The sequence below is a fragment of the Amycolatopsis sp. NPDC049691 genome, from assembly GCF_040675005.1.
Lineage (GTDB): Bacteria > Actinomycetota > Actinomycetes > Mycobacteriales > Pseudonocardiaceae > Amycolatopsis.
The window spans coordinates 287878-375054 of record NZ_JBFANX010000009.1 but is presented as its reverse complement, the minus strand read 5'-3'; the positions used below and the strand labels follow the sequence as shown (position 1 = coordinate 375054).

Genomic DNA, 87177 nt, shown 5'->3' with positions numbered 1-87177 from the left:
TGCCCCCCTGTCGTGTCTTCTCGCCCCTCCTCCCCCCCGCGGGGGTGGCCCCCCGGCTGTTTTCACAAAAACACCCTCATCCCCCCCCACCCCCCCCCCACGACCGGGTTGGTGGCTAGAACAGCGCCAGTGCCGAAGAAGAGGCCTTCAGGCTGCCGAGGTGCCCGTGCCACAGGTGCGTGGGGTCGGCCTCGACGGCGGCGACGTACTCCTTCATCGCGGTCAGCGCCGCCGGCTCCTCGGCGTCGTAGACGTCGCCCTGGAGCATCTGGATGACGTCCTTGCGGTAGCGGTCGTCGTCGATGAACGCGGTGAACAGCACGTTCAGCCGGTAGTACATCGAGATGAAGTCGTACCAGATGTTCACGCCCTTGCGGAGCGTGTTCACGTAGTTGTCGAACCGCTCGCGGCGGAAGTCGCCCGCCTGGTGCGCGGCGATGACGTCCTTGGCCGCCAGGCGCGCGCTGTTCATCGCGACGCTCACGCCGCTGGAGAAGATCGGGTCGACGAAGCGGGCGGCGTCGCCGATGAGCACCAGCGAGTCGCCGGCGATCTGCTTCATGCCGTAGCTGTAGTCGCCCTCGGTCTTGAACTTCCGCACGCGCTTGGCGTTCTTCAGCGCGTCCAGCATCTCCGGGCGGGTGCCGACGGAGTTCCAGAAGAAGCCCTCGAGGTCGTCCTTGTGCTCCTTGAACTTCTCCTTCTGGGTGACGACGCCGATCGAGGTGATGGTCTCGGTGATCGGGATCTGCCAGACCCAGGTGTTCTCCTGCGGGAGGAAGTGCACGTGGATGTAGTCGGCGTCCTCGGGACGGCGTGCCAGCGACGCGCGGTCCAGGCCCTCGAACCAGGTGTGCACCGCGTACTGGTTGAACACCTTGTCCGGCACCTTGACCTTCAGCTGCTGACCCAGCAGGGTCTGCCGGCCGGACGCGTCGAGCACGCAGCGGACGGCGACCTCCAGGGGCTGCTCGCCGATCTTCGCCTGCAGCACCGGCCGGTCGCGGTCGGTGAAGTCGACCCGGTTGACCCGGATCCCGTGGTAGACCTTGGCGCCGAGCTCCTCGGCGTGCTTGAGCAGCAGCGAGTCGAACCGGCCGCGGTCGACGTGCCAGGCGTAGACGCGGTCGACGCCGTCCTGGTCGCGCTCCTCGTAGGCGATCTCCGCCACGCCGAGGCCGTGCGAACCGGCGTCGAAGTCCAGCGTGCTGGTCGGGCGGGTGTCGGAGGAGGTCCACGCGGCCCCGTACTTGCGGGGGAAGCCGGCCGCCTCGACCTTGCCGATGACGCCGATGTCGTGCATCACCGGGATGACGGCCGGCACGAGGGACTCGCCGACGTGCTCGCGGGGGAAGGTCTCACCCTCGAAGACGGCCACCGACAGGCCGGCCTTGGCCAGGTAGGAAGCCGCCGTGGAACCGGCCGGGCCGCCGCCGATGATGCCGACGTCGTAGTCGTAGGACACGGGTTCTCCGTTTCTGGTTCGGGAAAGGGGTCAGGCGACCGGGGTGCGCAGCGACGTCACCAGGTCGGTGATGCTTTCGATGTCCTTGAAGTGGCGGGCCACCATCTCCGTCGGCGGGACGCGCACGGAGAACTCCTCCCGGATGTAGGCGACCAGCCGGGTGGTCTCGATCGAGTTGAGCAGACCCCAGTCCAGCAACGGCGTGGTCGTGGTCAGCTCGCCCACGTCCTTCCCGTCCAGCAGGTGCTTCTCGACGAACTCGGCGAGCTTCCGCGTGATCTCCACGCGCTCGTCGTCTGCCATGGTTCTTCCCTCCGGTGACGGCACAGGTCCAGGTTCGCGGGCGGCTCAGTCGGTGCCCGCGTCGTGCGTGGCCTTGTTGCGCGAGCCGCGGCGCGGGCGCTCGAGCAGCTCGGTTTCGGCGTTGATGTGCTTGCGCGGGGCGAAGGCGACGTAACGCCCGCCGGACATCTTGGCCTTGAAGTTCTTCATCCAGCCGTGGTGCCCGAAGTTGCCGAACTTGTCGAAGCCGACCAGCGAAATCCCGCTGCGGTCGTAGTGCCCGCCGACGAGCAGGCACCACTGCCGGTAGTCCGGGTACTCGTTGGTCAGGTGGCGGTAGGTGAGCACGAAGGCGAGGTACCGGCGGAAGTCCATGCCGTCGAGACCCTCTTCGTCGTAGACCCGGGAAATGGCCTGGGTGCTCTGGCCGAGCATTTCCGGGATCGGCGAGGCCGAGCAGACGAGCCAGTGCGACTCGTCGGTCATCGGGCTCTTGATCATGTTCTGCTCGACTTCCCAGCGGAAGTTGGTGTTGAGCTTCCCGGTCTCGATCATCTGCGCCTCGGAGATCTCCTGGGGCACGTAGATGAGCATTTCGTTGGTGGTCTCGAGCTCGTCGATCTCGGCCTGCGTGAACGGGCAGGGCTTCACGGCGATTTCAGTGGTCCCATAGACTCCGTAAACCATGTCTTCGAGGTTCTCGGGCATGCGCATGAGCGACCGTCCTGAATTCCATTTATCGCGTGGCTGGATGTGGCGTCGATTGGTTTTAGCACGGAGCCGACTGGGGAAATGCTCAGTAGAACTGGGACTTTTCGGTGGAGTCCATCAGCGCGACCGTGTTGCTCGACGGGTTGACGACCGTGCTCACCAGGTCGAAGTAGCCGGTGCCCACTTCACGCTGGTGCCTCGTCGCCGTGTAGCCGGCCGCCTCCGCCGCGAACTCGCGCTCCTGCAGCTCGACGTAGGCCGTCATGCCTTCTTCGGCGTAGTCGCGCGCCAACGCGAACATCGAATGGTTCAGCGCGTGGAAACCGGCCAGGGTGATGAACTGGAACTTGTAGCCCATGTGCCCCAGCTCGCGCTGGAACTTCGCGATCGTCGCGTCGTCGAGGTGCTGCTTCCAGTTGAACGACGGCGAGCAGTTGTACGCCAGGAGCTGGTCGGGGTACTCCGCCTTGATCGCCTCGGCGAACCGCCGCGCGACCTCCAGGTCCGGTTTGGACGTTTCCATCCACAGTAGATCCGCGTACGGCGCGTAGGCCAGGCCCCGCGCGACGCACGGCTCGATGCCGCCGCGGACGCGGTGGTAGCCCTCGGGCGTGCGCTCGCCGGTCAGGAACGGCTTGTCGCGGTCGTCGACGTCGCTGGTGATCAGGTTGGCGGCCTGGGCGTCGGTGCGGGCGATGACGAGGCTCGGGACGTCGCAGACGTCGGCGGCCAGGCGCGCGGCCTGCAGTGTGCGGACGTGCTGGGACGTCGGGATGAGCACCTTGCCGCCGAGGTGGCCGCACTTCTTCTCCGCGGCCAGCTGGTCTTCCCAGTGCACGCCGGCGGCGCCGCCCGCGATCATGCCCTTCATCAGCTCGAACGCGTTGAGCACGCCGCCGAAGCCCGCCTCGGCGTCGGCGACGATCGGCGCCAGCCAGTGCGGGGCGTCCTTTTCGTCCTCGGCCCAGCTGATCTGGTCGGCGCGCAGCAGCGCGTTGTTGATCCGGCGCACGACCTGCGGGACCGAGTTCGCCGGGTACAGGCTCTGGTCCGGGTAGGTGTGGCCGGACAGGTTCGCGTCGGCCGCGACCTGCCAGCCGGAGAGGTAGATGGCCTTGAGGCCGGCCCGCACCTGCTGCACGGCCTGGTTGCCGGTCAGCGCACCCAGCGCGTGGACGTAGTCCTCGGTGTGCAGGAGCTTCCAGAGCCGTTCCGCGCCGAGCCGGGCGAGCGTGTGCTCTTCGGTCACGCTGCCGCGCAGCCGCAGGACGTCCTCGGCGGAGTAGTCCCGGCGGACTCCGCGCCACCGTGGGTCCTCGGCCCAGGACCGGGCCAGGTCGGCCGCCGCGGCTTCGCGGGGCGGCGCTGCGGTTACGGTCATGTCGTTCTCCTGACGTACGACGACGCGCGGCTTCGTGGACGAGACCATTTAGCACCGCGCCACCCCCGCCCGGCGTCACCCCGGAGCCAGGACGAAGCATTCCCCTAGTTCTTGCCGGGCACGCCCCGCCGGGCTCCCGACCGGGGCGGATACTCGGTTCACGAGCCACTCGCGAACGGAAGGCGTTTGATGGCAAAGGATCTGCGGACGTTCCTGGCCGAGCTGGACCCGGACCAGGTCAAGGTCGTGCGCAAGCACGTCGACCCCGAGTTCGAGGTCACCGCCGTCGTCGACCGCATGGAGGACGACCCCGCCTACCCCGGGTTCCCGGCCGTGCTGTTCGAGAACGTGGGCGGCTCCGAAATCCCGTTGCTCATCAACCTGCACGGCACCTACGAGCGGCTCGCGCGCAGCATCGGCGCGGACGTCCACTCGATGGTGCCCGAGTACGCCCGGCGGGAAGGCTCGGGGATCAAGCCGGTCACCGTGGACACCGCGCCGGTGCAGGAGGTCGTGCTCACCGGCGACGACATCGACGTCGGCCTGCTGCCGCTGCTCAAGCACCAGGAGCTGGACGCGGGCAAGTACATCACCTCGGCGGTGACCATCTGCCGCGACCCGGACAGCGGCAAGATCAACGCCGGCATCTTCCGCCACCAGGCACAGGGCCGCGACCAGGTCGGCATCCAGGTGAACCCGGCCCACCACACCGCCTACGTGTTGCGCAAGCTGCGTGAGCAGAAGAAGCCGATGGAGGTGGCGCTCGTCATCGGCCACCACCCGGCGCTGCTGATGGGCGCGGTGTCCAAACTGGAGGGCATCGGCGGCGAGCTCGACGTCGTCGGCGGCCTGCTCGGCGAGTCCCTGGAAATGGTCCCCTGCAAGACGGTCGACCTCGAAGTGCCGGCCCGCGCGGAGATCGTCATCGAGGGTGTGATCGACACCGATCCCGACGCCACGGCCGTCGAAGGCCCGTTCGGCGAGTACCCGCGGTTCTACACCCGCACCGGCCCGCAGCCGTACGTGAAGGTCACCGCGATCACCATGCGCCGCAAGCCGATCTTCGTCGACGTCTTCAACGCCCACACCGAGCACAGCATGCTCGGCGGGCTGCCCCGGATGGGCAGCATCCACCGCCGGGTCAAGGAAGCGGTGCCGACGGTGACCGGCGTGCACCTGCCGCTGTCCGGGATGGCGCGGTCGCACCTGTACCTGTCGATGAGCAAGCGCGTCGAGGGCGAGCCGAAGCTGGCGGCCTGCGCGGCGCTGGCGGTCGATCCGTTGCTGAAGCACGTGTTCGTGGTGGACGACGACGTCGACGTCTTCAACGAGGTCGAGACGCTGTGGTGCCTGGCGACGCGCTTCCAGGCCGACCGCGACCTGACGATCATGCCGGGCTTCCTCGGCGGCCAGCTCAACCCGGTGACCTACGGGCACAACCGGGAGGAGAAGGGCCCGATGGAGACGAAACTGATCTTCGACTGCACCAAGCCCGTGCCGCCGGCGGTGTTCCCACCGTCGTGCCGGGTGCCGCCGGAGGTCGTCGCGCGGGTGGACCACCGGGCCTTGCTGGAGGACGCGCCGGCGTCCTATCTGGACTGAAGGTCGCCCGCACCGCCACCGACGCCGGTGCGGGCGATCTTCCACCAAGACGAAAGGCCCCTTCCGCGGAAGGGGCCTTTTCACTGCGCCGCGGGGCCGTGCCAGCGTTCGACCAGCTCGTCCGGCGGCTTGATCCCCAGCAGGTCGCACAGCCGGCCGACCTGGTGGTCCACCAGGTCGGTGAGCGTCGCGGGACGGCCGTAGAACGCCGGCATCAGCGGCGCCAGGATCCCGCCCATCTCGGTCACCTGCGTCATCGCCCGCAGGTGCCCCAGGTGCAACGGCGTCTCGCGCAACGCGACGACGAGCTTCCGCCGCTCCTTCAACGTCACGTCGGCCGCCCGCACCAGCAGGCTGTCGTTCTGCGACCAGGCGATGGCGCCGAGCGAACGCACCGAGCACGGCAGCACGATCATCGCGTCGATCGGGAACGACCCGCTCGAGATCGGTGCCGCGATGTCCCCGGGCCGGTAGGTGAAATCGGCGAGAGAGGCAACGGACGAAGGCGTCCAGTCGGTCTCGAACGCGATCGTCTGGCGGGCGGCCGGCGTCACCACCAGGTGCGTCTCGACCTCCGGCATGCCCTTGAGGATCTCCAGCAGGCGGATGCCGTAGATCGCGCCGCTGGAGCCGGACATCCCGACCACCAGCCGGAACGACTCAGTCATGCTTGGCCCGCCTCCGCTCCGCCTGCTGCTCCTTCACGACCTCGACGGGACTGCGCCGGGCCTCCTCCTCGACCATCCGCCGCCATTCGGTCAGCGAGACGTCGGGGCGGTACAGCCGCTCCGGCGGGGCGTCGGTGACCTCCACCATCAGCCGGTCCTCGTCGTTGAACATGCCGTGGAACACCCAGCGCGCCCACGTCCAGTAGTAGAGCCAGAACCGGCGGTTGCGCCACTTCCCCTTGTTCATCACGGCGAGCTGGACGTACGTGTGGTCCTCCGCGGTCGCCGCGACCCACCACTCGAAGTGCGACCACTCCTCGTACTTCACCCGCAGCGTGCCCGGCAGCCGCAGCGACACCTTCGTCTTGTTGCCCTCGCGACGGCGGTACCACTTCTTCTTCGGGAAGTCGCCCAGGCCGGGGAACGAGGCGCTGTAGTGCATCTTGTCCTTGCGGCGGGTGATCCACGGCCCGTCGCGGATGACCTTCATCTCGCTCCACACCGGCATCTTCACGCGCTTGGTCCACAACGCGTTGCGGTGCAGCCATTTCGCGTGGCCGTCGTCGAAGCCGTTCTCCGCGCCGAAACGCCAGTTGCCGTCCCGCACGGTGATCCGGCCGACCACCAGAGCGGCCGGGTCCAGCAGTTCCTCCGGGACGTCGTCGGCGAGCGGACGCGCCGGGCCATTGCCCAGCCACAGCCACACCAGGCCGCGCGCCTCCTCGACCGGGTACGTCCGCACGGTGACCTTGCCGCAGATCGGCGACTCCGGACCGTCGGTGATCGCCGCGACCAGCACGCCGGTCTCCAGGTCGAACGTCCAGCCGTGGTAGCAGCAGCTCCACGTGCCGGGGAACTCCTGAGACGACATCTCGTGGCTCAGCGGGACCCCGCGGTGCGGGCAGCGGTCGTGCAGCGCACGGACCGCCCCGCCGTCGCGGATCAGCATGATCTTCTCGCCCAGGACGCGGACCGCGCGCGGCTTGCGGCCGATCTTGCGCGACCACGCCACCGGGTACCAGTACTCGCGGAAGCCGAGCGCCGCCTTCTCGTAGCGCGGCCAGGTCGACCAGTCCCGGCGGCCGGGGCCGCCGACGGTCGCCTGCCGCCGCGCCGGCGGGGCCTGCTCGTCGCCAACAGTGTCGGTCATCGGTCTTCTCCTCGGCTGCTCGCAGGGAGTTCACGCAGTTCGGCCCGCTGCCGGGTGGTCACGTCCACCACGACGCCGATCAGCAGGTCGACCAGCCGGCGCATGGCGGGCAGGTCCGCGACGCCCATGGAAAACCCCGGGAACGGGCTCGGCACGGTGGCGGGCGGCAGGCCGATCCGCGCGGTCGGGATGCCGTGGCGGCGCAGCACCCCGCCGTCGGACAGGCCGCTGCCCGGCTTGCCCGGCACGTGCGGCCGGCCTTCGACGTCTTCCCAGGCCCGGATCAGCCGCGTGACGACCGGGCTGTCCGCGGGGGTCGCCGAGCCGGCCTGGCCCGCCACCAGCTCGACCTCGACGCGCACGTCCGGTTCGGCCGCGCGCAGCTCGGCGACGACCGCCTCGAACTGGCCGGCGACGTCGTTCACCGTGGTGCGCGGGTTGACCCGCAGGTCGACCCAGAACTCGCAGGTCGCCGGGTTGAACGCCGGCTTCGTGCCGTCGCCGGCCCGGATCGCGGTGATCGCGCCCTGCGGCGCCACCTGGCCCGAGGAGTTGCGCGCGGTGTACTCGGCGAACCAGCTCTCCAGCCGCCCGATCATCCGGGCCGCGGCGAGGATCGCGTTGGTGTAGTGCCCTTTGTGCCGGCTGCCGGTGTAGCCGACCGAACCGCGCACGACGACCCGGAAGATCGCGAACCCGACCTCCTCGTGCACCACCGAGTAACCCGGCTTGAGCACGATCGCGAGGTCGGCGGAGCACTGGCCGTGGTCGACCAGGAACTGGGTGCCGACGTTCATGCCGGAGTTGCGCCGGGACGACTGCTCGCCGCCGAGCACCGGCATGCTGCCGCCGACCAGCGCGACCACGAGCTGCCCGTCCAGCGGCACGCCGCAGCGGTGCACGGCGAGCGCGGCGGCCAGCGCGCAGCTGGCGAACGCCTTCGGGTTCTCCGCGCCGAGCCCGACGACCTTGTCGCCGTAGCGCTGCGCGGGCAGCGTGAAGTCGTCGCGGGGCCTTTCGCCGAGCCACGGCGCGTCCTCCCGCCCCGGGGCGAACGCGGTGTCCAGCGGCGCTAGCAGGAGCAGCTGCGCGCCCGCGCGGCCGGTGCCGACCCGGGTGACGAGGTTGGCCTGGCGCTCGTCGATGGCCTGCAGGCGGCTGTCGAGACCGGCCGAGGACATCACGTCGCGGAAGTACTCGGCCAGCTCGCGCTCGCACCCGGTCGGGCTGGGGATGTCGGTGGCCGCCTGGCACAGCAGCGCCAGCTCGTCCTCGTCGACCTCGGCGCGGGCGGCCTTGACCCACTCCCGCTGCCACCCGGACAGTTTCGTGATGTCCGGGTCGATGGCGTCCGGGGTCATGACGTCTTGATCTCGGTGCCGGTCACGTGGTGGTGGCCCCACAGGCTGGTCGGCCCGGCCAGCTGCCGCGTCGACCACGCCTCGGTGTCCACGTCGAGACCGTCCCAGCCGTACTCGATCTCCCAGCCGGACGGCGTTTCGAGGTAGAAGGACACGGCACGGTCGTTGCTGTGCCTGCCCAGCGTGCGCGTGACGATCCGGCGTTCGAAGGCGACGTCGATGGTCGAGCCGACGTCGTCGAGCGTCGTGGTCTCCAGCATGATGTGGCGCAGGCCCGGCTGGTCGGTCTCGACCAGCGCGATCGAGTGGTGGCGCGGGTTGCAGTGCAGGAACGCGATGAAGCCCTTGAACGTGTCGCTGACCCCGAAACCGAGCGTGTCCACCAGGAACGCGAGCGTTTCGGCGTAGTTGCTGACGCCGACGACGGCGTGGCCCATCCCGTGCTCGCCGGTCCGGTAGCCGTCGAGCGCGCGCGTCAGGCGCAGCGGCCGGAAGTCGGCTTCCTGGCCGTAGAACAGCTCGTGCCGGAGGCCGGACGGGTCCGTCAGCCACAGCATGCCGGCGACGCGCCGGTCGGCGCACAGCTCCGCCGTCGCCCGGGTCACCGCGACACCCGCCGCGGTCAGCTCGCCTTCGAGGGCGGCCAGGTCGGCGGCGCTCGCCACCTCCCAGCCCAGCCAGGCCAGCCCCTCGGTGGCGCCGTGGCGGAGGTCGAAGCGGTAGGCGCGTTCGTCCATGCGCAGCAGCAGGCGCTCGTCGTCGGCCCACTGGCCGGGCAGGCCGAGGACGTCCGCGGCGAACGTCTCCCAGGCGGGTAAGTCCGTTGTGGACAGTCCGGCGTAGGCGAGACTGCGGATGCGCATGGGGTCGGTCCTCCTGCTGGTCACTCCGCGCTGCCCAGGAACTCGAGCACCACGCGGTCGTGTTCGTCCGGCTGTTCCCACTGCGGCCAGTGCGCGGCGTCGGCGACGCAGTGGAAAGCGGCGCCCGGGATGAGTTTCGCGATCCGGCGGCCCACGTCGGGCCCGCTGCCGGGGTTGTGGTCCGACCACAGCACGAGCGTCGGCACGCTCACCGCGGCGAGCCGGTCCTCGGAGATCCGCCGGTTCGGCCCGGAGCCGAACCCGAAGGAGTTCTCGAACACCGTGCGCAGCGCGGCGTTCGTGGCCGGCTCGGCGTAGATCCGGCGGCGGACCTCGACCAGTTCGTCGGTGACGCGGTCGGGCGTGGCCATCAGCCACTCCAGCCGGGTGCGGATGGTCTCGGGGGTCGGGTCCTCGATCGCGGCCAGCGACCGGGCACGCAGGGCTTCACGCCCTTCGGCGGGCCGCTCGTTGACCGAGCCCGGATCCCACTTGATGCCGGCGGTGGTGTTGAGCACCAGCTTCCCGACGCGGTCGGGGTGCTCCAGGGCGAGGGTCAGCGCGACCCAGCCGCCGAGCGACTCGCCTTCGAGGTGCGCGCGTTCGATGCCCTGCGAGTCGAGCAGGTCGAGCACCTGGTCGACGTACGTGCCGACGGCGTCGTGGGTGAACTCCGGCTTGGCGGAGAAACCGTGCCAGAGCAGGTCGATCGCCATCGCGCGGTACCGCTCGCCGAGCCGGGTCACGTTGCGCGCGTAGGCCTCGGCGTGCCCGCCCACCCCGTGCAGCAGGACGAGCGGCTCGCCGTCGCCGGCTTCGACCACGCGGGTCCGGTACTTCTCGCCGAGCAGGTGGGTCTGGCTGCCCAGCAGCTCGGTCCAGATGGTCACCTCGGTACTCCCAACGGTCGGCGGGCCCGGCCGGGACCGGTGGCGCAGGTGTTCGTGGCAGGGGCGGCAGGACTCGAACCTGCAACCGTCGGTGTTGGAAACCGCTGCTCTGGCCAGTTGAGAGCTACACCCCTTCGCGACCGGTTTCCCGGTGCGAGATCAGTATGCGAGAGATTTTTTGGGGAACTTTCTAGCTTGCCCCGAACCGGTCGGGAGTGAAGACGTCGACCAGCGGGTCGGGCTCGCCGTCGACGATCCGGGCCGCGAGGGCCTTGCCGAACAGCGGCGCGAGCGTCACCCCGGCGCTGGCGACGGCCTCGTAGTACCCCGGCACGGCGGACAGCGGGCCGACACTGGGCAGTTCGTCCCGCGCACACCGCGCGTCGACCACCTCGGCCGTGCGGACGGTCGCGGTCCCCAGCAGCGGCACCACCTTCGCCGCCCGGTCCAGGAGGTCCTTCACGAACTCCGGGTCGGGCGTCCCCGAGCGCGGGGGCAGGCCGCGGTCGACGCGGTCCGAGCGCAGGACCACGCGCCCGGGCCCGTCCGGCCGGATGCTGACCTCGGGGGCGCGCAGGATGTACGGCAGCGGGTCGCCGTCGACCAGCAGGTGCGCGATCAGGCTGCGCCGCGGCGGCCCGAGGAACGGGCGGGCGCCGGCCAGCGCGCCGATTTCGTCCGCGGCCGAGCCGGTGGCGTTGACCACGACGTCGGCCTCGATCCGGCGGCCGTCCGCGAGCCCGACCCCGCCCGACACCGACGTCACCTCGGCGTTCAGGTCCAGCGTGGCCCCGAGGGAAACGGCCTGGTCCAGGAGGTGGCGGGTGAAGGCGACCGCGTCGATCCAGCCCTCGGACGGCAGGAACGCGACCGGTCCGGACGCGGGGAAGACCACCGAGGTGTCGTCCGCCGCGTACCGCTCGACCGGGCAGCCCCACTCTTCGAGCTGGGCGAGGTAGCCGGCGAACGACTCGTCGTCGGTCCACGCGACCGTCCCGGTGCGGTGCCACCAGGGCGCGGAGTCCCCGGCCAGCGCCGTGTGCTCGGCGATACCGGCCTGGTTCAGCTCGAAATAGGACTTCGGGAAGCGCCGGTACGCCGTCGCCGTCGCGAACCCGACTTCCGTGGTGCCCGCGGCGGGCCGGTCCGCGCGGTCGACGCAGTGCACGCGCGCCCCGCGGTTCGCCAGGTGGTAGGCCACCGCGGCGCCGATGACCCCGGCGCCGACGACGACCACCTTCGGCGCCATCAGTAGAGCCCTTCCGGCGCGGCCTGGCTGACCTGCAGCGGCCGCACGTTGTAGACGCCGTCGACCGGCCACTCGCCCTTCGTGTCGTAGCGCGTCGCCTCGTCGCGCTCCAGCAGGTTGGGCAGGAAGAGGTCCTCGTGCAGCACGGTCAGCTTCAACTGTCCGTTGTCGACGTTCTGCCGGAAGTCCGAAGGGTCCACAACGGACATCGTCACCTGCGGGTAGGTGGGGGCGTACGGCAGGATCGCGCCGCCGTCCTCGGGGTGCAGGCTCACCGCGTTGCCGAAGGTGTTGCCGTAGCCCGAGCGCACGAGCCCGCCGTCGAGGGCCTTGACGAAGTCCTGGTACATCCGCGGGCTCATGTGCGTGCCGCCCAGGCGCACGCCGTCGAGGGCGGCGACCAGTTCCGGCTGCCGCGCGATGAGCTTCTGCAGCAGCGCGGGCGTGGTGTTGAGGTAGTGGACGTGCTGCGAACGCAGGATGTCGACGATCTGCGCGAGCACGTGCTCGGTGTACTCCCCCAGCTCCTTCATCTTGCCGGCGCGGATGAGCTGCTTGATCCACCGCGGGTCCATGTCGATGCCGTACACCAGCCCGGCCAGCTGCTCGGACAGCTCGATCGCGCCGTTGCCGATCTGGTGCGGCCCGCTCGGCGTCGCCTGCAGCCAGGTGCGGCCCGGCTGGTAGCCGTCGAAGAGGTACGACCAGCGCCGCCACTCGACGCGGTGGGTCATCATGTCCTCGGTGTAGAACACGCGCACCGGGTCGCCGGTGGTGCCGCCGGACTCCCAGACGCGGCCGATCAGCGGGCGGGGCACGATCCGCGGCACCAGGTCGCCGGGGTCCATGCCGCGCAGGTCGCCGGGCGGGAACGGACCGAACTCGGCGAGCTGGTCGTAGCGCGTGATGTCCCTCGGGTCGAAGGACAGCTCGGTGGCGCGCTTGAGCCAGTACGGGCTGCCGAGCTCGGGGTTGAAGTGCCGCCGCACCACGTGCCGCGTCCACGCGTCGAGGTCGAGGGACAACCAGTGGTCGGTCAGGCTGGCACGTTCGTGCGTGCGGGTGCTCACGGTCTCTCCTTGGTACGGGTTCAGGCGGGCGCGACGAGGTCGACGGCGTAGTCGTAGATGGCGGTCATGGCTTCGGTGACGTGGTGCGGCTCGGTGATCCGCACGACGGGGAACGGGAAGTCGAGCACCCCGGCGGGCAGCGTCGGGCCGAGGACGAACGCCAGCCGGACGCCCTGGCCCTTCATCCCGGCGCACACGTGCGGCAGGCTCATCGTCGTGGTCTTGTTGCGCTGGAACAGGTCCCGGACCTCGGCGGCCGTCGTCAGCGCACGTTCTTCGAGGAACGAGCACACCGGGATGCGCGGGTCGGCCACGGGCATCGCGGCCACCGTCGGGGCCATGAAGTCGGTCGCGTACCGGCGCAGCGGCGAGTGGACGGCGAACGGCTGGCCGTCGATGACGCTCACCATGCCGGGCGGGCTCTGCGCGACGAGCTTCTCGAGGGCCTCGGCGGTACCGCTGAGCATGAGCAGCCGCGCGGTGCCGTCGGCGAGGACGCCGAAGTCGCCGCCGAGGTACACGCCCGGACGGCGGTCGCCGTAGTAGTACGTCGGATCTTCGGTCACCGGGAGGAACGCGATGGCCGCGCCCTGGGCCGGCGGCGCCGGGTCCGGCAGCGGCGTCTTCGCCTCGCGCACCAGCAGGTCGAACAGGGTGCGGCGGTCGACCGCGCCCGCCACCGAGCTCGCGATCAGGCCGCCGAGGCTGATGCCGCCGGCGACGGCCGGGTGGATGTCGGACTCGGCGAGGACGTCGTGGATGCCGAGCGCCAGCGCGGCCAGCCGCATCCCGGCCTGGCTGAAGCGGTCGTGGTCGCCACGGGGCTCGAACTCGCCGCGCAGCAGCACGCGCGGTTCGATGCCGGTCCAGTCGCGGACCTCTTCGTACGTCCGGCGCATCGCCGGGTAGGTCTCGTAGAGGTGTGCGCCGTGCTCCGGGTCGGGATCGGAGATGTTCGCACCGAAGAGATACCCCAGAGTCACCGAATTCCCCTTACGCACGATCCGACGCGGCTGCCGCGACGCTACTGACCGGGTGCCGCGCGACGCCGGGCTAGCACCCGGGCTCTAGGCAAAACCCCAGCCCCGGGCACGGGAGTTCTTAAGGGTTACCCCAGGGTTGAGTTGTTAGGGCGGGTATCGCGGGTGTGGCGGGTGGCTCGACGCTGGCAGCTCGTCAGCCCATCCGTCGGAGGGATCAGAAGTGGAGTATGGCGTTTCGCTGTTGCCGGACTGCGATCCGCGGACCACGTCCGCCTCGCAGTACTTCCAGGACGTGCTGGAGGTCAGCGTTCTCGCCGACCGGCTCGGCCTGGACTACGTCAAGATGACCGAGCACTACCTGCGCTCCTACGGTGGGTATTCCCCCAGCCCGCTGGCGTTCCTGTCGGCCGTGGCCGCGCGGACGCAGTCGATCCGCCTGATGACGGGCGGCATCCAGGCGTCGTTCCACCACCCGATCCAGATCGCCGCGCACGCGGCGCAGGTCGACGTGATGAGCGGCGGCCGCCTGGACGTCGGGTTCGCGCGGGCGTTCCTGCCGTACGAGTTCGAGGCGTTCGGCGTCGACATGGACACCAGCCGCGAGCGGTTCCTGGCCACGATCGAGGCCGTCGTCCGGCTGTGGCACGAGCAGGACGTCACCGAGGACACGCCGTTCTTCTCCTACGAGAACGCCAATTCGCTCCCCGCCCCGGTGCAGCAGCCCGGCCCGCCGGTGTGGGTGGCCGCGCTGGCGACCCCGGCGAGCTTCGACTGGACCGGCCGCAAGGGGTTCAACCTGCTGATCAGCTCGACGCAGCTCAACGAGATGGCCCGCAAGCGCGAGTACGTCGAGCTGTACCGCAGTGCTTTCCTGGAACAGCACGGCGAATCGGGCCGCAAGCCGAAGTTCGCGGTGAGCATCCCGCTGCTGATCGCCGACAGCGACGAAGAGGCCCGCGACCTGGCCGTGCCGTACATGGTGAAGTCGTTCAACGCCTTCAAGGAAGCGATCCTGTCCTGGCACAACGTGGAATCGCCCGCCTATGAGGGGTACACGGCGATGGCGCGGCAGATGGCCAGCTTCGACCTGGAGACCGACGGGCTCGAGGCCAAGGCGGTCGTCGGCTCGCCGGACACCGTGCGCGGGCGCATCGAAGAGGTGCGGGACGTGCTCGGCCCGGACGTCATCCTGTGGAACCTGGACTTCGGCGGCCAGTCGGCCGAGACGATGACCCGCACGCTGAACCTGTTCGCGGACAAGGTGATGCCCGCGTTCGCGTGACTCCACCCGCTCCCAGGGTGAGAAGGCGAAAGGCCCGGTGACCGAGTCACCGGGCCTTTCGTCGTGCGCCGGGGGTCAGCCGCTGAAGCCGAGGCCGCCCTGCGCGGCGATCATCGTCAACCGGATGCCGCGCAGCGCCTTCTCCAGGCCCGGCGCCACCTCGCCCACGCGGTCGGTCAGCTCCTCGATGCGGTCCTTGTACTCGCCCTTGCTCTCCTTGCGCGTGACGACGCTCGGGACCGTGCCCGCCGCCGCCAGCGCCACCAGCGCCGCGTCGTCCGCGCCGATCTCGGCCGCCGGCGTGGAGCCGTGCAGGACCTCGACCGCGTGCGCCTGCAGGGCCTTCGCGACCGCCGGGTCGGTCAGCGTCACGTGCGTCTTCGGGACCACGCCGAGGACCTTCTTCTCCTCGACGGCCAGCAGCTTCCGCTCCGCCAGCTGCTCCTCGATCTGCTCGAGGGTTTCCTTGTAGTCGTGCCGGATCCACGACTTCCAGCTGCGCTTCTCGTTGCCGATCTGGGCCAGCAGCCGGTCGAGCACCGGGTCGCCGGTCGGGTCGGACTTCACCAGCACGGCGTCGCCGTCTTCGTCGGCGATGTTGCCGCGCAGCGCCAGCTCCGTGAGCACGCCGGCACGGGTCAGGAACGCCGTGCGCGTGCGGTCGTAGAGGTCTTCCTTCTCGACGTCGTAGGCGAGCAGGTAGGCGCGGTAGTGAACGGAGGTCGGCGTGTCGGTCATGTCGGTCACCCGTTTCTGTGGCTTGCGTACCACTCGATCTTGACGGATCGGATCCGGCGCGGAAAACGGCCAAAGGTTGACAGCCGGTGACGGAAGGTTGTCGGTTCACAACCTTAGTTGTTCCGGCAGGCGGAGTAGCCGGGCTTAGCAGTCTCCCCAGACGTCGGCCGATCGGGTGGACTCGCGCCCGAGCGGGCGGTTAAGAGAAAGGGACCACTCACCACTATCCGCAATGGACGGCTCATGACCGCTCGAAGTGCCAGGCGTGGGGTGCTGTTCCTCTCCCTCCTCGGCCTGCTCGCCCCCGTGGTGCCCGCCGGCGCCGCACCGCAGGCGGTTCCGGCCGTCTCCACCCTCCAGCAGATCGTGCCGGCCCCGGTGTCGGTGACGCCGGACCCGGCGGTCCGCTACCGGCTGGGGCCGGACGCGGTGGTGTTCACCTCCGGCGGCGCCGACGCCCGCCAGGTCGGCGACTACCTCGCGGGCCTGCTGCGCCCGGCGACCCGGTTCCGCCTGCCCGTGCTCACCACCCCGGCGCTCCCGCCGGCGCTGCCCGGGATCTCGCTGGTGCTCGGCGGCGCGGACCCCCGCGTCGGCGCCGAGGGCTACCAGCTCGACAGCACCGCCTCCGGCGTGACGATCCGGGCCGCCAAGCCCGCCGGTCTCTTCAACGGCGTGCAGACGCTGCGGCAGCTCCTGCCCGCCTCGCTCGACGGGCCGCTCACCGTGCCCGGCGGCCACATCCTCGACTACCCGCGCTACGCCTACCGCGGCGCCATGCTCGACGTCGCCCGGCACTTCCTGCCGGTGGCCGACGTCAAGAAGTACATCGACGACATCGCGCTGTACAAGGTCAACAACCTGCACCTGCACCTGACCGACGACCAGGGCTGGCGGATCCAGATCGCCGGCTGGCCGAACCTGACGGCGAAGGGCGCGAGCACCGGGTCCGGCGGCGGGGCCGGTGGTTTCTACACCCAGGCCCAGTACCGCGACATCGTCGCCTACGCGCAGAGCCGGCACGTCACGATCGTGCCGGAGATCGAGATGCCCTCGCACTTCGGCGCGGCGCTGTCCTCCTACGCCGAACTGAACTGCGACGGCGTCGCCGGCCCGATCTACACCGGACTCACCCCCGCGCCGCGCTCGGACCTGTGCGTGGACAAGCCCATCACGTACAAGTTCGTCAACGACGTGCTCACCCAGGTCGCGGCGCTGACGCCGGGCGGCTACCTCGACGTCGGCGGCGACGAGATCCAGGACCTCGACGACGCCCAGTACACGGCGTTCATGGCGAAGGTCGCGCCGATGGTGGCCAAGCTCGGCAAGAAGCTGCTGGGCTGGGCGGAGATGCTCACCGCGACCCCGCCGCAGGGCGCGACCGGCGAGTTCTGGATCTACGACGGCACCCAGAACGAAGTCGGCGAAGCCAGCCAGAAGGGCGCGAAGCTGATCATGGCGCCGTGCGTCTACACCTACCTGGACATGAAGTACGCCCCCGGCGTCCCGGCCGGCGACCTCGGTCTCGAGTGGGCGGGCGACATCAGCGTCCAGGCCGCGTACGGCTGGGACCCGACGGCGGTCGTGCCGGGCGCGCTGGCCTCGAACATCGACGGCGTCGAAGCTCCTTTGTGGACGGACACCGTGCGCAGCCTCGACGACGCCCGCTACCTGGCCTTCCCGCGGCTGCCCGCGATCGCCGAGATCGGCTGGTCCCCGCAGGCGAGCCACGACTGGACGTCCTTCGCGTCCCGGCTGGCCGCCCAGGGCCCGCGCTGGACGGCGGCGGGCGTGAAGTTCTACCCCGCACCGGAGATCCCGTGGCAGAAGAACTGAGGCCCACCATGACGAACAAGGACGGGCGGGTCTGGGAGGCCTACTGGACGGACCTCCCGGACCGCACGGGAGCGGCGTTCTGGGACTGCGAGCCCGCCGACGGCGCGGCCGCGCACGCCGAGCTGTTCAAGGCCCACTTCGACCCCGCGCTGCCGCTGGTCGACCTCGGCTGCGGCAACGGGACCCAGACGAAGTACCTGGCCGGGCTGTACGACCGGGTCGTCGGCGTCGACATCGCCGAAGCCGCGCTGAACCGGGCGCGGGCGGAGAACGGCGCGGACAACGTCTCGTACGAGCTGCTGGACGTGCTCGACGACTCGGCCGTGGCCGAGTTCCGGTCGCGGCACGGCGACGTGAACATCTACCTGTCGGGCGTGATCCACCAGCTGCCGGTCGACCGCCGGGTGGCGTGCGCCCGCAACCTGGCGGTGCTCGCCGGGGCGCGCGGGTGCGTGTTCAACCAGGAGCTGACCCCGGCGAGCTACACGTACATGCAACAGCTCATCGCCGACCCCGCCAACGACCTGCCGAAGCTGGAGCGCGTGTCGATCTACTTCGGCATCGGCCTCCAGCCGGCGGCGGGCGAGGCGGAGCTGGAGACGGTGTACGAGGTGGCGGGCTTCACCGTCGTGGACGGCGGCGAGCTGTTGCTGCGCACGACGGAGACGCTGGCCGACGGTTCGGTGCTGAACCTGCCGACCCACTACGTCGTCGCCCGCGCCTGAACACACGGAGAAGGGGCGGTCCCGGCGTCGGGACCGCCCCTTCTCGTTTCCCGGTCGGGGCGGGAAGTCAGTGCGCGGCGGCCAGCTTGGCGCGGTCGGTCTTGCCGTTCGCCGTGCGGGGGAGCTCCGCCGCCGTCACCACCTCGTCCACGATCATGTACTTCGGCAGGTGCGCCGCGCAGTGGGCCTTCATGCCCAGCAGCGTCACGCGCTCGCCGGGGCGCGGGACGACCACCGCGCGCAGCCGCGCGTCGATGCCCGTGCCCGCGACCACCACCGCCACCTCGGCGACCGCCGGGTGGCGGGCCAGCGCCGTCTCGATCTCGCCCAGCTCGACCCGGTGGCCGCGCAGCTTGACCATCGCGTCGCGGCGGCCCGCGTACTCCAGCTCGCCCGCCTCGTCGTACCGGCCGAGGTCGCCCGTGCGGTAGCCGCCCAGCTGCGGGGCCGCGCCCCAGTAGCCCAGCATCACCGTCGGGCCCTCGACGACGATCTCGCCGTCCGACAGCGTCAGCGTCGCCCCCGAACACGCCCGCCCGATCGGCAGGCCGCCCGTCCGCGCGAGGTCCGCCGCAGTCACCTCGTAGCTCGTGACGACGTTCGTCTCGGTCGGGCCGTACCAGTTGAACAGCCGGACCTCCGGCCACGCGCGGCGCAGCGTCTGCACCCCGGCGATCGGGAACGGCTCCCCGGCGAACACGCAGACCCGCAGGGCCGCCGGGGCGGCCCGGTCCAGCAGGCCGCCGTGGCGCATCATCAGCAGCAGCGCCGACGGCACCGAGTACCAGACGCTGATCCCGCGGCCGTGCAGGAAGTCCGCCAGCTCGACGGGCGAGTACGACAGGTCCGAGCCCGCCAGGTCCACCGACGCCCCGGCGAAGAACGCGCCGTAGAGGTCGAACACCGACAGGTCGAAGTTGAACGGCGCGTGGTTGGCCAGCCGGTCGCCCGCGTGCAGCCCGGTCTCCGCCGCGGCCCACCCGACGAACGCGAGCGCGTTGCGGTGGCTGATCAGGACGCCCTTCGGCGCGCCGGTCGAGCCGGACGTGTAGAGGATGTAGGCGGGCTCGTCCGGGCCGACGTGCTCCGGCGGCACGTCACCGTCGCTTGTGGACAGTGCCGCGACCGAGCCGAGCGGCGGCGGGTTCGGGCCCCAGTCGGCCGCCGTGTCGGTGACGACCAGCGCGGGCGTGCAGCTCTCGGCGATGAGCCGCACCCGCGAGACCGGGTTCGACGGCGCGACCGGCACGTAGACCGCGCCGAGCCGCAGCGCCGCCTGCATGAGCGCCACCACCTCGACGCTCTTCTCGGCCCAGATCAGCACCCGGTCGCCGTGGCGGACGCCGGCGGCGTACAGGCCGGCCGCTTGGCGGGCGGCCAGCTCGTCGAGCTCCCGGTACGTCACGGTCGTGTCGCCGCAGTGCACGGCCGGGGCGTCCGGCGTGCGCCCGGCGGCGGCGAGGACCAGCTGGTGCAGCAGTTCCACGGTGCTCACAGCCCCAGTTCCATCGCCACGAGCTGCCGCTGGACGTCGGACGCGCCGGAGAAGATCGTCCCGCCGATCGCGTCCCGCAGCGCGGCTTCGATCCCCTGCTCGCGCAGGTAGCCGCGGCTGCCGAACAGCTGGACGGCGTCGGTCGCGCTCGCCACCGTCCCCTCGGACACCGCGAGCTTCGACAGCGCCGCGAACAGCGTCGCGTCCTCGCCCCGGTCGAGTGCCCAGCACGCCCGGTACAGCAGCAGGCGGGCGCTTTCGGCCCGCAGCTTCATCTCCACGACCCGGTTGGACACCGACTGGAACTCCGCGAGCCGCTTGCCGAACTGGCGGCGGCCGCGCACGTGCTCGAGGCAGCGGTCGATCAGCCGGTCCTGCACCCCGAGGTACAGCGCGAACAGGCAGGCGCGTTCCCAGCCCATCGAGTGCTGGAAGATCGCCGAGCCCTGGCCGGGTTCGCCGAGGACGGCGTCCGCGGGCACGAAACAGTCGGTGAAGGTGATTTCGCAGGCCAGGCAGCCTTCCATGCCCAGCTTGCCGAACGGCTCGCCCCGGGTGATGCCCGGCGACCGGGCGTCGAGCGCGAACGCCGTGATGCCCCAGTGGCCGGCGGCCGGGTCGGTGACCGCGTAGGTGACCAGGACGTCGGCGACCGGACCGTTGCTGACGAAGTTCTTGACGCCGTTGAGCAGATAACCGCCGTCGACCGGGGTCGCCGTGGTCCGCAGCGCGCCGACGTCGGAGCCCGCTTCGGGCTCGGTCATCGCGTTGCCCGCGACGAGGTCCCCGGCGGCGAGGCCGGGCAACAGCCGCTCGCGCAAGGCTTCCGGGGCGAAGTCGGCGATCGGCATGGTGCAGGCGAACAGGTGCGCGGCCGCGCCGAAAACGAGTCCGGTGTCGGGGCAGCCCCGGCCGGCGGCCTCGAACACGTGCGCCGTCTCCAGGGCCGTCAGGCCGCCACCGCCGTGTCCGGTCGGCACGCTCGCGCCCAGGACACCGAACTTGCCCAGCAGCGCCCAGTTTTCGCGGCTGAACGCGTACTCGGCCGCGGCCGGGAAGGCCGCCCGGGTGTCGGCCACCGTCCGGTCGTAGCGCTGCCGCTGGTCCGCGGTCCAGCCGAAGTCCATCCGCCCACCTCCACGAGTGTCCGCGCCCGAGGCTAACGGCGGGATGTCTGGCGAAATCCCCGAATTCCCGGTGCGAGCATGGCCGGTGTGACCCGACACGTCGTGCTCTGCACCCTGCCCGGCTACGGGCACGTGACCCCGGTTCTGGACGTCCTCGGCGAGCTGGTCCGGCGCGGCCACCGGGTCACGGTGGCCACCGGCGGCGCGTTCGCCGGCCGGATCGCGGCGACCGGCGCCCGGCCGCTCGGGTACGACGAGCCGGCCGACGACCCGGGTTCCCATCGCCTCGCGGCCGCGCTGACCGGCGCGTCCAGCTGTCTCGAACCGCTGGCGCCGGTGCGGAAGCTCCTGGCGGACGACCCGCCCGACGTGCTCGCGTTCGACTCGACCATGTGGATCGCGGGCCGCGTGCTCGCCCACGACGTCCCGTGCCCGACGGTCCAGCTTTCGGCGTGTTTCGCGTCCAACGAGCACTACTCGCTGCCCGCGCACGTGGCGCGGCACCCGGCTCCGGAGTCCACAGAGGACTCCTACGACTTCCTCGCCGATCTGAACGCGCTGCTGGCCGCCGAAGCTCCCGGCCGGACCGCGGAGGAGTTCCTCGACGACGGCCGCGACCACAAGCTGGTCCTCATCCCCCGCGGCTTCCAGTACGCGGGCGAGACGTTCGACGAGCGGCACACGTTCACCGGCCCGTGCTTCGGCCCGCAGCGGGCGCTGACGGGCTGGGAGCCGCCGTCCAACGGCGATCCGGTGCTGCTGGTGTCGCTGGGCACGTCGGCGTTCAACGACCAGCCGGGCTTCTTCCGCCAGTGCGCCCGCGCGTTCGCTTCCCTGCCCTGGAACGTCGTGATGACGCTGGGCGGCGGCGTCGATCCGGACTCGCTGGGCGAGCTGCCGCCGAACGTCGAGGCGCGGCAATGGGTTCCGCACCCGGCGGTGCTGCGGCACGCGTCGGCGTTCGTGACGTCGGCGGGCATGGGCAGCGTGATGGAGGCGTTCTACTGCGGGACGCCGCTGGTGCTGGTGCCGATGCACGGCGAGCAGGAGGTCAACACCGAGCGGGTGGTGGAACTGGGCCTCGGCCGGCGGCTGCCCCGCGCGGAGCTGACCCCGGAGTCGATCCGCGACGCGGTGCTGGAAGTGGCGGCGGACGAAGGCATCGGCGCCCGCATGCGCGCGATGCGCGACCACACGCGCGAGAGCGGCGGTACGGCTGCCGCGGCCGACCGCATCCTCGCCCTCTGACCGCAAAACGGTCGTGAGTGAGAAACAGTGTTCTAACCCTGTTTCTCACTCACGACCGAGCCGCGGGAGACTGCCTGCTCAGCCGGAGTCGCGCTTGCCCATCAGGGAGAACGCCACCACCAGCGCGACCGCCACCCACGTCAGCAGCGTCCCGCCGCCGGTCAGCGGGCCGAGGTAGGTCGCCGAGTCCGTCTTGAGCTGGGCCGTGCTCAGCTGCTCCGCCGCCGACGCCGGGAAGTACGCCAGGATGTCGCGCTGCACCCACGCCGGCAGCAGCGCGCCCAGGATCGCCGGGGCGAAGATGAAGCCGATCGCCGTCGCGATCGCACCCGCCGCGCTGCGCATCATCACGCCGAACGACAGGGCCAGCAGCGCGAACGCCGCGAACTCCGCACCCCAGCCGAGCAGGCTACGCACTACGCCCGGGCCGCCGAGGCCCAGCGTCGGGATGTGCGGGTTGATGCCGAGGACCAGCTGCCCGACGAAGAACGCGGCGGAGGCGAACAGCGTGCCGAGGACGAACGCCAGCAGCCCGACGACCACGGCCTTCGCGACCAGGACCCGGCCGCGGTGCGGTGTGATCGACAGGGTCAGCCGCATCATGCCGGTCGAGTACTCCCCGGACACGGCCAGCACCCCGAGCACCGAGATGAGGATCAGGCCGAGGTTCATCCCGACCATGGCGGTGCCCGCCGAGTCGAAGTCCGCCGTCTGGCCGGCGGGCAGGTTCTGGTAGTCCTGCTCGGTCAGGAAGCTGAACAGCACGGAGAACCCGACGCTGACGACGGCCGCGAAGACGACGACGACCCACGTCGACCGGACCGACTTGAGCTTGGTCCACTCGGCGGCGAGTGTGTTGGTGATGCCCGGCGAAGTCTTCGCGGCGGGCAACGCGGTTGCGGTCGTCATGTCAGTCCGTCCCTTCCGACGCGAGCGCCCGCACCGTCTCGAGCACCTTCTCCTCCGCCGGCGCCGCGCCGTTGTGCGACCGGTACTGCACGCTGTCCTTGGTGAGGTCCATGAACGCGGCTTCGAGGCTGGCGCGGACCGGGGTGAGCTCGTGCAGCCCGAGCCGCCGCTCCAGCGCGAGGTCGCCGATCTCCGGCGCGTCCAGGCCGACGACGTTGAGCGAGCCGTCGTCCAGCTTCGTCACCTTGGCGCCCGCGCGTTCGAGGGCTTCGGCGAGCTCGGTGGCGCTCGGCGAGACCACGTGGACGTGGCTGCGCGCGCTGCGCTGGGTGAACTCGGTGATCGGCATGTCGGCGATCAGCTCGCCGCGGCCGATCACGATGACGTGCGCGGCGGTCTCCTCCATCTCGTTCATCAGGTGGCTGGACACGAAGACCGTCCGCCCCTCGGCGGCGAGGTCCTGCATCAGCGTCCGGATCCAGTAGATGCCCTCGGGGTCGAGGCCGTTGACCGGCTCGTCGAACAGCAGGGTCGGCGGGTCGCCGAGCAGCGCCGTCGCGATGCCGAGCCGCTGGTACATGCCGAGGGAGAAGTTGCCGACCTTCTTGCCGGCGACGTCGCTGAGGCCGACGGTGTCGAGCACCTCGTCGACGCGCTTGCGCGGGATGCCGCCGGCCTGCGCCACCCACTGCAGGTGCCGGTAGGCGGTGCGCGCGCCGTGGACGGCCTTGGCGTCGAGCAGCGCGCCGACCTCGCGCATCGGCGCGGGCAGGTCGCGGTAGGCCTTGCCGTTGACGGTGACCGAGCCGCCGCTGGGCGCGTCCAGGCCGAGGATCATCCGCATGGTGGTCGACTTGCCCGCGCCGTTGGGGCCGAGGAAACCGGTCACGACGCCGGGCTTGATGTCGAACGACAGCTTGTGGACGGCCGTCGTGTCCCCGTATCGTTTCGTCAGATCTCGTGCTGTGATCAAGCGCCTGCTCCGTATCCCATCCGGTGTGCCTTGGTCAAGTGAACCGGCTGCGACGGCCGTCGTGCTACGGCACAAGGTGGCTTGTCCCCGCAACCAAAGTTGCAACCCCCGTACCCGCGTGATCTTCCCAGCACCCGGGGCGACCGGCAACTCGGGGGAACGTCAACTTTCGATGGTCGGATGACGACTTTCGAGGACTCACAACGCAGTTCCCGCTGTGCTTGAATCGATCACAGGAAATCAGTCGTCGAAAGCCACCAAGGAGTTTCCCATGGCCAAAGAACAAGGCGGCCGCCCGTTCGTTTCCCTCGTCATGGGGCTGATCCTGGTCGCGGGCGGGATCGCGATCATCCTCAACGCCGGCGAGCACACGATCGGCGTGATCGGCGGCTGCGTGACCATTGTCGCGGGCTTGGCGTTCCTCGTCCGCAGCGCGGCGTCGCGCAAGACGACGGCCGCGGGGCGGCGCCGGTTCTTCATTTCCTGAAAGCACTTACGGACGGGCCCGGCGGCCGTCCTGGTGTCCCGTCGGGGGGTCACCAGGGCGGCCGCTTCGGCGTTTCAGCCTTCGTCGGTGCCGAGAGCCAGCCGCACCAGGTCGTCGACGTCCAGGTCGCTCAGGTCGTCGGCCTCGCCGATCTCCCCGGCGGCGTCCACTTCGGACTCGGGGAACAGCTCCCCGCCGAGGCACCCGGCCAGCGCGGCGGGCGTCGGGTAGTCGAAGACCAGCGTCGCCGGCAGGCGGACGCCCGTCGCCGCGGTCAGCCGGTTGCGCAGCTCCACCGCGGTCAGCGAATCGAAGCCCAGCTCCTTGAACACCCGGGCCGGGTCGACGACGCCGCCGTGGCCCAGCACCGCGGCCACCTGCGCGCACACCAGGTCCAGCAGTGCCTGCCGCCGATCCTCGGCGGACATCGCCGCCAAGCGCTCCCGCCAGCCGGGGACGCCCTCGGCCGCGCGGCGCCGGACCGTGGTCCGGACCAGCCCGCGCAGCTGCTCGGGGACGTCGGAACCCAGCGCGCGCGGGTCCACCAGCATCGGCACCAGCACCGCGTCGGGCGCGTCCAGTGCCGCGTCGAACAGCGCCAGGCCCTGGTCCGCGGGCAGCGGCGGCAGCCCCGACCGCGCCATCCGGCGCACGTCGGCGCCGGACAATCCGGCCGTCATGCCGCCGGACGGCAGCCACGGGCCCCAGGCCAGCGCCAGCGCGGGCAGTCCCGCCGAGCGCCGTCGCCGGGCCAGCCCGTCCAGGAAAGCGTTTGCGGCGGCGTAGTTGCCCTGCCCGGGCGCGCCGAGCACCCCCGCCGCGGAAGAGAACAGGACGAACGCGGACAGGTCGAGGTCCCGCGTCAGCTCGTCCAGGTGGGCCGCGGCCAGCGCCTTCGGCCGCAGGACGGTGTCCAGCCGGTCCGGGGAAAGCGCTTCGACGAGCCCGTCGTCGAGCACCCCCGCCGCGTGCACCACGGCGGTCAGCCGCACCCCGGCCAGGAGTTTCGCCAGCGCTTCGCGGTCCGCCGCGTCGCACGCGACGACGGAAGTCTCCGCTCCCAGCTCGGCCAGCTCGGCCCGCAGCTCGTCGACGCCCTCGGCCGCCGGGCCGCGACGGCTCGTCAGCAGCAGGTGCCGGACGCCGGACTCGGCGAGGTGCCGGGCCAGCAGCCGCCCGAGGCCGCCGGTACCGCCGGTGATCAGCACGGTGCCGTCCGGGTCGAGCGGCGCGGGCACGGTCAGCACGACCTTGCCGACGTGCTTGGCCTGGCTCACGTGCCGGAACGCGGCGGGCGCGCGCCGGACGTCCCACGCGGTGACCGGCACCGGCGTCAGCACGCCCTCTTCGAACCACCCCAGCAGCCGGTCGAACAGCTCGCGGATCCGGTCGTACCCCGCCTCGACCAGGTCGAACGCCTGGTACCGGACCCCGGGGTGCTCGTGCGCGACCTTCGCCGGGTCACGCACGTCGGTCTTGCCCATCTCCAGGAACCGGCCGCCGCGCGGCAGCAGCCGCAGCGACGCGTCCACGAAGTCGCCGGCGAGCGAGTCGAGCACGACGTCGACGCCGCGCCCGCCCGTCGCCGCGCGGAACTCGGTCTCGAAGTCCAGGGTGCGCGAGGACGCGATGTGGTCGTCCGCCAGGCCGCACGCCCGCAGCGTGTCCTGCTTGCCGGCGCTCGCCGTGCCGTAGACGTCCACGCCGAGCAGCCGCGCGAGCTGCACGGCGGCCATCCCGACGCCGCCCGCCGCCGCGTGCACCAGGACGCTCTCGCCGGGCCGCAGGTCGCCGAGGTCGGTCAGGGCGTAGAGCGCGGTCAGGAACACCACCGGCACCGACGCGCCCTGCGCGAACGACAGCCCGGCGGGCAGCCGGCAGACCATGCGCTCGTCGACCTCGGCCACCGGCCCGAACGCACCCCCGAACAGGCCCATCACCCGGTCGCCGGGCGCGAAGCGGGTCACGTCGGCGCCGACCGCCGTGACGACCCCGGCGGCCTCCAGCCCCGGCGAGGTGGCCGGGCCCGGGTACATGCCGAGGGTGTTGAGGACGTCCCGGAAGTTCACGCCGGCCGCGCGCACGGCGATCCGCACCGCGCCCGGCGCCACCGGTCCGGCGAACTCGGGACAGGGCACGACGGTCAGCCCGTCGAGGGTGCCGCGCTCGGCGATGTCGAGCCGCCACGGTCCGGCGGGAACGGTGAGGGCGTCGGTTTCCTTGGCCAGCCGCGCCACCCGGGCCGTGCCGGCGCGGAGGGCGACCTGGTTCTCCCCGGTCGCCAGGGCAGCCGCGGGATCGGCCGAGCCGTCGGAGTCCACCAGCACGAACCGGCCGGGGTGCTCGGACTGCGCCGAGCGCACCAGGCCCCAGACGGCGGCGAGCGCGGGATCGGCCGGGCCGTCGCCGTCTTCGGCGACGACCGCGCCCGAGGTCAGCAAGGCCAGCTTAGCGGCGGCGAAGCGGTCCTCGGCGAGCCAGGCTTGGACGAGGGCCAGCGCGTCGTGAGTCGCCTCCCGCACCGGCCGCGTCGCGAAGGGCACGACGACGACGTCCGGCACATCGCTGAGTCCGGCGATCGATTCGGCGACTGTCCACGATGGATCGTCGAGGTCACCGTCATGCGGGGGCCAGGTGAGCCGGTACAGCGCGTCGGGCCGAGCCGCCGCCTGGTCAGGTTGGAATTCCCGCAGCGTCAAGGAGTCCACTGTGGCCACCGCCCGGCCGGCGGAGTCGGCGACGGCGATCGCGAGGGACTCGGCCCCGGTCTTGGTCAGCCGCACGCGCAGGCCGCGTGCCCCTTCGGCGTGCAGCGACACCCCGCGCCAGGAGAACGGCAGCCTGCCGTGCGGCGCGGGCGCGAACGGCAGGAACGCCGCCGCGTGCAGGACCGCGTCGAGCAGCGCCGGGTGCAGCCCGAACGCCGACGCGTCCGCGTCCCCGGGCAGTTCGACCTCGGCGTAGACGTCCTCACCTTGCCGCCAGGCCCGTCGCAGCCCCCGGAAGACCGGCCCGTAGGTGAACCCGCTGTCCGCGAGCCGGTCGTAGAGCCCGTCGGTCTCGAGGAGTTCCGCGCCCGGCGGCGGCCACGTCGTGAGGTCTTCGCCCGGTGCCGGGACCACTGGAGTCAGAACACCGCTCGCGTGCAGCGTCCACGGGCTGTCCGGCGCCGCGTCCTCGGGTCGTGAGTGGACGGTCAGCGAGCACACCCCGGACTCGTCCGGCGGGCCGGTCAGGACCTGGAGCCGGACGCCGCCGGACGCGGGCAGCACCAGCGGCGCCCCGAGGGTCAGCTCCTCGACCTGGGGGCAGCCGGCGCGGTCGCCCGCGTCGACGGCGAGGTCGACGAACGCCGTCCCGGGGAAGAGCACCGAACCGCCGATGCCGTGGTCGGCGAGCCAGGGGTGGGTGCGCAGCGAAAGCCGGCCGGTGTCGAGGACGCCCGCGGACCCGGCCAGGTCGGCGGTCGCGCCGAGGAACGGGTGCGGGCTGGCGGCCAGCCCGGCGGTCGCGACGTCACCGGCCCGGCCCCCGGCGGTGGGCCAGAACCGGCGGCGCCGGAAGGGGTAGGTGGGCAGGTCGGCGTGGGCGCCGGGGTGCAGTGCGGTCCAGTCCGGGGAGAAGCCGTGCACGTGGGCCTCGGCGACCGCGGTCAGCAGGGTCTCGACGTCCGGCCGGTTCCGCCGCTGGGTCGCGGTGACGAACACCTCGTCCTCGACGCAGTCGCCGACCATCGCCGAGAGCACGGCGTCCGGCCCCACCTCGACGAACCGGGTGACCCCCCGCGACGCGAGCCAGGCGACGCCGTCGGCGAACCGGACCGTGTCCCGCACGTGCCGGACCCAGTGCTCGGGATCGGTGGCGTCCGAGACCATTCCGATCTGCGGGTCCTGATAGGACAGTCCACGGGCGACCTCGCGGAACCGCACGAGCATCGGGTCCATCAGCGGGGAGTGGAACGCGTGGCTGGTGCGCAGCCGCTTGGTCTCCCGGCCCAGCCGGGTGAAGTGCGCGGCGATGCCGAGGACGTCCTCCTCCACCCCGGACACGACGACCGACGCGGGCCCGTTGACGGCGGCGATGTCCGCCGACGCCGTGAGCAGCGGCCGGACCTCGTCCTCGGTCGCCCGCACCGCCACCATCGCGCCGGTCGCGGGGAGTTCCTGCATCAGGCGGCCGCGCGCGGCGACCAGCGTGCAGGCGTCGTCCAGGTTCAGCACGCCCGCCACGTGGGCGGCCGCGAGTTCGCCGATCGAGTGGCCCATGACGAAGTCCGGGGTCAGCCCCCACGACTCCAGCAGGCGGAACAGCGCGACCTCGACCGCGAACAGCGCGGGCTGGGTGAACCGCGTCTGGTCGAGCCGCTCGCCGCCCTCGGCGATCACCTCGGGCAAGGGGAGGTCGAACCGCGCGCAGGCCGCGTCGAAGGCCTCGGCGAACACCGGGAACTCCGCGCGCAGCGCGAGTCCCATACCAGCGCGCTGGGCACCCTGGCCGGTGAACAGGAACGCCGAGCGGCCTTCGCCGGAGACACGGCCGCGGACGACACCCGCGCCGCCCTCGGCCAGCAGCCGGAGGTTCCGCACGGCGGTGTCCCGGTCCGGTGCCGCCACGACGGCCCGGTGGTCGAACGCCGTGCGGGCGGCGAGTGCGGCGCCGATGCCGCCGGTTCCCCGTTCCGCCAGCGGCAGCAGTGCGGCGGCCTGCGCGGACAACGCTTCTTCGGTGTGACCGGACAGCGGCCACAGGTCCACCGTCGATTTGGCTACACTGGACTCGCTCGTCGACGGCGCCTCTTCCAGCACGGCGTGCGCGTTGGTGCCGCTGAAGCCGAACGCGGACACCGCGGCCCGGCGCGGGCGCCCGGCCGCGGGCCAGGCGACCGGTTCGGTCAGCAGCCGCACCTGCCCGGCAGTCCAGTCGACGCGGTCCGAAGGGACGTCGGCGTGCAACGTGCGGGGCAGCACCTCGTGGTTCAGTGCCAGGACCGTCTTGATCACGCCGGCGACACCGGCGGCGGCCTGGGTGTGGCCGAGGTTCGACTTGATCGCGCCGAGCCACAGGGGACGGTCGCGGTCCTGCCCGTAGGTGGCCAGCAGCGCCTGGGCTTCGATCGGGTCACCGAGCCGGGTGCCGGTGCCGTGGGCTTCCACAGCGTCCACTTCGGACGGTTCGAGCCCGGCGTCGGCGAGCGCGGCGCGGATGACCCGCTGCTGCGAGGGGCCGTTCGGGGCGGTGAGGCCGTTGCTCGCCCCGTCCTGGTTCACGGCCGAGCCGCGCAGCACGGCCAGGACCCGGCGGCCGTGGCGCCGGGCGTCGGAAAGCCGTTCCAGCACCAGGATTCCGGCGCCTTCGGACCAGCCGGTGCCGTCGGCGGCGGCGGAGAAGGCCTTGCAGCGGCCGTCCTCGGCCAGCCCGCGCTGCCTGCTGAACTCGACGAACCCGGCGGGCGTGGCCATCACGGTGACCCCGCCCGCCAGTGCCAGCGAGCATTCGCCGGCCCGCAGCGACTGCGCGGCGAGGTGCAGGGCGACCAGCGACGACGAGCAGGCCGTGTCGACGGTGACCGCCGGGCCTTCGAGCCCGAAGGTGTAGGACACGCGGCCGGACAGGACGCTCGCCGCGTTGCCGGTGCCGAGGTGCCCGGCGACGTCGTCGGCCGAGTCGCGCAGCAGGGTCGAGTAGTCCTGGCCGTTCGTCCCGGCGAAGACGCCGGTCCGGCTGCCGCGCAGGGCCGCCGGGTCGATCCCGGCGCGTTCGAAGGCCTCCCAGGCGGTCTCGAGCAGCAGGCGTTGCTGCGGGTCCATGGCGACGGCCTCGCGCGGTGACACCTCGAAGAACTCCGGGTCGAACCCGGCGGCGTCGGCGAGGAAGCCGCCTTCGCGGGTGTAGCAGGTGCCGGGGTGGTCGGGGTCCGGGTGGTAAAGGCGGTCGAGGTCCCAGCCGCGGTCGCCGGGGAAGGGCGAGATGACGTCGCGGCCGGCTTCGAGGAGGTCCCAGAGCTGCTCGGGCGTGCTGACGCCGCCGGGGAAGCGGCAGCTCATCGCCACGATCGCGATCGGCTCGCCGGTGCTCGGGCCGGTGGTCTCGACGAGCTTCGGGCCGGACGCGCCGAGCAGGTGGCCGGCGAGCGCGCGCGGAGTCGGGTGGTCGAAGACGAGGGTCGAGGGCAGGGTGAGGCCGGTTTCGCGGCTGAGGGCGTTGCGCAGCTCGACGGCGGTCAGCGAGTCGAACCCGAGATCGGCGAAGGGCCGGTCGGCGCGGACAGTGGCGGTGGAGGCGTGGCCGAGCACCGCGGCGACCTGGGTGCGGACGAGGTCGAGGGCGGCGGCGGGACGGTCGGCTTCGGGGAGGCCGGCGAGCAGGCCGGGGAAGAGCGCTTGCGCGCCGGAGCCCCCGCCGAGCAGGCCCGGCGAGCCGGAGCGTGCGGCGGCACCGCCCGCGAGCAGCCCCGGCGAACCAGCGCCCGCGGCGAGCCCCGCCAGCAGCGGCCGGGTGGTGTCCAGAACCTCGAGGTCGAAGTCGATCGGCACCGCCAGCGCGTCGGGGGTCGCCAGCGCGCGGTCGAACAGCGCCAGCGCGTCGCGCGCAGCCAGCGGCCGGACGCCGCCCTGGCGCATGCGGGCCACCTCCGCGTCGGTGAGCTGCCCGGTCATGCCGCCTTCGGGCGCCCACGGCCCCCACGCCAGCGACACCGCGGGCAGCCCCAGCTCCCGCCGGTGGACGGCGAGGGCGTCGAGGAACGCGTTGGCCGCCGCGTAGTTGCCCTGCCCGGCGCCACCGAGGACACCCGCGGCCGAGGAGAACAGGACGAACGCGGACAGGTCTTCGGTGAGCTCGTGCAGGTTCCAGGCCGCGTCGACCTTGGCCCGCAGCACCGCGGCCAGCCGCTCCGGCGTGAGCGAGGAGACGACGCCGTCGTCCAGCACCCCGGCCGCGTGCACGACCGCGCCGAGCGGGCCGACCTCGCCCAGCAGCGCGGCCAGGGCGTCCCGGTCGGTGACATCGCAGGAGGCGAGCACGACTTCGGCGCCCTCTCCCTCCAGTTCGGCTTGGAGTTCCCGCGCGCCCGGCACATCCGGTCCACGCCGGCTGACGAGGACCAGCCGTCGCACGTCGTGTGCCCGGACCAGATGCCGGGCCAGTTCACTTCCCAGCGACCCGGCTCCGCCGGTGACGAGCACCGTCCCGGCCAGCCGCCCTGAACCGTCCGAAGTGGACTCGACGAGCCGCGGCGCGAAGACCTCGCCGCCCGCATAGGTGACTTCCGGCTCGTCCGTGACGAACGCACCGGGCAGCTCGCCGTCGACGTCCGCCAGCACGAACCGGCCGGGGTGCTCGGCCTGCGCGGACCGGACCAGGCCCCGCACCGCGGCGCCCGCCAGGCCGCGGGTGACGAAGACCAGCTTCGAGTGCGCGTACCGATCGTCGGCCAGCCAGGTCTGCACCAGCTCCAAGGCCTCCCGGGCCAGCCCGTGCGCGGCAGCCACGGGGTCTCCCTCGGCCTCGCACCGGAAGTAGACGACCGGCGGGACGTCGGCGCCCAGCTCGCGCCAGTCGACCGCTTCGACGGCCTCGGCCGGGACGGCGACCTGCGAGACGCGGTACAGCGCACCGGCCGGCTTGACCGCCCGCTGCCCGTCCAGCCAATAGCGCTCCCGCTGGAACGCGTACGTCGGCAGGTCCACCACCCGCGCCCCGCGGCCGGCGAAGACGGCCGGCCAGTCCGGGCCGAACCCGGCCACGTGCAGCCGGCCGACGGCTTCGGTGAAGGTGCGCACCTCGTCGCGGTCGCGGCGCAGCATCGGAACCACGAGGGCGTCCGGCACGCAGTCGCCGGCCATCGCGGCGGCCGCGCCGCCGGGGCCGGGCGTCACGAACCGCGTCACGCGGTTCGCCGCGAGCCAGCGCATCCCGTCGTGGAACCGGACGGTGGCGCGGATGTGCCCGGTCCAGTACTCCGCCGAGGCGACATCGGCGGGTTCGCCGGACACATTGGACACGACCGGAATCGTGGGCGCCGCATAGGAGATCGTCGCCGCGACCGCCCGGAACTCCGCCAGGATCGCGTCCATGTGCGGTGAGTGGAACGCGTGGCTGACGCGCAGCCGCTTCGAACCGGCGAACCGAGCGGCGATCTCCTCGACGGCGTCGACGTCTCCGGAGACGACCACCGCTTCCGGCCCGTTGACCGCCGCGATGGCCACGCCGTCGCGCAGCAGCGGCCGTACCTCGTCCTCGGTGGCCCGCACCGACGCCATCGCCCCGGCCGCGGCGACCGACTGCATGAGCCGCGCCCGCGCGGCGACCAGCCGGCACGCGTCCGGCAGGGCGAACACCCCGGCGACGTGCGCGGCGGCCAGCTCGCCGATCGAGTGACCCATGACGAAGTCAGGGGTCAGCCCCCACGACTCCAGGAGCCGGTACAGCGCGACCTCGACGGCGAACAGCGCGGGCTGCGTCACCTCGGTGCGGTCCAGGTCACCGCCGCCGAAGACCAGCTCGCGCAGTCCGGGGAAGCCCGCGCAGACCTCGTCGAAGGCTTGCGCGAAAACGGGAAACGCCGCATACAGCTCGCGTCCCATGCCCGGCTGCTGCGCGCCCTGGCCCGGGAACACGTAAGCCGTCTTGCCCGGGACGGTTTCGCCGATCGCCGGGTCGGCCAGTGCGTCCCGCAGTTCCTCCGCCGTCGAAGCGACGACGACCGCGCGGTGCTCGAACGCCGTCCGCGTGGTGGCCAGCGAGTACCCGACGTCGACCGGCCGCAGACCGTCCACTCGCGACAGCAGCCGCGCGGCCTGTGCGCGCACCGCTTCGGGGCTCTTGCCCGAGAGCACCACCGGGACCAGTCCCGCGTCGCCGGGCTCGCCGGGCTCGGAGTCGAGCGCGGGCGCCTGCTCGATGATCGTGTGCGCGTTGGTCCCGCTCACGCCGAACGACGAGACCCCGGCGCGGCGCGGGCGCTCCCCCGCCGGCCACGCGACGGCTTCCTGCAGCAACCGGACGTCCCCGGCGTCCCAGTCCACTTTGGACGTCGGTGTCTCCGCGTGCAGTGTCCGCGGCAAGACCTCGTTGCGCAGCGCCATGACCATCTTGATGACCCCACCGACACCGGCGGCGGCCTGTGTGTGGCCGATGTTCGACTTGGCCGAGCCGAGCCACAGCGGGGCCCCGCCCGCGCGTTCGCGGCCGTAGGTCGCCAGCAGCGCCTGCACCTCGATCGGGTCGCCCAGCGTGGTCCCGGTGCCGTGCCCCTCGACGACGTCGACGTCCGCGGCGGACAGCCCGGCGTCGGCGAGCGCGGCGCGGATGACCCGCTGCTGCGACGGCCCGTTCGGCGCGGTCAGCCCGCTGCTCGCACCGTCGGAGTTGACGGCCGAGCCGCGCACCACCGCGAGCACCGGGTGGCCGTGGCGCCGCGCGTCGGAAAGCCGTTCCAGCAACAGGAAGCCGGCCCCCTCGCCCCAGCCCGTGCCGTCGGCGGCATCGGCGTAGGAGCGGCACCGGCCGTCCGGCGAAAGGCCGCGCTGCCTGCTGAACCCGATGAACGTCACCGGCGTCGACATCACCGCGACGCCGCCGGCCAGCGCCAGCGAGCAGTCGCCGCGCCGCAGCGCCTGCGCGGCCCAGTGCAGGGCGACCAGCGACGACGAGCACGCCGTGTCGACGGTGACCGCCGGGCCTTCCAGACCGAAGGTGTAGGCCACCCGGCCGGACGCGATGCTGGCCGCGCTTCCATTGCCCACATAGCCTTCGAGGCTCGCCGGCAGGTCGGTCAGCCGCGTCGCGTAGTCGTTGTACATCACCCCGGCGAAGACACCGGTGCTGCTGCCGCGCAGCGACGCCGGGTCGATCCCGCCGCGCTCGAACGCCTCCCACGCCGTTTCGAGCAGGAGCCGCTGCTGCGGGTCGATCGTCTGCGCCTCCCGCGGCGAGATGCCGAAGAACTCCGGATCGAACTGATCCGCGTCGTGCAGGAACCCGCCCTGGCGGGTGTAGCACGTCCCGGCGCGGTCGGGGTCCGGGTCGTAGAGCGCGTCGAGGTCCCAGCCGCGGTTTACGGGGAACCCCGAGATGGCGTCGCGGCCCGAAGCCACCAGCTCCCAGAGATCCTCCGGCGACCGGACACCCCCGGGGTAGCGGCAGCTCATCGCCACGATCGCGATCGGCTCGTGTTCGCGGTCCTCCGCGTCGCGCAGCCGCTCGCGCGTCCGGTACAGGTCCGCGGTGACCTTCTTCAGGTACCCGCGCAGCTTGTCGTCGTCGCTCATGCCTTTTCCCCATCGCCTGCCCGCACCGCGCGCTCGAGCACGTCCGCCGCCCGTTTCGCGCCGCCGGCCGCCCGGATCGCGGCCCGCATCCGCGCGACCTCCTTGGCCACAGCCGCGTCGGCGGCGACCGCCAGCACGGCGTCGCGGACGTCGTCGCCGGTCACGTCGTCGAGCAGCGCGCGGCCCAGGCCCAGCCGCTCGACCTGCGCCGCCGTCACCCGCGCCTCCGGGCGCTGCGGCACGGCGACCACCGGGACGCCGTGGCCGAACGCGTCCATCAGCGAGCCCGTTCCGGCCTGGCACACGACGACGTCGGTGTGTGGGAGGACCGCGCGGTGGTCGAGCCACGGGTGCAGCTCGACGTTGTCCGGCATGGCCGCGGCGACGTCGTCGCCGACGTGGCCCGCAGTCGTCATCACGACCCGCCAGCCGGTGCCCGCGAAGGCCTGCCCGCAGGCGGTGAAGAACCCGGGGTTGCTGTTGGACGACGTGCCCAGGGACACGAGCACGACCGGCACGTCCCCGCCCGGCGGGGCCCAGCCGTCGGCGGCCGCGCCGTCGCCGCCGGTCGGGCCGACGAACACGAACTCGTCGCCGAAGCACTCGGCACGCGGCTGGAAGGCGCGCGGCACGAACACGAGGTTCGCCACGACTTCCCCGCCGCCGGGCGGGAAGTCCGGCGGGGTGCCGAGGCCGAACTCCGCCAGCAGCGCGGTGATGCGTTCGCCGCACGCCGCCAGCACCGGGTGCCCGGGGTCGAGCGGCGGCCCGGCCAGCTCGACCTCGCTGCCGTTGAGCGGGACCTCGTCGTTGCCGCCGAACCCGGCGAACAGCCGGACGACCCCGCAGCCGGCGCGCCGCGCGACGAGCCCGCCGACGTCGGTGCTCAGCACGTCCTGGACCACGAGGTCCACCGGACGGTCCGCGAACGCCGGCCACGCGGTGGCGAGCGGGGCGTAGGCCTCGTCGAGGTAGTGCGCGAGCACCGCGGCGAGGTCGTCGGCGGTGTGCACGTCGGGCATCGACTCCGGGAACGCCGACGGGTAGGTCAGCACGCGCGCGCCGGTTTCGGCGACCACGCCGGCGAACCGTTCGGCGACCACGTAGGACACCTCGTGCCCGCGCGCGAGCAGCTCGCGCACGACCGGCAGCGTCGGCCGGAGGTGACCGAAGCCCGGAAAGGAGAAGAAGGCGACATGCCCGCGGGAGACGTCCACGGCGGTCACCCTAGGTCGGCGCGCGGCCCGCCCCCGGCGTCTGCACACGCAATCCAATGAATCGCCTAGTGTCCCGGCGCCAGGCGCCCGAAGACCAGCATTCCTCCTAGATTTCCCCGGCTACAACTAGGACATCCCGTCCGCCGGCCACGCGAGGTGAAATCCATGGAGCGCCACACCGGAACCGGCCTGCTCCGCAAACCGGACGTGACGTTGCCCCACCGGCTGGCCAGGTCGGCGGCCGCCACCGACGGCGTCGCGACCCCGAACGCGCTCGTGGCCGGCTGGATCGCCGACCGCAACCGGGCCCACCGCCACGAAGTCCGGCGCATCGAGTTCGGCGAGCTGCGCCAGTGGGGTTTCGAAGCGGGCAGCGGGAACCTGCGGCACGAGAGCGGCCGCTTCTTCGGCGTCGAAGGCCTGGAGGTCGACACCGACCACGGGCCCGTCACGCACTGGTCGCAGCCGATCATCAACCAGCCGGAGATCGGCATCCTCGGCATTCTCGTCAAGGAGATCGACGGCGTCCTGCACTGCCTGATGCAGGCGAAGTCCGAACCGGGCAACGTCAACGGCGTCCAGATCTCGCCGACGGTCCAGGCGACCAAGAGCAACTACACCCGCGTGCACGGCGGGCGGCCGGTCCCCTACCTGGATCACTTCCGCGATCCCGACCCGGAGACCGTGCTCGCCGACGTCCTGCAGTCGGAGCAGGGTTCGTGGTTCTACCGCAAGCGCAACCGGAACATGATCGTCGAAGCCGCCGAGTTCGAAGCCGGCGACGAGCTGCCCGACGACTTCCGCTGGCTCACCCTCGGCCAGCTGCACGAGCTGCTCAAGCAGGACAACCTCGTCAACATGGACGCCCGCACGGTGCTGTCGTGCATGCCGGCCGGGCTCGAAGGCCGCGAATCCGACGCCGTGAGCGAACTCGCCGCGGCGGTGGCGCGCTCGTCGGCCCAGCACACCGGCAGCCTGCACACGCGCACCGAGGTGCTCAGCTGGATCACCTCACGCCAGGCCCAGCACGTCGTGCGCACCAGCTCGCTGCCCCTGGGCGAGGTCGCGAACTGGGTCCGGACCCCGGCCGAGATCTCCCACGAGCTCGGCCTGTACTTCAGCATCATCGCCGTCGACATCACCACCAACGGCCGCGAGGTCGCGCGGTGGACGCAGCCGCTGGTCCGCCCGCACGGCGCGGGCGTGGTGGCGCTGCTGGTCAAGCGCGTCGACGGAGTGCTGCACGCGCTGCTCAACGCCCGCGTCGAGCCCGGCTACCTCGACGTCGTCGAGCTGGCGCCGACCGTGCAGTGCACCCCGGACAACTACGTGCTGACCCCGCCCGCGCACCGCCCGCCGTTCCTCGACACCGTGCTGGGCAGACGCGACGACCAAGTGCTCTTCGCCGCCCAGCTGTCGGAGGAGGGCGGCCGGTTCCACCACGCCTACAGCGACTACCAGATCATCGAGGTGCCGGCGGACTTCCCGGACGCCGGGCTGGCCGACTTCCGGTGGCTCACCCTCAACCAGCTCAACGAGCTGCTGCGGCACAGCCACTACGTCAACGTGCAGGCCCGCAGCCTGATCGCGTGCCTGCGGGGCCTGCGGTGAACCGGCCGCTGCGCCTGGGGGCGCTGGGCTGCTCGTCGATCGCCGCGCGGCGCACGCTGCCCGCGCTGGCCGCCGTCACCGAGCTGGAGCTGACCGAGGTCGCGGCCCGTTCGCCGGAGAAGGCCGCGGAGTTCGCCCGCCGCTTCGGCGTCACCGCGTCGACCTACGACGAGCTGCTGGACAGCCCGGACGTCGACGCCGTCTACATCTCGCTGCCGACCGCGCTGCACCACGAGTGGACGCGCAGGGCGTTGCTGGCCGGGAAGCACGTGCTGTGCGAGAAGCCGCTCACGCTGACCCTCGACCAGGCCGAGGACCTCGCCGAGCTGGCGGAGAAGCAGGAACTGGTGCTGCGCGAGAACTTCACGTTCCTGCACCACCCGCAGCACGCGAAGGTGCGGGAGCTGCTCGACGGCGGCCGGCTGGGCGAGCTCCGGACGTTCACCGCGTCGTTCGGCATCCCGCCGCTGCCCGCCGACGACATCCGGTACCAGCCCTCGCTCGGCGGCGGTGCCCTGCTCGACGTCGGCGTGTACCCCCTGCGCGCCGCGCTTTTCCTGCTGGGCCCCGAACTCCGGGTCACCGGGGCCACGCTGAAGTTCGACGAAACCGGCGTGGACGTCGCCGGGCACGCGCTGCTCACCTCGGCGAGCGGGGTCACCGCGTCCCTCGACTTCGGGTTCCAGCACAGCTACCGCTCGCGCTACGAGCTGTGGGGCAGCGCCGCCGCGCTGTCGCTCGACCGCGCCTTCACCCCGCCCCCGGGGCGGCAACCCGTGCTGCGCATCGAAGAACAGGATCACGTCGAAGAGCTCTGGCTGCCCCCGGCGCACCAGTTCGAGCTGTCGCTGCGCTCGTTCGCCGTCGCCGCGCTGGCCGGGCGCGACGACTCCGAAGCCTCCTGGCTCGTCTCGTCGGTGGCCACCGCGCGGCTCGCCCGCGAAGTGTTCACCCACGCCGCGGCGGTGATCGGCTGATGGAGATCATCGGGAACGGCTTCATCGCCCACCACACCCGGCAGTACTTCGGCGACCGGCACCCGGACGTCACGCTCATCGCGGCGGGCGTCTCGACCGTGCTCGTCAACGACGTGTCGGCGTTCCAGCGCGAGTCCACTTTGGTCTACGACGTGATCCACCGCTGCCGGGCGGCCGGCCGCACGGTGATCTTCCTGTCCACGGCGTCGACCGGGATGTACGGCGCCGACCAGTCGGTCGGCAGCGAGGGCGGCGCGGTCTTCCCGCTCACCCCGTACGGGCGGCACAAGCTGTGCCTCGAACACGTCTGCGCGCTCTCGGGCGCGCGGTGGCTCGTGCTGCGGCTGTCGCACATCGTCGGGCCCGGGCAGTCACCGCACCAGCTGCTGCCGTCGCTGACCCGGCAGCTGCTGTCGGGCTCGGTCACCCTGCACTCCGGGGTCTCGCGCGACCTGCTCGACGTCGGCGACATGATGCGGATGATCGACTCGCTGCTCACCCAGGGCGTCCGCGACGAGGTCGTCAACGTGGCGTCCGGGCGGCCGGAGGCCATCGAGGACATCGTCGACGGGCTCGAGGAGCGCCTCGGCACCCGCGCCGAGCGCAAGCTGGTCGACATGCCGGCCAAGCGCGGCGAGGTGCGGATCGACAAGCTGCGGGGCCTGGTCACCGGCTTCGACGACTTCGGCATCGGCCCCGGCTACCTGAAGTCGCTGCTGGACCGCAACATCGACGAGCTGGCCGACAACGCCCGCCGGCACCTGAAGGCCGCGGCGACCGTCGGCTGATCGTCCACTGTGGATCTTGGGCGTGCGTGAGCGGCACGACGTCCGGCACACCGTACTGGGGGCTGGGTGCGCCGGACGTCGTACCTCGCAGGCGGGAGGGGGGAGTGCTCCCGCCGGGCTTTCGGCCGCTCGCGGCGGCGCCGCGGGTGACGGTAATGAGCTTCCCGGTCCGGGACGTGGTGCGGCTAGCGGAAAAGGTCGCTGACGCGGACAACCTAAGTTGATCGACCGGGAGGCAGCCGGCCTCTAATGGAGTAGCCGCGGCCGGGTGTACTACCGGGCAGGCTCTCCGGCCGCCCGTACCCGACCGCGGCGAATGGTCTTGACCATTGCGGCGAAGCGTCCTTAGCGTTCGGCCGTCCCCACCGTCGCGGACGCGTGCCGCCGCCACGCACGTGCCGCACTCCCTCCAGGAGGCGCCATGCTGTCCAGGCGTACCTTCGTCACCGCCGGCCTGACCGCCGTGGCCGGCGCGTCGCTGTGGTCCACCGCCACCGCGCCGCAAGCGCGGGCGGCGGCGTCCCTGCCGGTGACGCTCAAGAACAATTCGGGCTCCGGGACCGTCTACGCCTACATCAGCGGCGCCGACACCTCGGGCTGGCCCGGGTTCGTCACGGCGAGCGGCCAGTTCCAGCGCCTGCCCAACCCCTCCTCGCCGGTCACCCCGATCCCCGACTACGCCATCCCGCTGAGCGGCTCGGGCGCCCAGGTCACGGTGACGCTGCGCGACTACATCATCGGCGGCCGCGTGTGGTTCTCGACCGACCAGAAGATCCAGTTCTTCGTCAACCCGGGTCCCGGCCTGGTGCAGCCCGGCTTCACCAGCTCGGACCCGAACTGGCGGACCAACTGGACGTTCGCCGAGTTCACCTACAACAGCGCGAACCTCTACGCGAACATCAGCTACGTGGACATGGTGGCGCTGCCGGTGTCGATGGCCACGACGGGCGCGGCGGGGTCGCAGTCGGTCAGCCCGCTGCCCGACGGCGCGCTCGGCGCCATCGCGGACGGGCTGCGCGCCCAGCACTCCGCCGACGGGGCGCCGTGGGACCAGCTGGTCGTCACCGACTCCGCCGGCAAGGTGGTGCGCGTGCTCGCGCCGGGCCACTCCCCGACCGACTTCGGCGGCTACTGGAGCGGGTACCTCAACGCCGTCTGGGACCACTACCGCTCGACGCCGCTGACGATCAACGGGCAGGGCAGCATCGGCTCGTACACGGGCACGGTCAGCGGCGACACGCTGGTGTTCGCCGGCCTGAACACCAACGGCGTTCCGTTCACCAAGCCGAGCGCGATCGACATCTTCGGCTGCGCGAGCGGGCCGCTGTACAACTCCGGCGGCGACGCGCGCGGCGCGATCGCGGCCCGGCTCGCGGCCGCGCTCAACCGCAGCAGCCTGCTGGTCGCGGGCGGCAACAACCAGCCCGACGGCGTCGCGCCTTCGCAGTACTACCAGGACGCCACGACCAACCACTACGCGCGCCTGGTCCACCGGCACGCGTCGATCGGCTACGCGTTCCCGTACGACGACGTCGGCCCGACGGGCAGCCGGCCGGTGGACGGCCATCTCCAGGACCCGGCCCCGACGTCCTGGACCGTGGCGCTGGGCGCGGGCGGCGGCACGACGACCCCGCCGACCGGCGGCGGCACGAGCGCGTACTCGACGATCCAGGCGGAGTCCTACAGCGCCCAGAGCGGCACGCAGAACGAGGCGTGCAGCGACTCCGGCGGCGGCACGGACGTCGGCTGGATCGCCAACGGCGACTGGCTCAAGTACTCGGGAGTCGACTTCGGGTCGAGCTCGCCCCGCCAGTTCGTCGCCCGGCTGGCGTCGGGCGCGGCGGCGGGCGTGAGCGGCGCGATCCGCGCGCGGGTCGACAGCGTGTCGGGCCCGGTGCTCGCGGAGATCGACTTCGCCAACAACGGGGGCTGGCAGTCGTGGCAGACGGTCCCGGCGAACATCGTCGCCTCGGCGACCGGCGTGCACGACCTGTACCTGACGTTCTCGGGCGGCTCGGCGGACTTCGTCAACATCAACTGGTTCACGTTCACGCGGTAGTGCCCGGAGCGGGGAAGCCCAGGCCGCCGGCCTGGGCTTTTTCGTGCCCGGCATCCCCCGGGCGGGTGTTCGCGGGCAGTTCGGGCGTCACGACGACGAGGTGAGGCGGTTTCACCGGCACAGGCGGTCGCGGGGACCGTCGTCCCCGGCTGGGGAGCCGGGGACGGTAGCGGGGGACGCAGCGCCGGGCTCGCGTAGGGGGCGAGCCCGGCGCTACTCCCGTTCGAGCGCTTCGGGCTTGCCCGCTTCGGCAGGGACTCGCGGCAGTCTCCAGGCGCGTTCGGGCGGGGAACACCCAGTCGCCGCCGGCTCGGTCGCCGCCGGCTCGGTCGTCGCCACGTCGGCCCAGCCGATCGCGGCCGCGCGGAGCATCGCGAACGGGGCCGCGTCCGTGCGCCCGTCCAGCACCGCGTGCAGCGCGGCGACGTCGTACAGCGTCTCGTCCAGCCCGGCGCCGGTCCGCGCGCGTGCGCCGCCCAGGACGGTCAGCGCCGTGGTCAGGTCGCCGCGGAACAACGCGGAGCTGCACACGGTGTCCACTTCGGGCACCGCCCAGTCGCTCGGGAACCGCCACCCGCTGGTGATGCTCGCCAGCCGCCACCGGCCGCGCAGCGTCCGCACGGCACGGCCGCAGTGTTCTCGATCGCCCACCGGCCCGCACCTCCCCGTCGGTCTCGGGAGTGCGAGGGCGCTCGTCGCCGGCCGTGACGCCACGACGGCACCGAACCCGCCACCTGAGTTAACCCGAAAGAGTGAGTCAGCCCCGGAGGGGTGACGAACGTGTTCACGGATCGACAGTCGTCACCGGCGGCTCGGAAGGGTCCGGTTCGTGGTCGTCGGGGCCCGGCCACTGCAGGCCGGCCTCCGCGACCACCTCGTCGAAGATGGGCGTGGCGACGGGGTTCATCGGCACTTCCCGGGGACCACCGGCTCGGGCGACTGCCGGGCCTGCAGGTAGGCGTGCCGCAGCGCCTCGCGGGCCCGCGCGGCCAGCACCGCGACCCCGGTCGGCGACACCCCCAGCACGGGCGCCAGCTCGGCCGCCGTACGCCCTTCGGCGACGGTGCTCCACAGCACCGTCCGCCACCGGGCCGGCAGGGTGTGGAAAGCCGCCCCGACCAGGTCGTCGGTGCCCGGGATGTCCGCCTCGGGCCCGCCCGGGCCCCCGGGCGCGTGCCGCCGGGCTGCCAGGTCGCGCACCGTCGTCACGAGGTACGGCCGGAGGTTCTCCCGCGGCCCGCCGCCGGCGCGGAGGACGGCGAGCACGCGGGTGAACGCCGCCGCCACCAGATCGTCCCAGTCGGCGGGCCGGCCGCCCCACTCCGCGGCGAGCCGGCGCAGGGCGCCCGCGTGCCGGCGGAAGAGCCGGTCACCCGCGCCGGCGTCGCCCCGGCGGAACTCGGCGATCAGCCGGGCGTCCGGCGGGCCGCCGTCGTCCACCGCTCCCCACATCGCGCACTCCGATCCGCGCCACAACCACGCTCCGTGATTTGTCGGGCCTCAAAGTAACAGATACAGAAGCGTAGCCCCTACCCTGCTCCCCGGTAGGGTCTGCGAAGTGACGTCCTCCTCCGGTCCCGGCGACGGACGCGCGGCCCGCTGGGCGGGGCAGCGCGAGCGCCGGCGTCGCGAGTTCGTCGACGCCGCACTGCGGGCGATCGCCGAACTCGGCCCCGACGTGTCGACCGAGCGCATCGCCGACGTAGCCGGCGTGGCGCGTCCCCAGCTGTACAAGCACTTCGACGACGCGACCGACCTCAAGCGCGCGATCGCCGACCGGGCGACCGGGCTCATCACCACCGCGCTGCTGCCGGTGTGGGAGCCGCAGGGCAGCCCGCTGCAGATGATCACCGTCGCGGTCGACGCGCACACCGGCTGGCTCGCCGGCAACGGCAACCTCTACCGCTACCTGACCCGGCACGCCCAGATCGGCGGCCGCAACGCGATCTCCGACGTCAAGACGGTCATCGCGCGCCAGCTCACGCAGGTGTTCGAGTTCTACCTGACGGCGTTCAAGCTGGACGCGCGCATCGCCGAGGTCATTTCCTTCGGCGTCGTCGGCCTCGTCGACTCCTGTACCGCGCAGTGGCTCGAAAGCCCCCGCGGCGTCACGCGCACCCAGCTGACCGAGCTGCTCACCCGCTGGATCTGGCGCATCATCGACGACTCCCTGCGCGCCGGCGGCATCGAACTCGACCCGCACCAGCCCCTGCCGCCCCCGCCGCGCCCACCGGCCTGAGCGACGGGGGCGGTGGCGCACCCGGCCGTCAGACGGTGAGGACCACCTTGCCCCGCAGGTGCCCCCGCTCGATCAGCCGGTGGGCGTCGGCGACGCGGTCGAACGGGAAGGTCTCCTGCACGTGGATCCGGAGCTCGCCCCGGTCGGCGAGGCCGGCGAGGCCGCGCAGTCCGACCGGGTCGGGGTCCACCACGATGCCGCTGAAGCGCATGCCCGCCGCCTCGAACTTGGCGATGAGCTCCGTGTCCTGTTCGGCGACGGCCGTCACGAGGTGGCCGCCGGGGCGGAGCACACCAAGCGAGCGCTCGGCGGTGTCGCCGCCGATCGTGTCGAGCACCACGTCGACGTCGCCGACGACCTCGGCGAAGTCGACCGCGGTGTAGTCGACGACCTCGTCGGCGCCGAGCCCCTCGACGAACTCCCGCTTGGCCGGGCCCGCGGTGGTGATCACGTGCGCGCCGAGGGACTTCGCGAGCTGGATCGCGATGTGGCCGACGCCGCCGCCCCCGCCGTGGACCAGCACGCGGTCGCCCGCGGTCACGCCGGCGAGGTCGACCAGCCCCTGCCACGCGGTCAGCCCGGCGGCCGGCAACGCCGCCGCCTCGACGTCGGAGAGCGACGCCGGCTTGCGCGTCAGGTGCAGGGCCGGAGCCGCCACGAACTCGGCGTACGCGCCGGCCGCCCGCGGGAACAGCGGCATCCCGAACACCTCGTCGCCGGGCTGGAACCGCCAGGTTTGCGGCGCCGCCTCGACGACGCCGCTGACGTCCCAGCCGAGGACGAACGGCGGCCGGCCGAGCAGCGGGAACTCGCCGGCCCGCAGGCGCGGTTCCAGGGGGTTCAGCCCGATCGCGCGCACTCGGACGAGGACTTCGGTCGGCAGCGGCCGGGGCGCGGGCGCGTCCTCGACGGTGAGGACCTCCGGGCCCCCGAAGGTGTGCTGGGTGATGATTCGCATACTCCGACGATGGCCGTCACCGCGCGGGCGGACCACCGGTACCGCGCCAGGTTTTTCCGGCTACCCGCCAGGCTAGGCTGGGTACCGATGATCGAACTCCTCCGGGCCGGCGATCCGGCGGTGTGCGAGCCACTGGCGCACGGAGACGTCGTCCCCGCGCACTTCCACGACTTCGGTCAGCTCAGGTACGCCGCTTCCGGGGCGCTGGTCACCTCGACCCGCGCCGGTACCTGGGTGGCGCCGGCGAACCGCATCACGTGGGTGCCGCCGTTCCACGTGCACAGCAGCCGGTCGCACGGCAGGACCGACGTCCGGCTGCTCGAAGTGCCGTCGGCATCGGCCGGCCAGCTGCCGGCGGAGCCGTCGGTGTTCGAGGCCAGCGCACTGCTGCGCGAGGCCTACCTGGCGAATCTCGGCGAGCCCACCGGCAGTCCCCGCGCCCGGCTGCTGCTCGACGTCGTCCTCTCGGAGCTCGTGCGCGCCCCGCGGGAACTACTGCGCCTCCCGGAGCCTCGCGATGCGCGGCTCAAGGCCGTCACGGACCTGCTGCACGCCGACCCGGCCAACCCGGCGACGCTGGCGGAACTGGGCCACCGCACCGGCTCGAGCGAACGGACGCTCAGCCGCCTGTTCGGGAGGGAGCTGGCGATGAGCTTCCACCAGTGGCGCACGCTGCTGCGGGTACAGCGGTCCTTGCTCGAACTCGCCGAAGGCACCTCGGTAACCGACACGGCGATCCGGCTGGGCTGGGCGAACCCGGGCAGCTTCATCGAGGCGTTCACCGCCCTCGTCGGCCGGACACCCGGCCGCTACCGCGCCGCCATGCGGTAGCCAAGCCGCGGACGGCGTGGATCAGCACCGGGTAGTCCAGCGTTGCCGTGCTCGATCGGTGAAGACCCGGGCCGTCGTTCGCGGGCTCAGTCCCGGAGCAAGTCGTCCAGGGTCAGGTTGGCCACCTCGTCCTGGCCGGGCAGCAGGTGAGCCGGGATCGGGTCGAAGCCGCCTTCCTCACCGGGTACCGCCCCGAACTCCTTCAGTGCGTCGAAGCGGCCAGCGACATACCGCGCGACAACGGTGCGGTCGCGGGCGATCAGATCCGGCGATCCCAGTGCCTCCGCAACGGCCTGAGCACGGATCTCGCGGTAGCGGTCCGCATTCCCCATCTGCCATTCGTACGCTGCACGCTGTTCCAGCTCGGCCAGGTTCGGGAATCGCAATTCATCGTGCTGGGTACGGCATTCCACACGCACCACGAGGTAGTCGAACCCGGTCAGCAGCCCGGCGTCGGTCCGCAGCCTGCCCTCCGCCACCCGCAGGCTCGCGGGTACCTCGCTTTCCGGGGCGTTGACGACGACGAGGTGCCCACCGCGCAGCACCTGCCCGCCCCCGCCCGCGGCGATGAGCGTGTGGTGCAGGCCGAGGACCGGCTTTTCGTCCTGCGTGGCCAGCACGGTGTCGAGTCCGGTGCCGACCTTGTCCGCGATGGCCGCGGCCACGCTCAGCGGCGGCCCGATCAGCGACGCGATGCTCCCGCCGATCGCGACCGCGGCGGCCAGCGGCCCCGCCACCGACGCCTGGTACAGCGCGGCCTCGACCTCGACGGTCCCACCGGCGAACGGCAGTAGCGGCGTCATCGGGTAGTCGATGTACGCCCCGGGCGCGGCCAGGGTCGCGGCCGGTTTCGTGAAGCGCGTGAACGGCGTCAGCTGGTTGGCGAACGTGAGGGTCACTCCGCCGTGCAACGCCGGGAAGTGCTTGTTGCCCCAGCTGACCGCCTTCGCGAGAAAGCCTTCGGCCAGCCATAGCCGGACGTACCCGTCGCCGGGCACGAGGGGTTCGGCATCGGGCTCGGGGTAGAACTTCAGGGTGACGTGGTCGGCATTGGCGCTGAACCAGGCCTTCACCCGCTCCCCGGCACGGCGCGCGAACTCGGTCATGGTCCTCCTTGGCTGCGCAGGAACAGCAGCACGTCGACGCACGCGTCGGTCACCGGCCGTTCCGCCTTGTACACCATCATCTTCAAGCCCGCGACGAGACCGATCAGCTTTTCGGCGTTCAGCACCTGTGCGCGGCCGACCGACCGCCAGATCATCTCGACGGCGTCCTTGGCCAGGTCATCGGGTAACGGCGGCAGGACGAGCACCGCGTCGGCTCCGTTGTCCATGGCCGCCGCGGCGGCCCGGACGAACCCGTCACGGTCACTGTCCAACGGCCGGGGCGAACCGTCGGCGGGGTCGGCCTGCAGCACGAGCAGCCCGGCCTTCTCCCGTGTCAGCGTCTGCAGGTCGAACAGCTCTTCGCGGTGTTCGGCGCCCCGGCTCTTCTGCCGGGCGGCCTGACCACTCGCGTCCCGCACCCGGATCTGCCAGCCCGCCGACGTCCGCACCGGCGTCCCGACCAGCTGGATGAGCCGTCGTGGCCCCGGAACATCGTTCCAGGCCCGGCCGGGCCGCAGCCGCACCGGGCCGTGGAACGCCTCGGAGCGCGCCCGCCACTCCTGGAGCAGTGTGGCCCGGCGGACGCCGGGAACCCACCGGACCAGGATGACGCGCGACCTCTGCCGGGCGGACAGAGCGGCCGTCAAGGCCCGTTCCCAAGGGCCGGCGAAGTGCAGTTCGCGGGGGATTTCGAGGAGCGCGAGGGGAAAATCGATCGGGGACAACGGCCCGTCGAAGAGGGGCACTTCCTCCAGGCTCTCGGGCGGTTCGCTCCGGTTCCAGTCGAGCTCGCCGGTCCAGATCGAGGTGGCAAGGCGGCTCCGCTCACGGTGGTTCTTGGGCTCCCGGCCGAACTTCGCCGGCGCATGGTGCGGCCAGACGGTCACCCTCAGGCGATCGCCGTCAGGCATCAGGACCACTCGCCGTGTCGTGAACGTCCGGCTCGACTCGCTCAAACCACCAGCCAGGTAGAAGAACACCGGTGCCAGGCCGGCCACGTATGTCCAGAAGAGGGAGCCGCCGAGAAGCGCCACCACGACGGCCATGAGGCAGCCGACCATTGCCCCCGTGGCGAGAAAGACAACGACCTCGAGCCAGGTGTGGGTGGCTCGCCAGCGCCGGAGACGGTACCCGAAGTTGTGCGCGGACTGCCCGGCCACGGCGAACCGGGAGCGCACCCAGTCGGCGAACAACCGCCACCGGCTCGGGGCGACGAGTTCCTTCGGTACCGGTCGCCGGGACAGCAACCGGTTCGCGTAGTCCACGCCGCGCTGGTAGCCCGCGGCAGCCAACGCGTCCCGGGCGTGGATGAGCAAGGGCTCCGCCCGCGCACGGGAACCGAGCAGAGCCTCGATTTCGCCTGCCATCAGGTAGCCGCGTCCCTTGGCGAGGAGACCACCGGCGGGAATCGACGTGTCCGGCTCCGTTTCCCAGACGTCGAGGTGGTCCACCGCCCATCCGGTGGGGTCGGGTCGCTCCCCGCGGGACGGATCGCAGCGCCATCGGCCGTAGGGCGAGCAGTACTCGGCCCACCGGGGATCGTCGGCCTCGCCGAGCAGCCTCAACACGAGCCAAGCTTCGTCGCGCAGACGTGGCGAGCCGTCGTAGGCCAGTCCTTGGACCGGAGCGTACTGCGTCGAGCGCGCCGCACGGCACAGCCGCAGCAACGCGAGGTCGCAGGCCGCGATGAGCTCCGCCTGATCACCCGCGGCGACGGCCATCGCCCGGTGGTCGTTCAGGACGTCCGCGGCGGCGGCGTACTCGCCTTGCAGCGTCAGCACTTCCGCGAGCACGAGCACCAGAGCGCGCGCGAACCCGTGGTGCAGCCAGGGAACCGGCTCTCCGGCCGGGATCGCGGACGAACCCGCCGGTACGAAATCGAGGGTGTGCGCCAGCCGGTAGTCGACCAGAGCGGCGTACAGGCGGTCGGAATCGATGTCGCCGTAACCGCCGTTCGCCTCGTACCGCCATCGGCGCTGGGTCTCCTCGTCGAGTGGTTTGCCGCCGTAGAGCGCGATCAGCACCCGCCCCAGGCGCAGGCGGTCACCCAGCCCGCGGGGAGCCACCCAGTCCGGCCAGACCTCGGGCTCGCGGTCCGTGCCGAAGGTGGCGAGCCGTTCGTCGAGCAGGTCGGCGACTCGCTCGACGTTCCGGCCCTGCAGCCAGCACGCGGCGAGCAGGACGAACGCCCCGTCCGCGATCGACCGATCCTCCGGCCCGAGCGACTCGATGAGCCGCAGGACGTCGTCGGCGACGTCGAGCGACGCGGCCACCATGGCCTCCAGCGCCGCGATCGCGGCGTCCGGGGGCCAGAGCTCGGCGAGCCCGTCCTGGACGTTCCCGGCGGCGATCTCGCCGAGTTCGGCTCGCGCGCTGAGCAGGTCGACGGCTTCGAGAGCCGGATGCCGGACGGCATGGGTGCTCACGGCGTCCCAGAGCGCGGCCAGCCCTTCGCGGTGTCCACTGTGGATGCGTGCGGACGCCTCGGTGGCCAGGATCGCCCCCAGGATCGTCGGTTCGCCGTCACCGGCCCGGGCTCGCTCCATCGCGGCCACCCGCGGCGCCACCTGCAGTGCCCACGCCCATTCGCGGTGACGCAGGATCTCGTCGTCGATCTCGTCCCACAGCGTCCCGGCTTCGGCCGGGGGCAGCAGCCGCACCGCCGCCAGGACCGTCGCGGTCGCCACCTCCGGCAACGGTCCCCGGCGGATCACCGCCGCCGCGTCCCGGCCCAGCGCCGCCAGGTCCGCCGCCGGGCGGTCCGAACGCTCCAGTACCGCGCGCAGCCGCTCCCTGAGGTGTTCGTCGACCTCGACCACCAGCGGCATGCCGTCGTCGCCGACGTCGCGGACGTTCACCCACTCCTGCGCGGAGAGACCGTCGAACGCCGCGGCGAAGTCCACACCCAGCCGCGTCAGCGCCGGGGTGAGCAACGCCCGGTCGAACTCCCCCAGCGCCACCGCCACCGGCAAGGCCGCGAGGACGTCACGATCCTGGATCCGGCTGAGGATCCGGCGCTCCACGTAGGGATCCACGACCGTCGCGGCCAGCTCGGCGAGATCGAGGTTCGCCTCGTCCCGCACCCAGTCGCACAACCCGGCCAGCTCGAAGGGGTTGTACCGGTCCCCGTCGGCCGAACGTTCCAGCAGGACCCGGTGCAGCCGCTCGGGGATCTCCCGTTCGGCGAAGTACCCTAGGGCGTCGTCGCGAGTGAAACCGCTCATCGGCACGACCCGGACGTAGTCGTGGCGGTGCAGGAGCGGGCCGCTGTAGGACACGTCGTCCGGCTTGACCAGGTACCGGCGCCCGGCGAGCACCACTCGCATGCCGGGATTCCGCTCGTGCAGGCGCTCCAGCAGGTCGAAGGTCTGATCGATGGCCGGGGCGCTGGCGCCCGCGGGATACAGCTTCGCGAGTTCCTCGCACGTATCGAGCACCAACACGACCGGCGACGGCAGCTCACCGAGGAACTCGGCGAACCGGTCGATCGCCCTCGATCGCAAGTCTTCGACGCCGGCCGGGTCGGGATCGGAGCGGGAAAGCTCTTCGTGCACCGCGTCGGCGGCGTCGCGGACCGCGCGGTAGCGGTGCTCGGCGCTCCGGGTGGTGGCGAACCCGAGCAGCTCGTCGGTCATCGCGACGAGCAGCTCGGCCGGGCGCCGCTCCGGGTAGCGCGGATCGAGGTGGTCGAAGTCCACCCGCGCCACCGGGAAGCGCGGGATCCCGTGGTCCTCGGCCAGTTTCCCGGACGCCAGGTAGCGCACGGTCATCGTTTTGCCGACGCCGGCGTTGCCGAACAGGTGCACCGCCCACCGCCTGTCGCGGCCGGTGACCAGCTCGGTCAGGGCGTTTTCGATCTCGGCCCGCCGGTGGTAGCCGCCCAGGTGCCCGAGGTCGTCGCGCGTGCGGTACTCGCGGTCGAGCCGCCACTTCGCCCGCTTCACCGCGTCCTCGAGCGGCCCGCCGATGATCTCGCCGACCACTCGCGACGTCGTCACGACCGTCGCCGCGCCCGGAAGATCGTCCTCCCGCAGGAGGGCCTCGATCCGGCCGAGCAGCACGCCGCCGGACGGGTCGGCCTGGAAATCCCGGACCTGCAGCCAGATTCCCAGCTCCGCCAGCCGCTCTTCGACGACTTTGGCGCAGAGCGTTTCGTAGAACCGGACGACGGCCTCCGGGTCGTGCCGGTCGCGCAGGTAGTCGCCCAGTTCGCGGCGGCGGTGCGGACGGACCCAGAACGACTGCAGCACGCCCCCCGCCGCCTGCCGGTGCTCGACGAGGTCGGCCCGCGCGAGCCGCTCGACGAATCCGGCAGGCTCACCGCTGTGCAGGTCGAGTCGGGAGGCCAGTTCGGGGGTCCACTCCGGGAGCAGGCCGAGCAGGCACAGCGTCCAGTCGTCGAACTCGGCGAATGCCCGCGCCTGCGCGCGCTCCTGCCATTCCTTCAGCTCACGCAGCAGCTCTTCGGCTGTGAACTCGGTCATCGCGCCAGCCCCAGGTAGCGGGTCCAGGTGGCGAAGTCGTCGTCGGCGACGAAGGCGCCGCTCACCTCCAGCGCGTGAGCCACCTTGTAGAACAACGGATTGCGCACCTGTGCGGGCTTGCCGTCGAGCATGTCGAACAGCGCCCGCACGACCTTCCGGTTGGCGTCGGCCTTGGCCGCGTAGACCTTGCGCTCGGCTTCGGTGTCACGCCTCCACGGGTTGAGCAGGACCCATTGGAAGCCGAGCAGCGCCTCGTCGGCGTCCAGCACGTCCAGCGGCGGGAAAGCGTAGCCGGGCTGGCCGTATTTGACTTCGCTGAACGACCTCAGCAGCGGCCCGCACTCGTTTTCCGTCAACGAGGCGGTGAACACGAAGGGCGCGGGGTGATCAGGCCGGCCGAGGCCCTTCTCGCCCGCGTCGCTCAGGAGCGCGATCAGCTCCTCGACGAACGGCCAGCGGTGGATCTCGTCCGCGAGCAGCACCACCCTGGTCTGCGCGCCGAACGGCGCCCCCAGCCCCTCGGCCACGGCGGCGAACGCCTGGAGGTCGTGCCCCAGCGACAGCCGGACCAGGCCGGCCACGAGCCGGGCGGGATCCCGGGTGAACGCGTCGAGCGCAAGCGTCGCCGCTTCCAACGAGCTTTCCGGCACGTCTCCGGGGTAAAACGCGTCGAGGAGCTTGAAGCGCGGCAGCGCGAGCTCGAACTCTTCGGCCAGCCTCAGCACGGAACCGAAGACCTCGGCCACGAAGCCACGCAGGTCCGCCGGTGACTTCGTCGGCGCGTACGGGCCCAGCACCAATGGGACGTGCCCGCGCATCAGCAGCTGGTAACCCATCTCCCGGAGCAGCCGGGTGCCACCGAGACCGTCCAGCGAGCCGTGCCGCACCACGCCGATCACCCCGAGCGGACGGCGTGGGTCGAACATGTCGTCCACGTGCTCGAGGATCGCGGCACGGCCGATGAACACCGGTGACTGCCGCAGCTGCAGGTCCCGGGCGGCCTTGATCAGCCAGGCCGCGGCTTCGCGGTTCACCGGGCGGAAATCCGGCGCCACCGACTCGGCGACGAACAGCGCGGGCATCGCCCAGTCCAGCTGCCGCCCCGGCTCGATCCGGCTGAGCGCGGCCCGCCGTCCCTCGGCGACGGCTTTGGCCAGCGGAGTCCCGTCGCTGATCGCTTCGACCAGGCGGCGGCTGTAGAGGCGGCACGCCTGCTCGCTGACCTCGCCCGCGACCGCGGACACGATCGGGATGCCGCGCGCCACCAGCTCGGCGGCCAGCGGGCCGGACGGCATCGGCTCCGCGGCCTCGCCGGATCCGGTGCGGCACGCGCTGAGCACGACGGCGATCGGGCTCGCGCGGCCGTTGGTCAGCGCGGGCACGAGGACGTCCGCGTTCGCCCAGCCGTCGGCCAGCCTGATCGCGCCACGGCCGTCGACGACGTCGCCGTGCGCCACGAGGTGCACCACGTCCGGCCGGAATTCCGCGCAGTGGCGCGCCAGATCCTCGACCTTGACGCCTTGCACGGCCTTCGCGGCGCACACGCCCTCGGCGTCGAAAGCCCGCAGCAGCCCCATGAACATCGCACCGGGCCGGATCGTGTCGTCCAGCAGCGCGCCGCCGACCGCGAACAGCACCCGCGGCGTCCGCTGGATCGTCGCCAGCTCACGGGCCTGCCGCGGGACCAGCCGGGTGATGCCGACCACCAGCCCGGCGTCGTTGGCCAGCGGAATCCCGTTGTGGCACATGGCTTCCCAGGTCAGCTGGTGCAGAACGACCTCGTCGAGCGGCCAGCGCAACGCGAGCTCGACGCCCTTCGCCTCCTTGACGCACGGCAGCTCGACGATTTCGGGCCACACCGGTTCGAGCAGGCAGCCGAACAGCCATTCGCCATAGGCGTAGACATCCCCGTCGCCCGTTCGCCGCTGCTCGATCCGGGTCAGCCGCTTGCCCAGCTCGGCCGGGTCGATCTCGCCTCGGTACGGCACAGTCAGCTCGCGGTCGTCGCAGACGACGGTCATCGCGTCCACGGCGAACTCCGCCGCGAGGCCATCGCCGGAGACCCGCACGAGCCAGCCGGGCGCGTGCGGCACGACGTCGACGAGGATTCTAGGCAGGTTCACCTTCGGCGGCCCTTTCGACCAGCAGCTCGCCCAGCGCGTCGGCCAGTTCCTCGAGCTCCGCTTCCCCAGGCGGCGCGAGCACTCCCGGTGGGCCGCTGCGCGCCAGCACCGACAGGGTACCGGTGTGCAACGCGCCCAGCGTGTCGTCCTCGCCGGCGGCGGTGAGCGCGCGGTAGCGGTGCACGGCCGCGGCGGCGAGCACGCGCGGCGCTTCAGGCGAGCCGAGCGCGCCGATCGCCGGCTCGGGCCGGGTCAGCTGCGCCGACCATGACCGCAGCCGCGGCCCGGAGGTGACGACCTCGTCGAGGGCGAGCGAGCGCAAAGTGCCCGTGCCGAAGGGAATGTCGAGCAGCGCGTGCACGACTTCGGGCAATACGGCCAGATGCGTCGCCGCGGCGGCGTCCTCAGCCGCGGCGGCGTCGGCCGCGGTGGGAACGTCGCCCGGCGTGCCGAGCGCCTTGAGCGTCTCGCCGATCAGCGCGAGCCGGACCAGCGGCGCCGGGTAGCCGCCGCGGGGACGGAGCAGGTGTTCCGGCGGGCCGTACTGCAGCTCGTCGATCGCCCAGGCCGCGGCCGGGCCGACCATGAGCACCGAGTACAGATCGGCGAAAACCTCGTTGTGCCACCGGGTCCAGTCCTGAGCCAGGTCCAACCCGACGGCGTCGCGCAGTGCCACGCGGACGGGGGCGGCGAGGTCGAGGTCGAGCAGCACGTGGTGGCCGGTTTCGTGGGCCGCGAGCACCAGCCACCAGCCCTCGCGAACCGCGGTCTCGGGCAGCGCGATCACCGGGATCGGCAACCGGCCGACGAACTCGGCGACCGGATCGTCGACCCCGGGCCGCAGCTCCGAAGGGACTTCGCAGCGGCGCCCGGCCAGCGCGTCCACGCGGTTGTCGACGAAACACAACGGGCCCGTCGGGGGCTTCCGCTTCACCGCGGCGAAAGCCTCGGTCCAGCAGCTGCGGGCGAGCTCGTCGGCGGCGCCGAGCACGGCGGGATGGCCGTCCGGCAGGCGCTGGTCGTACTTCCCGGCATACCAGAGGAACAACCGCCGCACCGTGGCCACCCCGCGATCGGCGCGCCGGCACCGTTCGTACCCGGCGGCCGTGTCCGACGACACGGCGGCGGTGAGCTCGGCGAGCAGCCGGTCGAGCATCCGGGTCAGGACGGTGTCCAGTGTGTGCAGGTGCGAGGCGAACCGGTGGAACACCGGATCCGCACGACGCACGTCGAGCCAGTCGCGGATCTGCGCGGCGAGCGCGTCCACCGCGGTCCTGCTACGGACCACTCGCCGAATCAGGCGCCCAGCATCGCCACCGATCGTCGCGGCCGCCGAAGCCACGTTCCCTCCCGCGTGCTCGTCGTCACCGGTGAGTCGCCTGACGGACGCGGTTGGTTACACCGCGGTTCGCCTGGATCCGGACCGCAACCTGAATCCGGTGAGTTTCGGGAGAATCCGAGTGTCCGGAGTGCAGACACGGAGAAGGCTGGAATGATGGCCGTCGCTCATGCTCTCATGTCGACGTCAGACAATCTCGTCCGACGTCTGGCCGGCGGGGCGCTGTGGAGGTTCTCCTACCGCAGGTACAGCGAAGGACGAGCCGCGCACTGGCTCCTGCTGCTGGCCGCGGACCGGGTGGACGCGTGGGAGCACCACCTGCGCTCGTTCGCCACGCTGCGCCGGACAACCCGATCACCGAGACCGGCGTGCCGAGCGAGTCCGCCGGCACGGGATCTCCTTCCGGCTCGGAGCCGCCTGTTCCGGTCCCGCCCCCGGGGCCGACCCGGCCTCCACGGCCACGTCGTCGGGCTCGGTGTCAACCGGCGGCCGGTCGCGTTCGACCATTCGCAGCTGGGTCGGTCGCAGTGACGGTAGCCGGTCGGCCCGCGTGAGCTCACGGCTTAGCCGCGAACGCCCGTGTTCCCGCCTCGCGCCGGAACGGCTCCAGGGTCTGCCGCTGGCGGGCGGCTCGGGCGAGCAGTTCGTCGAAGTCCGTGCCGGGCAACCGCTTCCGCAAGCCGGCCAGCTCACCGAGGGTGTGCCAGAGGATCTTCTTGCCCTCGATGCCCATCGCGAGACCTTCCAGCTCCACGAACCGGCTCAGCGGCGAATAGGAAACCCACCGGCCGTTGCGCTTGAGCCGACCGAGCCGCTCCCCAGCCGCCGCCAAGACGACTTTGGCCGGGTTGGGCCGGACGCCGAGCGTGCGCATGATCGCCTCGAACGTGCGCACGTCCTCCGCGATTCCGTCGGCGACCTGCGCCAGCGCCGCGCCGAGCTCGGTGCCCTTGTTGTGGTCGCGGGCGCGGCGCGCCAGCGCCCGCCAGGTGACGCCGAGCGCCAGCTGGTCGCGCAGGTAGACGGCCAGGTAGTCGGTCATCGCACACCTCCGGCTGTGAGCAGGCCGAGGGGGTTCGGCGCCTTCGCACCCCGAGCGGCGCAGGACTTCGCGAACACCACCGCGGCGTTGCCCCGGTGGTCCGTCATGGCTTCCGGCTACCCGGGTCTGCCCCGGTCAATCCCGATCCGGCGGTTTCCGCGCCAAGGAACGGGTATTCGCCGTCGGCGGCACTTCGAAGGTGAGCGTCGAGCCACCGTGGGCGGAGGGAGGCAGGGAACCGATGGTCGCGCCCGGATCCACCGCGCGCCGCTCCCGGCCGTGGTTGCGCATGTTCTTCGGGGGACTGGCGCTGTGGGTGGCCGCCGTGGTCATCACCTACGCCACCCAGAACGCCAACCTCATCCCCACCGTCGTGCTGCTGGGCAGTTTCCTGGTCCCGGCCACCTTCGTCACGTGGGCGTTCCAGCACCGCCACTCCGGCGAGGTCACCGGCGAGCTGGTCTTCCGCGTCTTCGCCGTCGGCGGGGCGCTCGGCGTGCTCGGCGCCTCGCTCCTGGAGAGCTACCTGCTGCACCCGTCCCCGTGGCTGTTCCTCGGCGTCGGCCTGATCGAAGAAGCGGTCAAGCTCGCCGCCCTCGCGCTGCTGACCCGGCACCTCGTGCGCAAATCCGGTCGCGACGGCCTGGTCCTCGGCGCGGCGATCGGGTTCGGGTTCGCCGCGTTCGAATCCGCCGGCTACGCCCTCACCGCCATGATCACCACGCAGGGCCTGTCCCTGGCCGATCTGGTCTCCACCGAGCTGCTGCGCGGCCTGCTCGCTCCGTTCGGGCACGGCCTGTGGACGGCGATCCTCGGCGGCGTCCTGTTCTCCCGCAGCACCCGCGAGCACTTTCTGCTGACCGGCCGCCTGCTCGCCGCCTACCTCGGCGTAGCGGTGCTGCACGCGCTGTGGGATTCGATGAACAGCATCGCCGTCGTGCTCACCCTCGTGCTCACCGAGCAGCCCGGCCCGTCGGCCGGCTACCTGTCTCGGCCTACCCCCGAGCAGGTCACCCTGTTCACCGTGTTCACCTGGTCCGGTCTCGCCCTGGTTTCCCTGATCGGACTGCTCTGGCTGGCCGTGCTCGCACGCGCCGCCCGCCGCACTCCGGCGCCCGCGCCGATCCGCGGCTACCCCATGCGCACCGACGCGCGCTGGTGGCCCGCCGGGCAGCCGCCCCGCTGACTCCGGCACGTGCAAAGCGCCCGGGCACGGGCAACCCGCAAGCGGTTCCGGTTCGAAGGAGATCGTGTGTCGAGTATGTCGTTGCCGTTGCTGCTGCTGATCTTCGCCGGGGCCGGGGCGGCGATCTGGATCGCCGGGATCTCGTTGTCGAACCAGACCGACGTGCTGTCCACCCGGCTGCACCTCGGCTCGGCGCTGGGCGGGCTGATCCTGCTGGCGGTGGCCACGAACCTGCCGGAGATCGCGATCGTGGCCTCGGCGTCGCTGTCGGGCAACGTCGGCGTCGCAGTCGGCAACATCCTGGGCGGCATCGCCATCCAAACCGTCGTCCTGGTCGTGCTGGACATCGCCGGCATGCGCGGCGACCGCCCGCTGACCTACCGCGCCGCATCGCTGGTCCTGGTCCTCGAGGCACTGCTGGTCGTCGCCGTGCTGGCCGTGATCGTCGCCGGCACGCAGCTGCCCGCCACCCTCATCGCCTTCCGCCTGACCCCCGGTCCGGCGCTGATCACCGTGCTCTGGGTCGCCGGCCTGTTCCTGCTGCGCCGCGCCGGGCGGTCACTGCCGTGGCACGAGTCCGGCCAGGCGCCCGACGGGCAGGACCGCCCGCGCGGGCACAAACGTCACCACACCGAACAGCAGGCCAGCGCGAACGGCACCAGCACCGCCAAGTCGGCGCTGATCTTCGCCGCCGCCGCCCTGGCCACCCTGGTCGCCGGGGTCTTCCTCGAACGCAGCGGGGACGCCATCGCCGACCACATCGGACTGTCCGGCGTGTTGTTCGGCGCCACGGTGCTGGCCGCCGCGACGTCCCTGCCCGAGATCTCCACCGGCCTGGCCTCGGTCAAGCACGGCGACTACCAGCTCGCGATCAGCGACATCTTCGGCGGCAACGCCTTCCTGCCCGTGCTGTTCCTGGCCGCGACGCTGCTGTCCGGCAAAGCCGTGCTGCCCCAGGCCCAGAACACCGACATCTACCTCACCGCCCTCGCCATGCTCCTCACCTTCGTCTACGCCGCCGGACTGCTCTTCCGCCCCCGCCGGCGGCTCGGCCGCATGGGCCTGGACTCCCTGGTCGTGCTCACTTTGTACGTGCTCGGACTGGCCGGGCTGTTCGCCATCGCCACCTGATCGACCGTTTTCCGGAGGCCCGAGGAGCGGTGAGCAACCGGAGGGCGATCATGCGAACACACATCGGGGGACCCGTCGTTTGTCCGCCGCCGCACCGGGTACGGGACGGGGATGTCCCTCAGCACGGCGTGCACGGTCTGGCAGGTGCGGCTCGTCGACGGCTCCCGGTACCGGGTGCGGTACTGCTGCCGCGGCGGCCCGTCCGGCACGTTCGACCTCGTGCTGCCCCGCCGGTCGCCCGCGTTCGCCGACCTGTCCCCGGACGACACCGCCCTGGTGCTGGCGGCGGCCGGGCTGGTCCTCGACGGCGGGCTGCGAACCGGTCTCCCGCTGCCGCGGGAAACCGACCTGGACGCGCTCGCCCGGACGGATCCGGAATTCGTCCCGGAACTCCGGCGGCGGCTCGGCGCCATCCCCCAGCCCGTGTCGATGTGAAAGGACGGCCGATGTCCGAGGTTCCCGGCGGCGACTCCCTGATGTTCGTCGGGACCGCCACCACCGTGCTCCGCCTGGGTCCGTTCACGTTCCTGACCGACCCCAACTTCCTCCACCGCGGCCAGTGGTCCTACTTCGGCCAGGGCCTGTTCTCCCGCCGCCGCACCGAACCCGCGCTGCAACCGGCCGAGCTGCCGCCGTTGACCGCGGTGGTGCTCTCGCACCTGCACGGCGACCACTTCGACCGGATCGCCTCCCGCGAACTGCCCCGCGACGTCCCGATCCTCACCACCCAGCACGCCGCGACCCGGCTGCTCCGGCGCGGCTTCCACGCCCCGCTCCCGCTCGCGACCTGGATGAGCGAGACCTTCACCGACGGCGACGCCCGGGTCGCGATCACGTCCGTGCCCGCCCGCCACGCCCCCGGGCCGATGCAGCGCATCCTGCCGCCGGTGATGGGCAGCGTCCTCGACTACCACGCCGGCCCGGACGCCACCCCGCTGCGGATCTACCTCAGCGGCGACACCGTGCTGCACGAAGAGCTGCGCACCATCCGCGAGCGCTTCCCCGACCTCGACCTCGCCGTGGTCCACCTGGGCGGCACCCGGGCGTTCGGCGTCCTGGTCACCCTCGACCACCGCGGCGGCGTCGACCTGCTGAACCTCCTCGAACCACAGCGCGCGGTCCCGGTCCACTTCGACGACTACGGCCTGTTCCACTCGCCGGTGTCGAACTTCCTCGAAGAGGTCCGGATCCGGAAACCGGCCACCCGGGTCCACCTCCTGCAGCGCGGCGAGTTCCTCCCTCTTTGACAGCGGATCCCGACAAGGGCTCCGCGCCGGCCGACCCGGTGCTGGTGCTGACCGGCGGTCGCATGGAGGTACAGGCGGCCGGCAGCGAAACCGCCGGCGACGTCATCACGCGCGCGAGCTCGAACTGATCGCGGCGACGCTCACCACGGCCGTCGTCCAGCGCGGCGGCGAGCGACCGCGCCCAGCCGGGCGACCCAAGCGCACCGAGGCCGGGCAGCAGCACGACCGGACGGCGCTCCGGCCGGTCGATGCCGGCGGCGAGCGCCCGCCCCACCCCATGGCGCACGCGGTGGGTCACCAGCACGGCGTTCAGTTCTGCCCGGGATCGGCCGGCCCCTGGTGGTTCTGCAGCGCCAGGCCGCGCTCGCGGTCGAACGTCACCGCGACCTTGCCGCCCACCAGCGGGCACAGCCGCAACGCCTCGCGGGTCACCGCGTCGTAGAGCGAGTCGGTGGTCGCGCCGGGCAGGTACACCTCGACCGTCGCCCGCAGTTCGTAACCGCCGTCGCCGCGGGCGGCCAACGTCACCTTCGCCGTCACGACGCTTTCGCCCGGCTCCACCCCCAGCGACGTCGCGGCGATCGTCAGCGACTGGTGCAGGCAGGTGGCCAACGCCGCCGCGTAGAGGCGTTCGGGGTTCAGCGGGTCCGCGGTGCCGTCGCCCGGTTCACCGACGACGTAGGCCAGGTCCCCGCGGCCGTCGATCCGGACGCTCCCCCGGCTGGAGGTCGCCTCCGTGGAATACAGCTGCTGGGCGGACTGGGACACGGCTGACTCCTCGGCCGGGGACTTGATCCGTCGCCGGGTACCCGCGCGATTCCCCTTCACACGATCCGCGGCGGCCTTCACCCCGCGCGGTTAACCGTCCGCTAACCGGGAACGCACCCCGCGACCACCGGCACCACCCCGCGACCACGGAGGAAATCTTGTTCCGTCACACCAAGCTGCTGCAGTTCGAAGCCAAGCCCGAGAAGCCCGACGCCGTCTACGCCCACAAGCTGCAGGAACTCATCGGCGGCGCGTTCGGCGAAATGACCGTCACGATGCAGTACCTGTTCCAGGGCTGGAACTGCCGCATCGAAGGCAAGTACAAAGACCTCATCATGGACACCGCGACCGAGGAGATCGGGCACGTCGAAATGCTCGCCACCATGGTCGCCCGCCTGCTCGAAGGCGCCCCCGCCACCGCCACGGCGGAAGCCGTGAAGGACCCGGTGATGGCCGCGGTGATCGGCGGGATGGACCCCCAGCAGGCCATCGTCGCCGGCGGCGGCGCCCTGCCCGCCGACAGCAACGGCTACCCGTGGAACGGCAAGTACATCGTCGCCTCCGGCAACCTGCTCGCCGACTTCCGCGCCAACGCCGCCGCCGAAGCCCAGGGCCGCCTCCAAACCGCCCGGCTCTACAACATGACCGACGACCCCGGTGTCAAGGCGATGCTGAAGTTCAACCTCGCCCGCGACACCGTGCACCAGAAGCAGTGGCTGGCCGCCATCGAAGAGCTGAAGGCCGACGGGCTTGAAGAAGACATCGCCCCGGGCGCATTGCTCGACGAAGAGGACCAGACCCACAACCACACGATCTGGCACCTCTCCGACGGCCCGGACGGCGCCAAGGGCAGCAGCTGGACCACCGACGCGGGCATCGAGTATCTGATGGACCCCGAGCCCCTCGGCGGTCCCGGCACCGCGCCCAAACCCGACCCGGCGCTGTATGGCACGTACGCCCCGCTGCAGGACGCCAAGGGCACCGCCAAAGCCAAAGCCAAGAAGAAGTGAGCGGGAAGGAACGACAATGGCTACCGGAGAAACCGGATTCGACGACGTCACCTACGACCTCGTATCGGTCCAGTACCACGCACTGAAGGCCGGACACGACTACGGCCAGTACGTCCGCGACGCCGACAACGCCGGCCGCACGGACATCGCCGACTTCTTCCGTCGCGTGATGGACGAGGACTCGGCCCGCGCGCGGCAGTGCCACGAATTCCTCAAGGACCTCTCGGGCAGTTCCGAATCAGGCCCGGCCGTCTCCTGACGCCGGCCGGCTCCCGTTCCGGACCGGAACGGGAGCCGGCCGCGCCCTCCTCGACAGTTCGCCCGTACTCGGAATGATTTTCCGGTGTTCGGATCGATAGTTTCTAGTTCAAGCGAAACCCGCCCACGCAGGGATAGCCCGGGAGGCCCGCTTTCACCGGTTTTCCGTGCCGCGGGTAGCCCTGCAGCCACAGCTGCCCGGTCGTCGCGACGTTCGTGGCCAGCGAAACGTCCGCCGCGAGCCGGAAGCGTGTCTGCCGGCCATCGGGGTGCAGCGCCCAGCCGGTCAGCCGGGTCGCGCCCCGGGTGCGCGGCACGAACTGCGTGTCGAGCGCGACCCGCAGCTCGACCCAGGTGTCTTCGGTGATCGGGCGGCGGATCCGCAGCACGCCGACGAGCATCAGCAACCCCAGCAACACGAACACCGCGCTGCCACCGGCAACACCGCCCACCGCGGGCGCGCCGGCGAAGCTGCCGGGGTCGAACGAGACGGTCGACACGAAGACGAAACCGGCCGCACCCAGCGCCAGGAACGTCACCGCCGACCAGAGCGTCCGCCGGATCTGGAACGCCCGGTGCGCGGCGAGCACCGGGTCACGACGCGGCGGCGTCGGGTGGCGCGAGACCGGCTCCGCGGGCGTCGCGCCGGCCACCGGCGTGTCCTCGATCCGCGCGGCCCGCAACCACATCGCGCCCGGCAGCCGGACGAACACCCGCCGACCGGTGCCGAGCACCCACAACCGGCGCTCGCCGGCCAGCTGCACCCGTTGCCCGTCGTAGAGCCGGGTCCGCAGCCACCGCCCGTCCGGCAGCCGCACGGACACCCGTGCCCCCTTCACCAGCAAGCCGTCCGGGGCGACGTCCAGCCGGTGGTACGGCTCCGCGAAGAGCCGCCGGACTCGCAGGTACAGGCTCAGGACGTAGCACCACATCGCCAGGATGGCGCCGAAGACCGTCAAGTAGAAGTACGGCAGCCCGCTCCCCCGCTTTTCGGTCAGCGCGAGCAGCAAACCGAAGCCGACGAGCGCGCAGCTGAGTCCCGTGCGAAGGACGGTCGTCTTGGTCAGCTGCCGGATGTACCCGGCGAACAGCGGCTCGGCCCCCGACGGCACGTGCGGCGCCGGTTCGTAAACGCGGACTCTGTCCGTGCCGGAAGCGGTGTCCATGATTCTTCGTCCCCCCGGTCGGTGCTTCTGCTCAGCCGCGGAATCGTACCGGGCCCCGGCGGCGGAACGTACTGAGGATGACCGGCCGAAGATCGGACGACACGAATGACCCGAATCGGTCCGGCGTTTTGGGGAAAATAACGTCAGAAGTCACGAATCCGGCCGACGAACTACGCAGTGCGCAGGCAGGTGATCCAGTAGTCGCCGCCGGGGTCCCTGGTGACGCCGTGGGTTTCACTGGGAAAGCCGGGGAAGTGCCGATCGAAGTCCTCGAGGGCGCGCAGGTAGCGCAGGGTGGGTCCCTCGTGGCCGCCCGCGTTCTCGCCGGGCATGAGGACCGGGATCCCGGGCGGGGTGGTGACGACCTGCGTGGCGACCGTGCGGTGGGCGAGTTCGGCGAGGCGGACGGGTTCGGTGCCGCCGCGCAGCAGCCGCTGGTAGGTCCGGGCGGGAGTCAGTTCGGGCCGCGGTGGATGGGTGAACGCCGCGTCGAGCAGCGGAATCAGGTCGCTCTTGCGGAGCTGGGCGTGCATCTGGTCGCACAGCTCCCGCAAGGTCAGGTCGCGGTAGCGGGCGGGGTGGGCCTCGACCAAGGGGGGAAGGACGTCGGCGAGGCGCGCGCCGGTGTCGTAGAGCGACTTGAAGTCGAGGAGCCCGTCGATGAGCGTGCCCCACTTCCCTTTGGTGATGCCCATCGAGAACAGGATCAAGCAGGTGTAGGCGTCGGTCTTCTCGACGACGATGCGCCGGGTTTCGAGATAGGCGGTGAGGATCCGCGCCGGGATGCCCTGCTCCGCCGCGGCGCCGCGAGCATCGGTGCCCGGGCAGGTGACACTGACCTTCACCGGGTCGAGCAGGCAGTAACCCTTCTCCAGGCCCGAAAAACCGTGCCACGCCGCACCGGGCTCGAGGCTCCAGCACGCGGGTTCGCCGCGCAGCAGTTCGAGCGGTGCGTCCGCGAAGGGGTAGCGCTGCCCGGTTTTCGGGTCGTCGACCTCGTCCGGCTGCCAGGTGCCGAAGAACCAGGCCGGGCGGTCACCGGCGGCGGCGATGCGGCGGCCGATGCGGGCCACCGCCTGCCGGAACCGGATGGCCTCGGTCACCGCCTCGTCGACCAGCCACCGGCCGCCCGGCCCGTCCATCATGGCGGCGGCGACGTCGAGCCCGGCGATCATCGGGTACAGCGGCGACGTCGTGGCGTGCATCATGAACGTCTCGTTGAACTGCCGGTGCTCGACCGGCGACCGCGGTGAGTTCTTCACGTGCAGCATCGCGCTCTGGGACATCGCGGCGAGCAGCTTGTGGGTCGACTGGGTGCTGAACACCGTGGGCCGGACGGCATCGGGCACCGCGCCCGGCTCCACGGCCATCCCGTACCGGCGGGCGTAGAGCGGGTGGAACCGGGCGTAGGCGAACCACGCCTCGTCCAAGTGCAGCCGCGGCACGCTTTCGCCCAGCAGCTCGGCCACGCGAACCGCGTCGTAGCACAGGCCGTCGTAGGTCGAGTTGGTGATCACCGCGTACACCGGATCCGGTGCGGCAGCGTGGGCGGAGAGCGGGCTGGCCGGGACGAGTTCGGCGACCGCGTCGCGGCTCAGCGCGGCCGGCGGGATGGGGCCCATCAGCCCGTAGCCGTTGCGGGTGGGCACGAGGTAGACCGGGCGGCCGCCGGTCAGCGTCAGGCCGTGGTAGATCGCCTTGTGGCAGTTGCGGTCCACGAGCACCAGCTCGTCGGTGGCGATGCTCGCGTGCAGGGCGATGCGGTCACCGGTGGAATCGCCGTGCAACACGAAGTACGTCAGGTCGGCGCCGAAAACGCGGGCGGCGTTGCGCTCGGCGTCGCCGATCGGGCCGGTGTGCTCGAACAGCGATCCCAGTTCCGCCACGGAAATGGACAGGTCGGTGCGGAAGAGCCGTTCGCCGTAGTAGTCGAACAACGCTCGCCCGACCGGGGACTTCAGGAAGGCCACTCCGCCGGCGTGGGCGGGGGTGTGCCAGGAGTATTCGTGGGTGTCGTCGAAGCGGCGCAGTTCCCGGAAGAACGGCGGCAGCATTTCGTCACGGTAACGCCGCGCGGCCACGCCGATCCGGCCGGCGATGAACCCCGGTGTGTCCTCCAACAACCACACGTACCCGCAGATCACCTCCGAAACCCACAGGGGCAGGTCGTCCACCGACGTCGACGTGGTCATCAGGAAGACCGGGAGCCGGGTGAACCGGTCCCGCAGCGCGTTCAGCACGGCTTCGGCGGACGCCTCCCGGTCGTCGTCGCGGAGGTCCCAGCTCACCAGCGCGGCGGTGAGGTCGGCCCGGCTCCGCACGAGGGCGAGCGCGTCGTCGTCGGTACCGGCACGCAGGACGTCGTGCCCGTCCGCGGCGAGGTGCTCGCAGATCCGCGTCAACTGGGTGTCGAGCACCGATTCCGGCGGGATGTCGTCGAGCGCCAGCAAAACCGTCGAACCAGCCACCGTGAATCCCTCCGCCGAATTGCGCTCACCAGATATAGCGGTTTCCGGCTGCCCCGTCGATCGGCCAAAGGCTTGCTGCCACGTACCTCTTTCGTGGAAATCACCGGAAACCCGAAAAGCCACGGCGACCGCGCAACGCGGGTCCGCTACCGCCCCAGGGGTGGGCTCATCGGCCGCGGGCCAGGGGCGTCACCAGCGGCAGCAGGACCTCGTCGACGATCGCCGTCACCTCTGCCGCGGTGACCGTCCCCGCCTCCATGTGTTCGACGAGGACCAGGCGCGGTCCGACCGCGGCGATCCGCGCGGTGACCGCGGAGGCACGTGCCTCTCCGCGCTCGGCGGCGTCGGCCAGCACACCGAGGATCAGCTCCTGGCGGGGACGCAGCACCAGGTCGCGGACCCGGGCGAACAACCCCGGGTGACGCTCCCGCTGCGTGACCAGCGGGCGCAGGGCCCGGCCGTGCGGTTCGTCGAGCACCCGAGCCAGTCCGCCGAGCAGGACCAGCAGGTCGCCGCGCAGGGCCCCGGTTTCCGGCGGCCGAGCCTCCCCGAAACCCGCGTCCGGATCGGTGAGCGCGGCCAGCACCAGATCCTCGGGCGTCGCCCACCGCCGGTAGAGCGCCGCCTTACCGGTCCGCGCGCGAGCCGCGACCTTCTCGAAACTCAGCTCCTCGAACGAGGTTTCGGCCAGTTCGGCCAGCGCCGCCTCGAGGATCGCGCGGACCAGCGCGTCGCCGCGGCGCCGGGTCTCCGCCATCGGCCACCCCTCTCGTGTACGGTCGTTAGTGAACAATACCGTTCCTTATGAGGGTGGGTCATGACGGCCATCACGAACGTCCGGGTCTTCGACGGCACCGGGCTCACGCAACCGCGGACCGTCTTCGTCGACGGCGCCCGCCTGTCCGGCGAAGCCACCGGCGGCCCGGTGCTCGACGGAACCGGGCAGGTCCTGCTCCCCGGACTCATCGACGCCCACGTACACCTGCACGGCCGGGAGAACCTCGAACAGTTCGCCCGGTACGGCGTCACCACGGCCCTGGACATGGCGACGACGTCGGCGGCACTGCTGGCCGGCCTGCGGGACCAGCCGGGGCTGCCCGACATCCGCAGCGCCGGCGTGCCCGCGATCGGGCCGGGCGGGATGCACGCCCGCATGCCCGGCATGCCCGCCGACGCGGTCGTCACCGACCCCGCGCAGGCCGCGGGCTTCGTCGGGGCCCGCACCGCGGCCGGGTCGGACTACCTCAAGATCGTGCTCGAAGCACCCGGGAGCGGCGGCCCCGAACTGCCGGCGGCCCGCGCCCTCACCGAAGCCGCGCACGCGGCCGGGCTGCTGGTCGTCGCCCACGCCGCGAGCACCGGGGCGTACACGATGGCGCTGGACGCGGGCGTGGACATCATCACGCACGCACCGCTCGGGCCACCGATCGCGGACGGGGACCTTGAGCGGGCGAAAGTCGTCGTACCAACGCTGACGATGATGAAAGGCATCGCGACGGCGACCGGCCGGCCGCAGCTCTACGCAGGCGCGGCGACATCGGTGACCAGACTCCACGGCGCGGGCGTGGCCGTGCTGGCCGGCACCGACGCGAACGCCGCGCCGGGAGTACCTTTCTCCGTCGCGCACGGCGCGAGCCTGCACGACGAGCTCGAACTGCTCGTCGCCGCCGGACTATCCACAGTGGAAGCACTGCGCGCCGCGACCGTGTTGCCGGCCAAGCACTTCGGACTGACCGACCGCGGCGAGATCCGGCCGGGACTGCGCGCGGACCTGGTCCTGCTCGACGGCGATCCGATCGCCGACATCCGCGCCACGCGTGCGATCAGCCGCGTCTGGTGCGCAGGGGTCGAGCACTGATCCAGGCCACGACGGGTACGGCTCCCGCGCCGCAACCTCCGCGACACCAGGAAAGGGAGTGGGACCGGCGCACGTCTCCAGCCGCGTGGCCGGTCCCACTCGTGCCGGCGTCACCCGTGGCCGCGGCGTGCCCGGGACGGGGAACCGGAGTGTGCTGCTCGCTCCCTGTTCCGGGCACGCTACGACGCTCGTTCGCGACACCGGGTCCGCGCCGCGAGCCGGCTTCCGCACACACAACGGGCGGCCGCGGCGCGGGAACTCAGTTGTCCTGGCTCGTTCCGCCGTCGGCGATGGAACCCGAGGCGCAGTTCTCCGGGTTGGCCCCGTCGGCCTCGTTTTCGCCCGGCGACAGGATCGGCACGCCGATGCCGTTGAGCGAGTCCTGGATCGGGACCTGCACGCCGAGGACGTTGATGTTGTTGTCGCAGATACCGGGGGTGACGTTGGTGTTGTGCAGCAGGTCGGTGTTGCTGAGGTTCAGCAGGCCGGCCTGGCCGTTGTAGTCGTAGTCGTAGCCGCCGTGGTGGTGGCCGTGGTGGTGCCCGTGACCGTCGGGCGTGTCGGCGGCGGCGACTCCGCCGGCCAGGAACGCGCCCGCGGCCATCGTGGCCACGACGAAACCAACCTTCTTCACGATGTTTCTCCTCGAATAGAACAGTCTCAATGCGCGCAACGGCGGCAAGCGTGTCTCCGTCCCGCGTGACGGAAACATACTGAGGAAACGGGAGTCGCCCACAGTTCAATCCCCGATCGTGTGGGCGTCGAAAGCCTGTGACCGTGACGGATGTGCCCCATTCGAGTCGGTTCCGTGGTGCCCATTAAGAAACTCGACATCGTCGCCATATTCCGCCACCGCGGTGTCATATGGGCGGCTCGCATTTCGTCGCACACCAGTTCAGATCCGAATCACCCACTGAACAGCACCAAGTGAGCGAGCGAAACCGTAGCCTCAGCGGGGACTGCTCCGGTTCTCGCAAGGGAGACGGGGCGGTCCGCCGGGTGAGCCGGCGAGGTTTCAAACTCCCACGCCGAGCCCGCAGCCGGGCGACGCCCACCTCGCCGGCTCACTGAGCGACCGAAGCCAACGTCAAGCGGTCACATCCGAAATCGGCGCTCAGTTGCCGGGGTGAACACGGCGCGCAGGTGCTGCGGCGGCAGGCGCTGTCGCGCGACACCGCTCGGCTGTGCCCGGCCCGGCCCGGCCGGCGCTGCTCCGGCATCGAGGCTCTGGTCCTCGACCGTGGCCCACAGACGGCGCCTGGAGGTCCACATGGCCCAGTACGGCCTGGCAGATCGTCGACCGGCAGCCGGTCGGCCGGGCCAGCGGCCGCCGACGATCATCCGAGCCGCGCGACCGGGCGTCGATCGATCACTGGACGACTGTCAAGACAGACACCAACGCCCTACTCCGGGGTAGCAAAAAAGCCCAGGTCAGTGACCTGGGCTTTGCTCCCCCGCTTGGACTCGAACCAAGAACCCTCCGGTTAACAGCCGAATGCTCTGCCAGTTGAGCTACAGGGGAATGTCGCTCACTTCCGGTGCCGGCCGTCTCCGTCCGACGAGAAGAACTTTAGCCCATGCCCTCCGGCCCTCCGCACCCACCCCCCACTTGGCGCAGCCGCCCCCTCGCGGGTGTTTTCCTGGACAATGGACAGTCGGACGACCTACGGACGGAAGGCGTGGACGCGGATGAAGAAGTTCCTGCTGGGGGCAGGCCTGGGGTACGTGCTGGGCGCCAAGGCAGGCCGGGGGCGGTACGAGCAGCTCGTGCGCACCTACCGCCGCATCGTCGACCACCCCATGGTCCAAGGGGCGGCCGGCGTCGCACGCGCCAAGATCGGGGAGAAGGTGCGCCGCTAGACCTGGGCCACGAAGAACACCCTGCGGAACTCGAACCACGTCGTGCCGTCGGCTCGGGTCGGGTACGCCGTGGCCAGGAGCGGGGTCAGCTCGGCCCGGAACTGCTCCCACTCGTCGTCGGCGAGGGCTGCGCGGACCGGCCGCAACGCCGTCCCGGTGATCCACTCCAGCACCGGGGACGGCCCGCGCAGCGGCTGCACGTACGTCGTCTCCCAGGCGTCGACGCCGCAGCCCGCGTCGGCCAGGAGGTTCGCGTACTCCATGGGGCTCGACACCGCGTCGTCCTCGCGCAGGACCACCTCGGCCAGCCGGGACGACCAGGCCGGGGACGCCGCCAGCTGCCGCGTCAGCGCGTGCGACGGCGCGGCGAAATTGCCCGGCACCTGCACCGCCAGCCAGGCGCCCGAGGGCAGCGAGGAGACCCAGCGGCGAAGCAGCGAACCGTGGTCCGGCACCCACTGCAGCACGGCGTTCGACACGACGACGTCGGTGTCCGGCGCCGGCGACCAGTCGCGGACGTCGAGCAGCGACGCGTCGAGTCCGCGGGCCCGTGCGGCCGTCACCATTTCGGGTGAACTGTCGCTGCACTCCAGCGCCGCCGACGGCCAGCGCTCCCGCAGCGACACCGTCAGGTTGCCGGGGCCGCACCCCAGGTCGACGACACGCCGGGGCGCGGCGGCGCCGATGCGGGAAACGAGGTCGTGGAACGGCCGGGCCCGCAGGTCGGCGTAGTCGAGGTACTTGTCCGGATCCCACACAGCGGCCTCCCAGCAAACAGTACGCCTGTACTGAGTACGAGCGTACTGCTACTCGGCGGGGTTGACCAGCTTCGCGGCGACCTGCTCGGCGATGGCGGTCACCAGCTCGACGTCGGTGCCCGGATCGGGCCGGACCTGCAGGACGCTGCCGTCGCGGCCCGGCACCTTGCGCTGCACGAACCACGCTCCCCCGGACCCGATCTCCTGCCGGTGCCGCGACCGGATCGAGCCCTCGACGCGCTGGTAGGCCTCCTTCGGCACCTTGCCCGGCGCCGGCAGCCGGAAGCGCACCGGCGGCAGGTCGGCCAGCACGACCGCCGAACCCGCCGTGCCCACCTCGGACGATTCCGTCAGCGTGAAGACGCCGTCCGCCCAGGTCGCCTTGCCGACGAGGTGCCAGCCGACGCGGCGCGCCCCGCCGTCGGACGGCACCCACAGGCCCAGCGCCGTCACGACCAGGTACCCGCCGCCCTCGACCGGCGCGCTGTCGACGACGTCCTCACCCGGGTCCAGCGAGCCCGCGAAGTCCGGCGGGGTGCGGTCGCCGAGCAACCGGCGCAACCAGCTCATCTCAGCTCCACGTGCTGGCGGCCGCCTGCTCGCCCAGCGACTTCTTGTACTGCTCCAGCGCCACGAGGTCGCCGAACAGCGCGCGGTAGTCGTCCGGCGCCTCGACCGGCGAGAGCCGTTGCAGCTTGCCCTTGATCTCCGCGATCTGCCGTCCGACGAGCCCCTCCTGGAGCCGCGCCAGGATCGAGGAGATGTACCGCGAGTCGACTTCGTCCTTGGCCTGCAACGGTTCCACGGCCAGCTCGGACAGCACGCGCCGGACCGTCCCTTCCGGACAGTGCGGGGCCGCCGCGTCCAGCAGCGCCGGGCCGGTCAGGCCCGAACCCGCGCCGCCCGCCTTCAACAGCGCCTCGTGGACCGCCACGTACACCGGGTGCGTGAACGCCTCCAGCGGCAGCGCGTCGTACTCCGGCCCGGCGATCGCGGGCTGCTGCAGCGCGGCCTTCAGCGCCTCGCGCTGGACGGCGAACCGCGGGTCCTTCGGAGCCGGGCGGGCCACGTCCTGAGCCGGTGCCGCCGGGGCGGCCTGCTGGCCGCGCGCGGGCTGGCGCAGCGGCGCCCCGCCGCGCTTGTCGGTCGCGCCCGCGCTGCCCCGCACCCGGTTGACGACCTGCGCGACGTCCTGCCAGCCCACCCACCAGGCGAGTTTCGACGCATAGCCGTCGCGGGCCGCGCGGTCCTTGATCGACGCCACCATCGGCACAGTCTTCTGCAGCGCCGCGACCTGACCGTCGACCGAGTCGAGGTCGTAGTTCTTGAGCGTGTTGCGGATGACGAACTCGAACAGCGGGGTCCGCCGCGCGACCAGGTCCTTCACCGCGCTGTCGCCCTTGGCCAGGCGCAGCTCGCACGGGTCCATGCCGTCCGGCGCGACGGCGATGTACGTCTGGCCGGCGAACGTCTGGTCGCCTTCGAAGGCCTTCAGCGCGGCCTTCTGGCCCGCTTCGTCGCCGTCGAAGGTGAAGATCACTTCGCCGCGGAAGGCGTCGTCGTCCATCATCAGCCGGCGAAGCACCTTCATGTGGTCTTCGCCGAACGCCGTGCCCGACGACGCGACCGCCGTCGGCACGCCCGCCGCGTGCATCGCCATCACGTCGGTGTAGCCCTCGACCACGACCACCTGGTGCCGCTTCGCGATTTCGCGCTTGGCCAGGTCGAGGCCGAACATGACCTGGGACTTCTTGTAGATCGGCGACTCGGCGGTGTTGAGGTACTTCGCCGAGATCCGGTCGTCGTCGAACAGCCGCCGCGCGCCGAAGCCGACGACGTCGTTGCCGACGTCGCGGATCGGCCAGACCAGGCGCCGGTGGAAGCGGTCCATCGGGCCGCGCTGGCCCTCCTTGGACAGCCCCGCCGTGAGCAGTTCCTTGACCTCGAAGCCGCGGTTGAGCAGGAACTTCGTCAGCTTGTCCCAGCCGCCGGGTGCGTACCCGCAGCCGAACGTCTTCGCCGCGGCGGCGTCGAACCCGCGCTCGGAGAGGAAGTCCCGCGCCGGGCGCGCCTCGTCCGTCAGCAGCTGCTCGGCGTAGAACTCCTGCGCGAGGCGGTGGGCCTCGACGAGCCGGGTGCGGCTGCCGCGGTCGCGCTGGATCGTCGCGCCGCCGCCTTCGTAGGTGAGCCGGATGCCGACCCGGTCGGCCAGCCGCTCGACGGCCTCCACGAACGAGATCAGGTCGATCTTCTGGATGAACTTGATGACGTCGCCGCCCTCGCCACAGCCGAAGCAGTGGAAGGTGCCGTGCGTCGGGCGGACGTTGAACGACGGGGTCTTCTCGTTGTGGAACGGGCAGAGGCCCTTCAGGCTGCCCCCACCGGCGCGGCGCAGCGCCACGTACTCCCCGACGACCTCGTCGATCCGGTTCCGCTCGCGCACCTCCGCGATGTCGCTCTCCCGAATCCGTCCTGCCACGTCACCCACTCTAGCCGCGCCGTTTGCGGCACACTCGGGGCATGGTCTCCACGCCCACCGCCCAGGACACGCTGGCCGCGGAGTTCGCCGAGCACCGCGGCCACCTCATCGGCGTGGCCTACCGGCTGACCGGCACGCGCGCCGACGCCGAAGACGCCGTCCAGGAGTCCTGGCTGCGGCTGGCCGGGCTGGACGACGCCGGCCGCGCGGCGATCCGGGACCTGCGGGGCTGGCTGACCACCGTCGTCGGGCGGATCTGCCTCGACCGGCTCAAGTCGGCCGCGGCCCAGCGCGAGAAGTACGTCGGCAACTGGCTGCCCGAGCCGGTCGTCACGCCGTTCGGGCGGCCGGTGAGCGAAGACCCCCTGGACGTCGCCGTGCGCGACGACGGGCTGCGGATGGCCGCGCTCGTCGTCCTCGACAAGCTGACCCCGGAGCAGCGCGTCGCGTTCGTGCTGCACGACGCCTTTTCGGTGCCGTTCGCGGAGATCGCCGACGCGCTGGGCGTCTCGGTCGACGCCGCGCGCCAGTACGCGTCCCGCGGCCGCAAGGCCCTCGCCGACGCCGATCCCGCGCCGCGCGTGCCCCTGGAGGACCAGGCGAAGATCCTCGAGAAGTTCGTCACCGCCCTGCAGCAAGGTGACATCCGGGCGATGACCGAGCTGCTGGCCCCGGACGTCGTGCTCGTCGGCGACTCGAACGGCAAGGGCCGCACCGCCCGCCAGCTCATCCTCGGGCCGGACAAGATCGCCCGGTTCTTCGTCGGCCTCACCCGCAAGTACGCGCCCGGCATGGTCGAGCGCGGCGCGCCGGTGCTGGTCAACGGCGACCTCGGGATGTACCTGGCGCCGATGCCGGGGCGCGACGGCTTCCTCGCCCTCGACGAGCACGTGCAGTCGGTCAGCATCCGCGACGGGAAGATCGTGGCGATCTACGACATCGTGAACCCCGACAAGCTGACCCGGATCACGCGTCCCGGCGACGCACCTTCGTGATCCCGGCCGCCAGCAGCAGCGCGGCGAAGGCCCCGAAGTAGGCCAGCGCCCAACCCGGGCTCAGCGGCGAATCGGACAGGACACCGGCGTTGCCGCCGTCCCGGCCCGCGTTCGCCTCGCCGGAGCCGCTGAGGAACTTCGTGACGGCGTTCAGCGGCAGCCACCGGTGGATCGCCTGCCCGGCTCGCGGGATCAGCTGGACGACGTTCTCCGCCATCAGCGGGTAGCCGACGAGCACCGCGACCGCACCGGCGGTGTGCCGCAGGAGCAGGCCCACCCCGACCCCGCAAACGGCGGCCAGCGCGAACACCGGTCCGGTCCCGGCGACGATCCGCCAGTCGGCGACGCTGTCCAGCGCCAGGTCGGCGTCGGGCGCGAGGACCCGGGCCACCAGCCAGGCCGTGAACGCGGCGGCTTCGCCGAGCAGGAAGGCGTACCCGGCGACGAGCGCGGCCTTGGCCAGCAGCACCGGCGTGCGGCTCGGCACGGCCTGGAACGTGCCGTGGATCGTGCCGGAGTGGTATTCGCCGGTCACCGCGAGCGCGCCCAGCACCAGCACGGCGACCAGGGCGAGCTGGTAACCGAACTGGGTGCTCGCGACCGTGGGCGGCAGGTGGGCCTCGCCGGCGCCGAGCGCGGTGATCGCGGCCGGGAAGGCCAGCGCGACGAGCGCGAAGACGCCGCACACCCAGGGCGTGGCGATGCTGAAGAGCTTGATCCGTTCACTGGCGACGAGGTGCATGCGCAGAACGGTCCCGCGGCGGACCCCGGCGGCGCGTCCACCCGGGGTCCGATCCCCGGTGTCCTACGGGAGCGGGACGCGGCAGGCGTCGCCCGAGGTGAAGCCCTGGTCGACGATGCCGAGTGCGCTGTTCATCCGGGCGCGCGAGTTCTCCAGCGCGATCTGGTAGGTCAGCTCGACGACGCCGGCGCGGCCGAACTCGCGCTCGAGCTCGGCGACCTGCTCGTCGGTCACGGTGACGTGCTCGCCGGACATCGCGTCGGCGTAGGCGATGGCGAGCCGTTCCTGGTGGCTGAACGCGGGCGAGGTCGCGTAGTCGTCGATCTGCTTCAGCCGCTCGATGTCCAGGCCGTCGTGCTTCTGCAGCATGGTGCCGAAGTCGACGCACCACGAGCAGCCGATCCGGGTGGCGACGCGGTAGACGGCGAGCTCGCGCACGTTCGCCGGCACCTTCTTCGACGCCCGCTCGGCCAGCGTTTCGTGCACCGCGTAGGTGCGCAGCAGGGCCGGGTGGTGGGCGGCGACGGCCATCGGCTCGGGCACGGCGCCGTACCGCCGGCCCGCGAACCGGTACATGAGCTTGAGCACGAAACCGGCTTCGGACGTCTTCTTCGGGGGGATGCGAGGCATCAGCGTTCTCCTTCTTTCGCGGTCACGAGGGGGACGAGACCGCGTCCGGAGACGTGACAGCGGGCGCGATGACGCAGGTCAGCAGCATGATCGCGGCCGCCGCGCCGAACACGGCGGTGAGGCCGGCGGCACCGAGCCCGCCGGTCGTGGCCAGCGCGAGCCAGCCGAACGCCGCGGCCCCGGCCAGCCCGCCGGCCTGCCGGGCGAACGTCAGCGACCCCAGCGTGACGCCCAGCAGGTCGCGCCGGGCCCGCGTCTGGCCGAGGACGGTGTACGCGGACGTGCAGACCGCGAAGGCCGCGCCGATCGCGAACAGGCCCGGCGCGAGGAGCCACGGGCTGCCGTCCAGCGCGGCGGCGACGGCGACCGCGGCGAGCCCGGCCGTTCCGACCAGGCAGCCGAACCGGCCCCACGCCGCCATTTCCGGGTGCCGGCGGGCCAGCGCGGCGAAGGAGGCCGACAACGCGAGCTGCCCGGCGGTCATCGCGACCAGCAGCAACCCGGTCGCGGCCGCGTCGGCGGCCAAGGCCGCGACGAGCGCGACGTAGGTGAAGGTGCCGTAGAGCGCGGCGCCCGCCAGGCCGTTGACCACCACCGCGCGCGCCAGAACCGGGTCCGCGAACACCTTCGGCGAGATCAGCGGGCTCTTCGCCCGACGCTGCCTGCGCACGAACAGGAAACCCGTCACCACGGCGGCCCCGGCCAGCACCGGCGTCCACAGTGGACTGTGCGCGAGCGCGTCTACGGTGCCGAGTGCGACGACCGCCGACCCCGCGGCCACGAGCAGGACGCTGCTCCCGACGTCGAACTTTTCGCCCGCGCGACGGGGTTTCGCGGGCAACCCGCGCAAGCCAAGCACCAGCGCCGGCACGCACAGCGGCAGGTTGACCAGGAAGATCCACCGCCAGCCCGGTCCTGCGGCGAGCAGCCCGCCCAGCGGCGGGCCGCCGAGGGTGGCGGCCGCGAACACCGCCGTCTGCCAGCCCTGGCGCCGCAGCAGCTCGTCGCGCTCGAACAGCTCGCCGAGCGCGCTCATCGCCGTGACGATCAGGCCGCTCCCGCCCAGGCCCTGCAGGGCGCGCGCGGCCACGAGCGAACCGAGGTCGGGCGCGGCGGCGCACCAGGCCGAGGCCGCGGCGAACACCAGGACCGAGCCGGCGAAGGAGACACGGCGGCCGTGGAGGTCACCGAGCCTGCCGTGCAGCGGGGTCGCGACGGTGAGGGTGAGCAGGCCGGCGGCGGTCACCGCGACGAGACCGGTGCGGGCGTGCAGGTCGGCGCCGATCGACGGCAGGGCCGCGGTGACGATCAGGCCGTCGAGCTGGGCCATGGCCATGCCGAGCAGCAGGCCGGCGAAGGCGAGGTTCCGATATGCGTGCATAAAGCACACGTTATAACGTGCCTTATGCACGCATCAAGCTCCGACGGCGGGCCCGCCCTGTTCCGCCTGGTCCGGCACTGGGCGCGCCAGTGGGCGCCGGACGTCGTCGAGCGCTTCGCCCCGGACGCGCCGCCGGCGTGGACGGTGCCGAACCTCTTCGTGATCCAGGCGATCGACGGCGCGGCCGGCGACGAGGTGACGGTCGCCGACGTGGCCCGCCAGCTGGGCATCGACCGCTCGGTGGCCAGCCGGATGGTGGCCGAAGCGGGCCGCGACGGTTTCGTGGTGCGCTCGACGTCGCCCCGGGACGCGCGCCGCGCGGTGCTGACGCTCACCGAAGCGGCGAAGGAGTTCCTCGCGGCTTCGCAGGCCCACCAGCGTCAGGCGTTCGAGGCGCTGGTGGGCCACTGGGACGCGGCCGATCGCGAACGTTTCGCGGGCTACCTGACGCGGCTCGCGGACGAAGTCCTCGGCTAGCTTTCCGCGAGGATCGCGTTCAGCGCTTCCCAAGCGTGCCAAGCGCGCGTGACGCCGAACTGGGCGATGAACCGCAGCGCCGCGCGCACGTCGTCCGGCGGCGCGCCACCCCGGAGCGCGCGCCCGACGTGGATGCGGAACGTGTCTTCCAGGGTCTGGTAGTGGACGTCGACGCTGAGGCTGACCAGGCCGCGCTCGCGTTCGCTCAGGGTGCCCGGCCCGTGCCCGGCGCGCATCCGCGACTGGAGGTCGAAGTAGCCGGTGAAGTGCGGGTCCAGCTCGTTCAGCCGGGTCCGCACCTCGTCCGGCAGCGGGCTGGGCCCGTCCGGTACCGGTTCGGGCGCCGTCAGCTCCGGGTCGATGCCCAGCTCGGCTTCCAGCTCGGCGATCCGCTCGATGCCGGCGGTCGCGGCGTGGTAGCCGCAGTCGTAGGAGACGAACCGCAGCAGCTCGCGGACGTCCGAAGTGGACACTCCGGCGGCCAGCCCGGCCCGCACGTGGGCGGTGAAGGCCAGCCCCAGGCTCGCCTGGCAGACGTCGGCCGTGACGCAGAGGAACGTCTTCTCCCGCTCGGTCAGCTCCGGGATCGCCCGGACGTGCTTCGCGGTGGCGCCGACCAGCTGGGCGAACGCCGGGTCGAGCGTGGCGAGCCGGCCGAGGCTCGTTTCGGTCGTGGTCAAGATCGTGCTCCCTCAGTGTGGTGAACGTTCGTAGCGCTACAGCTGTAGTGCGAGTGACGCTACACCTGTAGCGCGATGGGTGTCCAGCTACACTGGGCCGACCATGACCGAAACCCGCCGTCGTCCCAACGCCCGTGGCCGGGGCGAACTGCTGCGCGAAGAAATCGTCACGGCCGCCGTGCGGATGCTCGAGGAGCTGGGCGACGACGAAGCGCTCTCGCTGCGGGCCGTCGCGCGCGAGGTGTCGATCGCGGCGACGTCGGTCTACCTGCACTTCCCCGACCGCGACGCGCTGGTGCTGGCCGCGATGCAGCGCTGCCACGAGGACCTCGTCGGCACCGGCGACGCCGCCGCGGCGGACGCGCCGGACCCGGCTACCGCGCTCCGGGCCCGGATCCTGGCGCAGGCGGCGTGGGCGCGCGAGCACTCCGGGCTCTACAAGGTGCTGCACGAAAGCGCGGTCCACCGGCGCCACGGCATGCCGTTCAAGGAGGTCTTGGTCGCGCGCACGACCGAGGCGGTCCAGGCGTGCATGGACGCGGGCCTGGCCCCGGCCGACGACGCCGCGACCGTCGCGATCGACCTGCGGACCGCCGTCAACGGCATGCTCGCCCAGCGGATCAACGAACCGGACCTGCCGTGGCCGCCCGCCGTCGAGCAGATCGACCGGTTCCTGGTGAAGCTGGTCGGCCTGGACTTGTGATCAGCCGGGCAACCGGCTTGGGTGAGCCGGTATGACCCAGACGGTGATCCCGCGGCTGGTGGTGCGCGACCTCGTCGCCGCCGTCGCGTTCCTGCGTTCGGTGTTCGGCGCGACCGGCGAGGTCGAAAGCGGCCGTCCCGCCGAGATCCGCATCGGCGACTCCCTGGTCATGGTGTCGGCCGAAGGCGAGCGAGAGCTGTTCCCCGCGTTCCTGTACGTGTACGTCTCCGACGCGGACGCGACATACCGCCGGGCCCTCGACTGCGGCGCGACGAGCCTCGAGCCACCGGCGAACACCCCGTACGGCGACCGCCGCGCGATGGTCCGCGACCCGTTCGGCAACGTGTTCCAGATCGCGCACCGCCGTGGGTGACCGGCCGCCGTCCCGCCTCTTCGCCGGCTGATTTCGCCGGGCTCCGTAACGCGCCACCGGCGACGCTCGAACCGAGCAGGTTCAGCGGCGCCGAGGTCCTCGGGACGCCCGCGGCCGAGGGCAGCCGCTGAGCTACTCGCCCGTGCTGCCGTCGATCGACTCGCGGATGAGGTCGGCGTGGCCGTTGTGGCGGCTGTACTCCTCGATCATGTGGACCAGGATCCAGCGCAGGCTCGGCGAAGTGCCGTCCCGCCGCGTGTGCTTCGAGGGCTGGGAAAGATCGCCGTTGGCCAGCGCTTCCGCGTACCGCTCGCGGGACCGCGCGACCGCGTCCGCCCAGAGCGCGCGAAGCTGCTCCGGCGTGTCTTCGACCGCGGAATCCCAGTCCCAATCCGGGTTTTCCCGCCAGTCGACGGCGTTCCACGGCGGTGCCGGTTCGCGGTCGAACAGGACGCAGGAGAACCAGTAGTCCTCGACGTACGCGAGGTGCTTGAGCAGCCCGCCCAGCGTCAGCTTGGCCGGCGGGTGCTTCGCGCGCAGACCCGCTTCGTCGAGCCCGGCGCACTTCCACGCCAGGGTGTCGCGGTGGAAGTCGAGGAAGCCGAGCAGGATCGCGGCTTCGTCGCCGTCGACGGGCGGCTCGGTCCGCCCCTGGTCGTCCAGTGAGGTCACGGGCGGCGACTCTACCGAAATTGTCGGACCCCTCCGCTAGGTTTTCCGGCATGGCGGAATTCGTACTGGTAGCAGGCGCTTGGCTCGGTTCGTGGGCGTGGGACGAGGTCGTCCCCGGTTTGCGCGAAGCGGGCCACGGCGCGCACGCGGTGACGTTGTCCGGCGTCGCCGAGAAACGCGGAGTGCCCGCGGGGCAGCAAAGGCACGTGCAGGACATCGTCGACGTCGTCTCGCGAAACGACCTGCGGGACGTCGTGGTCGTCGGGCACAGCTACTCGGGCATCCCGGCGGGGCAGGCGGCCGAGCGGATCGGCGACCGGCTGCGGCGCGTGGTGTTCGTCGACTCGAACGTGCCCACCGGCGGCGATTCGTTCACCTCCGTCTGGTCCGAGGCGCAGGTCGCGGCGCTCACCGAGCGCGGCTTCTGGCCACCGCTCGCGGCGGAAGACTTCGCGGGGCAAGGACTTTCCGACGCCCAGATCGCGCGGATCCTCGAGCGCGCGACCCCGCACCCGGCCGCGTCGCTCACCGAACCGGCCGCGCTGACCCGGCCGCTGGGCGAGCTCCCGGCGACCTACGTCAAGTGCCTGCTCGACGGGGAAACGCCGAGCCCCGACGTCGTGCGGCTGCTGGAAAGCGACCGTTGGGAGCTGGTGGAGCTGGACACCGGGCACTGGCCGATGTTCTCGCGACCGGAGGAGCTGACCACGATCCTGCTCGACGCCGCGAAAGCGTGATCACGGCGTCAGCGCGCGCACGTCCCAGATCCACACCCCGCCGACGAACTCCGCCGGCTTCCGCAGGAGGAGCTCCACAGTGGACTTCAACGCTTCCTGGTTCTGCCGCGGCCCGACCACGAGCACGTCGGCGTTCCAGGCGCGCAGGTCGGCCAGGGCCTGGGTGCGGTCGGCTTCGGTGACGTCCGCGGCCTGTCCCGTCTTCTCGACCTCGGCGAACAGGTCCGACGTCGGCAGCGGCACCGCGCCGTAGCGGCCGCGGCGGTCGGTCGGCGAGGTCGGGCCGACGAAGTAGCCCTCGGGCATCGGGTAGCCGAGGCCCGCGTCGACCTGCCAGTGCAGCGGCTCGGCTTCGCCCGTGCTCGGCAGCGGGACCGGCACCAGCGAACCGCCGGGGGCGACGTACTGGCGCCAGATCCCGTCGGCGAAGAAGGGCGGCGACAGCGGGCGTTCGTGCGTCACCAGCTCCGTCGGCGCGATCGGCAGCAGCACCGCCACCACCGCGCCGATCCACACCATCTTCAGGGGGAACCGTTGCTTGCCATCGAGGGGTTCCGGCTGTTCGGCGGCCGCCGTCCACACACGGTGCGTCGCGATCGCCAGGAGCCCGCCGACCACCGGGATGCAGCCCATCGCGAGCCGGGACTCCAGCAGCGAGTCCAGCAGCGGCAGCTGCCCCAGCCACTTCCACGGCCCGGGGATCCCGGTGTCGTCGTGCGCCACCGTGATCTCGATGCCCAGCGACAGGAGGGCCATCACGTACATCGTGATCGCCAGCGCGCGCGAAACGACGTCGCGCCACAGCCAGATCGTCACCATCACCATGAGCACGATCAGCGGCCAGCCGAAGAACGCGTTCTCCTCGGTGCGGTTCATCGACACGTCCGCGGCCGCCTCCGGCGCGCCGGCGATCGACTGCGTCGCGAAGCGCGTGAACGCCGCCGTGTCGTTGCCCGCGGACCCGTGCAGCAGCGAGTGGAAGCTCTGCGGGCCGAAGAACTGCCAGTACAGGGGGAACCCGGCGACCAGCAGCGCGACGACCGCGCCGACACCGATCCCCTTGCCCAGCGGCGCCAGCATGCCGCGGATCTCGGCGCGGTGCGGGATCAGGTACGCGACGGCGAACACGATGAAGGTGAGCGCGAAGATGGCGAGGGGTTCTTCGCCGAGCAGGATCTGCCACGCGACGAGCAGCCCCAGCCAGATGCCGTTGCGGATCGGCCGTTCGCCGTGCGCGATCTGGATCGTCTTCAGCGCGATGAACGGCAACACGAACAGCACCACGAAGTTCGGGTGCGCGTTGCCGTGCGAGATCATCGGCGGCGCGAAGCCGCAGAAGGCGCCGCCGATCGCGGCCGCCGTCCGGTTCGGCACCAGGTGGCGGGAGAAGACCCAGTACCAGCCGGTCGCGGTGCCGGCGAGGCCGGCGGTGAGCACGATCGCCCACGTCAGCGTGGCGCCGAAGGTCAGGGTGATCGGCGCGAGCGGGATGTTGAGGCCGAACATCGCCGCGTTCGCCGCCATGTTGACGCCGAGCGGGTAGTTCTGCAGGTCCGTGGTGAACGGGTTCTGGAAGTGCAGGACGGACTTCGCGACGACCGTCGAGTACCACTCCCACTGGCTCTGGTCGGAGGCGCCGTTCCAGAGGTAGCCGCGCTTGAGGTCGAACCACAGCCCGTTGTAGAGCAGGATCGTGAAGAGCAGGAAGCCGCCGGTGATGGCGGAGTCCTGCCACGCCCAGCGTTTGGGGCCTTCGGGTGGTTCGGGAGCGGGCGGAACGAGTTCGGGGACGGCTTCGGACTTCAAGCTCACGGTTCGACCACCCTGGCGAAGAAGTGGAGGGCCCCGGTGCCGGCGTGCCGGACCAGCAGCAGGAACGGCCGGTCCACCGTCACGGTGACCGGTTCGTCGATGATCATCGAGGTGAGGCGCATGGTGAGCGCGGTCGCCGCGGCCCCCTCGAAGCCTTGTTCGTCCACCCGCAGCACGGCCTGGTGCAGCACCTCGGACACGGTCAGCCGCGGGTCCGGGGAGAGCCCGCTCAAGTCGGCCTCGTCGGTGAACATCGTGCGGACGCCGAGCCCGCGCAGCACGCCGGTGAGCGAGCTGGGGACGTCGAGCGAGATCTTGGGCAGCGCGAGCTCGACGGGCTTGGCCTTCACCCGGTCGAGCAGGCTGGTCAAGGTGCCTTGGTCGAGAGCGGCTTCGGCGTCGGCGAGGTCGCCGTCGGGCAGCAGCACGACGGCCTGCAGCCCGCCCGCGGCGACCAGCTGAACGGCCTGCCAGCCGGCGGCGTGCGCGTAGCCGACGCGCTCGCTGAGCCACATGGTCGGGACGTCCCGAGTACCGGACGGCGCGTGGAACGGCGCGTCGGAGGTGTTCGCCTCGCGGAACGGAAGCTTCCACGCGGCTTTCAGGTAGAGCGCGTTGACGAGCACGGCGGCGACGTCCCGGTCGATCGAGCCGGGCGGCAGCAGCTGCGGGATGAGACCGCGGGTGGTGCGTTCGACATCGGCGTTGACCAGGGCACGCGCGGCTTCGGGGTCTTTCTCGAAGGGCGCGCTCGAGACGGCGGCGCCGGGCCATTCGGCCAGCTCGGTCTTGAAGGAGTCTTCGAGCGGGAGCCGGTCGTCGGCCCACAGGGTGTTGGAGACGGCCAGCTCGGCTTGTTCGCCACGGCTCTCTTCGCCGAGTTCAGCGGCTTCGCGCAGGAGGCGGGTCTGTTCCCCGGGATCCCCGAGCAGGTCGACGAGCTCTTCGCGGGTCCGCCCCCGCGCGGCCCGCGCGGCGAGGGTCAGGGCACTGGCCACCGAGTACGGGGAGAAACAGGAGTTCCCGCCCTCGGCACCGAGGGCCCGGTGGACGGCGAGGGCGAACCGGAGGTGGCTGTCCGTGGCCATGCGGGCGAGAGTACCGGAACGGTTCACCCCGCCGGGCGGCTACGCGGAACTCCGCCCACGGGTGACAAATCCCCCACGGGTGAGCGCACAGCCGGGTGCTAGGACCACGCGGCGACCAGGTACGGAACGGCCCGGACCAGGCCGCGCACCGGTCCGCCACCGGGGCCGACACGCTCGCCGCGACGCAGCTGCTCGTGGCCGACTCAGCCCGCCAGTCGCGGTCCGGTCGCCAACCGCGGCGCGACCGGCCTCGGTCCGGCGCTGCCGCCCCGCGCCTTCGCAGGAGGTCGGCGCTGCGGCGGCGGGCGAACCCCAACCGCACCGGCACCAGGCCCGGCCCTTCAGCGGTGATGCCGGGTCACGTGCCACGAATGCCACGCGTGGGCCTGCGCGTCCGTCAGCGAGGCGACCTGGTCGATCACCACCCTCAGCATCCCGGCGTCATCGCGCGCCGACTCCCAGGCCGGGACGAACAGCGGGTCCAGCGACTCCGGTGCCCGCCGGGCCAGCGCGTGGACCAGCTCCACCAGCAGCTCCCGCTGCCCCTCCTGCATCGCCAGCCGGCGGCGGTCGCTCATCACGTACCGCAGCGCCAGCGCCTTCAGCAGCGCCACCTCGGCCGCCACCTGGTCCGGGACGCACAGCCGAGCCCGGTAGCGTCCCAGCGGGCCCTCGCCGAACTCCTCCCGCGTGCTGCTGACCGCCGCCGTCGTGAAGCGGCCGACCAGTTCGCTCGTCAGCCTCTTCAACGCCACCTGCGCGCCCGGGGAGCCGTCCGGTTCCGCCGCGGCCAGCTCCGCCACCACCGGCAGCGCCAGCAGCTCCGCCGCCGCATCCTCCAATGTGGACACCGACTGCGCCGAGAAGTGCTTGGCCGCCGCCTCGGCGACGGCCGCGCGCTCGTCCGGGTGGGCCAGCACGCGCAGCTTGATCCGGCCGGCCAGCACGCCATCCTCGACGTCGTGCACCGAATACGCGACGTCGTCCGCCCAGTCCATGATCTGGGCTTCCAGGCACGTCTGCTCCGCCGGCGCCCCGGACCGGAACCACGAGAACACCGGGAGGTCGTCGCCGTACACGCCGTACTTCGCCTGCCCCGGCTTGCGCGGCCACGGGTACTTCGTCGTCGCGTCCAGGCACGCGCGGGTCAGGTTGAGCCCCACCGGGTCACCCTCGGCGGACAGCAGCTTCGGCTCCAGCCGCGTGAGGATCCGCAACGTCTGCGCGTTGCCCTCGAAGCCGCCGCACGCGGCCGCCACCTCGTCGAGCGCGCGCTCGCCGTTGTGCCCGAACGGCGGGTGCCCGATGTCGTGCGCCAGCCCCGCCGTGTCGGCCAGGTCCGGGTCCGCGCCCAGCTCGTCGGCGATCCCGCGGCCGATCTGCGCGACCTCCAGGGAGTGCGTCAGCCGCGTGCGCGGGACGCCGGTGACCTCGGCGCCCTCCCCCGGCCCGACCACCTGGGTCTTGCCGGCGAGCCGCCGCAGCGCCGCCGAGTGCAGCACGCGGGCCCGGTCGCGCGAGAACGCGCTGCGCCCGTCTTCCCGCGTGCCGGGCAGCGCCGCGCCCTTGGCCGGCTCCGGCAGCAGGCGGGCGGTGTCGTGCTCCGTGTAGTCCACCCGACCAGCCTAAACGGCGGCACCGACAGAAACTCAGCCGAGGAAAGTGGCGAACAGGTCGTCGGCCGGGGTCTTCGTCAGCCGGTAGTACAGCAGCGCGCCCGTCTCGCGGACGATGTAGCGGACCTGCGTGACGCGCTCCTGCACGATCGGCCCGCTGTGCGTCGGCGCGGTCCAGGCGTCCAGGCCCAGGTCGTCGGCCATCGTGCGGGCCCGGAACGAGTGCCACGGGTCGCTGACCAGCACCGCCGTGTGCCAGCCGCGCCCCTGCACCTGCTCCGCGACCGCCCGGAGGCTGCGCAGCGTGTCGCTGCCCTCGCCGACCGCCAGGGTCGCCGACGTGGGCACGCCGTGCCGGGTCAGCCAGAGCTGGCCGGCCCGCGCCTCGGTGAAGTTGTCCTCGGCCTTCTTGCCGCCCGCGGTGACGATCGTCTTCGCGACGCCCGCGTCGTAGAGCTGCTTCGCCTTGACCAGCCGCGCCGCGTAGATGTCCGACGGCTTGCCGTTGTACTGGGCCGCGCCCAGCACCACGATCACGTCGGCGGGCGTGCGGTCGTTCTCGCGCGCGACCTGCCAGACGCGGAACGCCGTGCCGCCGACCAGCGCGAGCAGCACGAGGACCGTGCCGAAGGCGATCCGGCGCGCCCAGCTCGCGAGCGACGGTTTGGTGCGTTCAGCGGTACCCACCCGGCCCATTCTTTCAGAACCGGCTCAGAGCCAGCCACGCTCCTCCGCGACCCGCACGGCTTCGGCCCGCGTCCGGGCGCCGGTCTTGCCGATCGCGGCGGACAGGTGGTTGCGCACGGTCCCTTCGGACAGGTGCACCGCGCGCGCGATGTCCGCCACCGTGGCGCCGTCCTTGGCTTCCCGCAGCACGTCCCGCTCGCGCGCGGTGAGCGGGCTGGCGCCGGTGGCCAGCGACTCGGCCGCCAGCGCCGGGTCGACCACCCGGAGTCCACTGTGGACCCGACGGACGGCTTCGACGAGCTGCTCGGGCGGGGCGTCCTTGACGACGAACCCGGCCGCGCCCGCCGCCATCGCGCGCGCGAGGTAGCCGGGCCGCCCGAACGTCGTGCAGATGATCACCCGGCACGACGGGAGCGCGGCCCGCAGGTCGGCCGCCGCCTCCAGCCCGTCCTTGCCCGGCATCTGCACGTCCAGCAGGGCGACGTCGGGCTTGGTCTCACGCGCCGCGGCCACCACCTCGTCGCCGGAGCCGACCTGCCCGACCACCTCGATGTCGGATTCGAGGCCGAGCACGGTGGCCAGCGCGCCGCGCACCATGGCCTGGTCGTCGGCCAGCAACACTCGGATCAAGCGAGTCCTCCCGCGGGTTCGGCGCGCACGGCCGGGGCGGCCGCGCGGGGTTCCGGCTGCGGGATCTCCGCCCGCACCAGCAATCCTCCCCCGGGCCGCGCGGACGTCCGCAGCGTCCCCCCGACAGCGGTGAGCCGTTCGGTCAGCCCGCGCAGGCCGTTGCCCGCGACGACCTCGGTGGCGGTGCCGTCGTCCTCGACCTCCAGCCAGGTGTCCCCGAGCCGCACCTTGACCTGCTTGGCGCCGGAGTGCCGCAGCACGTTCGTCACGGCCTCGCGCAGCACGTACCCGAAGACGCTCTGGAACTCCGGCCGCACGTTGTCGACCGCGTGCGGCAGGTCGGCGTCGATCTCCGCGGCCCGCAGCGCCGCCCGCGCACCGGCGACCTCGGCCGGCAGCGACACCTCGCGGTACTCCGACACGGTCGCGCGGACGTCGGACAGCGCGCTGCGGGTGAGGCTTTCGATCTCGCGGATCTCCTCGACCGTGCGCGGGATGTCGCCCGAGCTCTCCAGCACCCGCCGGGCCAGCCCCGCCTTGACGGTGATCGTGGTGAGGCTGTGCCCGAGCAGGTCGTGCAGGTCCCGGGCGACGCGCTGGCGCTCGTTGGTGACGGCGAGGGTGGCGATCTCCTTGTTGGCCAGCTCGAGCCGCCGGACGGCCCGGACGAGGTTGGCCATGAAGAACATCGCGAGCGTCACCGAGCCGACGGTGATCAGATCGCCGTAGTCGTCGAGGAACTTGCCTTCCGCCACCAGCAGCAGGGCCCCGGTCAGCAGCGTGGCGACGTCGACGATCACCGCCCACGCGGCCGGGGTCAGGAAGACCATCACCGCCGTGCCGTAGAGCAGGATGAACGGGCTCGCCGAGGTCACCCCGACCACGCCGAGCCCCAGGACGTTCATCGCGATCCCGAAGGCCAGCTTCGCCGTCCGCGGCCGGCGGAAGACGAACGGGAACAGCAGGTAGCACAGCGCGTAGGCGTAGACCAGCGACCCGGTGAGCACCACCCCGGCGTCCACCTCGGGCCGGGCGGCCAGCGACTTCGTGACCGGGATCAGGAAGGGCAGCAGGAACACCACCCCGGCGATCGGCCAGCGCGTCCGGTCGGGTCCCCCGCCGCTGTCCGGATCGGACAGCGGGTCCTCCCACCAGGCTTCCTTGCCGTTCAGCCCGAACCGGTGCCGCCGCGACTCCGCCATCCTTCGTCCCCTCCGGCCCTCAAACGCGGGCGCTGTCCTTACGGTATCGCCTGATCACCAGTGCTCCGAGCACGACCGTCCACGCCGCCAGCACGCCGGCGGCCGCCGGCAGCGAGACCACCATGTCGCTGGTCACGGCCGGCCGCGCGACCTGCAGCACCCAGTACGTCGGCATGATCTGGGCGACGTCGTGCATCCAGGACGGCATGCCCTCCAGGGGGATCCACAGGCCGCCGAGGAACCCCATGCCGAGGGTGACGATCATGCTGATCGGCTGCATCGTCTCGGGGGTGCCGAACTGCCCGATCAGCAGGCCGAGCAGGACCAGCGGGAGGGTGCCGAGCCAGACGCCGGCGAAGATCCGGACCCAGCCGGCGGCGTCGAGGTGCACGCCCTCGACGGTCACGGCCAGCAGGGGCACGAGGATCAGCGCGGGCAGCCCGACGAGCATGCCGGACAGGCCCTTGCCCGCCAGGTAGCCGGTGCCGGTGAGCGGGGTCAGCCGCAGCTGCCGCTGCCACCCGAGCGCGCGTTCCAGCGCGAGCCTGCCGCCGCTGGTGTTGGCCGCGGCGAACGTCCCGAACGTCATCATGTTGATCATGATCACGGCGGCGAACTCCGCGTGCTCCGGCGCGTCCGCCTTGACGAACACGTTGGCCTGCAACAGGAACATCAGCACCGGGAACGCAACGACGAAGATCAGGAACCGCGGCTGGCGGAAGTTCCGGCGGATTTCGGTGAGCAGGTAGGTGGTCATCGCACGGACTCCGGGGTCTCGTCGGCGGTCAGGGAGAGGAAGGCGCCTTCGAGGCCGACGGCGCCGATCTCGACGTCGTGCACGGCGGGCACCGCGGCCTTGAGCGCCCAGAGCGTCGCGTCGGAGTCGCCGCTGGAGATCGCGACGCGGTCGCCGCGCAGCTCGAACTCCTTGACGCCGGGCAGAGCGGCGATGACGGCGTCGGTGGCGCCCGGGACGGCGGCCCGCAGCGTCCGGCCGCCGGCCAGCGCGCGGACCTCGGCGAC

Annotated in this window: 75 protein-coding genes and 2 tRNA genes (1 of these 77 only partly in view); 26 read left to right on the top strand and 51 right to left on the bottom strand. The window is 71.9% G+C overall.

Annotated features, from left to right (window positions below; all coding sequences use genetic code 11):
- Positions 1–115: 115 nt before the first annotated feature.
- The 4 genes from AB0J40_RS23050 to aceA form a co-directional block, all read right to left on the bottom strand.
- A complete protein-coding gene (locus AB0J40_RS23050; protein ID WP_364456263.1) occupies positions 116–1465 on the bottom strand; it encodes an NAD(P)/FAD-dependent oxidoreductase in 1350 nt (449 codons plus the stop codon).
- 30 nt (positions 1466–1495) lie between these two features.
- The gene (locus tag AB0J40_RS23045; RefSeq protein WP_364456262.1) at positions 1496–1768 is read right to left on the bottom strand and encodes an acyl carrier protein; all 273 of its coding nucleotides are present in this window, start codon (positions 1766–1768) and stop codon (positions 1496–1498) included.
- A 45-nt stretch (positions 1769–1813) separates the two neighbouring features.
- Complete coding sequence (locus tag AB0J40_RS23040) at positions 1814–2434, bottom strand: hypothetical protein (RefSeq protein WP_364456260.1); 621 nt, start codon at positions 2432–2434, stop codon at positions 1814–1816.
- A gap of 109 nt (positions 2435–2543) precedes the next feature.
- Entirely contained in the window at positions 2544–3839 is a 1296-nt protein-coding gene (aceA, locus tag AB0J40_RS23035) for an isocitrate lyase (protein ID WP_364456258.1), read from the bottom strand.
- A 189-nt stretch (positions 3840–4028) separates the two neighbouring features.
- Here aceA and AB0J40_RS23030 point away from each other — a divergent pair, with 189 nt between their 5' ends.
- Complete coding sequence (locus AB0J40_RS23030; protein ID WP_364456256.1) at positions 4029–5441, top strand: UbiD family decarboxylase; 1413 nt, start codon at positions 4029–4031, stop codon at positions 5439–5441.
- Positions 5442–5521: 80 nt separating this feature from the next.
- Here AB0J40_RS23030 and AB0J40_RS23025 read toward each other — a convergent pair whose 3' ends face one another.
- From AB0J40_RS23025 to AB0J40_RS22985, 9 genes are all read right to left on the bottom strand, one after another.
- Positions 5522–6109 carry a UbiX family flavin prenyltransferase gene (locus AB0J40_RS23025; RefSeq protein ID WP_364456254.1) on the bottom strand — a complete coding sequence of 196 codons (588 nt, stop codon included), beginning with the start codon at positions 6107–6109 and terminating at the stop codon, positions 5522–5524.
- A complete protein-coding gene (locus tag AB0J40_RS23020) occupies positions 6102–7259 on the bottom strand; it encodes a Rieske 2Fe-2S domain-containing protein (protein ID WP_364456252.1) in 1158 nt (385 codons plus the stop codon). The genes AB0J40_RS23025 and AB0J40_RS23020 overlap by 8 nt, the downstream gene beginning before the upstream one ends.
- A complete protein-coding gene (locus tag AB0J40_RS23015; protein ID WP_364456250.1) occupies positions 7256–8620 on the bottom strand; it encodes a peptidase dimerization domain-containing protein in 1365 nt (454 codons plus the stop codon). The genes AB0J40_RS23020 and AB0J40_RS23015 overlap by 4 nt, the downstream gene beginning before the upstream one ends.
- Positions 8617–9483 carry a VOC family protein gene (locus AB0J40_RS23010; protein WP_364456248.1) on the bottom strand — a complete coding sequence of 289 codons (867 nt, stop codon included), beginning with the start codon at positions 9481–9483 and terminating at the stop codon, positions 8617–8619. Before AB0J40_RS23010 ends, AB0J40_RS23015 begins: the two co-directional genes overlap by 4 nt.
- A gap of 20 nt (positions 9484–9503) precedes the next feature.
- Positions 9504–10373 carry an alpha/beta fold hydrolase gene (locus tag AB0J40_RS23005; RefSeq protein WP_364456246.1) on the bottom strand — a complete coding sequence of 290 codons (870 nt, stop codon included), beginning with the start codon at positions 10371–10373 and terminating at the stop codon, positions 9504–9506.
- 55 nt (positions 10374–10428) lie between these two features.
- Positions 10429–10507 (bottom strand) — tRNA-Trp (locus AB0J40_RS23000).
- A 56-nt stretch (positions 10508–10563) separates the two neighbouring features.
- Positions 10564–11622, bottom strand: a complete 1059-nt coding sequence (locus AB0J40_RS22995) for an FAD-dependent oxidoreductase (RefSeq protein ID WP_364456244.1) — start codon at positions 11620–11622, stop codon at positions 10564–10566.
- On the bottom strand, positions 11622–12692 hold the full coding sequence (locus tag AB0J40_RS22990; protein ID WP_364456243.1) for a hypothetical protein: 1071 nt from the start codon (positions 12690–12692) through the stop codon (positions 11622–11624). Before AB0J40_RS22990 ends, AB0J40_RS22995 begins: the two co-directional genes overlap by 1 nt.
- 20 nt (positions 12693–12712) lie before the next feature.
- Positions 12713–13675 carry a hypothetical protein gene (locus AB0J40_RS22985; RefSeq protein ID WP_364456241.1) on the bottom strand — a complete coding sequence of 321 codons (963 nt, stop codon included), beginning with the start codon at positions 13673–13675 and terminating at the stop codon, positions 12713–12715.
- 220 nt (positions 13676–13895) lie between these two features.
- Between AB0J40_RS22985 and AB0J40_RS22980 the strand changes: the two genes are divergently transcribed.
- On the top strand, positions 13896–14957 hold the full coding sequence (locus tag AB0J40_RS22980) for an LLM class flavin-dependent oxidoreductase (protein WP_364456239.1): 1062 nt from the start codon (positions 13896–13898) through the stop codon (positions 14955–14957).
- A 75-nt stretch (positions 14958–15032) separates the two neighbouring features.
- Here the strand turns inward: AB0J40_RS22980 and AB0J40_RS22975 are convergent, their stop codons facing one another.
- Positions 15033–15695 (bottom strand): GPP34 family phosphoprotein, encoded by a 663-nt coding sequence (locus tag AB0J40_RS22975; protein WP_364456237.1) that lies wholly within the window; start codon positions 15693–15695, stop codon positions 15033–15035.
- A gap of 243 nt (positions 15696–15938) precedes the next feature.
- Here AB0J40_RS22975 and AB0J40_RS22970 point away from each other — a divergent pair, with 243 nt between their 5' ends.
- The gene (locus AB0J40_RS22970) at positions 15939–17531 is read left to right on the top strand and encodes a beta-N-acetylhexosaminidase (protein WP_364456236.1); all 1593 of its coding nucleotides are present in this window, start codon (positions 15939–15941) and stop codon (positions 17529–17531) included.
- Positions 17516–18256, top strand: coding sequence for a methyltransferase domain-containing protein (locus tag AB0J40_RS22965; RefSeq protein WP_364456234.1), 741 nt, complete (start codon positions 17516–17518; stop codon positions 18254–18256). The genes AB0J40_RS22970 and AB0J40_RS22965 overlap by 16 nt, the downstream gene beginning before the upstream one ends.
- A 67-nt stretch (positions 18257–18323) precedes the next feature.
- Here the strand turns inward: AB0J40_RS22965 and AB0J40_RS22960 are convergent, their stop codons facing one another.
- On the bottom strand, positions 18324–19751 hold the full coding sequence (locus AB0J40_RS22960; protein WP_364456233.1) for an AMP-binding protein: 1428 nt from the start codon (positions 19749–19751) through the stop codon (positions 18324–18326).
- Positions 19748–20878, bottom strand: a complete 1131-nt coding sequence (locus AB0J40_RS22955; protein ID WP_364456231.1) for an acyl-CoA dehydrogenase family protein — start codon at positions 20876–20878, stop codon at positions 19748–19750. The genes AB0J40_RS22960 and AB0J40_RS22955 overlap by 4 nt, the downstream gene beginning before the upstream one ends.
- 87 nt (positions 20879–20965) lie before the next feature.
- On the opposite strand from AB0J40_RS22955, the gene AB0J40_RS22950 reads away from it, so the two are divergent.
- Positions 20966–22126 (top strand): macrolide family glycosyltransferase, encoded by a 1161-nt coding sequence (locus tag AB0J40_RS22950; protein WP_364456229.1) that lies wholly within the window; start codon positions 20966–20968, stop codon positions 22124–22126.
- Between the two features lie 78 nt (positions 22127–22204).
- Here the strand turns inward: AB0J40_RS22950 and AB0J40_RS22945 are convergent, their stop codons facing one another.
- Together AB0J40_RS22945 and AB0J40_RS22940 are read right to left on the bottom strand one after the other, a co-directional pair.
- Entirely contained in the window at positions 22205–23035 is an 831-nt protein-coding gene (locus AB0J40_RS22945) for an ABC transporter permease subunit (RefSeq protein WP_364456227.1), read from the bottom strand.
- Position 23036: 1 nt separating this feature from the next.
- A complete protein-coding gene (locus AB0J40_RS22940; RefSeq protein ID WP_364456225.1) occupies positions 23037–24008 on the bottom strand; it encodes an ATP-binding cassette domain-containing protein in 972 nt (323 codons plus the stop codon).
- Between the two features lie 271 nt (positions 24009–24279).
- Between AB0J40_RS22940 and AB0J40_RS22935 the strand changes: the two genes are divergently transcribed.
- On the top strand, positions 24280–24495 hold the full coding sequence (locus AB0J40_RS22935) for a hypothetical protein (RefSeq protein WP_364456223.1): 216 nt from the start codon (positions 24280–24282) through the stop codon (positions 24493–24495).
- A gap of 74 nt (positions 24496–24569) precedes the next feature.
- Here the strand turns inward: AB0J40_RS22935 and AB0J40_RS22930 are convergent, their stop codons facing one another.
- A complete protein-coding gene (locus tag AB0J40_RS22930) occupies positions 24570–34766 on the bottom strand; it encodes an SDR family NAD(P)-dependent oxidoreductase (RefSeq protein ID WP_364456222.1) in 10197 nt (3398 codons plus the stop codon).
- Complete coding sequence (locus AB0J40_RS22925; RefSeq protein ID WP_364456220.1) at positions 34763–35983, bottom strand: macrolide family glycosyltransferase; 1221 nt, start codon at positions 35981–35983, stop codon at positions 34763–34765. Before AB0J40_RS22925 ends, AB0J40_RS22930 begins: the two co-directional genes overlap by 4 nt.
- A gap of 165 nt (positions 35984–36148) precedes the next feature.
- On the opposite strand from AB0J40_RS22925, the gene AB0J40_RS22920 reads away from it, so the two are divergent.
- From AB0J40_RS22920 to AB0J40_RS22905, 4 genes are all read left to right on the top strand, one after another.
- On the top strand, positions 36149–37594 hold the full coding sequence (locus AB0J40_RS22920) for an NDP-hexose 2,3-dehydratase family protein (RefSeq protein ID WP_364456218.1): 1446 nt from the start codon (positions 36149–36151) through the stop codon (positions 37592–37594).
- Entirely contained in the window at positions 37573–38571 is a 999-nt protein-coding gene (locus tag AB0J40_RS22915) for a Gfo/Idh/MocA family oxidoreductase (protein WP_364456216.1), read from the top strand. The genes AB0J40_RS22920 and AB0J40_RS22915 overlap by 22 nt, the downstream gene beginning before the upstream one ends.
- Complete coding sequence (locus tag AB0J40_RS22910) at positions 38571–39359, top strand: NAD-dependent epimerase/dehydratase family protein (protein WP_364456214.1); 789 nt, start codon at positions 38571–38573, stop codon at positions 39357–39359. The genes AB0J40_RS22915 and AB0J40_RS22910 overlap by 1 nt, the downstream gene beginning before the upstream one ends.
- Positions 39360–39780: 421 nt before the next feature.
- Positions 39781–41418 (top strand): beta-1,3-glucanase family protein, encoded by a 1638-nt coding sequence (locus AB0J40_RS22905; protein ID WP_364456212.1) that lies wholly within the window; start codon positions 39781–39783, stop codon positions 41416–41418.
- A 213-nt stretch (positions 41419–41631) separates the two neighbouring features.
- Here AB0J40_RS22905 and AB0J40_RS22900 read toward each other — a convergent pair whose 3' ends face one another.
- The 3 genes from AB0J40_RS22900 to AB0J40_RS22890 all read right to left on the bottom strand — a co-directional run bounded on the left by AB0J40_RS22900 (position 41632) and on the right by AB0J40_RS22890 (position 42870).
- Positions 41632–42069 (bottom strand): hypothetical protein, encoded by a 438-nt coding sequence (locus AB0J40_RS22900; RefSeq protein ID WP_364456210.1) that lies wholly within the window; start codon positions 42067–42069, stop codon positions 41632–41634.
- Between the two features lie 133 nt (positions 42070–42202).
- A complete protein-coding gene (locus AB0J40_RS22895) occupies positions 42203–42325 on the bottom strand; it encodes a hypothetical protein (protein ID WP_364456208.1) in 123 nt (40 codons plus the stop codon).
- Positions 42322–42870, bottom strand: coding sequence for a sigma-70 family RNA polymerase sigma factor (locus AB0J40_RS22890; protein ID WP_364456206.1), 549 nt, complete (start codon positions 42868–42870; stop codon positions 42322–42324). Before AB0J40_RS22890 ends, AB0J40_RS22895 begins: the two co-directional genes overlap by 4 nt.
- Before the next feature lie 106 nt (positions 42871–42976).
- Between AB0J40_RS22890 and AB0J40_RS22885 the strand changes: the two genes are divergently transcribed.
- Complete coding sequence (locus AB0J40_RS22885; protein WP_364456204.1) at positions 42977–43657, top strand: TetR/AcrR family transcriptional regulator; 681 nt, start codon at positions 42977–42979, stop codon at positions 43655–43657.
- Between the two features lie 28 nt (positions 43658–43685).
- On the opposite strand, the gene AB0J40_RS22880 is transcribed toward AB0J40_RS22885, so the two are convergent.
- Positions 43686–44615 carry an NADP-dependent oxidoreductase gene (locus AB0J40_RS22880; RefSeq protein ID WP_364456202.1) on the bottom strand — a complete coding sequence of 310 codons (930 nt, stop codon included), beginning with the start codon at positions 44613–44615 and terminating at the stop codon, positions 43686–43688.
- Between the two features lie 87 nt (positions 44616–44702).
- On the opposite strand from AB0J40_RS22880, the gene AB0J40_RS22875 reads away from it, so the two are divergent.
- Positions 44703–45446, top strand: coding sequence for a helix-turn-helix transcriptional regulator (locus AB0J40_RS22875; RefSeq protein WP_364456200.1), 744 nt, complete (start codon positions 44703–44705; stop codon positions 45444–45446).
- A gap of 86 nt (positions 45447–45532) precedes the next feature.
- Here the strand turns inward: AB0J40_RS22875 and AB0J40_RS22870 are convergent, their stop codons facing one another.
- From AB0J40_RS22870 to AB0J40_RS22850, 5 genes are all read right to left on the bottom strand, one after another.
- Positions 45533–46552, bottom strand: coding sequence for a hypothetical protein (locus AB0J40_RS22870; RefSeq protein ID WP_364456198.1), 1020 nt, complete (start codon positions 46550–46552; stop codon positions 45533–45535).
- The gene (locus tag AB0J40_RS22865) at positions 46549–51036 is read right to left on the bottom strand and encodes an ATP-binding protein (protein WP_364456196.1); all 4488 of its coding nucleotides are present in this window, start codon (positions 51034–51036) and stop codon (positions 46549–46551) included. The genes AB0J40_RS22870 and AB0J40_RS22865 overlap by 4 nt, the downstream gene beginning before the upstream one ends.
- Positions 51033–53159 (bottom strand): CHAT domain-containing protein, encoded by a 2127-nt coding sequence (locus tag AB0J40_RS22860; protein WP_364456194.1) that lies wholly within the window; start codon positions 53157–53159, stop codon positions 51033–51035. Before AB0J40_RS22860 ends, AB0J40_RS22865 begins: the two co-directional genes overlap by 4 nt.
- Positions 53146–54447 carry a hypothetical protein gene (locus AB0J40_RS22855; protein ID WP_364456193.1) on the bottom strand — a complete coding sequence of 434 codons (1302 nt, stop codon included), beginning with the start codon at positions 54445–54447 and terminating at the stop codon, positions 53146–53148. Before AB0J40_RS22855 ends, AB0J40_RS22860 begins: the two co-directional genes overlap by 14 nt.
- Positions 54448–55054: 607 nt before the next feature.
- Positions 55055–55540 carry a hypothetical protein gene (locus AB0J40_RS22850; RefSeq protein ID WP_364456191.1) on the bottom strand — a complete coding sequence of 162 codons (486 nt, stop codon included), beginning with the start codon at positions 55538–55540 and terminating at the stop codon, positions 55055–55057.
- A gap of 241 nt (positions 55541–55781) precedes the next feature.
- Here AB0J40_RS22850 and AB0J40_RS22845 point away from each other — a divergent pair, with 241 nt between their 5' ends.
- From AB0J40_RS22845 to AB0J40_RS22825, 5 genes are all read left to right on the top strand, one after another.
- Positions 55782–56726, top strand: a complete 945-nt coding sequence (locus AB0J40_RS22845; protein WP_364456189.1) for a PrsW family glutamic-type intramembrane protease — start codon at positions 55782–55784, stop codon at positions 56724–56726.
- 75 nt (positions 56727–56801) lie between these two features.
- Positions 56802–57857 (top strand): hypothetical protein, encoded by a 1056-nt coding sequence (locus AB0J40_RS22840; RefSeq protein ID WP_364456298.1) that lies wholly within the window; start codon positions 56802–56804, stop codon positions 57855–57857.
- A gap of 111 nt (positions 57858–57968) precedes the next feature.
- Positions 57969–58292, top strand: coding sequence for a hypothetical protein (locus AB0J40_RS22835; protein ID WP_364456187.1), 324 nt, complete (start codon positions 57969–57971; stop codon positions 58290–58292).
- Between the two features lie 11 nt (positions 58293–58303).
- On the top strand, positions 58304–59104 hold the full coding sequence (locus AB0J40_RS22830) for an MBL fold metallo-hydrolase (RefSeq protein WP_364456185.1): 801 nt from the start codon (positions 58304–58306) through the stop codon (positions 59102–59104).
- Positions 59101–59232 (top strand): hypothetical protein, encoded by a 132-nt coding sequence (locus AB0J40_RS22825; RefSeq protein WP_364456183.1) that lies wholly within the window; start codon positions 59101–59103, stop codon positions 59230–59232. The genes AB0J40_RS22830 and AB0J40_RS22825 overlap by 4 nt, the downstream gene beginning before the upstream one ends.
- Before the next feature lie 181 nt (positions 59233–59413).
- On the opposite strand, the gene AB0J40_RS22820 is transcribed toward AB0J40_RS22825, so the two are convergent.
- Positions 59414–59872: an OsmC family protein gene (locus AB0J40_RS22820; protein ID WP_364456181.1), complete on the bottom strand. Its 459-nt coding sequence runs from the start codon at positions 59870–59872 to the stop codon at positions 59414–59416.
- Positions 59873–60030: 158 nt separating this feature from the next.
- Between AB0J40_RS22820 and AB0J40_RS22815 the strand changes: the two genes are divergently transcribed.
- The gene (locus tag AB0J40_RS22815) at positions 60031–60882 is read left to right on the top strand and encodes a manganese catalase family protein (RefSeq protein WP_364456179.1); all 852 of its coding nucleotides are present in this window, start codon (positions 60031–60033) and stop codon (positions 60880–60882) included.
- 16 nt (positions 60883–60898) lie between these two features.
- Positions 60899–61141, top strand: coding sequence for an acyl carrier protein (locus tag AB0J40_RS22810; protein WP_364456177.1), 243 nt, complete (start codon positions 60899–60901; stop codon positions 61139–61141).
- 103 nt (positions 61142–61244) lie between these two features.
- Here the strand turns inward: AB0J40_RS22810 and AB0J40_RS22805 are convergent, their stop codons facing one another.
- From AB0J40_RS22805 to AB0J40_RS22795, 3 genes are all read right to left on the bottom strand, one after another.
- Positions 61245–62306, bottom strand: a complete 1062-nt coding sequence (locus tag AB0J40_RS22805) for a hypothetical protein (protein WP_364456175.1) — start codon at positions 62304–62306, stop codon at positions 61245–61247.
- A gap of 170 nt (positions 62307–62476) precedes the next feature.
- Positions 62477–64774 (bottom strand): Orn/Lys/Arg decarboxylase N-terminal domain-containing protein, encoded by a 2298-nt coding sequence (locus AB0J40_RS22800; protein WP_364456174.1) that lies wholly within the window; start codon positions 64772–64774, stop codon positions 62477–62479.
- 166 nt (positions 64775–64940) lie between these two features.
- Complete coding sequence (locus AB0J40_RS22795; protein ID WP_364456172.1) at positions 64941–65531, bottom strand: TetR/AcrR family transcriptional regulator C-terminal ligand-binding domain-containing protein; 591 nt, start codon at positions 65529–65531, stop codon at positions 64941–64943.
- A 60-nt stretch (positions 65532–65591) separates the two neighbouring features.
- Between AB0J40_RS22795 and AB0J40_RS22790 the strand changes: the two genes are divergently transcribed.
- Positions 65592–66632, top strand: a complete 1041-nt coding sequence (locus tag AB0J40_RS22790) for an amidohydrolase family protein (protein ID WP_364456170.1) — start codon at positions 65592–65594, stop codon at positions 66630–66632.
- A 259-nt stretch (positions 66633–66891) separates the two neighbouring features.
- Here the strand turns inward: AB0J40_RS22790 and AB0J40_RS22785 are convergent, their stop codons facing one another.
- Positions 66892–67269 (bottom strand): hypothetical protein, encoded by a 378-nt coding sequence (locus tag AB0J40_RS22785; protein WP_364456296.1) that lies wholly within the window; start codon positions 67267–67269, stop codon positions 66892–66894.
- A gap of 812 nt (positions 67270–68081) precedes the next feature.
- A tRNA-Asn gene (locus tag AB0J40_RS22780) sits at positions 68082–68154 on the bottom strand.
- A 125-nt stretch (positions 68155–68279) separates the two neighbouring features.
- Between AB0J40_RS22780 and AB0J40_RS22775 the strand changes: the two genes are divergently transcribed.
- On the top strand, positions 68280–68492 hold the full coding sequence (locus AB0J40_RS22775) for a hypothetical protein (RefSeq protein WP_364456300.1): 213 nt from the start codon (positions 68280–68282) through the stop codon (positions 68490–68492).
- On the opposite strand, the gene AB0J40_RS22770 is transcribed toward AB0J40_RS22775, so the two are convergent.
- Genes AB0J40_RS22770 through dnaG form a run of 3 tightly spaced genes read right to left on the bottom strand, consistent with a single transcriptional unit; the run spans position 68489 to position 71729 of the window.
- On the bottom strand, positions 68489–69250 hold the full coding sequence (locus AB0J40_RS22770) for a trans-aconitate 2-methyltransferase (RefSeq protein ID WP_364456168.1): 762 nt from the start codon (positions 69248–69250) through the stop codon (positions 68489–68491). The genes AB0J40_RS22775 and AB0J40_RS22770 overlap by 4 nt on opposite strands.
- A 48-nt stretch (positions 69251–69298) precedes the next feature.
- Complete coding sequence (locus tag AB0J40_RS22765; protein ID WP_364456166.1) at positions 69299–69820, bottom strand: hypothetical protein; 522 nt, start codon at positions 69818–69820, stop codon at positions 69299–69301.
- 1 nt (position 69821) lies between these two features.
- Entirely contained in the window at positions 69822–71729 is a 1908-nt protein-coding gene (gene dnaG / locus AB0J40_RS22760) for a DNA primase (RefSeq protein WP_364456164.1), read from the bottom strand.
- A 41-nt stretch (positions 71730–71770) separates the two neighbouring features.
- On the opposite strand from dnaG, the gene AB0J40_RS22755 reads away from it, so the two are divergent.
- Positions 71771–72724 carry a sigma-70 family RNA polymerase sigma factor gene (locus tag AB0J40_RS22755; protein ID WP_364456163.1) on the top strand — a complete coding sequence of 318 codons (954 nt, stop codon included), beginning with the start codon at positions 71771–71773 and terminating at the stop codon, positions 72722–72724.
- Here the strand turns inward: AB0J40_RS22755 and AB0J40_RS22750 are convergent.
- The 3 genes from AB0J40_RS22750 to AB0J40_RS22740 form a co-directional block, all read right to left on the bottom strand.
- Positions 72696–73466 carry a hypothetical protein gene (locus AB0J40_RS22750; RefSeq protein WP_364456161.1) on the bottom strand — a complete coding sequence of 257 codons (771 nt, stop codon included), beginning with the start codon at positions 73464–73466 and terminating at the stop codon, positions 72696–72698. The two genes, AB0J40_RS22755 and AB0J40_RS22750, sit on opposite strands and share 29 nt — an antisense overlap.
- Before the next feature lie 63 nt (positions 73467–73529).
- Entirely contained in the window at positions 73530–74096 is a 567-nt protein-coding gene (locus tag AB0J40_RS22745; protein ID WP_364456159.1) for a carboxymuconolactone decarboxylase family protein, read from the bottom strand.
- Between the two features lie 22 nt (positions 74097–74118).
- Positions 74119–75477: an MFS transporter gene (locus tag AB0J40_RS22740; protein ID WP_364456157.1), complete on the bottom strand. Its 1359-nt coding sequence runs from the start codon at positions 75475–75477 to the stop codon at positions 74119–74121.
- A 24-nt stretch (positions 75478–75501) separates the two neighbouring features.
- Between AB0J40_RS22740 and AB0J40_RS22735 the strand changes: the two genes are divergently transcribed.
- On the top strand, positions 75502–75954 hold the full coding sequence (locus AB0J40_RS22735; RefSeq protein WP_364456155.1) for a MarR family winged helix-turn-helix transcriptional regulator: 453 nt from the start codon (positions 75502–75504) through the stop codon (positions 75952–75954).
- Here AB0J40_RS22735 and AB0J40_RS22730 read toward each other — a convergent pair.
- Positions 75951–76634: a carboxymuconolactone decarboxylase family protein gene (locus AB0J40_RS22730; RefSeq protein WP_364456153.1), complete on the bottom strand. Its 684-nt coding sequence runs from the start codon at positions 76632–76634 to the stop codon at positions 75951–75953. The two genes, AB0J40_RS22735 and AB0J40_RS22730, sit on opposite strands and share 4 nt — an antisense overlap.
- Before the next feature lie 103 nt (positions 76635–76737).
- Between AB0J40_RS22730 and AB0J40_RS22725 the strand changes: the two genes are divergently transcribed.
- Together AB0J40_RS22725 and AB0J40_RS22720 are read left to right on the top strand one after the other, a co-directional pair.
- On the top strand, positions 76738–77337 hold the full coding sequence (locus AB0J40_RS22725) for a TetR/AcrR family transcriptional regulator (protein WP_364456151.1): 600 nt from the start codon (positions 76738–76740) through the stop codon (positions 77335–77337).
- 31 nt (positions 77338–77368) lie between these two features.
- On the top strand, positions 77369–77710 hold the full coding sequence (locus AB0J40_RS22720) for a VOC family protein (RefSeq protein ID WP_364456150.1): 342 nt from the start codon (positions 77369–77371) through the stop codon (positions 77708–77710).
- 132 nt (positions 77711–77842) lie between these two features.
- Here AB0J40_RS22720 and AB0J40_RS22715 read toward each other — a convergent pair whose 3' ends face one another.
- Positions 77843–78382 (bottom strand): DinB family protein, encoded by a 540-nt coding sequence (locus AB0J40_RS22715; protein ID WP_364456148.1) that lies wholly within the window; start codon positions 78380–78382, stop codon positions 77843–77845.
- Between the two features lie 50 nt (positions 78383–78432).
- On the opposite strand from AB0J40_RS22715, the gene AB0J40_RS22710 reads away from it, so the two are divergent.
- A complete protein-coding gene (locus AB0J40_RS22710) occupies positions 78433–79119 on the top strand; it encodes an alpha/beta fold hydrolase (protein ID WP_364456146.1) in 687 nt (228 codons plus the stop codon).
- On the opposite strand, the gene AB0J40_RS22705 is transcribed toward AB0J40_RS22710, so the two are convergent.
- The 8 genes from AB0J40_RS22705 to AB0J40_RS22670 all read right to left on the bottom strand — a co-directional run.
- Entirely contained in the window at positions 79120–80931 is a 1812-nt protein-coding gene (locus tag AB0J40_RS22705; protein ID WP_364456144.1) for a glycosyl transferase, read from the bottom strand.
- Positions 80928–82019, bottom strand: coding sequence for a serpin family protein (locus AB0J40_RS22700; RefSeq protein ID WP_364456142.1), 1092 nt, complete (start codon positions 82017–82019; stop codon positions 80928–80930). The genes AB0J40_RS22705 and AB0J40_RS22700 overlap by 4 nt, the downstream gene beginning before the upstream one ends.
- Before the next feature lie 341 nt (positions 82020–82360).
- The gene (locus AB0J40_RS22695) at positions 82361–83635 is read right to left on the bottom strand and encodes a deoxyguanosinetriphosphate triphosphohydrolase (protein WP_364456141.1); all 1275 of its coding nucleotides are present in this window, start codon (positions 83633–83635) and stop codon (positions 82361–82363) included.
- 33 nt (positions 83636–83668) lie between these two features.
- Positions 83669–84322: a YdcF family protein gene (locus AB0J40_RS22690; protein ID WP_364456139.1), complete on the bottom strand. Its 654-nt coding sequence runs from the start codon at positions 84320–84322 to the stop codon at positions 83669–83671.
- Positions 84323–84346: 24 nt separating this feature from the next.
- Entirely contained in the window at positions 84347–84952 is a 606-nt protein-coding gene (locus AB0J40_RS22685; RefSeq protein WP_364456137.1) for a response regulator transcription factor, read from the bottom strand.
- Positions 84949–86154, bottom strand: a complete 1206-nt coding sequence (locus AB0J40_RS22680) for a sensor histidine kinase (protein WP_364456135.1) — start codon at positions 86152–86154, stop codon at positions 84949–84951. The genes AB0J40_RS22685 and AB0J40_RS22680 overlap by 4 nt, the downstream gene beginning before the upstream one ends.
- A gap of 19 nt (positions 86155–86173) precedes the next feature.
- Positions 86174–86911 carry an ABC transporter permease gene (locus tag AB0J40_RS22675; protein WP_364456133.1) on the bottom strand — a complete coding sequence of 246 codons (738 nt, stop codon included), beginning with the start codon at positions 86909–86911 and terminating at the stop codon, positions 86174–86176.
- A protein-coding gene (locus AB0J40_RS22670; protein WP_364456131.1) for an ABC transporter ATP-binding protein crosses the window boundary here: on the bottom strand, positions 86908–87177 show its final stretch. It continues 663 nt past the right edge of the window; the window shows 270 of its 933 coding nt (coding positions 664–933); its start codon lies off the right edge, out of view; its stop codon occupies positions 86908–86910. The genes AB0J40_RS22675 and AB0J40_RS22670 overlap by 4 nt, the downstream gene beginning before the upstream one ends.

Bases quoted from the DNA above. Each gene is read 5' to 3' on its own strand.
- AB0J40_RS23045 (WP_364456262.1), bottom strand. From the start codon at position 1,768: ATGGCAGACGACGAGCGCGTGGAGATCACGCGGAAGCTCGCCGAGTTC.
- AB0J40_RS23040 (WP_364456260.1), bottom strand. From the start codon at position 2,434: ATGGTTTACGGAGTCTATGGGACCACTGAAATCGCCGTGAAGCCCTGC.
- aceA (WP_364456258.1), bottom strand. From the start codon at position 3,839: ATGACCGTAACCGCAGCGCCGCCCCGCGAAGCCGCGGCGGCCGACCTG.
- AB0J40_RS23030 (WP_364456256.1), top strand. From the start codon at position 4,029: ATGGCAAAGGATCTGCGGACGTTCCTGGCCGAGCTGGACCCGGACCAG.
- AB0J40_RS23025 (WP_364456254.1), bottom strand. From the start codon at position 6,109: ATGACTGAGTCGTTCCGGCTGGTGGTCGGGATGTCCGGCTCCAGCGGC.
- AB0J40_RS23020 (WP_364456252.1), bottom strand. From the start codon at position 7,259: ATGACCGACACTGTTGGCGACGAGCAGGCCCCGCCGGCGCGGCGGCAG.
- AB0J40_RS23015 (WP_364456250.1), bottom strand. From the start codon at position 8,620: ATGACCCCGGACGCCATCGACCCGGACATCACGAAACTGTCCGGGTGG.
- AB0J40_RS23010 (WP_364456248.1), bottom strand. From the start codon at position 9,483: ATGCGCATCCGCAGTCTCGCCTACGCCGGACTGTCCACAACGGACTTA.
- AB0J40_RS22995 (WP_364456244.1), bottom strand. From the start codon at position 11,622: ATGGCGCCGAAGGTGGTCGTCGTCGGCGCCGGGGTCATCGGCGCCGCG.
- AB0J40_RS22975 (WP_364456237.1), bottom strand. From the start codon at position 15,695: ATGACCGACACGCCGACCTCCGTTCACTACCGCGCCTACCTGCTCGCC.
- AB0J40_RS22970 (WP_364456236.1), top strand. From the start codon at position 15,939: ATGACCGCTCGAAGTGCCAGGCGTGGGGTGCTGTTCCTCTCCCTCCTC.
- AB0J40_RS22955 (WP_364456231.1), bottom strand. From the start codon at position 20,878: ATGGACTTCGGCTGGACCGCGGACCAGCGGCAGCGCTACGACCGGACG.
- AB0J40_RS22945 (WP_364456227.1), bottom strand. From the start codon at position 23,035: ATGACGACCGCAACCGCGTTGCCCGCCGCGAAGACTTCGCCGGGCATC.
- AB0J40_RS22935 (WP_364456223.1), top strand. From the start codon at position 24,280: ATGGCCAAAGAACAAGGCGGCCGCCCGTTCGTTTCCCTCGTCATGGGG.
- AB0J40_RS22930 (WP_364456222.1), bottom strand. From the start codon at position 34,766: ATGAGCGACGACGACAAGCTGCGCGGGTACCTGAAGAAGGTCACCGCG.
- AB0J40_RS22920 (WP_364456218.1), top strand. From the start codon at position 36,149: ATGGAGCGCCACACCGGAACCGGCCTGCTCCGCAAACCGGACGTGACG.
- AB0J40_RS22910 (WP_364456214.1), top strand. From the start codon at position 38,571: ATGGAGATCATCGGGAACGGCTTCATCGCCCACCACACCCGGCAGTAC.
- AB0J40_RS22905 (WP_364456212.1), top strand. From the start codon at position 39,781: ATGCTGTCCAGGCGTACCTTCGTCACCGCCGGCCTGACCGCCGTGGCC.
- AB0J40_RS22895 (WP_364456208.1), bottom strand. From the start codon at position 42,325: ATGAACCCCGTCGCCACGCCCATCTTCGACGAGGTGGTCGCGGAGGCC.
- AB0J40_RS22890 (WP_364456206.1), bottom strand. From the start codon at position 42,870: ATGTGGGGAGCGGTGGACGACGGCGGCCCGCCGGACGCCCGGCTGATC.
- AB0J40_RS22880 (WP_364456202.1), bottom strand. From the start codon at position 44,615: ATGCGAATCATCACCCAGCACACCTTCGGGGGCCCGGAGGTCCTCACC.
- AB0J40_RS22875 (WP_364456200.1), top strand. From the start codon at position 44,703: ATGATCGAACTCCTCCGGGCCGGCGATCCGGCGGTGTGCGAGCCACTG.
- AB0J40_RS22870 (WP_364456198.1), bottom strand. From the start codon at position 46,552: ATGACCGAGTTCGCGCGCCGTGCCGGGGAGCGGGTGAAGGCCTGGTTC.
- AB0J40_RS22865 (WP_364456196.1), bottom strand. From the start codon at position 51,036: ATGACCGAGTTCACAGCCGAAGAGCTGCTGCGTGAGCTGAAGGAATGG.
- AB0J40_RS22850 (WP_364456191.1), bottom strand. From the start codon at position 55,540: ATGACCGACTACCTGGCCGTCTACCTGCGCGACCAGCTGGCGCTCGGC.
- AB0J40_RS22845 (WP_364456189.1), top strand. From the start codon at position 55,782: ATGGTCGCGCCCGGATCCACCGCGCGCCGCTCCCGGCCGTGGTTGCGC.
- AB0J40_RS22840 (WP_364456298.1), top strand. From the start codon at position 56,802: ATGTCGTTGCCGTTGCTGCTGCTGATCTTCGCCGGGGCCGGGGCGGCG.
- AB0J40_RS22835 (WP_364456187.1), top strand. From the start codon at position 57,969: ATGTCCCTCAGCACGGCGTGCACGGTCTGGCAGGTGCGGCTCGTCGAC.
- AB0J40_RS22830 (WP_364456185.1), top strand. From the start codon at position 58,304: ATGTCCGAGGTTCCCGGCGGCGACTCCCTGATGTTCGTCGGGACCGCC.
- AB0J40_RS22810 (WP_364456177.1), top strand. From the start codon at position 60,899: ATGGCTACCGGAGAAACCGGATTCGACGACGTCACCTACGACCTCGTA.
- AB0J40_RS22805 (WP_364456175.1), bottom strand. From the start codon at position 62,306: ATGGACACCGCTTCCGGCACGGACAGAGTCCGCGTTTACGAACCGGCG.
- AB0J40_RS22795 (WP_364456172.1), bottom strand. From the start codon at position 65,531: ATGGCGGAGACCCGGCGCCGCGGCGACGCGCTGGTCCGCGCGATCCTC.
- AB0J40_RS22790 (WP_364456170.1), top strand. From the start codon at position 65,592: ATGACGGCCATCACGAACGTCCGGGTCTTCGACGGCACCGGGCTCACG.
- AB0J40_RS22775 (WP_364456300.1), top strand. From the start codon at position 68,280: ATGGACAGTCGGACGACCTACGGACGGAAGGCGTGGACGCGGATGAAG.
- AB0J40_RS22765 (WP_364456166.1), bottom strand. From the start codon at position 69,820: ATGAGCTGGTTGCGCCGGTTGCTCGGCGACCGCACCCCGCCGGACTTC.
- AB0J40_RS22755 (WP_364456163.1), top strand. From the start codon at position 71,771: ATGGTCTCCACGCCCACCGCCCAGGACACGCTGGCCGCGGAGTTCGCC.
- AB0J40_RS22750 (WP_364456161.1), bottom strand. From the start codon at position 73,466: ATGCACCTCGTCGCCAGTGAACGGATCAAGCTCTTCAGCATCGCCACG.
- AB0J40_RS22745 (WP_364456159.1), bottom strand. From the start codon at position 74,096: ATGCCTCGCATCCCCCCGAAGAAGACGTCCGAAGCCGGTTTCGTGCTC.
- AB0J40_RS22740 (WP_364456157.1), bottom strand. From the start codon at position 75,477: ATGCACGCATATCGGAACCTCGCCTTCGCCGGCCTGCTGCTCGGCATG.
- AB0J40_RS22735 (WP_364456155.1), top strand. From the start codon at position 75,502: ATGCACGCATCAAGCTCCGACGGCGGGCCCGCCCTGTTCCGCCTGGTC.
- AB0J40_RS22725 (WP_364456151.1), top strand. From the start codon at position 76,738: ATGACCGAAACCCGCCGTCGTCCCAACGCCCGTGGCCGGGGCGAACTG.
- AB0J40_RS22720 (WP_364456150.1), top strand. From the start codon at position 77,369: ATGACCCAGACGGTGATCCCGCGGCTGGTGGTGCGCGACCTCGTCGCC.
- AB0J40_RS22710 (WP_364456146.1), top strand. From the start codon at position 78,433: ATGGCGGAATTCGTACTGGTAGCAGGCGCTTGGCTCGGTTCGTGGGCG.
- AB0J40_RS22700 (WP_364456142.1), bottom strand. From the start codon at position 82,019: ATGGCCACGGACAGCCACCTCCGGTTCGCCCTCGCCGTCCACCGGGCC.
- AB0J40_RS22680 (WP_364456135.1), bottom strand. From the start codon at position 86,154: ATGGCGGAGTCGCGGCGGCACCGGTTCGGGCTGAACGGCAAGGAAGCC.
- AB0J40_RS22675 (WP_364456133.1), bottom strand. From the start codon at position 86,911: ATGACCACCTACCTGCTCACCGAAATCCGCCGGAACTTCCGCCAGCCG.